Source organism: Laspinema palackyanum D2c, assembly GCF_025370875.1.
Classification (GTDB): domain Bacteria; phylum Cyanobacteriota; class Cyanobacteriia; order Cyanobacteriales; family Laspinemataceae; genus Laspinema; species Laspinema palackyanum.
This window is the reverse complement of the sequence record NZ_JAMXFD010000030.1, coordinates 1-82,994: the sequence shown is the minus strand read 5'-3', so window position 1 is coordinate 82,994 and position 82,994 is coordinate 1. Positions and strand designations below refer to the sequence as shown.

Genomic DNA, 82,994 nt, shown 5'->3' with positions numbered 1-82,994 from the left:
ACTCGGTTCGTTGCCTTTCCTCACCGCGCTTTACTACTTTAACTAACCCACTAGGGTTTGTCAAGCGTTTTTGAGGATTTTTTTTGATTTTTTTTTGAAAAAGTCTGGAAGCCATACAGGGAAGGAGTTTCAGTTGGAAAAAAATTTGATATTTCCTGAGACAGGAAAGTCCAAGGGGGCGATCGCAGTCAATTCTCAAGCTGCGTTGCCCCCTTGGATTGTGTTGGACCCTCTCTTCCAGGGATGGTTATTAGAGGATATTGGTCGAGGCGATCGCACCACCAGCGCTATCTATATAGAGGAAGCTCCCTCAGCCCGGGTGGAATGCATTATAAAGGAGCCAGGGTTAAGCCCAGGGTTGTCAGTCGCTAATCGAGTCTTCTATATAATGAAGGAACCAACAAGGAACAGCAGATCAGACAATGGGGGCCGAGATCCCTTACATCTGCTACTGACGGAACTAGAGATACTCCACTTCAATAAAAAGCTTGCAGTCTCAATCATTCAGCGCTTACCCAGATGGAATGTTGTCCCCGCTTTGAAAACCGATCGCTGATTTCAACAACCACTCCTTGCGTCCTCATGAATTTTAGCTACTGTGTCCTGGCAGTTATGACGGAAGTCTACAAACATATCTCCACTGGGAAAACAGCCGTTGTGTTTCCATCTCATGGTCGAGAAGGCCCCCCTGTCGTTATCGTTGCGACTCTCCTCTTGAAATCGATAGGGACCACAGCATCAAACTCTAGAAACGCCCAAGGCAACACAGGGGTTTGGGTATTCAAACCTCCGATTCTAAAAATCTAGACTAAGGGGTTGCCATATCAAGAAAAAAGAAATATATTTATTAAGTAAGCCTTTTATTTTGGTGAAAATCCCAATAACGCAATAGACAGTCGGAGGTTACAGATGCCGAAACACACAGAGTTCAGCCCACACCGCCCCTTGAGTGGGAACGAAAGTCGGCGAGTAGAACTGGAAACTGAGAATGATTACTTAAGAACCGTTGTCCGCAGGCAGGCTGAAATGATCAGGGAACTAGAATGCCGTGTAGATCCCTACTCTCCTGACGGGGAAGCACTATGCAACTCCTTTTGGAAAAAGGATTGGAAATAAATTATAATGCTTTTATTTATTGTGGTCTATCTCTACTAGACTCACCGTGAGAAGGTTAACCATGAGCAGGAAACGGAAAATTAAATCTGCCCCAGGACAACTATCACTGGAAGACTTACCGGGCTTCTTCCCAGAAGCCCCTAGTGTGCCAGCAGAAGCGACTCCATACCAGAGTAGGCGATCAACAGCAAAAGAAGCCGTCAATAAATACAAAGTTGATCGTATTGAGACTGACAAAGCCACCTCCGAAAGATCCCAAAACAGAGATATTAGAGTAGATAGAGGCAATTCCCCCGTTCTAAGTCTGCTTCCGCAGATTCCTGTCTATGTTCCTACTACATTTGACCCTTGCCAGGGGATCCGGGAGGCCAAGCAGGGATGGAAAAGCAATCAAGTCCCGTCAGAAATTGTTTTTGATTGTAGACATCTTGAACTGGCTCAGGAGTATGCTTGTCAGCCCAACTCCGGTGAGTTTTTTTCCCGTAAAGAACAATATCTCCTGGGTCGGGGGGGGCTAGTTAATTTAGCCGTATTCATTAATCTATTACGTTGCTACGGAACATTAGGCAAGTGGTCAGATAATATGTTCCATGAAACTGGAAGAAAGCCTATAAAAGAATTTCATTTTATCCGCCCCAATCAGAATACTCCTGTAGGTAAACTTTGGGATGTTTTGGGAATGGAAGGGTTAACAAAAAAGCCTTTCCGGAATGTATGGACATCAGATTTAACGGAATTTCAATCCCGAATTATTTCACCTTTGCTAATGGTCAACGACAAGAATCGCAATGATATAATAAAAAATATGGAACTATGGTTAGCTAATATCATAGATAGAACTGGAAATTCCACCTACCTTAAACTATTAATACTGATTAGTGAGGTGGTTAAAAACCTAGTAGATCACGGGAATAAGGGAATATTCGGACTATCTATTTGGCCCAGTGGACAAATAGAAATTATATGGTCAAACCCCATCGAACACCTTCCCTGGTGGCCCCCAGAAGATACAGCAGATAGTCTCGCAAACAGCCTCCTCAGTAGTAACGGAGGTGGAATGCGTTATATCTATGAAGACTTGCTGCCTCGATATAAGGGACTACTCATTATCAACTGGAAAACTCACCATTTAATATTTCACTCCTCAAGAAGTTTTGAAATTATTGGACCCAAACCCAGAAGTGATGCTTTCTTGCCTAGAAGCATCCTATTTAACCTGCAATTGTTTTGCAAAGAAACGAGAAATCGGAGTAGCAAGAATGTCTATTAAACAGTTAGATTTATTGAGAGAAGTTAAAAATCGTCATCCTGATGGCGTAATACATGGTCGGGGCCGAAATATTATCATGCTTATGGAATTAGGTGGTAAACATTTCCGAACCCCGGAAATGATCGGTTTACTCAAAGAATATTGGCAGCCTACCCAAGATGATATCCTTTATATCATTAATTTGGAAGGGATAGATGTACTTACCCCTTCAGCAGCTAAAATTTTGGTGGAGTCTGCACCCGATTTAGCAGCAGAGTACAAAATCCCAGTTCTTTTCAGCCATGTACGCGAAATGGCAAGAGACAGCCTTGAAAGCGAAGCTCGCCGCTTTACCCCCCCCAAAGTAATATGGACTATCGACGAGAAAGGAGAAGCCCACTTAATCGGTCAAGTTCCAAATAAGTTTCAGGAGTTATTGAGTTTTTTAGAAGAAAAAGGCCCTGCTAGTGCTAGTCAAATCGCAGCGATTCAAGAAGGGGCGACTTCTAAAAAAGCTGTAGGTAATTTGAGTGTTTACCTCCAAAAGTTATTTAGTTCTGGTCTGGTTGGTCGAGAAAAAGTCACGGCATTAGAGCGCGAGGATGCAGAACGAGGCTGGACATACATTTACCAAACGGCTCCCGCTATCACACGCAAAACTCCACTCGAAACTTATAAGAGGAAACCGTAATGGACATTTACGATCGCCATTTCAACGCAATCCGCGAAAATGTTGAGGCTGGCATGGCAAGGCCACTCCCTTCTGTCATGCCTGAATACTACACTCTAGAGCCTTCCATCGACCCAACTACTTCGTATATTGCTGCACTTGATGGCACAGATCAGCAGATATTTTATGTTCCTTATAGCCCCGAACAGGGAATTGCGGCTTGGGGGGTTCTCTATGTAGAATTGGATCCAAGGGATCCGGATGCGGGAATTTATCGTGATGGGCCTGCCAGTAATTTCTTGGTAAGAGAGGATTTATTTTATTACCATCTAACAATGGATTTACTCAATCCAGAAGAAAATCGTTGCTTCCGAAATGATTTTTATGCAATTAGGCAAACCCTATCATCTGCTAGACCGACTGAACCTCCCTTACTAAACCCAAAATTCAACAATAAGAAAGGGGTACGACCCATCGCAGCCGTGGAAAGGGCAACAGGGGAGTGGCTCTCATTAAGAGCAGCGGTTACTCACCAACTAGCTCCAGGTAGTTTGGTACTTAAGGATGGACGGTTTAACTGCCAAATGGAGCAAGCAGCTTCCTGGGTTGATGAGTTGGGACGAACTGCTGTCCGAAATGATGTCCGCTGCGTGGCAGTTGTCAAATCAGGTGCGGTCTATAGTATGTTATGCCCGCTGGTCCGAGAAATAGCCAAAAAGACGGATAGAGCCTTTTACTTCATTGTCCCACCAGAAACCATTAACGAGAGTTACGCTAATGATGTCTATACTAATCGTAAAACCCTCATGCTGGGAGGTAAAGATCACAGAGATTTAGCAGGGATTGGGGCTTTGTGGACTGCTTTTTGTCCCGATCCAACAAATTATATGACTTTTGTTGTACTCGAATTCAACGTTTACGATCTGCATCACTACAAAGCGCTTGTCAGGGAACCAAAAACTTTACTAGATTGGCAGAGGAATATATTGAATGGAGAAGTTCATTTGACGGAGAAAAAAAATATTCCTCATCTATATGTAACAGACTTACTGATTGACAATAACGACATTGAAAACCTAGTCGAGCCGACTCTCAGGGAACTTCTTTGGTTGTGCGAGCAAGAAGTAGCACGCTTTGGTTATCCCAACTTGCTGGGACTAGCGCACCACGAGGTAGTCCTCACGTCTGAAAAAGCCAGTCTGCTTCGGCAGAAATATTTAGAAGCATTTGCTACTTCTAATATAATTTTGAGCGAATTGGTCGAAAATCCCCTTGATGCCACGTCTCATAAACTGCACAATATCACCTAAAAATAATTAAATGACAGAAGCTAAAAACATTACGACCACCTCTGGAGCCTCGAATAATACATTGATGGAGTTTTTTCCACCCAGAGAAGTTCCACAACCCCAAGAAATTAATTTCGTTGTAGGCACTCAATCGGACGGCGATCAAAAGCGTTATCAAGTTGAACTAGACGTAAATTTTGATTGCAGGGTTGGTGATTTACTCGAAGCAAAAGACAATCGGACGCATCGCCATTATTTATTGATGGTAGTTGATATAGACTATGCTTTTCCTCATAAGACAGAACACGCTCAAATGTTAGATTTGCTGCGACGGCGACCGGATAAAGAAGTTGACGATCCAACTTTCCGCGCTCTTTGCAAAAATCTAGCGATTTGTACCCTGCTGGGGGAAATTCAAGAACGAGAAATTACAGAACGAGGATATCGTCCAAGTAAGTACACGACCACGGTAGTTGAAGCCAGTAGCCATACGGAAAAGTTGATGGCGAGTGAGTGGCAAATCGGTGTAGATATTGGTTCGCTTCGTGTGGGCCGAGAAAACCGACCCCATGTACCCGTGCGTTTTTCTACAGTGGAGTTAGTGGGTAAAAGGTTTTTAATAGTGGGTCAAACTGGGAAAGGCAAGTCTACCGCTATGCGTCAACTCCTCGACGGTCATCTACGCGCCATGTCTTCCAAACAGGAGAACCGTCAAGTGGGGTTTCTAGTCGATGATTTTAAGATGGAATATCCCTTCGATACTTATAATCAATCTGGGGAAACTGTACCGGGATTGATCTCTAAGTTGGGAGCGGTATCTAAAGACAAGCTTGTTATTCTGAGTTGCAATCCTGATGAGTATAGAGAGCATACCCATCGAATTAGGGATATTGTTAATTTGCAATTACCGCTAGAAACTCTATCTCTGTCAGTATTGTGTGACTTGGCTAACCTGACTGAAGCTCAAACGAATGTAGTGCGGTTGATAGAAGATACCGGAAGAAAATCATCAGAGTTTTTTAGCGATCTGTTAGCAGTGGATGAGTATGGTATGCCCAACACTGTAATCTGGGGCCGGAAATATGGCCCAATGTTTTATAGTGCTACTGGCAAAAAAAAGGTTAAAAAAGGAGAAGAGATTAATGAGGAAGAGGATATTGATAAAGGTTTGCGAGATCGCTTATCTTACATCCGTCGTGCAGTGCAGCGACTTTTGAAAATGCCATTTATGACTAGGAATGCCAGTTATGGTGACTGCACGGGTAAGCTCCTTCAATACCTGCGGGAAGGCTGCACGATTATAGTAGACAAAAACCAACTAGAAGATCACGAGCGTGAAATGCTCACAGTCGTTCTCTTGTACCATATTTTCCGACATAATCAAGCAATGGCGAGCGGGAGTAAAGAGCAACGCGATCGCATGATCCCAGTTGTGGCGGCGATAGAAGAAGCTCAGTACCTCCTTTCTCAGGACAAAGTAGCCGACCCCGACTCCATTTTTGCCAAAATTGCCTTTACTGGCCGCAGTTATCAGATTGGCCTACTTGCCATTACCCAACGTCCACAGGCAATTCAAAAAGAACTTCTAGGTCAATTTGATGGTTTCCTCGTCCTTCCCTTAGAACACGCTAACGATTTTCGACATCTTGCAGATGCTTGTCCAGCCTTATCAGGCTATCGCAATGATTTAGCCTCTGCTCCTATTGGAGGTGGTGTTATTGCTTACGGCTCACCTAAAAAGATCGTTTCCGTTCAAATTGAAAATTATCTATAGGCCACTTGGTCTATCAAAATTTTTTATTTCTCAACCATAAGGGAAGCCAGTACCCTAGATTCATCAGTAATGTAGGGTACTTTTTTCATAAAACCCCGATAGCTAGAGCAATCGTATGTTTTCCTTCTATAGAGCATCGCAGGGAAGAACGAGGCAAACAATAACGTTCTTTCCAAAAGGTTGCCAATTCATCAAAAGGGTCGTCATTGTAAATTGGTGCTTCTCCAGTTCCACTCAAGACCTCATCGAGATTTTCCACGTGAGGGATCATAAAAACTTCACGTTTAAGATTATGCCGAGTCAGTTTGCCTTCTGGTAAGCCAAGGTTTTTCAGGACTCGCTTAGTGACTTGGAGCCTTATTTTGGGACCTGTGCCAAAACCTCTCAGCGGTTTGTCAGGAAAAAGCTGCTTGTGAAAAGTTTTCATTTTAGCGTATAGAGCATCGCTAAAATGTAGAGTACCCCAGCCTTCACAGGCTCCAAGAGAAATAGTCGCCCATTGGTTTTGCTTACCATTACTTCCTTTGCTAACCCTATTGTACAAAGAGCTTCTTCCAAAGGCACTGAGGGTAGTTATCCCTATCAAAATTGCAGGGAGCACTCTCTCTCTCATCACCGTTTTTCGTCCTTCGTAACGACGTTCATAATCTTTTCTTACTTCTTGTGATGCTGCTGCTAAAACAACCAGTTTTCCTGCCAGTAAATCACTGTAGGGTGGCAAGGCACCTAATGTGTAGGCATCCATCGTCTGGTTCACAATTTCAATTTTCCGTTCTTTGTCACGAGGAATGTTAAACTTTCGATCCCTGGCTGACAAAGCAATGGGTGCTGATTGTAAACCGAGAAGCCCCATTAATTTTTCATTAGAATCATCCCACAATAAATATTCTAATCTTCTACCGTAGCCCCGACTGTATGGCAGGTTCCAGTATAAACGAGCTACCCGAAAAATATCCCGCTGTGATCGCTGTTCTATCAATTCTAAGCGGGGTTTAATCGCACTAGGATCGACTTCTTGTGGTTCGGCAAACACATGGCTGTATTTTGGCCAGTTATTTGCCAACCATTTTTGATGTTTTTCTAATGCTATTAGACGGGAATGATTGGTATAGCTTCGGTAATGAGATTTTTCATCCGGGTTGACAATTCTCATTAAATTTCGTAATTCTTGGTTAATCGCCTCCAGCATTTCTTGAGCTTCATTTTCTAGCTTCTTTGCATGAACTAGGGGAGAGAAATTAGGTACTTCTTCTAACCATTCAGACTGCTGAATTTCCGATTCAGCCAAAGAACTATGCATACATTTATCCGTTATAAAAATTTATGGTAATGTAATTCAGCCTACCCATATTAACCTACCGCAAATTCGGGGACTTTTAATCTGAATTATGATTAAATAATGTGGGTATTATTCACCTGGTTTTAAATTCATATATTCAAAGCAAGATAATATGAACTTTCTTTATCTTCTAAAGATTTTTACAAAAATTTAGTCCAAATATTAACTTCGGTAAAAACGAATAGTTAATAGAATTTACTAGCTGAATAAGAACATCTGCCCTCAATCTAATTTCAGAATATAGTCGGACATTTGTAGTAAATGTGCCTCGACTTACTGCTCTGATGATGACTGCGGAGGATTTTTGGGGTAGTTTTTGAGACGCCCCTGATGCCTAGCTTCCTCTATTGCCCTCTCTAGCAGGTAAGCAGAAAGATTGGAGACAGAGCGACCTTCAGAATGCGCCCATTCTTCTAGGTCTGCTGCTGCCCTATCTGACAGGATGACTTGGATCCGTTTGCTCATGTCTGGGTGGATACACTGACTTAATATCATACAGTCTCTGTTACCCTTATCTCGTTAATTACACAGATACGAACCTATTATGAGTCATAGGTACTCATATTTGAGTAATCCTTAAAGAAAGTTAACCAAATCATTCGGAGACCCAGTGTGTTACGGGTAAGCCCTATCGGGAAGAGTAGGAGGTTTATTCGAGTAATCTACCCACCGTCCAATCACCAGTACACCTAGTTGTGAAGATGATTTTAGAGTGTCAGCTTTCTACGGAAGTGTGTCAACTTCAGATGCTAGAGAACCAGTAGTACGGGTCATCGGAATCGTTAGAGAAACACAAAAAAGCTCCCACCAGATATAAACACTGGTGGGACAGCGGGTAGAAGAAGATCTAAGTTATCCGTAGGCATTCTCCCACTCAGCCTGAGAACAAGCGTAATGATAGATGTTTGTTGTGGATACAAGAGCGATCTTATCGTTCCTGATGTCAGAGGATATGCGATCGCCCCCTTGCCAAGGGTTATGGATACAGACCGCGATCGCCTAAAGCCTCAGCGACGCGCCCGACTCCCAACATATAGGCCGCTTGTCGGAAGGGAATCTGACGGTTTTGGGCCAGTTCGCTGACTCGCTGATAGGCTTGCACCATCAACCCTTCCATTTCGCGGTTGACCCGTTCCTCATCCCAAAAGACGTAGGATTGACCTTGGACCCATTCCAGATAACTGACCACCACGCCTCCGGCGTTGGCTAAGATATCCGGGAGGACGGTGACCCCTCGCGCTTCTAGGAGGCGATCGCCCATTAAGGTGACCGGGGCATTAGCCGCTTCCGCCACGATTTGAGCTTGGACCTGATCGGCATTTTCCTCGGTAATCTGGTCTTCTAGGGCTGCGGGAATCAGCACATCACAGGGGAGGGCCAATAATTCGGCGTTAGTAATGAGTTCTGCATCGGGAAATCCTCTCAAGCTGCCTTTGTGCTCCCGAGCATATCCTTCCAATGCGGGAATATCTAAACCGTTTTCGGCAAAGAAAGCACCGGAAACATCAGAAACAGCGATAATTTTGGCCCCGGCTTCATGGAGTAAGGCTGCTGCTGCGGCACCCACTTTACCAAACCCTTGAATCGCAATCCGGACTTGGGATAAGGTTTGTCCCCGTTCGATTAAAGCTTCCCGGACCGTAATCATCACACCCCGTCCTGTTGCCATCGCCCGACCTTTGGATCCGCCGATGGATAGCGGTTTTCCCGTGACGACTCCGGGGACGGCATGACCGACATTCATGGAATAGGTATCCATCATCCAGGCCATTTCTTGGGAAGAGGTGCCAATATCGGGGGCGGGAATATCGATCGCCGGTCCAATATCTTTAATCAGTTCGCTGGTGTAGCGTCGAGTAATTCGTTCTAATTCGCGAACGGAGTAACGATGGGGGTCGATCGCAATCCCACCTTTGGCCCCTCCGTAGGGAATTCCGACTAGGGCACATTTCCAGGTCATCAGCATGGCTAAGGCGGATAATTCCTGTAAGGTGACGGCGGGATGATAGCGAGTACCCCCTTTATAGGGTCCAAGAACATCACAATGTTGGACTCGATGTCCGGCGAGGACTTGGACTTCGCCATTATCTAAAAGGACGGGAATGGAGACGGTGACGACTTTGCGGGGTTGTTCGAGAATCCGCAAGATGTTCGGATCCATTTCTAAGGCAAGGGCGGCTTGTCCCAAGTAGGTGCAGGCACGGTCATGGGGACAAATGTAAGCCGGAGAGGGAGCAAGTTCTGTTAACGGCGTTGATAAAACCATAAATTTATAGTTTGGGGAATGAAGGGCGGATCAACTCGGTGATCCCGTGCCCGGTTTCCGCCAGATGATTTGCGGCTGGAGTGGCGCGGGATGTCAGTACGCTGTGATTAATTTCCTTGTTATTCGTAGCCTAACCGAAAAATCTCTGTAAATTGTAAATTTAGTATAAATTGTAACAGTTTTATTGTGAAAATTTGATATGCCTTTTGGCATGAGTATTAAGACTGAGTAAACTCTGGGAGCTAGGAGCGATCGCCGGATTAAATTCAGTATAATTACGGCCCGTGGGGATTGGGGATCGCGATTGGGGTAAACAGAGGGTGATAGGGATCGCGAGAATCAAGGTTTTCCCTGGATCTCGGTTGGTGAGGAATCTTGTTCTGTTTTGCCGAGGTTTCTGTGGCGGATCTACGGGTGCGATCGCCTCCTAGGATTGCTTAATCACTGGGGACAATCGAGACTGTAGTGCCTCTGGTTCTTGCTAAATTTAGGGGGATTTTTGATTCTCATACGGAATCCGGTACTGATAAGTCTATAAAAACAACCGGCATCAATCTGTATGTGTAGGGGCGCAATGCTTGCGCCCCTGGGGCGCAAGCATTGCGCCCCTACAATCCCTTTTTATAGACCTTTAAATACCGTATGGAGTATCAAAGCGCCCAAATTAAGATAAGAACAGAGAGAGGTTGTCGGTCCCCGATGCAAAAAAAGAGGGACACAGTATTACTGTGTCCCTCTTTCTGATTTATATGGAGCTAAGCGGACTCGAACCGCTGGCCCCCTCAATGCCATTGAGGTGCTCTACCAACTGAGCTATAGCCCCGTTCAGCGCTTTATTATATTGGCACGAACCCGATTAATTTGTCAACTAGGTTAACCCAAAATTTTTCAATTTTTTTGCAAGAATCTGCTAATCCTTGCCGGGAAGCAATTTCATCCCATATTAGCCCTCTTAAGCGTCCCTGAAAGGTTAGAACTATGGCAGCCCTGGGGCGCGATCGCTCGTTTCATAATACTCTATCGTCCCCGGTTCTATCCAAGGATTAACACTCACGGCGCTGGTGGAAGTGTAATAAGACTCTACCACTCCTCGATTCGCCATTTCTCGGACATACAGCATATAGTCGCCCATTAGGAAATAGACGGCCATCATTGCTGCCGCAGCCATTGCGACCAAGGTCCCTGCCAGCATCAGCGAAAATTCACTTTTATCGACGGCTTGCTGCATCAGGTGCAGGGACCAGGCCACCAAAGCTATGACGATTATGAGGATCAGAATCATAACTTTACATATATTCCCCCATTACTTTACATATTTTAACATCCTCTCAGATTAAGTGGGTAGAGCGACCGAAAAAATCACCCTCCTATTCATTTAAGAGGAGGGTGAACAAAAATCGATGCTGGATATGGATTAGATGTCAATTAACAGGGACAGACAGGGCCGGTTACATCGGAAACCTTAAGACAATATTCATACTTCCGAGAGAAGGCAAAGAATTAAGGAGGAATTAATGCCTAGGTGCTGCTCCTCTTCAGGATAAAGTCAGAAGGCCCGATCGCAGCTTCTGGAGGCTTTCAGGTAGGCGCTGCCCACTGGAGTTTAAAACAGTTCGGACTCCCCTTTACAATTGACGGATGGGGACTTGTCGTTCGGCGAGGTAGGTTTTAATCTCAGAAACACTGAGTTGGCCGTAATGTAATAAAGAGGCCAGCAGGGCCGCTTCTGATTGGCCGGTGGTGAGGGCCTCATAAATATGTTGGCAGTTTCCGGCACCCCCGGAAGCAATCACGGGAATTTGGACTTGTTGGGCGATGGTGCGAGTCAGTTCTAAGTCATAACCCGCTTGCGTGCCGTCGGCATCCATACTGGTGACGAGTAATTCTCCACATCCGCGTTGTTCAACTTCTTTTGCCCAGGCGATCGCATCGAGGCCGGTATTTTCGCGACCCCCGCGCACATAGACATCCCACCCGGGATTTTCTGGATCCGTGCGGCGACGGGCATCGATCGCCACGACAATACATTGATTTCCAAAGCGATCGCTGGCTTCATTAATAAAATCAGGGTTGCGCACGGCGGCGGAATTGATACTGACTTTATCGGCCCCTGCTCTTAACAATTTTTTAATTGTTTCTAAGGATTGGATCCCGCCCCCGACAGTCAGAGGGATAAAAACTTGTTCGGCAGTGCGGTAAACCACATCAAAAATAATATCCCGGTCTTCATGAGTGGCCGTAATATCCAGAAACACCAACTCATCGGCACCGGCTTCATTGTAAACCTGAGCCAGTTCTACAGGGTCTCCGGCATCTTTGAGGTTGACAAAGTTGATTCCCTTGACAACACGACCGGCTTTGACATCTAAACAGGGTAAGATTCGTTTGGCAAGCATGATGAGTTCGGTTAGGGGACTAGATGAAGACTGAAGGAGCAACGGAGTAAGGTAGAAAATTCCTCCCTCAACCTTTGTCCAAAGGCTTCATAATCAGCGGCAAGCACTGATAAACTGTGGAATGGTTCAATCAGAAGAAACCCACAGGATTTCAAATGAAAATCGGTCAAAAGGTCAAAGTTACCCGCCTCAGAGAAAGATTGTCCGCTGATGCGGTTGCCAAAATTAAAACCAATCCCGTCGGCACAATCAAGGATTTTAGAATGACGGATGGCAGCGGCGTTGGAGTGGTGGTGCAGTTAGACAGCGGAATCACCACCTGGTTCTTTGAGGATGAAGTCCAAGCCCTGTAAGGGGGGCGATCGCGGTGAGAACAGAGGGGAAACCAACCTGTCACTCCCGCGATTGACCATTAACATAAGAAAGGTTCGAGTGGCTCAAAACAGAAACAAATGGCCTTAATTTTGACCTTTTTAGGAAAAGGTGGGACTGGAAGAACGACCGTGGCGATCGCCGCTGCTAAAAGATTTGCATCTCAAGGTAAGCGCGTGTTGCTCGTCGGCCAGGATAGCAGTCCCGCTTTTAGTTTACTCGTCGGTGCGACCGTCACCTGCGATCCCATAGAAATCGGCGCTAACCTCAAAGCAGTACAGCTAGAATCAGCGGTACTGCTGCAACGGAGTTGGCAGCAAGTGAAAGATTTGGAAGCGGAATATCTTCGGACTCCGTTTTTTAAAGAAGTTTATGGCGAAGAATTGGGGGTATTGCCGGGGATGGATAGCGCCCTGGCACTGAATGCCCTGCGCGAGTATGATGCCAGCAATCAATATGATGTAATCGTTTACGACGGCAGAGGGGATAAAGATACTCTGCGGATGCTGGGAATCCCTGAGATTTTAAGCTGGTATATTCGCCGCTTCCGAGGAGTGTTGGCGGAATCGGAACTGGGGAAAGCCCTGTCGCCCTTTGTGCAACCTGTCACCAGTACGGTGTTTAATACCGGCTGGTCCCTGGATAATGTTGGGGGTAAACCGGCAGAACAAGCGACGGATTTATTGGAAAAGGGGAAACAATCCGTGGGTGACCCCAATCGGGTGATTGCTTACTTGGTGACGACAGGCGATCGCCTTGCGGTGGAAACCAGTCGCTATCTTTGGGGGAGTGCCCAACAAGCGGGGCTCACCATTGGCGGATTGATTTGTAATTTAACCCCAGTTACCGATGAAGTGGTGGAACAATTTGCACCCCTGCCGGTGACTTCCATTCCTCAGATGGAGGGGAACGACTGGGAACCTCTGATGGATGCTTTGCCAGATTTCAAAAAACCAGAAGGCGTCCCCCAACCGATTGAAGTGGACCGGGTGAATAGTCAAGTGAAGCTATTTTTGCCCGGGTTTGACAAAAAACAAGTCAAGTTGACGCAATATGGCCCAGAAGTGACCATTGAAGCGGGGGACCAACGGCGTAATATTTCCTTGCCTCCGGAGTTAAAGGGGAAAGCCGTTAAAGGGGCGAAGTTTCAGCAGCAATTTTTAGTTATTTCGTTTTAATTCAGTTTAATTGGTTTTAAACGGTGCGATCGCCCGTTGGATGGGTTCCGGTTGGACTGGAGACATCTGACGGGCGAGTTCGTTATGGGGTTGAGATTGTCGGGTTTGATGATTTGAAAAATGCAGAGAGGTTCAAGAGATCGCCTTGCTGCTGGGGAGTCGTTATCCCATAATCAATTAGACTGATTATTTAACGAACCGAAACTCTCCCAAGTCTGATATGTCTAACCCCCCTACATCTGAGTCCAATCTGTCCAACTCTCCCGATCGCGTGCCACCTCCAGAGGCTGCTACTTCAGCAACACCCATTCCAAGTGCTTCCCCTGAGTCATCCAACCGCAATGCTAGAACTCGGCAGATGTTGGGGATGAAAGGGGCGGATGTCAAAGAGACATCGATTTGGAAGATTCGCCTGCAATTGATGAAACCAATTACCTGGATTCCCTTGATCTGGGGGGTCGTCTGTGGGGCCGCTGCTTCCGGGAACTACGAATGGAAGTTAGAGCACATTTTAATTGCTGCTGCTTGTATGTTGATGTCTGGTCCTTTACTAGCAGGCTACACTCAAACCATTAATGATTTTTACGATCGCGATTTAGATGCGATTAATGAACCCTATCGTCCCATTCCCTCCGGGGCGATCGCCGTCCCGCAAGTCATTTCCCAAATTTGGGTGTTATTACTCGCCGGGATTGGGGTTGCTTATGCCTTAGATGTTTGGGCGGGTCACGATTTTCCCACCATTACCGTCTTGGCAGTCGCTGGTTCCTTTGTTTCTTACATTTATTCTGCACCGCCTCTGAAACTGAAGAAAAACGGCTGGTTAGGAAACTATGCCCTAGGTGCCAGTTATATTGCCCTACCTTGGTGGGCGGGACAAGCCCTATTCGGGGAAATTGGACCCAAAATCATGGTGATCACCCTGATTTACAGTATGGCGGGATTGGGAATTGCGATCGTCAATGACTTTAAAAGCGTTGAAGGGGATAAACAACTGGGTTTGCAATCCTTACCTGTGATGTTTGGCGTCGGGACTGCCGCTTGGATCTGTGTCCTGATGATTGATATCTTCCAATTGGGAATCGCGGGATATCTGATTTCGATTCACCAAAACCTGTATGCGGCGATCCTGATTTTGCTGGTGATTCCGCAAATTACCTTCCAGGATATGTATTTTCTGCGGAATCCTTTGGAAAATGATGTTAAATACCAGGCATCAGCCCAGCCATTTTTGGTGTTGGGAATGTTGGTGACGGCCCTGGCGATCGGTCATGCCAATATTATTTAGGTAGGGGCGATCGCTAGAAATCCCTGTCCTAGAAGCCTGCCGGAACTTCCGAGGTTCCGGCTAACAAATTAACCTTGGTGTATTTTAGTGCAAATATTGAACCCAAGCTCTAAAATAAAACCCAATACTGGCGGTAGATGGCGGTGAGAGGAGTTGACGTGGCTAAATTTATTTCCAAGCTCAAAAATATCTCCAAGAAATTCGGGAGTGCAACCGGGAACCAACCGCGAAAATCAAGGGATTTACCCCCGGAAACTGGCGGCGATCGCCCCGGGGTTGACCGTTCACACCCCACTGTTCTTCCAGGGACTCCCCTCAGTTTAGCCCCAGGAGAACAGGGTCAAGCAGTGGAACCCCAGGCGATCGCCGAGGATGGCAACCCCTCGGACCCCGGTAAGCCCTCCAAAGCCGGTAAACCTACTAGAAATCTTCTCTCCACTCTCAAACGCCTCTGGGTTAACCCGGGCGGAAAACCCCTCTATCGTCGTCGCATCTTTTGGGTGGGTTTGGGCGTTGTGGCTGTCAGTAGTACCGCTGGAACCCTCACCTGGGTTTGGTGGCGAATCGATCGCAGTTTGCCCGATGTCTCAGAAGTCTTTACCTTTGTCCGAGATGGGACGTTAACCATTACCACCCAAGATGGGACCATTTTGCAGCAAGTGGGGCCCGCAACCCGAGACAAGCTGAAAATACAGGACATCCCACAACCCCTTGTTGAAGCTTTCATCGCTTCTGAAGACAGCAGATTTCATCAACATAGCGGTTTGGACTATCAAGGAGTACTGCGGGCAACTGTGGCGAATATCCTCGCTAGAGAAGTGGTGGAAGGAGGCAGTACCATCACCCAACAACTCGCCCGGATGGTGTTTTTGACTCAGGAACAAACAGCGGGACGGAAAATTCGGGAAGCGTTTTTAGCCCGCAAAATTGAGAAAAATATGAGGAAACAGCAAATCCTCGAACGTTACCTCAATTATGTTTATCTTGGGTCGGGCGCTTATGGGATTGCAGATGCGGCTTGGGTTTATTTTAGTAAGTCTGTAGAGGAACTGACCCTCAGCGAAATGGCAATGATTGCGGGGTTACCACCGGCCCCTTCAGTTTACTCACCCTTAGTCAATCCAGAAAATGCCCGAACCCGGCGCAATATCGTTTTACAACGGATGACCGAACTGGGATACATTACTCCAGAAGCAGCGGCGACGGCGAGAGAACAACCGTTAGAAGTCCAAGCAAGTTCTCCAAAACGGCTGAAAGTGGAGGCCCCGTACTTTACCTCCTATATTCAAAAGGAATTGCCGAAACTGGTGTCAAAAGAAGCCCTAGAAATGGGTGGATTGACGGTAGAAACGACGATTGATTTGGAATGGCAGAAAATTGCCGAAAAGGTGGTCAAAGAGGCGGCAGAATTGGATGGACCCGCCCAGGGATTTGATCAGGCGGCATTGGTGGCGATCGCCCCGGATACTGGGGAAATTAAGGTCATGGTGGGAGGGCGATCGTTTCAGGAAAGTGAATTTAATCGAGTGACTCAGGCACAACGTCAACCGGGTTCGACTTTTAAAGGGTTTGTCTATGCCGCTGCGATCGCAGCCGGTTGGTCTCCCTACGATGGCTATGAAGATGCCAACTTTAAAGTTGATGGTTACAAACCCCGCAACTATGGCGGCAAATATCGCGGTTGGGTTTCGCTGGTTGATGCCTTGACCAATTCGGTTAATGTTGTTGCGGTCAAAGTCTTAATTGATATTGGCTTTGAACCTACCATCGAACTGGCGAAAAATATGGGAATTAAGTCAAAACTTGACCCCATTTATTCCTTAGCCCTGGGTGGATCTGAAGTCAATTTACTGGAACTAACCAGCGCCTATGGCACGATCGCCGCTGAAGGAAAACATCACGAACCCCACGGCATCACGCGCATTGTCGATCGCCGAGGTGACACCATCTACCAAGGGAAATCCCAACCCAAACAAGCGTTAGATCAAGAAACCTCTGCCATTGTTACTTGGATGTTAGAGCCCGTTGTCCAATATGGCACCGGATCAGCAGCGCAGTTAGGGAACCGCCCCGTTGCGGGAAAAACTGGCACCTCTGACGAAGCGCGAGACCTTTGGTTTATTGGCTATATTCCTCAATTAGTCACCGGAGTTTGGTTGGGGAATGATGATAGTTATCCCACCTGGGGAAGCAGCAGTACCGCCGCCTTCACCTGGCGTCAATTCATGGAAAAAGTAGTGGAAGGAATGCCGGTTGAAGAGTTTCCTGAAATCCCGGAACGCTTTGATGGACGCAAAGAGTTTATCAAAACTAAGCCGGTTATTCCCAATAGTATTTACTATGGAGATACGACTCCAGATAATGCTCAACCGGGTTCTGCCAATGCTGGGGATTATTCCGAGGGATATTACTAATTAGGCAGATGAGAATGGATAACCACCCCAAGGATGTGATAGAGTAATCCTTGGGGTGGGACATGAACATGAATTACATAGCTTGCTCTTTTCAACAAAAATTAATGACTAACTTTTTAAGTTAAAAGGAGATAGGTTAATATGGCTGATGATTATTTGATTCCAAACTTAATCCAGGATGTAGAAAGAGGGAAAATTAGAATCCCCTCATTTCAACGAGGTTTCGTTTGGGATCCTGATCGAGTTCTTTATTTTATAGATAGTATCTATAAAGGTTTTCCTTTTGGCTCTGTATTAATTTGGACAACTAGAAATCCTTTAAAAACTGAAAAGAATCTGGGGCCTTATAAACTGCCTGATAATAAGCCAGAATATCCCCTAGATTATGTTCTTGATGGGCAACAGAGAATAACCTCTATTTTTGGGGTATTTCAAAATTCTCTTTCTCCCGAACAAAACGGAAATACTGACTGGACCAATCTATTTTTTGAATTCAATAGTTCCGACTCTGTACCCTTTAAATATTTAGACGATTATAATAATTATGATCGTCAAAAATATTTTCCATTGAAATGTGTGTTTGACCCTACGAGATTGATCTATGCAATGGAGTTAGCTGATCGTTCACTATTCACACAGATAAGTGATTTAGCCTATAAATTTCAGAAAGCTAGAATTCCTGTAGCACGTTTTGAAAACGAAGAACCGAAATATGTAGCAACGGTTTTTGAAAGGATTAACCGCCAAGGCGTTGAATTAAATACTTTTCAGCTTTTATCTGTATGGAATTGGAGTGAAGATTTTGATTTACAAGATAAATTTAGAGAAGTTGATGAAGAACTAGAACAATTTGGATTTGAAGAATTAGGGTCAGATTTACTCCTAAAATGCTGCTCGGCAGTAGTAAAGCAAAGTGTCAATCCAGAAGATTTTATGAAACTTCCGGGAAATGAAGTCAGTATGAATTTTGATAAAATTAGAAATGCCATACTTACAGCGATTGATTTTTTAGAAAAAGAACTTAATATTTTTTCTTTAAAAATGTTGCCTATGGACAACATATTACCTGTTTTAGCGTTATTTTTCGCCTTCTCTGAAAACCAATTACCGTCCAAACCAAATGAGCAATATGAAGCTATTAAAAGATGGTTTTGGCGTGCCTGTTTTTCTCGAAGGTATGCAAAGGGAGGCGCTAAAAGCACGTCCATAGATTTGGCAGAAGTACAAAAAATGAAGGATGGAAAACCTCATAAACTTGGAGATTTTGATGTATCCTTAGATACTAGCTTTTTTCTTAAAAACTACTTCAGAATGTCTACAGTGATCACTAATACATTTGTATTGCTGTTAGCAGAACAAGAACCATTAAACTTTCTTCAAGGCACAAAAATTTCATTAAGAAAAGTTTTGTCCCAAGCTAATCGAAAGGAGTTTCATCATATTTTTCCAAGAAGTTTTTTAAGAAGTGTGGGCATCTCTGATAATGATATAAATTGCTTGGCGAACCTTTCAATACTTGCTAGGAATGATAACAATAGAATCAACAATTCACCCCCCAATGAATATCGTATATCTATGCCCTCTGATCCAATCAAATTCCAAAAAATAATGTCAACGCATTTTTGCCCAATCGAACCATTTTTAGAGAATGACTATAATCGTTTTTTAGAGCGCCGAGCTGAATTGCTACTTCAAAAAGCAAAAGAACTCTGCGATATTAAGTAAATTGGTAAAATGCTGGCACTTTAAAGATCGGCTGATACATTCATTTGTGTATTATGTAGTCGGGCTGCATCTTCCCAGTCAAGCAAATGTGGTGGAGTGATCGCCCGATCGCCCTCCATCCACTTAAAACCTCCCCTCGTCACCACCGCCGAACCATAAGTTTTTGTAATCGTTCAATCTCCCCCAATATTCCTCTTTAGAGGGAGACAGGAGGTTGCCTCTTGCCGTAAGCTGAGAGTGTAGTTCGTGAAAAACGCTTATGAATATATTGATGGAAGTCTCTGCGGCTGCAGGGGCAAGTGCTAACAATTTTCCTGTAAGTTTTACCTTAGTCTACGTCGTAGGCTTTATTGCGGCAGTGACCCTGGGTTCTGTTGCCTGGTATAACTCCAAGCGTCCCCCCGGCTGGGAAGATAAAGATCGTCCGGATGTGGTCCCCAAGGTTGATAAGTAAAACTTAAGTCAATATCCCCATAATAAAATCTAAGTCAGGGCGATCGCAGATCAATCGCCCTGGCATTACGCTGTCTGCTGTTTCCTCAATCTCACCATGAAAAATCCATCCATATCATGATGGTGGGGCCAAACCGTGATCCAGCCTTCGGGTTTGGCAAAGTGTGCCGCAGGGGAGTCAGTGGTGGGGGGGTCTATTTCCCAAGTGGGATGACTGGCGAGGAATCCTTGAATCACCTCTTCATTTTCTTTGGGATGAATCGTACAGGTAGCATAGACGAGGTGACCCCCAGGTTTCACCCAGTTTGCAGTTTCTGCAAGCAATTCCCCCTGGAGTTGGGACAGTTCCTGGATATTTTCTGGGGTTTGACGCCAACGGGCATCGGCACGACGATGAAGGGTTCCCAGTCCGGAACAAGGGGCGTCTAAAAGGACCCAATCAGCAGTTTGATGAAATTGGGTGAAGTTGCGACTATCTCCACTGAGGGTTTGAATGGAGTGAAGTTGGAGGCGATCGGCATTTTCTGTGACTTTTTTGAGTCGGGAAGGGGCTTTATCACAAGCCCAAATTGTGCCGGTATCTTCCATCATCTCTGCAAGATGGGTGGTTTTTCCTCCTGGGGCGGCACAGGCATCGATCGCCACTTGTCCCGGTTTCGGTTCCAGTAAGGACCCGACTAATTGGGCGCTACTGTCTTGGATTGTCCACCATCCTGCTTGATATCCGGGTAAGTTTTCAATGGCACCGGCACCACTACATAAGCGCAATGCTTGGGGTAAATGGGGCAATCTGGCAACTTGAACTCCAGCAGATTGAAAGGCGGTTTCAACTTCTTCTAGGGTGGTTTTTAAGGGATTGATGCGTAAATCTAGGGTCGGGGATTGGTTGAACCAGGTACAGAGTTTTTCGGTTTCTGCAATTCCCAGGCGATCGCACCAATTGGCAACAATCCAATCGGGGAAACTATGCAATATTGCTAATCGGGATATCTCATCATCGGGAAGCACTAAAGGGTCCGTATTTTCCGCTTCGGCTAATCGAATATATTGGCGCAATAATCCATTAACAAACCCGGCAAGTCCTTTAAATTTATTGTCTTTGGTTAATTCCACTGTGGTATTGACAGCGGCAGAGGCAGGAATGGTGGAAAGATACCGCAGTTGATATAATCCCAGATGGAGAATGATGCGAAGGTCATCGGGTTGATTGGCGGATTTCTTTTTAGCCAGTTGGTCGATGATAGCATCAAGGGTTCGCATTCTCCGCACACAACCATAGACTAATTCCGTGGCTAATCTGCGATCGCTGGGGATAAGAGCAGACTCTTCCTGCTGTTTGGCTTTTTGCAGCCATTTATCCAGGGCAATATCGGCAAAAACGCCCCGACGATGGACATCGCGGAGGGCTAAAAAGGCAATTTGGCGCGGATTAGACATTGACAAGGTAGGGTTGAGAGTGTAGAAAGCAGCCACATTCTATAGAAATCGCGATAAAACTTGGCGGTTCTAATTTGTTTTTTACTTAGAATGAGTCGGACTTAAGATTATAAACGGTTCTTAACCCAGTGACGGAGGAAATTTTGCAGGGATTGGTGATTTCCAGGGAAGGGTAATGCTGAAAACTCTTCTACAGTCGATGCAGGCGCGATCGCAACAGTTCTAATTCGGCATCAATTTCTGCAAAATCTAGGTCCGGCATGGCTTCTAAATCTTGTTCTAAGTTAGCGGAAGCGAGACTGGCTTTAAAAATATCTCGTTCAGATTCTAAGGCAGAAAGTTGCTGTTTGAGCAGAGTCACTGTGGGGATTAATTCATTCAGTCGTTGTTTGAGTTCGTCTGCCTGTTTGCTGTAGCTTTGTTTGCGGGTTAAGAGTTCCCGGGCGAGGGGTTCATTTTGCTGTTGTAAGGCGAGTTTAGCGGATGCGACTAATTCATCAGCTTGCTGTTGGGCATTGTAATAGTCCCGCAAGAGGACTTCTTGACTGGATACGGCATTTTGAACACTTGTTTTGAATTCAGTTAAGGTTTGTTCGAGTTCCCGTTGATAGTCTTTCCGTTGATGTTTCCAATCGGTGATATTGGAACGAATCAGTCGATTAATGCGATCGCCTAATGCCATAGTCTCATCTCCTGCTGTGGGTTGATAGGGAACAGTTTTCTTTATTGTAGCTTTTACAAAGTCATTTTGTTATCTCCAAAAAGCATAAATTAGCCCGCATAAGCGGGCTTTGTTCTCTGAACTTCTACCGGATGGGGTAGGAGAGGAGTCTAAACTGATGTTTTCTGACAAAAGTGTTCGTCAAAAAATCCTTGGACTTGTTCTAAAATAGTCGGCAACTGACTCGCCAGTTCAGCCGTACCTTCTAAGGTTTGTTGACGGGCTAAACTTTCTAATTGAGCGGCGATCGCAGACATAGAAGATACCCCAACATTACTAGCCGCACTTTTAATTCGATGAGCGTAATGTTCCATTTGGGCTAAATCTTGGGTGGATAATGCCTGGGTAATCCCACCAATATCCTCGGGTATTTTATCAAGAAATACCCGTAAAAGTCGCTGCTGTAGAGACAGATTCCCTCGGGTTACTTTTAGCAACCGTTCCATATTGACCGGGCATTCTGGAACAGAAAGAGGTAAGGGAGATGCGGTATTTAGAGTCAGGAGGCTAGAGGGAATGGCTGTGGGTTCAATGCGAGGAATTTTGATGGGGGATGGGACTTGGAGACAGTTATCCGGTCCCGGTTTTTTATGAATCCAACGGCGGATGGCGGCGGCTAAATCTTCTCGTTCGATAGGTTTACTCAGATAATCATCCATCCCGGCATCGAGACATTTTTGGCGATCGCCTCGCATGGCATTGGCGGTGAGTGCAATCACGATGGTATGTCGTTGTGCCTCCTCCCGACGGCGCAACTCTTTTGTAGCCGCATACCCATCCATCACCGGCATTTGACAATCCATCAAAACCAAATCGTAGGTTTTTTTAGTGATAGATTCCAACGCTTCTATGCCATTCGTGACACAATCCGGTTGATACCCTAACATTTCTAACTGACTTAAAATCACCGTTTGGTTAATTAGGTTATCTTCCGCCACTAAAATATTAATCGCATAAGCTGGGGGAATGGGTGAGTGCAGCGAACTCAGATGAGAGGCGATGGAGGATGGACCATTCACCACATTAATCAGGGTATCAAACAATCGGGAAGCCCGGACGGGTTTAAAGAAATAACTGGCTACCCCTTTAGATAACAGGGATTCAGCAATGTCTCGTTGGCTTTGATTGGTCATTAAAATGACCTGAGTTTCGGGAAACAGGTGAGATTCAAATTTATCGCGATTGTAATGCAGGCTTTCTAATAGCTGCAATCCCTCCTTTGAAGGCAGTTGTAAATCCAGTAACAGTACATCATAGGGTTGATTGAGCTTGAGGGTTTGTTGTAAAGCATTCCAAGCTTCTGTGGCATTGGCGGCATCATCAGTATGCATTCCCCAAGCTTGGGTTAACTCTCGGACAGACTGACGAATTCGCGGGTTATCATCAACTACTAATACCCGTAAACTTGGGAGTTTACAATGAGAAATACCCTCTATCGGCGTGAAATGGAGTTGTTTTTTGAACTCAGCAGTAAACCAAAAGGTGGAACCTTCACCGAGTTTACTGTCAACCCCAATTTGTCCGCCCATCATTTCTACAAGCTGCTTGCAAATAGCCAAGCCTAAGCCGGTCCCTCCATACTGACGCTTGGTCGAAGCATCCACTTGGGAAAAGGATTGAAAAAGTTTATTTTGCCCTTCAGGAGAAATGCCAATTCCCGTATCCTTGACACTCAGGCGTATAAAAGCGGTTTCTTCTGTTTCTGCAATTGCCGAGGCTTGAATAATAATTTCCCCGACTTCTGTAAATTTAATTGCATTGCCGACTAAATTCAGTAAAATTTGACCCAATCGCACGGGGTCGCCCTGCAAATTTTGGGATAACTTTGGGTCAAATAAGCAACTTAAGTCTAACCCTTTTGCTTCGGCTTGTGCACCTAATAAATCCAGCACTTGTTCGATACTTTCGTACAGATTAAAGTCGAATTGTTCTAAGTGCATTTCTCCGGCTTCTAACTTAGAGAAGTCGAGAATATCATTAATAATGCTGAGTAAATGTTGGGCGCTGGCGCGAATTGTTTTGGCATAATCGTATTGTTGGGTACTGAGGGGGGTTTCTAAGAGTAAGCCCGCCATGCCTAATACGCCATTCATGGGGGTGCGAATTTCATGGCTCATATTGGCGAGGAATTGAGATTTAAACCGGGCGGATTCTAAGGCGGCTTCCCGGGCTTTTACTAATTCATCAATACAGTCAATCGCAATGGCAATTCCCCCGATTTCACCTTCAGCTAGATACCAGGGAGAAACGGTCCCCCGAATGTAGGTATAAGACCCATCTAATTTTTGCCAAAGGTCTTCGGTGACGGAAACAATTTTCCCTTGTAAAGCCCGCTGATGAGCTTGTTGCCAGCGTTCGGGAATATCCGATGAGACTTGATAGTAATTCCGACCGATTAACGAGGGTTGAGTGCCGTTGTTGCTGTCCGGGGTTTGCGATCGCCCACAAAAGTCTAGTCCATGATGGGTTAACCATTGGCTGGAATGAGCGAGATAGCACATTTGGGTATCAAACATCGCGATCGCCACAGGTGCACAATTAACAATTTGTTGTAACTGCTGCCGTTCCCGTTCGATCGCCGTTTCCATCTGCTTGCGATCGCTAATGTCACGCCACACCACCGCAAATCCATCCCCCAGTTTCGTAGCGCGGATATCAAACGCTTCCCGCACAGGCGGACGATTTTTCATCCCGTTGAGGTCATGATTGCCCTCAATTTCATACAAAATTAATTCTTCCTTTAACGGTTCTCCCGTTTGGACAACTTGAGCATATTTACTAAACAAAATGCTTTGACTCAAATCCGGCATCACTTGGCAAAACGAACAGTCATGCTCTCTCTCATTTTGACTGCAATGACACTGTTGCCTTGCTGAAGCATTGACATATTCCCGACGAAAATCTACGATTTCACCCCATTCATTTCGGCAGGCGGAATAAATCCCAAAACAGTCCAGCATATTTTCCACCGAAGTTCTAAACCGTTCTTCACTGTGTAACAATTCTTGTTCAAGCTGTTTGAGATCCGTAATATCAATGGCAACGCCATCCCAAAGAATATCTCCATTCGGCTGGGGTTCGGGACGGGATTCCCCTTGCAGCCATTTTATTTTCCCCCCGGGGGTTATTACCCGAAATTTGCGCTTCCAGGGTTGTAGAGTTTGAGCCGATCGCGCAATGGATTCGTTGAAAATTTGCGAGTCCTCGGGATGAATCAAAGAACACATTAAATGGGCATTTTGTTCGATTTCTTCCGGTTCTAATTCTAAAATATCCCGGCAACCGGAACTGATATAGGGAAAAGAAATTGTGCCCTCAGTGGTAATGAGGTATTGATAAATTACCCCGGGTAAATTATCCGCGAGGCGTTGGAAGCGATTCTGTAGTTCGGTGACGCGGAGGGTTTCTTGGTGGAGTGCATCTTCCACCGACTTGCGATCGCTAATATCCCGTCCGACACAATAAATGGATTGTTCTTCGGGAACCGGAACTGCGGACCAAGAAATCCATTTATAAGACCCATCCCCGGTCCGATAGCGATTTTCAAAGGCGATCGCCTCTTTTGAAGCCAGCATTTGCTTGGTTTTTTCCTCAGAGAGTTCCCGATCATCGGGATGAACCCAATCTAGGGAAAACTGACGGGAAAACTCCTCTGGACTGTACCCCAAAATATCAGTAATGGCTGGATTAACCCGCTTAAAGTACCCATCAAAAGAGGCGATCGCCATCAAATCAGCGGACACTTTAAAAAATTGTTCCAATTCCGCTTGAGCTTTTTGGCGCGCCACAATTTCGCTTTGCAGTTGGCGGTTAGCGCGGGTGAGTTCGGCGGTGCGCTGGGCAACTAAATTCTCAAGCTGTTCTTGATATTTTCGTAAAGCCGCTTCAGACCGCTTGCGCTCGGTGATGTCCAGGACAATCGCTTGCATTCGCCCATCTGGCAGTATTTTAGCACTCAATTCCACCGGCAGTAAGGTATTATTTTTCCGCCGCAACCAATGTTCACTTCTGCGGCTTTTTCCTACCCAAAGTCCATCCAATGGACTGGAAAATATCTCAATTTCAGGTTGACAGGCGATCGCCTTGAAATTAAGTTGTAAAAGTTCTTCTCGGGAATAGCCTAACATCTCGCAGGCTCGGGGATTGACATTCAGGTAATTTCCCTGAGCATCGATAATGAATATGCCTTCCGAGGCTTGTTCCATTAACTGACGGTAATCAGTTTCTTGGTGATGAAGTTCCGCTTCTAACTGTCGTCTTGCGGTGATATCGGTATAAATCCCAATAAATCCGATGATTTGATGGCGTTCGTCTAGGATTGCATCGGCGCGGACGGCAATCTGTAAACAGTCACCCCTTTTCGACTTCATTTCGGCTTCCCCTTGCCAGGAACCGCCAGAGGAAACCGTCTCAAAGACTTGCCGACTCAAGGCAGGGTCTTGATAGAGCCTCCAGGGACCTCCGGCAGCATTCATTTCGTCCCGGGTATAGCCGAATAGCTCAGTGCAGGCGAAATTTTGATAAATCCGATTTCTCGTCAGATCGGAGATGGCGATCGCATCCCCGGCACTATCTACCGCTTTGCGAATCCTCAGCAGTTCTGACTCATATCCTTTTCGCGCAGTGATATCTCGACCTTCGGCAATCAATTGGGTGACCTGGCCCCCATCCCCCAACAGCGGTCGAATGGAAAAATCCAAGGTTCGCAAAGGACAACCGCACCCGCCGATTTCCGTTTCATACCGCAGGGATTTTCCCGAGTTCGCAGCGGCGATCGCCTCCATCAGTCGGTCTTGACTCGGCTGATTCCCACTCCACCAAAGGGTTTGCCAAAAGGAAACCCCGAGCACCTGTTCTAATTGCAACTCCCCCCACTCTAGGGCGGTTTGATTCACATCCAGAATCATCCCTTCGGGATTTAACACCGCCATAAACTGAAAGCTGGAGTTGAAAATTTCCCGAAACCGAGGGGTTTCATTTTTCGGGAATCTCGGGTCCGGAAGATGGCGATCGGTACAAATTAAATAGAGGAAAATTAAAAAAAGTGAGCAGTCAGCAAAAGCTAGGGCCGGTAGCATGGCGGTACTTCCCAAAGCCTCCGCCAGATGGAGTTTGATCCCGTTAACATTCCATAAGTAAGCATACCCGTAGAAAATGTCCGGTTCAAAGGCAAGAATTTGCTTTAAAAACTCCATAGACGTTTTTATCCCTATTCTTTTACTGATGCTTCAACGTTTCATCTAATAATCTAATAGTTTGGCTGGAAATGCTCTAAACTTAATAATTCTTTTATATTCTTGCCAATTCCTCTGGCTAAAAGTTGAAAAATACGGAGGATCTCCCTAGCCCCACCCTTAAGAGCTTCTTTACCCCAGGATTGTCAGGGTTGAACCCATTAATCCGAAAAAATACCGTAAGAAAGGCTACAAAAATCAACTCAAATTCCCAAGAGTTGCGGTTTGGCAACCTGAAATGGCCTTTTCGGTGCGATCGCATCCTCTGGGCTAAACCCACAATTCTTCCTTTCAAAAACCCCCTGTTGAATCCAGCGATTCCCCTTTCCCAAACCCCCGGATTAAAAGATTGCAAAAAACTCCTGGGAACATCATCAGTTCCAAAATCCCCTAGAACATCCCCCAACACCAACGGGGAAAATTAACCTAGTCGCCCCCCTTCCAGCTACCATTGCTCCAAGCTTTAGGGTATTGTGTTTAAAAGTCCTCTCTCTGATAGATAGAGCCTTCCATGACCGCAGTACAGCCCTCCCCCAAGCACCAGAAATCCAAAGCACTCAAACCCGGTAGCCGTCCTCCCGCGAAAGAATTGTGCAGCGAGTGTGGCCTTTGCGATACTTATTACATCCATTACGTCAAAGAAGCCTGCGCCTTTCTCAACCAACAAATCGCCACCCTGGAAGAAAGCGCCCACGGACTCAGCCGCAACTTAGAGAACCCCGATGAAGTGTATTTTGGCGTCCATCAACAAATGATGGCAGCGCGAAAGCAGGACCCGATCCCCGGTGCACAATGGACCGGAATCGTGAGCACGATCGCCTGTGAAATGCTCGATCGCGGCCTCGTTGAAGGAGTCGTCTGCGTTCAAAATACCCCCGAAGACCGATTCGGACCCATGCCAATCCTGGCGCGCACCAAAGAAGAAATCCTCGCCGCCAAAGTCAATAAACCCACCCTCTCCCCCAATCTGTCCGTCCTAGAACAAGTAGAAAAGTCTGGGATGAAACGCTTACTGGTGATTGGAGTCGGTTGTCAGATCCAGGCATTACGCGCGGTCCAAAAGGAAATGGGGTTAGAAAAACTCTATGTGTTAGGGACCCCCTGCGTTGATAACGTTTCCCGGGAAGGATTACAGAAATTTTTAGAAACCACCAGTAAATCCCCAGAAACGGTGGTGCATTACGAATTCATGCAGGATTTTCGGATTCATTTTAAACATGAGGACGGTTCTATCGAGAAAGTCCCATTTTTTGGCCTGAATACGAAAGAACTCAAAGATGTTTTTGCACCCTCTTGTTTGAGTTGCTTTGATTATGTCAACTCCCTGGCAGATTTAGTGGTGGGATATATGGGTGCGCCTTTTGGTTGGCAGTGGATTGTGGTTCGGAATCAAACGGGACAGGAAATGCTTGATTTGGTCACGGAACAGTTGGAAACTCAGCCGGTGATGTCCCGAGGCGATCGCCGTGCTGCGGTCCAACAGAGCATTCCCGCCTATGAAAAAGGGGTGACCCTGCCGATGTGGGCCGCCAAACTGATGGGAGTGGCGATCGAAAGAATTGGTCCGAAAGGATTAGAGTATGCTCGCTTTTCCATTGATTCCCACTTCACTCGCAACTATCTGTATGTCAAACGGAATCATCCCGAAAAATTAGAGGCTCATGTTCCCGAATTTGCCAAGCAGATTGTGAGTCAATATCAATTGCCAGAATCTTGAAATCGCAGTTGTGGAGGCGATCGGCTGCTTTTACCTAACTTAATCACCGATGCCTCCTCTGTCCTCTCCTCTTCCGTCTCAACCCGCCTGTTTCAAACAACTTCCCTAGAGCCAAACTTTTGACGTTTGTTTAGGGAAATCCAAAATTTCAAACATCCCGAATAGATTGCTCAGTTTCGGTGCAATCCTAACTGGTCTGCTCTGTTAGCACCCTTATTCTCAAAAGCCGATTGGCGTTTTTAAAGGGGTTTGGGGGGATCAATACGGATTTTTGCCAGAGACCTATTAAAGAGTGTAGGTATATTAAGCCCCAATTTAGACCCACAATTTCAACTCAATTGAATCAGATACAGGCAGAGGAACGAGGGGATCTAAATACCGGGAATTAGTCCTGAATTTGTAGATGCTGTCCCTCACTAGGCGGATCTGTCTCTGTCTGGCGTAAGAATTAGACAAATCTTTTAAGCGATTTATTTAAGGATAATTCACCGACTCCTCGGGGACTTACATCGACTTCTGAAATTGAGACCCAAAATGAAACCAGGGTTAATCTTCCCTCTGATTATTTCGTTTTGTAAAGGCGATCGGCCCCAAAATCTACTTATAAAAGAAGTGGGGATCGGTCTAAAGAGTGAGGGCAGTCGTTTAAAAAGTTGATTAGGATTTATCAAATTATGATAGGAAAGACTTGTTATGAATATCGAAAAATTTGAGACCCTTTACCGAGAAGGAAACCGAGATTTTTCCCATTGGGATTTATCTCAAGAGAAAGCAGCGTGGGTTAACATGAGCTACACCAATCTGACAGGTGCAGACTTGAGTCATAGCCAATTCTGCTCCGCGATTCTTCAGGGTTCGACACTCATTGAAGCCAACTTAGAGCAAACCAAACTCAGAGCCGCTGATCTGCGCCGAACCGACTTGAGTCATGCCAATTTAAGGGGAGCTGACTTAAGTCGGGCGGATTTGATTGAAACTAACTTACGCAGTGCCAATCTAGAACAAGCAAATCTCACGGAGGTGATATTTAGTCAAGTTATCCTCGCCGACGCCAACTTGAGCCAAGCCAATCTCCAGGGACTGAACTTGAGCGGGATTAACCTGAGTGGTGCGAACTTACAAGACGCACATATCACGGAGGTTACCTTCCATAATGCCAATCTGTCTAGAGCCAATTTAAGCGGATTAGATCTCAGCCATACGGACCTGAGTGGTGCTAATCTTAGCTATGCAGATTTAAGCCATACACAACTCACGGAAGCTATACTTTACGGAGCCAATTTGACCGGGGCGATTTTGACATCCGCTCAGTTAGATGGTGCAAAAATGAATGGATCCCTTTTAGATGGCGCTGATCTGAGCCAAGCGAACCTTCAGGATGCGGAAGTCAAATGGGTGGATCTAACCAACACTAATCTAAAAAATACCGATTGTGTTGGCGCTTGTTTAAAACTGGCGAACCTGAGCCAAGCCAATATAATCGATGGCAACCTCTATCACAGTGATCTAAAAGACGCGCTCATAGCTAAACATAACCATGTTGAATAGGAATAAAACTCGATGACACAAAAACCACAACTCCCGATTATTGGTTGGCGGGAGTGGGTTTCCCTGCCTGAGCTGGGAATCGAGAAAATTAAAGCCAAAATTGATACGGGTGCGCGGTCTTGTGCCATCCATGCCTTTGATATTGAAACCTTCAACCAGGAAGGAAAACATTTAGTTGGTTTCAAAGTGCATCCGTATCAACGGGATAGCATTCAAACCGTTGCTACAGTTTCTCCCTTGGTCGATGCCAGACAGGTCCGCAATTCTGGCGGTCATGCTGAGTTAAGATTGGTCATTCTCACCCCCATAGAAATTTTAGGTTACCAATGGCCCATTGAACTCACCCTCACCAATCGGGATGTTATGGGATTTCGGATGTTGCTGGGACGTCAGGCGTTGCGGCATCGCTTTTTAGTCGATCCCGGAAAGTCATTTTTACTCAGTCATAAGTAGGAGTAAAATTCTTTCCCCCGCTCCCGGGGGTATCTTTTAAAACCAACCCCCATTAGGCTGAGTTTCTTCAAATTAGGCTTTTAATTATTTAAAAATAGCGTTTAACATATCGTTGGTAAATGCTATTTTTAAATCCATAAATCGACCCTTTTGATAAGTAGCAAGAAAATTTGAAAGCCAGGTTTATTATTGCCCCTATAAAATTTTTATTAGATTTATTTAGAATGGGGGTTTTTATGAAGTATAACAAAACGTTTAATTGTGGATTATAGTGCTTAACCAAAATTTAGAGCCTGAGTCTAATCCAAGGAGGATTGACAAAGGTTTAAAATCAGGTAGAATCAATAAAAACTTGAGAAATGTCTTATCCTGAAAACTACTTTACTGAGTCAGCAATATCAGTTGATTAGTCCAATCAAGACTAAAGAGCCAAAGGGTCGAGGCAGGTCAAGCTCAGAGCATCAAAATAGAGAATTATGAAAATCGCGATTTTGTCGCAAAAGGCTTCGCTGTACTCCACTCGACGACTGAAAGAAGCGGGTGAGCAACGAGGCCATCAGATGAAGGTGATCGATTACCTGCGTTGTTATATGAATATCGCCTCTCATCGGCCAACGGTGGTCTATCAGCAGAAACAGTTAGAAGACTTTGATGCGATTATCCCTCGGATTGGGGCTTCTAAAACTTTCTACGGAACGGCGGTGGTGCGCCAGTTTGAGATGATGGGAGTGTTTACGGCGAATGAGTCTCAGGCGATTTCGCGATCGCGCGATAAACTGCGCTGCTTGCAACTGCTGGCGCGTGAAGGGATCGGACTGCCTGTCACAGGGTTTGCCAATTCCACGAAAGATATTGAAGGGTTAATCGAAATTGTTGGGGGTGCACCTCTGGTGATCAAACTACTGGAAGGCACCCAAGGGATTGGGGTTGTTTTAGCCGAAACCACCCAAGCCGCCAAATCGGTGATTGAAGCCTTTCGCGGGTTGGATGCCAATATTTTGGTGCAGGAATTTATTAAAGAAGCCGAAGGTGCTGATATCCGATGTTTTGTGGTGGGAGATAAGGTCGTCGCCTCGATGAAACGCCAGAGTGAACCGGGAGAATTTCGCTCTAATCTGCACCGGGGAGGTACAGCGGAAAAAATCAAGCTGACTCCAGAGGAACGCTCAACAGCGGTAAGAGCCGCTAAGACCATGGGGTTAAAGGTGGCGGGAGTGGATATTTTGCGATCGAATCATGGTCCGGTGGTGATTGAGGTGAATTCCTCACCGGGTTTGGAAGGGATTGAGGCGGCATCCAATGTGGATGTGGCAAGCAAGATTATCGAGTTTATTGAGAAAAATTCAGCCCCGAAAAAAACCCGCGATCGCATTCAATACTAACCAGAACTGACCAGACTCCATGCCATTTCTACCCACTCCCTGACTGATTTGGCTTTAACCGGGGGCCAAAGCATTGTAAATTAGAATACATTCACAGCTTCCCTTCAATTGTCAGCCAGCTGCAAAGCGAACGCTAAACTGTATGTCCGGAGTCATTCAAATCGGCAATGCCACCATCCCACCGGGAGAACAAAGGCGCTTAGAATTGCCGGTTGCCCGACTGCCGACGCAAACTCTGCTAGGATTGCCCGTTACGGTCATCAATGGCACCCGCCCAGGGCCTCGACTCTGGTTGAGTGCCGCCATTCACGGCGATGAAATTAATGGGGTGGAAATTATTCGGCAAGTGCTGCATCAAATTTCCCCGCGTCAACTCTGTGGCAGCATCATCGCTGTCCCGATTGTGAATGTGTTCGGGTTCATTGAACAGTCACGCTACTTGCCCGATCGCCGCGACTTAAACCGCTCTTTTCCCGGTTCAGCGCGGGGCTCCTTAGCCTCTCGATTGGCGCATCTGTTTATGAAAGAAGTGGTGATGCGCTGTACTCATGGCATTGATTTACATACAGCTTCCCATCATCGAATTAATCTGCCTCAAATTCGGGCCAATCTGAGCGATCGCGAAACCTATCGCTGCGCTCAAGCATTTGGCGCACCCCTGATGATTCATGCCACAACTCGGGATGGTTCCTTGCGACAAGCGGCGACTCAGTTGGGAATTCCCGTTCTGCTCTATGAAAGTGGAGAAGCGCTCAGATTTGATGAGAAGGGGATCTCAGTGGGGACAAGGGGAATTCTGCGAGTCATGGCGATGCTGGGGATGATCTCCACGTTTGCACCCTCCCCATTCCCTCCTTCTTTAGAGGTCAAAAAAACCCAATGGGTGCGATCGCCCTCTAGTGGAATTCTGCACCTAGAAGTAGGACTGGGCCAATCTATCTCCAAAAAACAACGCTTAGGGATTATCTGTGATGCCTTTGGAGACCAGACGATGAAAGTTTATGCTCCCTTTGATGGGGTGATCATTGGTCATACCCAAAACCCATTGGTTAATCAAGGCGATGCGATTTTGAACCTGGCCGCCATTGAACCCTAAGCCCTTCTGGTTTAACGGCGCGACTTATCAAAGATGATATAGAATCCCCCCCCGATCCAGTTCAACCCCTAGAAGCATTTGCTCCCCTGGGGGTTTCATACCTTGGCGGCTCATTGTAACGATTTATTTACAAAAGTTTATGTTTTTTATAACAATAATTGATAGTTCTTAAAAAATATCCGGTAAAATTAAGTAAAGTTTGTGAAAATCAACTTAAATTAACAACCGCATAGAATATTGAGTACGCCTTTTTGGATACTACCTATGAAAATCCAAACGGGAGATTGTTTAATTTCCAGGGATGGCCGCTACTATCGGGTCATTGATTGTTGTGGCGAGTTTATCTCTTTGATGCCACTTCAGGGCTACACCGTATTTACCTGCCGTCAGAGTTACTTAGAATCCTCGTTTGGCTTCGTGGAGACGCAACAACAAGTTGCTTAACCCCAGAGGGCCTCGGCCCTCTGGAGTTCCGGGATCAGGCTGTCATCCTCATTGCTATTGCCAGGAAAAGCATTCATGAGGAGGCCAGCCGGTTAAGCCGGACCCACTGCTGCGACTGCCGCTTCTAGGGCGATCGCCACATGAGTCCAATGGGTTCCGCCCTGGCAAAACACCACATAAGGTTCCCGCAAGGGACCATCGGCAGACAACTCCGAGGTACTGCCATCAATAAAACTTCCTCCCGCCATCACCAACTGACTCTCATACCCAGGCATCGGTGCAGGCACCGGATCCAAATAGGACCCGATGGGGGAATACTTCTGAATGGCACGGCAAAACGCAATCAGTTTTTCTGGTGAACCCAACTGAATCCCCTGAATCACATCCCGCCTGGGTGCAGTGGGGGCGGGGTTGACTGGATATCCTAGGCGATCGAACACATAAGCGGTTAAATGATTTCCCTTCATCGCCTCTCCCACCATTTGCGGGGCGAGAAACAACCCCTGAAACAACAACCGATTGCGATCGAACGTCGCCCCCCCACTACTGCCAATTCCTGGCGCAGTGAGCCGACAGGTGGCCGCTTCGACTAAATCTGCGCGCCCAGCCACATAGCCCCCACCCTCAACAATCGTGCCGCCCGGATTTTTAATCAAGGAACCGGCAATTAAATCCGCCCCCACTGCCGGGGGTTCACGATCTTCAATAAATTCGCCATAGCAGTTATCCACAAAACAAATCGTCTCGGGATTTTGTCCCTTGACGAGATGGATAATTTTTTCAATATCCGCAATGGAAAGACTCGGACGCCAGGAGTAGCCACAAGAACGCTGAATCGATACTAAACGGGTCTTTTTGGTGATAGCTGTTTGGAGTGCCACCCAATCGATTTCCCCGGTGGGAGTGAGTTCTAATTGGCGATAACTGACCCCAAACTCCATGAGGGAGCCTTGACCCGTGCCTCGTAACCCAATCACTTCCTCTAAGGTGTCGTAAGGAGCACCGGCAACGGCCAACATTTCATCTCCGGGACGCAGTACCCCAAAGAGGGCACAAGCGATCGCATGAGTTCCAGAAACAAACTGCACCCGCACCGTCGCCGCTTCAGCACCCATCACCTCAGCAAAAATTTGATCCAGGGTCTGACGCCCTAAATCATCATGACCATATCCCGTCACCCCCGCAAAATGGTGAACCCCTACGCGGTGACGGCGATAAGCTTCGAGGACCCGCTCTAGGTTTTTCTTGACCTGAGCATCAATTTGACAAAACAGAGGGAACAGTGCAGTTTCTGCTTCTTGCAGCCATTGGGAGCGATCCATCAAAACCTCGTGTGAAATGTTACAGTTAGTTAAGGGGAAAAATTGCCCTGATGTAAAATAATCTCAGCCAATCGAGGGTTTTGCCTGCCTTGGGCGTTCTGACGGACTCTTACCGGGAGTCGAGGCGATCGCGCTTTAGGGCAAAAAGACTAGACCTCACGCTTAATCGGCGATGGTGCCATTGCAACATCCCACAGCAGATTTTGGCAGAAAAATTTGTAATAAGGTCACAATAAGGTCACAGATGACGATTGTCAGTTCAACACAAGAAACACAAGAAACAATAGGGCAAGATCTATCCCGGATGCCACCTGATTGGCCGGTTATCATCTTCATGATTGCCATTCATGCTTTTGCCCTGTTCGCATTCCTGCCGAGCACCTTTAGTTGGGCGGCAGTGGGGTTAGCGGTCTTCTTCCACTGGGTAACCGGGGGTCTGGGAGTCACCCTGGGATTTCATCGATTAGTGACTCATCGCAGCTTTACCGCACCCAAGTGGTTAGAGTATTTTCTAATCTTTTGCGGCACCCTAAGCTGTCAAGGGAGTCCGATCGATTGGGTTGGACTGCATCGAGCACATCATCTCCACTCGGATAATACTGCCGATCCCCATGACTCCAATCAGGGCTTCTGGTGGAGCCACATGGGTTGGCTATTCTATCATTCTCCTGCTGAGGCTGAAATCCCTCGCTTAACAAAAGATATTGCAGACGATCCGTTTTATCAGTTTTGCGACAAGTTTTTACTTCCGATTCAAATTGCTTTAGGGATTAGTTTCTACTTTTTAGGAGAAGCCATTTCCCCAGGACTCGGCTGGTCCTTTGTGGTTTGGGGAATTTTTGTTCGCCTGGTGGTGGTGTTTCACTGCACCTGGTTTGTGAACAGCGCTACTCATAAGTTTGGCTATCGCACCTACGAAAGTGAAGATCGTTCTACAAACTGCTGGTGGGTTGCATTAGTCACCTATGGCGAAGGTTGGCACAATAATCACCATGCCTATCAATATTCTGCCCGACATGGAATGCAGTGGTGGGAAATTGATTTTACTTGGATGACGATTCAATTTTTACAAGCCCTGGGCCTTGCGAAAAATGTCAAGTTAGTAGCAAAATAACCACTGAGGTTTAAACCGGCAAAACTCGGATTGGGTTGAGAAAAAAAAGAGTGGGGAGGATGAATTTGAATTGTCCTCCCCACTTTTAATTCATAGCCAAAGGATCAACCCTCTGGGATTAGAGTTTAAACCTGTCCTTTGCCTTGAATGATATGTTTGACGGTAGTCAAGCTTTCTAGGCCAATTAAGCCTCGGCGATGGCCTTTTTGGTTGGACATTCCCAGAAAAATGGCATCTCCCTGTTTGGGATAGCGGTAAAAGCGAGGGGAAGCGTTGATATAGGTTGAGGCGCTGTTGACTCCTCCCCCGAATTGAGAACTTTCGAGATAGGATTCAGTGACGATAGAATCGGCATGACCGCTACTGTATTGATTGATCCAGGCGATCGCCGTTTCTAAATTCTCCACTACTTTAAAGGCGACAGTTTTGGTTAAATAGGCCGAGGCCCATTCTGATTCTTCTACTTTTTTTAACTCGGGAAATTCTTCGCTGAGAATCTCATCCACCCGAACTTCAAACCCTTTATCCTGCAAGCTGTTAAACAACATCGAGAGGGAAGAGGGTTTTTGATTGCGATGAATCAGGACCTTTTCAATGGCATTGACGGGATCGGGTTCACTTTCGTGAGAGTCTTGAATCACCCATCGGGCTAAATCCATACTGCCGCTGGGGGACCAATAGAGGTAACAATTGCCCATGCCGGACTTAAGTACGGGGACCGTCGCTTGCCGAATCACCTGCTGGACGAGACTAGGGCGACCATAAGGGATGACTAAATTGATATATTTATCTTGGCGGACTAAATCGCGGGTGGAGACTCCCATTTCTGCCGGAATCATTTCCAGACAGCCTTCGGGCATATCGGCTTTGAATAGCGATCGTTGCAAGGCATCGGCGATCGCAGCGTTGGAGTGAGCTGCATACATTCCGCCTTTGAGAATCAGACAGTTGCCGGTTTTGATGCACAACCCGGCGGCGATCGCCCCTAAATCCGGTAACGCTTCATAGACTAAACTGATCACCCCTAAAGGCATTAATTGGCAGTAGGATTGTGACCCCTCCACTTGGTAGGAGGCATTCATCACCCGGCGCATCGGATCGGACAACTCCGCCAACCGTTGCAGAATTTGAACCGTTGTCTGGATCCGTTCTGGCGTCAACTTCAGCCATTCCAGAATCAAATCAGGCACTGCCATTTCCCGGGAGGCTTCCAAATCGAGGGTATTGGCTTCTAAAATCTCATCCGAGGCTTCCTTGAGGGATTTTGCCATCCCCTCCAAAGCACGGGTTCGTTGTTGGCTGGAAGTCTGCGCCATTATCAAAGAAGCTTGATAGACGCTCTCCACGACTGCCATCGCATCAGGATCAGGGGGAAAAGTAGAATCTGTTGTCATCGAGCTCATCTATCGCCTGTAAGCCAACCAAACCATTAAGGCTGGCAAGGTTGCCAGCAACACCGCTAAAATGACCCAAGGGATCACGCTTGGGCCTAGGGGTAAACCCAGAGCGTAGGGTAACCAGAATACCACTAGGCCGATGACAATCACGAGGGACATGGGTAAGTAGCTTTCCCTCAGACGGGTATTGGCTATGCACCATTGATTGCCGTTCCAGTTCCAACACCGTTTATAGGGGGAATTGGTGGGGAGTTGCTCGATCCCCTGTCCATCTTCGGTGACCACAAAAATATTTTGACACCGATCGCACCCCAAGGCTTCGGTTAGGGTGATCGGTACTAAACGTCCCCTCCGCCTACAGGGACAGGGGTACTCTGCATTGAGGTCGATCTTTTGGGATTTTTGAGATGGCACAGGCGCTAATCCATAAAAATTCCACGACTTTTTTACAACATAGACTGGCCAATCTCTGCGATCGGTTATTCTCGGCGATCGCCTGGAAATTTTGACAGTTTATGAGCGGAGCATAATACTCCGTTTTCCCGTTTATATTACAGGACTGATTGTAGCATTCGGGAGTTTTAATCGCCTTGCGGTTGTCTGAAGGAGGATCTTCAGATGGTTTTTTTGGTTGACTTCCCCATGTCACAACCACTAAGGTCTTCCAACTGGATCATAACAACTGCAATCGAGATTCTCAACCCGAATCCAGATTGTAAAACCCGTTTCTGCCAGGGTAATTGATTTTTTATTTTTAAAGCGGGTAACGCGATTCGAACGCGCGACATTCACCTTGGCAAGGTGACGCTCTACCACTGAGCTATACCCGCAAATCTTTGACTTTATTAGTATGGCAGAGTCACCCAGGTTTGTCAAGGCGATCGCTCAAAAATTTTTTGAGCGTCGCTCAAAGCCCCGAAACGTCCAGCAGGCAAGGCTTATGCGCCTTCAATATGGGTGGAAACCTGGGCAGACCGAGAGGGATTTGATGAAGAAGCCGGTAAAGAGCGATCGCCACCGCTTAGGGCCGCCGCATCAGAGGCCGTCCCCTCCCCGGGACCTACCTGATTTAAGCGCCGCATTAAACTCGCCATTTCTAGGGCATTCATCCCATAATCCCAGCCCTTATTACTCTTCACCCCGGCCCGTTCTAAGGCTTGCTGCATCGTATCTGCCGTAATAATGCCAAAAATTACCGGCACCCCCGACTGATATCCAGCCGCTGCAATCCCTTTCGAGACCTCTGCTGCCACATAATCAAAATGAGGCGTTTGACCTCGGATGACTGCACCTAAGCAAATCACAGCATCATAACGTCCCGACAGCGCCAGTTGACGTGCCACAATGGGCACCTCAAAACTCCCGGGAATCCAAACATAATCCACTTGAGTCCCCTGGGGATCCACGTCCACACCGTGGCGCTTGAGAGCATCTTCACAGCCTTGTAACAGTTTGCCTACAATCAAATCATTGAAGCGACTGATCACGATCGCAAACCGCAAGCCTTCAGTCTGGGTAAACGTTCCCTCAAAAACGGCCATATTAGTTTTAGGTCTAATTGATTATCGATAAAGTTGTGGGGGTAAGCGTTCAGGCTCCCCCTGTGCAACGGGCGATCGGGAATCGAAAGGACAAAAGACCATCGGAATCAGACCGAGCGCCCCTTGCACCTTTCGATCACTGCCCCAAATAGCAGGGTGCTTATACCACCAAAAAGTTTAAAACTCCCACCAGAATCACCAGAGCAAACCAAACACCCGAACCAATGAACAGCAGGGGTTTAGATTGATCCCAGTTTTGGGGAGAGGCATAAGCGACAGGGACGCCCACGACCATCACAAAAGACAAGAAAACCAGAGCGGCAAGAGCCAGTTGAAAAATAATTGTCATGTTTTTTTCTTCCTTTGACAGCAGTGGTCTAGTAATCAGAGTTCAAACTAGAGCAAATATCGGTTAATTAATTGCTCTAATTCTTAACCTACCAAAAAATGACCCACACTCATAGAGGGAGTACAGGCTTTATTGTTAAGGAGATGGGGGAGATGGGGAGGACCGCCATCGAGAGGGGGAGGATGGGGAAGTTTGTAGTAACGACTTGCTGTCGTTGCTATCGTGTGATGGCGTAAGCCATCACAGGAGCAATCCAAGGGTCTAGCGGCGGCTTCGGAACTGGAGGACCCGCCTGATATGAGGGCGTTACTTGGCTCACGCCAAGTAACGAGGAAACGACTGAAGTCGTTACTACAAACATCTTCCCCATCCTCCCCATCTCCCCTATCTCTAACAAAGACATGACAAGAAAAATGGACATTATTTTGTGTCATACCACGGCAGATTTCGATACTTTGGGGGCTGCGGTGGGAGTGACTCGGTTATCCCCCGGAAGTCGAATTGTACTCGCGGGGGGTTGCCATCCGGGAGTCCGGCAATTTTTGGCCTTACATCGCGATGAGTATCCCTTGATTGAACGGCGATCGGTCAATCCCGATCGCATTCGTTCCGTGACGGTGGTGGATACCCAACAGCGCGATCGCCTGGGTAAAGTAGCGGAATGGTTAGATTTGCCAGTCCCCATTTCGGTGTGGGATCATCACCCTCATGCTCAGAGTGATATTCCCGCGACAGAGACTCATATTGAAGCCCTAGGAGCCACGACGACGGCGATCGTGGAACAGCTTCGTCTGGGATTGGAGCCCGATCCGAACCGGCTAGTCTTGAATGTGGCGGAAGCAACCGTCATGGCCCTGGGCATTCATGTGGATACGGGGTCCCTAACCTTTGACCATACGACCCCACGGGATGCGATCGCCTTAGCTTGGTTAATGGAGCAAGGCGCTTCTTTATCGGTAATTGCCGAATATATCGAACCGGGATTATCTCCCCGACTCCAGGACCTGCTCACTACAGCATTAGACACCCTGCACACAGAAACGATCCAGGGTCATCTCGTTTCTACGATACTGTTGGAAACTCCCGAATACATTGCTGGGTTATCCAGTGTTGCGGCGCAAATCATGGAGATTATCGACACGGAAGCGCTGCTGTTGGGAAATCGCTATTCCATTAAAGGATCCGACGAACAGCGGCTAGTGGTGATCGGGCGATCGCGCATTTCCGGGACCAATCTGCAAACCTTATTGAGTCCTTGGGGAGGTGGGGGACATCCCCGTGCCAGTTCGGTCAGTTTGCGCCTCACGAACCCAATGGTTACCTTCCAGGAAATCCTCGAAGAATTTAAAAAGCAGATTCCTCATCAACCTGTCGCCCGAGAATTGATGTCCTCCCCAGTGCGGACGATTCGACCTGAAACCACCATTCATGAAGCCCAGCGCATTCTGTTACGCTACGGACATTCTGGGTTATCCGTGGTGAATGAAACTGGAACTCTGGTAGGGGTGATTTGTCGCCGGGACCTAGATATTGCCCTGCATCATGGATTGGGTCATGCGCCGGTAAAAGGGTACATGAGTAGCAATGTTAGAACGATCGCCCCGGATACGCCGTTACCAGAGATTGAGGACCTGATGGTTACCTTTGATATCGGGCGATTGCCGGTGTTGTCGGAGGGGTCATTACAAGGCATTGTCACGCGCACCGATGTCTTGCGACAACTGCACCAGGATAGTGCGATCGGCTCTCAGAGCAATTTAAGCGGAAGCCCGCCCTACTGTCCCTTACCTCGGGAAGTGGCCTCCCTCCTGAGCGATCGCCTTGCGCCACAACTGGTCAACCTCCTCAACCGTGCGGCCCAACTTGCCCAAGAACGGGGTTGGCATCTTTATCTCGTCGGTGGAGCAGTCCGGGACATCCTCTGGGCAATTTATCACCAAGAAGGCAGTTCGGGGTTTAATTTAGTAGAAAAAGAAAAGAGCCAGAAAGAGATCGAAGGCGATCGCTCACCCTTGCTGCTCACGGATATTGATCTCGTCGTGGATGGGTTCGATTCCCGGACCGATGATGCTGCCGGGGTAGAACTGGCTGAACAGCTCCAAAAACTCTATCCCAACGCTCGTTTAGATATTCACGGCCAATTCCAAACCGCTGCCTTGTTGTGGCATAAAGACCCGGATTTAGACTCCCTGTGGGTTGATATTGCCACGGCTCGGACAGAATTTTATCCATATCCAGCGGCGAATCCAGAAGTGGAAGCTTCCTCCATTCGGCAAGACCTCTACCGCAGAGATTTCACCCTGAATGCTCTCGCGGTGAGGCTTACCGGACCGAATCGTCGGGGGGAAATTTTGGATTTCTTTGGGGGATGGTTGGATTTGCAGGCGGGACAGATTCGGGTGTTACACGCCAATAGTTTTATTGAGGACCCGACGCGGATTTATCGGGCGGTGCGGTTTGCGGTAAGGCTGGGATTTGAGATTGAACCTCAGACGCAAGGGTATATTCGGCTGGCGATGGAGAGTGGGGTCTATTTGCGATCGCCGGAGTTAACTCGGCGCGTGCCCGCATTGGAAACCAGGCTGAAAAATGAACTGAAATATATTTTACAAGCCCCCTACTGGCAACGGGCTTTGCAATTATTAGACTCGTTTGATGCATTACGCTGCATCCATCCCAGCTTAAAATTAGACCGGGATTTATGGCAGCAATTGCGATCGGTCGATCGCTGGATTCGTCAAATTCAGGGTACGGTGAATGGAGCAGAATCGCCGCTTAAGACCCTTCCCGAATCGTGGCAGATTCGCTTAGAACTGCTAATTGCTCATTTAGAGCCGCAATGGAGGGTCGAGGTGGCCCAAAATTTGCAAATGAGTACCGATAGCATTGAGCGCTTAGAACAGTTGGCAACGGCGGAGATCGCAATCATGCCGGTGAGGGAGACTTCCCGACCCAGCGAGGTAGTCCGATTGTTAAGCCCTTATGACCGGACGTTGTTGATGGCGATCGCTGTCATGAGTCCCAAAGCTCTCAGGCGGAGAATTTGGCAATATATCTATCACTGGATGAATGTCAAACCGTTACTCAACGGCAACGATCTCAAAGCCCTCGGTTACAAACCCGGACCCCAGTTTAAGACCATTTTAGACAGCCTGCTTGCGGCCACCCTAGACGGGGAAATCCAAAGCCGCTCTGATGCCGAGGCTTATCTGGCCCAATATTTTCCCCGGGACTCCATTCAACAGCCGTAGGGGATTATCAGGCAGTCAAAAGGGTTCGGTTTTGGGAAGATTTTTAGATACAGCTTTCCTTGCTAACTCTCTACCACTAAACCAATATGGATGCGAATGAACTGCTGAAGCGGTATGCAGCAGGAGAAAGGGATTTTCGGGGTGCCTACTTAGTCCGTGCTGACTTGATGTTTGCTGAACTCAGTCTGGCGGATTTATACGATGCCGACCTAAGTTGTGCTGACCTATTTGAGGCCAAACTCAGTGGGATCAAACTCAGTGGAGCCAATTTAGAAAATGCTCACCTGAGCCGTGCGGACTTGAGTAACGGCAAGCTTTTTGGCGCTAAATTAAGCTATGCCGACCTCAGTCGGGCGGATTTGTTTCGGGCGGATTTATTTCGAGCTGAACTCAGTGATGCGGACCTTCATCGCGCTAATCTCACTCGCGCCGACCTCAGTGGAGCCAATTTGACTCGGGCTAATTTGAATGAAGCCACCTTAAGTCAAGCCAACTTAAGCGATAGTAATCTTTCTTTTGCCAGCCTGAATAATGCCAAGTTGAATGGGGCTAAATTGAATGGGGCCAATTTAAGTGAAGCGCGACTCTTTGATAGTGACCTCACTGGGGCCAAATTAGAAAAAGCTGACCTGAGAAATGCCGAACTATTCGCCGCTAAATTAATCGAAGCCAATTTAGTAGAAGCCGACTTACGCAACGCCAAATTTAGTGAAGCCAATTTGAGCAAAGCCAAGCTAGATGGAACGAACCTGTCTGGGAGTAATCTGAGTCGCACCAACCTAAGTGAAGCCAGTTTGACTGAAGCAAACTTGACCGAAGCGAACCTCAGTGAAGCGACTTTAAGGAAAGCGAACCTCAGCGGGGTCAAATTGTGCGATGCTAATCTGAGTCGGGCTAACCTCAGCGAAGCGAAGTTAGTCGGAGCGGATCTGTCGAGTCCCAAGAAAGAGCCGATCGCCGAGCGGTCCTTATCCCTGAAAAACAAAAAGTCCGTCATGCTGGGTCGCGATCCCAGCGTCTCCTTACAGATTTATTCCCCCTTTGTCTCTCGTCGTCATGCTTCCATCGACATCGAAGACAACGGACAATATATCATCCGTGACCACAACAGCACGAATGGGGTTTTTGTCAATGACCAGCAGATCGAGGAATCAATGGTCCTACCGGATGGGGCCCGAATTCGCATCGGACCTTTTCTGTTAATTCTCAACGGGGATGAACTCGAATTGCAGGATGAGCAGAACCGGCAACCCACTTCCCTGAGTGAGGCTGATTTAAGTCAAGCGGACTTGCGGAATGCTAACCTGACTGGGGCTAATTTCTATCGGGCTAACCTTAAAGGTGCTAACCTGTATGGCGCGAACCTCACGGGTAGCAATCTGAGCCATACCAACCTTTCCGGCGCTACAATGCCAGATGGGTCAATTCATCCCTAGGCGATCGATACAGTGATCCCCACAACCGGCGAGGGTTTGAACCTCTACAGCCGACCTAGTAGCGCGTCCAGCTTAAAATTGTGGGTTCTATCCCTCCTAACCCGCCTTGCCAAGGCGGGAACTCAGAAATTTTTACCCACAATTTTAGCCTAGACGTGCTACTAGAGTGTTGGAACAGTCTGCAATCCCTAGGACAAGAAACCGGGTTTTTGTTCCAGATTTGTTGCTAATTGCGATAAATTTTGTGAAGAAACCCGGTTGCTCACCGCTCCAGTGTTGACCCCCTAGATAGCCTTCCCTGACCAATGTTTGCTAGAGTATTTCATTCGGAGTCAATCTCCGCTTGAATGCTCATACCGAAACTTCTACTTGTAACTTCTAAAATGCTAAGAGCCGGAATTGTCGGACTCCCGAATGTGGGAAAATCTACTTTATTTAATGCCTTAGTTGCCAATGCTAAAGCGCAAGCGGCTAACTTCCCCTTCTGCACCATCGAACCCAATGTGGGGGTGGTGGCGGTGCCAGATGAGCGGTTAACGATGCTGGCAAAACTCTCAAAATCTGAGCAAATCGTCCCCACCCGCATCGAGTTTGTGGACATTGCTGGATTAGTCAAAGGTGCCAGCAAAGGCGAGGGTCTGGGTAACCAGTTTTTATCTCATATCCGCCAAGTCGATGCGATCGTGCAGGTGGTGCGTTGTTTTGACGATGAAAATATCATTCACGTCGCCGGTTCTGTCGATCCGGTGCGGGATATTGAAATCATTAACTTAGAACTGGGATTAGCTGATTTAGCACAAATTGAGCGGCGCATGGATCGCACCCGCAAATTAGCGCGCAGCAGTAAAGAGGGTCAACTCGAAATGGCTGCTTTAGAAAAATTAGCGGCAGCCTTGAATGAAGGCAAACAAGCGAGGCAAGTGTCTTTAACGGCAGAGGAAAGTGAAGCCGTTCTCACCCTTGATTTACTCACGAGTAAGCCGATTATTTATGCAGCCAATGTCTCGGAAGAGGACTTAGCTACGGGTAATGAATGGGTAGAAAAAGTCCGAGAAGTGGCCTCGGCAGAAAATGCCAAGGTGGTAATTATTTCGGCTCAGGTTGAATCGGAACTGGTGGACCTGCCGGAAGAGGAACGAGGAGATTTTCTCGCCTCTTTGGGGGTGGAAGAAGGGGGATTAAAGTCTTTGATTGCTGCGACTTATCAATTGTTGGGGTTACGCACATTTCTGACCACTGGACCGAAAGAAACCCGGGCTTGGACGATTCGGGAAGGGATGTTAGCGCCTCAAGCAGCAGGGGTGATTCATACGGATTTTGAGCGGGGTTTCATTCGTGCTGAAACGGTTGCCTATCAGGATTTGGTGAGTACGGGTTCCATGAATGCGGCGAAGGAAAAGGGTTTGATTCGCAGTGAAGGAAAAGAGTATGTGGTGCAAGAAGGGGATGTGATGTTGTTCCGGTTTAATGTTTAATCTGGGGGTGCGGATATCCCTGGGATGAATGGCGTTAGGGGAAGCAAAATTACCCGGGCGATCGCCATCTTAGTTCACGCCTCAATCTGACCGTTTTCCCCAACTCCAGGGAAGGGGTACAGTGATGCTGTACCCCTGGGGATTTACTCCATTTTCAAATACGCTTTAGCTGCTTGCTGGGTATCATTTCCCAATCGAGTAATGAGATACTCGCTATAGGCGCTACTATTTAATGGAAAACTGGAATTTTCCAGAATAAAATCAGGAAATATCGCTGTCAAATCAGAGGTTCCTTCTTTTCCCTGGCGAGGAATTTTATGATTAATAATTTGATACCCCTGAGAATTTTTATTTAAAATCAGGGCTACGGGAAAACTCCCCCCTCGCTTCTCGAAGAGTTGATTGTTCTCTACATCATATTCATGACAAACCACCCACAAATATTGATGAATGTCTCGTTTTTTGGCTTCCATTCCATAGACCTGGTAAGCACAAAAGGTACGATTTACTAGGGCATCTACTCCGACAATATCTTTGATAAAGTGGGAGTTTTCCATGTACTCAGCAGTGGCTTGTTCAATGTTAAAGGAACTGTGGGAGTTGAGGCCAGGATCTCGGCTGTCGCATCCCCCCAGCATCAAGGCAGCCGGGAGGAGTGGCACACCGATAAACCATTGGAAGAATAAGGACAGTGTACGCATTGCTATAAGGTAAAGTTTATAGATGGAGTTTTGCCTGCATTGTCTTAGGGGGATGACTGTAGCAAGCGTGTCCTTTAAGATTCGGTCAGACTGAGACTGATTCTAAACAAATCTTTCCCCTATTGATGTAATACTTTATACTTAACAGGTGCTAGTTTTCAAGCCAGAATATTAAAAAATATTAAAATTTTCCTTTTCTAGGGATAATTCCGATAAATTCCTCATAAAACTATCAGAAAATGAGGAAAATGGCCCGAAGAGCAGGGAAAATGCGGGAACGGACGATCGCCCCTGAAACAATGGCTCTCAGGCAGTTCCTCGTCTGATGCGGTAATCTCGGCCCCAAAGCTGAAACCCTTGGGGGAATTCGACGGCTTTAGGGATTGACAAGAATCTCTAGGGATTTTAAAAACAGGATTAACCGCAGGAGAACCTGATTTAGGTAAATTTTCAGGTGATTTTTAGTGAAGTGAAAGGGGGGATGATTCCCGGGTTAAAACGACCCGAATTAAACCATAAGGGGCCGGGATCACGGTCATCAGGATAGGTTTTGAGAGGGGATCTGGGGGCGAGGTAGGGGGAGATCTGAGTGGCCCAAGAAGAGAGAGTCCTGTTCTTAGCGGTAAAATTCCGCAGCGATCGCCCCAATCTGAAAGCAATTAACGGGGATAAATTGGGAATAATAATCTAGCCTAAATGGCCGGAAAAATTTTTATAGGCGTAAAGGCTTATCCCGTCAGCAATGTTCACGAAAATTTTACAAAATCGGAGCACAACCTTGACAATTCCCCCTAGCATATATAATAATCTCCAGGGACAATAAAATGAATGGGATTCAATGCTAAACTCCATTGAACCGTTTAGAGGGTGCTAGAGCTAACGCTCATCGGTCAAAGATAAGAAATATTGCGGTTTTTACGGAGCAGAATTCCAGGGAATCTACTGCAACGAGGAAACAAGCAAACATTCTTTAAAATGCAGGGTGCGCCGGAGGAGAACGGGCAGCAGGGAAAACTTGAGGCCCCAACTCAAAGGGGGAAAGTCGGTCTATCCGAGACTACCCAGGGATTTATCGTTCAGTACAAATAATTTGCAGGAAGTAACCGGATGAACTGACCCACTAGCTGAAAAGCAAGAGACGTAAATTGGATGGCAATCGTGAATTGAAACCCGCTCACCCCTTCGTTTTTGCTCAAGGGTTGAGCTGTGGAAAATCTCACGCGATCGCGCCTAGCTTTCAGGTTAACTGGGGCAGTTCACTTGCGGGTGACCCCCTCTCAGGTGAAGGAAAATGAAACCAGGAATTTTGTCTACCACAGCACTCGTGATTGCACTTGGCTTTACAGGTTCAGTCATGGCTCAACCCGGTGTCAACTACGACACGCGCACCCAAGCGACCTCAAAACGCAACCCGGATTCGGTTAGAAAAACACCCTCAACCCAGACCCCTTCTACGCTCCAGCACAATGCCAGGGTTGCGGCTGGCATCGAGATCAACAAACAGGCGATCGCTGCCATCAGCCAATTTTTGAATAACCCCGATTCCCCGAGTAGACCCAGCAGCGAGATCCCACCGCTTCAGACCCTCGATGCCCCGACTATCTCCCCGGAATTACCTCCCCTAGCGGCTGCCAGCATTTACTTACCCGAATTAGCCCCGACAATGACCGGCTATCTTTGGCCCGCCCAAGGGGTCCTCTCTTCCGGCTATGGCTGGCGTTGGGGACGGATGCACCACGGCATTGATATCGCTGGACCCACCGGCACCCCCATCCTAGCCGCCGCCAGTGGGGTGGTGATTACGGCTGAATGGCATACCGGCGGCTATGGCAACCTCGTGGAAATCGAACATTCTGACGGCAGTATTACCCTCTACGCCCACAACGATCGCATTTTGGTCAACAAAGGGGATCAGGTGGAAGGGGGCCAATTAATCGCTCAAATGGGCAGTACCGGCTTTAGTACCGGACCCCACTTGCACTTTGAGGTCCATCTTCCCGAACAAGGGTCCGTCAATCCCTTGGCTTATCTTCCCGAATCGGGATTATCGGCTCGATTGCCTAGAGCAATAGCATCAGGGCCTAGAGCATCAGCGCCTTAGTGCCAGAGAGTTTGAGTAGGGTGGCGATCGCGCTTAATCCATCCACCCCTGAACCGCGCCGTTTCCACCCAACCCACTCATACTTCCTGTGGCACACTCAAATTCGGGTAACTTCATATCAGAAGTTATCCGCTTTTTTTAGTTAGATTCAAGATTGCTACAGTTTAGGCTGACAAATCACACCGGCTTCGTTAAAATCAATGGCGATTCGAGCGATCGCACCCCCTCCTATGAACCACTCGTTCCCCCACCGATTTCGTCTTCCCCTATACGCTCTGATTCTCCTGTTATTGGCCAGTTGCACCTCCACCAAAACCAGTCAGTGCCGCCGCCTAATTCAAGCCCTAGACCAAGGCACAACCACCCTCAACCGCTTAGAACTAACGCCCATGACCGGGAGTCAAGCGGCGGATCAGGTGGAACTCTCCCTGGAAGGCATCAAAACCGTCCAATTAACGGACGAAACCATCATCAGCTTTCAAACCCGGGCCGTCGCCTTCTACGAACAAATCGGGACAGCCTTGCGAGAGACGAGCGCCATTGCCACAATGGTGAGCAATCTCCAACCCACGCCGAAAGGTTTGCAAACCCGCAAGCAAGCCCAAACCCAAGTCGCAAAGGCGATCGCCTCCATCAAACAATCCACCCAAGATGCCACAGTCCTACTCGCCGAAATCGAGGAATACTGTCTCCCCCAACCCCAACCCTAACCTCTCCCCCATCTCCCCCATCTCCCCCATCTCCCCCATCATGAGTTACTGCCTCAATCCTAGCTGCCCCAATCCCAGCAATCCCGTGAATGAAAATACCCGCTATTGCTCCCAGTGTGGCGCTGATTTATTAGTAGCAGAACGCTGTCGAGCGCTTCACCTGCTGGGTAGCAACAGCTATGAAAAAACCTTTGAAGTGACTGAAGCCGGAACCGCCAAAATTTTGAAGGTTCTCCAGATTGATGACCCAGTAGCTGTGACCCTGTTTCAACAACAAGCCTTACTCTTAGGGAAAATTCAACATCCAGGAATTCCCCAACTGCAACAAGGCGGATACTTCAGCTTTGCAGGGACGAACAGTGCGACTGCGGTGCATGGAATGTTGATGGAAAAAGTGGCGGGGCTCAATTTAGAGCAGTGGATGAAAAATCGGGGCTATCAACCCATTTCTCAAGACTTAGCGCTCAAGTGGCTCCAACAGATTGCGGAAATTTTACAGCCCATTCATCAAACCCCTTATTTACACCTGAATATTAAGCCCAGTAATATTATCCTGACGGATTCTGGACAATTGGTCTTGATTGATTTTGGCACGGCCAGACAGGTGAGTGCGAGTTATTTACGCACGGTGGAACTCTCTCCTCGTCTTTCGAGTATTGACTCGGGAGGATATACGCCACCGGAACAACTCAAACATGAAGCAGTGGCGCAATCGGACTTTTTTGCTTTGGGACGAACGATGGTGTATTTGCTCACGGCGATGGAGCCGTTGAGGTTTTACAGTGCAGAAACTTCGGCGTTTTCTTGGCGCGATCGCGCCCCGCAAATTTCGGAACAGGTGGCGGATTTGATTGATCGCCTCATGGATCCGTCCTTGAGTCAGCGCATCCAAACCGTGGAAGAAATTTTACAGCAATTAAGGGAATTGCAACCCCAGGTGATGCAGATGGAATGGGGATCGGAGTCAGTGGAGGCGATCGCCCCCTCCCCGGGTCAAGAAGCTGTTCCTTCAGGGACTCTCCTGTTGCCTGGGTTGCAACTGCCTAGCTTTCCGCAACTCCTCCCCGGGAAAAGTGAGGAAACCGTTGATGCGGCATCCCGGTTTAAAGGCGATCGCAAAGGGTGGAGATTGGCTGGGGTGTTAGGAATCTGGGCCGTGATTGGATTAGTGGGGGGAATGGGCTCGTGGTTTTTAGTCACGCGCACGAGTAGCGCTTATCAGTGCCAACGATTGTTGGCAATGATCGACGAAGGGGGACAACAAGTGACTCAAATTGAGGGAACCGATGCCACTGCCGCTAACAAAATGGCCCAACATCTCGATCGCCTTGCGGAAGAATTGTTAGGGATGAAGATATCTGATACTCAAGTGCAACCCTATCCTTTGCAGTTGGGGAAAAGTTACCAACAATTGAGTCTGTCATTTCGGCAAATTGGAGAAGCGATCGCCATTGTCGATGCGGCACCCTTATCCAAAGCCGGTTTAGACCAGGTAAAAGCCGCCCGCAAAAAAGCCGAAGAAGCCGGTCGAGTCGCTGCTCTAGCCGCAAAAACAGCCGATGGAGTAGCTGGCCAAATTCATAATTCCTGTAAAAAATAATAGGTTCAGTCGAATAGGTCCTCAGAAAAAAATCAAGCCAATTGTTCCGGAATTTTGCTCAACAATTTCCCGATTTTTGGCTTGATTCATTAATATTTAAAGAAATATTTAAAGATGAATTTCTAGGTTTAAAATATAGTGACCTAACTGAACATTTTGGGACCAAAGCTCGTATTCTAGGCGCAAATGCTCGGGAATTGGGCGACCGGAGAGGGTTAATCGGCGAGTATAATTTCTCATGCGTAACTGACCATTCGTGCCGTCAGTTTCATTTTGCAGCCAATAGCGGCTCGTGCCATACATTCCGCGTTCCCACTGGTGACGATAGCTAAATTGACCATTCCCCTGCATGGTCATAATTACGCGGTAGGGAGAAATTTCTAACCACAAGAGTCGGGAAGTAATCGCAGTGGGTCCCGTACCGACTTCCGGAGTCGAATCTGACTCCTGAAAATCGCTGAGTGCAGGTTCAGTCAGAAGTAGATGAAAGCGCTCTTGGTCCTTTTGATAAAGGGTAGCGGCGGTTTCCACCACAGACCAAAGGGGGAGGTCAGTGGAGATCAAGCAAAGGCTTACAGGTTTGCGGCGATGGGTCAGCATGAGGGTTGTAACGAACAGCGTGTGAAGAGTTTTCCAGCAATCGACAAGACTAGGAGGTGAGTTGCTCTCAATTTTAGTATGTCAGCAGAGTCAAGAACGGTGTAGGATCGCCCTAAGCCATCCCATCACAGTTTAGCCCAATGCCCAGTTCGATAGTAAATGTAAGAATTACGGAATCTCAGCAACAATTAACCATTGATAGACCGGCTCAGGGTTTATCCGTCCAAGGACGGATCCGAGTGCCGGGGGATAAGTCAATTTCCCACCGGGCTTTGATGTTAGGGGCGATCGCCAAGGGTGAAACCACGATTGAGGGACTGCTATTGGGAGAAGACCCTCGGAGTACCGCCCGATGCTTTCAGGCATTGGGGGCTGAAATTTCCCCCCTGAATGAACAACGGGTGCGGGTGCGTGGTGTCGGGGTCGGAGAATTAGTGGAACCGACGGATATATTAGATGCGGGAAATTCTGGGACGACGATGCGATTAATGCTGGGCATCCTTGCCAGTCATCCCGACCGATTTTTTACCGTAACTGGAGATAAATCTCTGCGATCGCGCCCTATGTCTCGGGTGGTTCAGCCTTTACAACAAATGGGCGCTCAAATCTGGGGTCGCAATGGCGGTTCGCTGGCCCCTCTAGCCGTTCAAGGTCAATCCTTACGGCCCATTCATTATCACTCACCGATCGCCTCGGCTCAGGTTAAGTCTTGTATCTTACTTGCAGCTTTGATGGCAGAGGGAACGACTACCATCACGGAACCAGCGGTGTCTCGGGACCATAGTGAACGGATGCTCAAGGCCTTTGGGGCAGAAATTACCACGGATCCCGACACGAAAAGTGTGATGATCACGGGACCTGCTCAACTTCAGGGTCAATCGGTGATTGTGCCTGGAGATATCAGTTCTGCGGCATTCTGGATTGTGGCAGCGGCGATCGTGCCGGATTCAGACTTGACCATTGAAAATGTCGGGATCAATCCGACAAGGACGGGGATTTTAGAGGCCCTGGAAATGATGGATGCAGATATTCAATTAGAAAATGAGCGGATAGTTGCGGGGGAACCCGTGGCGGATATCCGGGTGCGTCATTCTCAACTGAAGGGTTGCAGCATTGGCGGGGATATCATTCCCAGACTGATTGATGAGATTCCGATTTTGGCAGTGGCAGCAATTTTTGCTCAGGGTCAGACGGTGATTTCCGATGCAGCAGAATTGCGAGTGAAAGAGAGCGATCGCCTTGCGGTGACGGCCACGGTACTCAATCAGATGGGGGCAAAAATCACCGAGTTGCCTGATGGGTTGGAAATTACTGGCGGAACGCCCTTAAGAGGCACTGATGTAGAGAGTTATGACGATCATCGGATTGCCATGAGCTTGGCGATCGCTGCCTTGAATGCCAGCGGAACAACCACGATTCACCATGCTGAAGCTGCCGCTATTTCTTACCCAGATTTTACAGCGACTTTGCGACAAGTTTGCGAAGAATGCTAATTTAAACGCGATCGTTTAGGTCAGTTTCATGGGCAAAGCTGACCGGCGATCGGAATTTAAAAATTTTTCTAAAATCAATTCGAGCAAATCAGGAGAAATCATAATGTCTGAACCGAGTTCTAAACCGAAAAGCCCTCTAGGGTTTGATGAAATCATTGCAATTTTTGTGGCATTTTCGACCCTAGGTACAATTTTTATATTATCCTTCCCCAGCACAGAGAGAAGCTTAAATATTTTTGAAACTGGAACCCGTTCTCCCAGTTCTGAAGGGGTTGTACCCAGGGAGCAAACCCCTCAAACCCCAGTGAATCCCTTCGTCAATCCCGGACAAGTTCCCGCCGTTGGCCCTCAGTCCAGCAATTCCACAACCTCCCCCCAAGGGAATCCAACACCTTTGCGCGGCGCTTCAACCGCTTGGGGTGGGTTGGCAGTCCCGCTTTTCTCCCCCAACCCCGACTTGAACCCTACAAAAGCACCCACTGGGGAAGGGTCAAGAGAAGCAACTTCTCCCGCACCGGAGACGCCGATTCTCTCCAGTCCGACAACGGAGGAAAGTATCCCAACAGAGTCTGGAGAGTCCCCAAACCGCACTTCATCTCCCTTGGCAACGCCTACAACTGAAGCGACTACGGACTCAACCCCCAATCCCTAATCCCTAGATGGTGGGTACTGCCAGAAGACAACCGGGTTTCTTGACAAAATCTCTACCCATCCGCAAAAAATTAGGGGCAGAAACAGGGTTTTTGCTCTTTTTAATCTCAAGACCTCGCCCCAAAATGGATTATACGGAATCCGGTTGGTAAAAGTAGGCCCTTCGACAAGCTCAGGAGGCAATGCCCACCTGCACAGAAAGGTGGGCATTGCCTCCTGATCTCTGAGCTGGGCGAAGCCTGTCCTGAGCCAGTCGAAGCCTGTCCCGCAGCTCCGTCGAAGCCTGTCCCGCAGCTCCGTCGAAGGGGGGGAGTCGAAGGGCCTACTCGTTTTTAAAGACCTATCACAACCGAATTCCGTATTAGAGCCCACCCTAACCTTTACCCTAACCCTTTGTAGAGGTGCTTGGAGGGGACCGGAGCTTATAAGGGTGGGGTTTTGCTGACAAAAAACCTGGAATTCTATAGGGGGGTTGGTGAGGGAATGGTCTAATCACCTGTCCCGGAGTCTGGATGGGGTTGGTTCAGGAGAACTTAATTAAAAAAAAAAATAGAAATTGAACTCAGGCATGAGAAACCCTTGGAAAAGATGGGAATACTGGGGAAAAGGTAAGGTAATGGAGCGCACGGAATTATGCTGCGCCAGATCAAACATATTTTCTGGACGGTGCGGACTTATTCTGATCTCAGTCCAGATTTGTACATCAGGAAGCAGGTAAATCAGACATTAAGTGACCGGGCTAACTTGTCGCTAGATGAGTGGTTTAACTGTTTTTGGCGATCGCGGGAAATTTCTTTTTCAGTGGTGAGTTTTGTTTATATTCAGTTGGAAAAATATTCAGGTTTACAAATGGGGAGAGTGTTACCTGGGGATCGCTTAGAGCAAGATTTACAGTTAACGCTTGTTTCCTGGTTTGACTGGAATCTTTATCTGTGTGATGATTTTTTGGAGGAGTTTGGTATAGAGATTGGCGATCGCTTTGACCTACAGACGATGGGAACGGTAGAAGATTTGGTCCTCTGCCTCCATCATCTGAACTGTCCGCCTTCATGAGCATTCCAGGCGTTCAAAAATAACCCCATTAAACCGATAGTCGGAGGGATTCAGGCCATAGGGCGGACAAATTGACCGCCCCAATTCATCGAAGTTAACGCGCTTTGGCGGTAAGCGGAGCTATCGCGTAGGGAATCGCCAACCCCAGAATTTCCCAGACTTGCATCCAATCGCAAGATCGGGAAAACAACTATGAAGAATGGTGACCGACCACTTGGTCTTTGAGGGTAGAAATATCCTGGACTAACTCCCGACGATTAGAGGCGCGGAGTAAATAGCGATAGACAAACCAAGCCGAGTATCCGATTCCGACAAATTCAAAAAACGGCGCAAGTAGGGGAATATCATTCACGGCATCCACCATCGCGAGGATCACTCTGACGGTCACCAGTGCAGACAAAAACAGTCCGACGGTGACAATGGGTCGTTGGTACTCGCTGACAAAACTGGTGACATAGAGCGGGAGATCCCCTAAGATTGCCGTGACGCTATCGACGATTTCCTCGAATCGACTCGGTTCTTGAGTAACCGGAGAGAAAGGAGCCAAAGCACCAGCTTCTGTGGCGTTGATCTCGATTCTAAGTTGCTCGGCTTCATCAGCTAACTGGGCAGATTTTTCCCGGGAGATTGCTTTGGTTTCAGTTTGAGGATTCATAAAATAGTTTTCCTTGACGAACAATACCTGGATCGTAGCTTGTGACCGGAGCAGTTTGCCAACCTTCAGAGGTATTGCGATCGGCGAAATTCCGGGTTCAGAGCCATCTCAATGAGACTTCAATCATTCCCACAGGCTTATGGGGTGGGAATTTTGCGGTTTAGGACCAAGAGATCTCTTTTGTGGCAATATTGCCGTGATTTTATAAAGGAATCGAGAGAAGTGGAGCAGATGAGAGTCCATCTTCTTGATTTGTAGGGGTTTATCCCTGGACTAATAAACCAGACTTATCCATCAATTGAGCAATTGGGGATCGACCCTCGGGATTAAACGGTTGAAAGGCTAAGGATCAGGCAAAATAAGATGGGAACCGATTAGACGCTATTGACCATGAATGCAGATCATCAACAGTTGCAACAACAACTCAACCATCTGAAACAACGCTTACCGGGCTTGAGCAGTCGCCTTTCACAAGCGGCTGTGGAACTGAAAGAAGCAGGAGTCCCCGTAGACGAACGACTCAGCGAGCAACTGATAGCTTATCGGCAAGAGTTTGCGGGACTCAAATCCAGGGCGATCGAGCTGGCAAAAACATACTCGGTGCCCGGGGTTGTAGCCCCAACGCAGATTTCTTCCTTGCATGATATCCAGGGAGTTTTACAAGCGATCGCCCGGTCGGGAGGAGAAGTCAACGAGTCCCAAAAAGCCCTCTACTACATCGATCGCTTTTTATCCCTGACCCATCGCGAGCAACCGCATTTTGCGCCGTTAGAGGAGGCGAAAGTCAAAGCGCGGGAATTGCGCCACATTATGCTTAACTCCTCCCCGAGTAATTTTCCCCCCGATGTCCCGGCGTTACTTTCCGGTCAACATCCCTGTTGTGCGTTCCTGAGTCTGATTGAACCGGATGGCAATATCGCCGATGAAGAGTGGGAAAGAATGCTCGATTTTTGCGGGCGAGCCTTTGGCAAACCCTTAACTCTGGCAGCCAGTCGAGGAAAACTGCAATTTTCTGGGACGGTCGCGGCCCCAGCCCCTACGGTAACAGCCCCAACCCCTCCACCACCGCCTCGGCGATCGCCGGAAATGGTCGTAATTGCCGGGTCGGATGAGTCGGTGGAACCCACGGACACCGAAGCAGAAGTGGAACGCTTACTCTCGCAACAGCCTTCCTCACCTCCGTCTAACTTGCCCGATGTGATTATCCTTCCCAGTTCCGATGAATCCCCCTCCCGGAGTCAGATTGCTCCCCCCGCCCCAAATTTTGCCCCAACTCCTGCCAAGATGTCAGGGCTTTCCGGTGTGGGAATCGAAGTGGGATTAAACGTCTTGGTTCATATCGAACGAGTCGGCGATCACCAGTTTCATGAACATGAATTTGCCGGAACAAGGGGGAAAGCCCTGCGCCTCGAAGCCTTTGCGCTGGAAATCAAACCCCCGATTCCTGGATTGGGGATTCGCTATCTGGCCCATATCCAAGGTAGCGGAGATACGCCTTGGGTAACCGAGGGTGAGTGGGTTGGTGCTCGCGGTTCGGGTTTGCGAATTGAGGGTTTGGCGATCGAATTAACGGGTCCCGAAGCACCGAATTATTCAGTTTATTACAAGGCGCATATTGAGCGCGTGGGAGATACCCAGGAGTTTTCTAATGGTGAATTCTGCGGACGGCGTGGATCGGGTATGCGGGTGGAAGGCATTGAAATCCATATCGATCGCCACTAGGGCGTCAGGACAGGATTAGATGAATCTGAGATCTTGCACCCGTTGCAACAAACGGCGGGGGTTAAAATCCCTATAGGTGTTGAGAATAGTGCAAGATCTCAGCTATATCAGACTTGCAGTCGTCTTGAGACGACTTGATTCTATGAGGCTGCCAAGGGATTAATCCCCCGCCGGTTGTTGCCACTGTACTCCCGGACTCGGGAATGGTCCAGGTCGATCGCCCGTTTATAATCCCGCTAACAGACAGAGTAAGAGGGCTTCCGTCCATTCCACCACGGCACCGTAAGTATCGCCGGTATGGCCCCCGAGTTTGTGATTAAACCAGGCCCCGGTGAGGATGGCGACTGCGCTGCCGCCGGTGACCATTCCTGCGGCTAAAATCCAGGAATTGCCATCAAGCAACAGTTGCACCCCACTCAAGGCGACCAAAAACAAAAAACCAGGGAGTAAATCCCAGGGAGACCCCATAGAATCCTGGTGAATGGCTCCTTTGCCTGAAACTTTTAAATAGGGATAACGGGCGATCGCCACTAATTGTCCCCACCGTCCCCAACCGGCAGCAGCCATTAAAACCACGGCCCGATTTGCCCCTAAATCACTCAAGGCAGCCACTTTCAGGGCAATCAGGGCAACCGCTGCCATCACGCCATAAGCGCCGGTAACACTATCGGCCATTACTTCTAAGCGGCGATGGGGTTCTTGCACCGCCAACCCATCCCCGGTATCGATCGCCCCATCCAGATGCAATCCGCCGGTAATCCCAATCCAGGCCACAATCACCAGGGTGCTGCGCGTCAGTCCTGGCATGGCTAATGCCTGTAACAGGACATCCAACAGGCCCAGCATCGCCCCGATCGCCACGCCGACAAAAGGCGCATACCGAGCAATCCCGCGAAACTCTAAGGTCCAACTTAGCGGAACCGGCAAACAGGTATAGAAGGCGATCGCTGCTGCCAATCCCGAACCGAGAGTTCTCATTCGGGCTACTTTTGTCTGCACAAACTCAACGACCCGTCTCACCCGGCGATTATCCCTCATAGTCAAAATCTATATTTATTTCCGCCATTCTACTGATACGTCCACTTTATAACCTGTGCCAGAATTGAATTGATAAAAGTGATTTTTTGCCGAACTCCCTTCGGCATGACGCGCAAAGCTTTCTTGATATTCCCTCTATAGGGCACCCAACAGAGGGTCTCAATTCCAACAGAGGGTTTCGATTGTAAATTAAGGGCGGTTTCTCTATGATGCCAGATCAATCTCCTACTAGCCTGCCTGCTCCCTGCATTGTCGATACGGGTACTGTGGTCAATAAGCAAGATATGTATAGACTCCTGGCTGATTTAGGCCGAGTCCGTTATGCACACTTCCAAGAGGGTCATCTCCAAACCCAAGGGGAAGGTTATGTGATGGAAGTTTTTGCCGATCCTCAACGCTCAACCCTGATCGCCAATCATCGTCTCTATATCAATGTGCAGAGTTTTGATTGTTTAGAACTCAGACAATCCTCTGACTCTGAATCTTACTTCGATCTCGTTCAAGATGGTCGTCAATTACGCTTACTTCCCGTCTCTAACCCCCTCAAGGAGCAATCTGCTAGAACCCTCGATAGTGCTGCGGCATTAGAGGCGGTTTTGCGAGAGGTCCTCATCGCTAAATTAGATGCGGAAATTGATGATGAGGGAATGCTGCCCTTTTGAGTGGCGATCGCCCCTCGGTATTTAAACTTAATTGTCCTGCCGTTCTGCTGGTTCTTAAATGCAGTTTCTACTTACCATGCCTAAAAAATAACATATTGCCAATATGCTGATATAATGAGTCGAAAATTTACAGAGTAATCATTAATTTTGGGTCGCGATTTTACGTTTCACTGTCAGGGTAAATGCAGCCACACTCACGCCCGGGCGGGGGTCTGGATGACGCCTCACGGCCCGGTAGAAACGCCCATCTTTATGCCCGTGGGAACCTTAGCTACCGTGAAGACCGTTACCCCGGCCCAGTTAGAGGCAACGGGCGCTCAGATGATTTTGGCGAATACCTATCACCTGCACCTCCAACCGGGAGAGGATATTGTCGCTGCAGCGGGAGGGTTACACCGCTTTATGGTGTGGGATGGCCCAATTCTGACCGATTCGGGCGGGTTCCAAGTTTTTAGTTTAAGTGAACTGCGGACCATTACTGAAAAAGGGGTGACCTTTCGATCGCCTCGGGATGGACGCAAGATAGAAATCACGCCAGAACGTTCGATTCAAATTCAGAACAAACTGGGCGCTGATGTGATTATGGCCTTTGATGAATGTCCCCCCTATCCCGCATCCCGAGAAGCGGTAGAGTTGGCAACCGCCCGGACTTACCGCTGGTTGGAACGCTGTATCGAGGCTCATACTCGGTCGGATCAAGCCTTATTTGGGATTGTGCAAGGGGGAGTTTACATCGATTTACGGTTGCAAGCGGTCGAGGCCCTGACTCAGTTAGATTTACCGGGATATGCCATTGGCGGGGTCAGTGTGGGAGAACCGGGGGAAACTATCTCAGAAATTGTTAGGGCCACTGCGCCGAAACTGCCGGTGGAGAAACCGCGCTATTTGATGGGAGTGGGGACTTATCGAGAAATGGCCCAGGCGATCGCCTCCGGGGTCGATTTATTTGACTGCGTAATCCCCACAAGATGGGCGCGACATGGAGCTGTCATGGTCCAAGGGGAACGGTGGAATATTAAAAATGCTCAATTTCGGGAAGATTTTACCCCCCTAGATGAGACTTGTTCTTGTTACACCTGTCAAAATTTTTCGCGGGCGTACTTGAATCATTTGTGGAAAGCTGGGGAAATCCTGGCCTATACCTTACTCTCGATTCATAATCTCACGGAACTGATTCGGTTTACCAAGCGGATTCGGGAGTCCATTCTGAGCGATCGCTTTACCACAGACTTTGCTCACTGGTTGGAACCGACACCCTAGGGCCGGTGGGATTGAGATCCTGGGGACCCGAAACCGGGTTTCTGACCCTAAGAGGTTGCTTCGTTGCCGTCTCAAGTCAAGAAAGCCGGTTTCTAACTTTTGCGGTATCGATTTGGGTAGATGAGAGTTGCTGGCAGAAAAATGAAATCCCCATCCTCCCTTATGTTAAAATCTGTGTCGATTATGAAATTTCTGTTTGAGAGGGAGATATCAACATGGAAGCAGCACTACTACTGGCAAAACTACCAGAAGCCTACTCGATTTTCGATCCCCTGGTAGATGTTTTGCCGATTATCCCCGTGTTTTTCTTGTTGCTGGCTTTCGTGTGGCAAGCAGCGGTCGGTTTCAGATAAATTACCGACTTCTATCCAACTCCAAGACCATCAACAAGGAAAGGGGCGCTCAGTTGAGCGCCCCTTTCCCGATCTCAATACCAGCTTTCTTTCTACCTGTTCCTACCTTTGAATGCCCTTTGGCTTCCTCCTTTTTTAACGGGGACGGGAGGGGGATCTCACGGGGGTAAAGGGGGATCAATCCGGTATGAAAGCAAGAGGTCTACTGAGCGCGGGGAGCGATAGTTTTCTGAAACGCTGGTCGATCGCCGATGCGGTTGATGTACTCAAGCACTGCTGGATATTCGCCCAGATCTAGCTTGAGCATCATTTGGCTGTAGGCTAACATCGAACCGACGGCCACATCGGCGACGGTAAACTCTTGACCCAACAAAAAGGGATGGGTGGTGAAAATTTGATTGAGGGGTTTCATTAATCGAGCCAATTCGCGATCGCGGTTGGATTCGATAAAAATTCCGGGACTAAATGTGGCATTGGCAAACAGCACCCACTGGATCAGGGTCGCTTGTTCTTCTGGGGACTTCCCGGCATTGCCATACTTTTGGGCCAAGTACACCAAAATGGCCCCAGATTCCCAGAGTTGAAAGTCTCCATCAACGATCGCCGGGACTTTTCCCACGGGGTTAATCTTCAGGTACTCCGGCTGTAAGTGTTCCCCGGACTGCATATCTAACAACACAAATTCATAGGGAACCCCCAGTTCTTCCAGATACCACTGGACAATGGATGCCCGAGAACGCGCACCGCCATACAGTTTTAACACCACTTCACGACTCCATCTCTTGCAATAGGTTATTGTCCAGATTTTAAGGCTTCATGAGAGCGTCACTTCAACAGATGGCATCCCCCAGGCGATCGCCTTAGAAGCCATCGGTGGTTAGGAACCATCACAAAACCCCAGCCCCATTGATTTAGAGTGGTAGATAACTGCGATCGGTTGCCAAGCTTCGGGATTTATGCAAGACAATAGCCAAAATTTCTTTCGCGTCCCACCAGAATTACCCAATCGAGATCCCGTGAGTTCGGAAAGCCAAAGCCCAAACTTTCTGACCCCGGATTTAAGGAACAAAGACCTGATTGGGGCATCTTTGCGGGGTTCCTACCTGCGAGATGCCCAACTCAGTGGCGCTAACTTAAGCGAAGCGATTCTTTGTTATGCCGACTTGATTGGAGCCGATTTAAAAGGGGCAAACCTCAGTGGAGCAGACTTGAGTGATGCCAATTTAAACTTAGCAAATCTCAGCGAGAGCAATTTAACGGGGGCTAACTTCAAAGGGTCACTGTTAGTGGGCACTGATCTGAGTGAGGCGGATTTGCGCGGTGCCAATCTCAAGGGCGCTAATTTAATTGGGGCCAAACTGGCAGAAGCGAATCTCAGTGGTGCCAACCTCAGCGGAACAGATTTGAGTGAAGCGGATCTGCGCGGGACGATTCTGCAAAAGGCGGTTTATGACTTAAGAACCCGGTTCTGTGAGGGTCTCGACCCCCAGACAACCGGCGCTTACTTAATTGGAGCAGATGTTGTCCTCCCGGGAGCTAATCTGAGTGGGGTAGATTTGACGGGATTTAACCTCAGACGCGCGGATCTCAGGGGGGCAAATTTGCGCTATGCCAAGTTAATCGGGGCGAATTTAGAGGGGGCGAATCTATTTCGGGCAAATTTGAGTGGTGCTAATCTCGCCGGGGTCAATTTTAAAGGGACGAACCTGCAAAAGGCGGTTTACGATTTAAAAACCATCGTCAGCGAAGGGATTGACTTGAGTTTGGCAGGAGCCTACTGGATTGCGCCGAATGTCTCCTTGTCGGAAGTGAATCTGGTAGGGGTGGACCTGAGTGGGGCGGATTTAAGAGGGGCAACGTTAAGTAGTGCCAATTTAAGCGAAGCGGATATGACGGGCACGGATTTGTCCCGGGCGAACCTCAGAAAAGCCTATTTAGCCGACGCGAATATGAAAGGGTCGGATCTGCGCGGTGCCGATCTGATTGGGGCGAGTTTAAATAAGGTGAATTTGACTCAGGCGGATTTGCGCGAGGCGGATTTAACTCGGGCGGATTTGCGTGGGGCTAATTTAAAATGGGCGGATTTGCGAGAAGCGGATTTAACCGGGGCAAGTTTAAATCAGGTCAATTTGGCTGAGGCAGATTTGCGGGGGGTGGATTTAACCCGAGCAGATTTGCGCGGGGCCAATTTAAGTGGGGCGGATTTAAGAGAGGCGGATTTGACGAAGGCTAATTTACATTGGGCGAATCTGGATGGTGCCAATCTCACCGATGTGGATGTCAGTACGATTGTTCAATAATTCAAGCCTTCCTGATTTGCGCGGTTCAAGGAAATGGGTGAGGTCATACAGGTGGCTTGCTCAGGTACAAACCGGGGAATTATTAGTGGATAAGTGTTGGAATTAAATCTGTCCTTTACCTGGTCATTACAAGTGTAATGATATTGACATAAAAAGAAGGAAAGGCTCATCTGGAAGAATAACCCTAATATTTTTCACTCTCTCCTTCTTGTGTGACTTTACGGTAACTTAACAATTTGGCTTTGTTTCAGGCAACGAGGGAGCAGGCTTTCCACGGGGTTTGACTTCAAGAGGGCTATAGCCCATCTCAATCAAGGTGACAATGGATAGAACCCGCTCCAACGTGAGCGGGTTCTTCAAGTAGGGATAGCTGGTCATGTGGGGCGATCGCATTTTCCGTCAGCCTGTGCTTGGTTTCCGTCAGTGTTTCTACTTGCATCACATCTCGATCGCTATCTCTATCTTTAATCGCCAACGGCACGCTAGACTGCCTATATAAATTTTTTGTAAACTCTAAGCTTTTTCCTGGACTTCCACAGAAATCTAGGTTAGAACTAAAAAGTCAGTATTTTTACATAGAGTTGTGTAAAAGTCTAAGTTTTGTTAGAGGGAAAAACCATGCATACTAAATTCAGTCTATCGATTTGTCTCGGGATCATCGCAGGTAGTATGGGGATGGCCGCATCCGCCCAAGCCTTTTCCTTCACCACCAATTTCACGGAGGATTTAAACGGCCACGATGCGGCTAGAGGGAACATCTGGCTGAATTCCGTGGAGTTCGGCGGGACCACCGTCAGCAATTTTGGCTTAGTGAATCGGGCGGATATTCTCTACAATGACCTCTGGACTGGAGGCAATAGCGGGGCTGGTAGTGCAGACAGGGGTGACTTAGCCGATGGGCTAATTCAGGAACTGCTCACTGACGAAGGAGCAGTGACGGCTTTGGGAAACCGCAACCTCAATAATATTATCGACGGAGAAGACCGTGGGACCTTTTCGATGAATGTTTGGTTTGATAAGGCTGTCGATAATTTATTTTTCTGGGAACGGGGTCGCAACAGTGCGATGGAGATTCAGGCGATTGATGAACTGGGCAACAGTATTGGTAACCTCCTGACAATCAACTCGCTCACCTGGGATTATGCGGGATTTGACCTCAATACGGTGGAAATCGGTGGTACTCAAAAAGTGGGGTCCCTGGGGGTATCTCTGGCTGATTTAGGACTCTCTTCGGCAATTGCTGGGGTTCGCGTCAGTGCTCAGGGAAAGGCATTGTTTAATGGACCTGACTGGAAAGTGGTCGGTTCAGCAGCATCGGTCCCGGAACCGGGTACGGTGATGGGTTTAGGGGCGATCGCCTCGGGAATGTTGGTTTCGAGCCGTCGCAAGAAGGCGCAACAAGGCTAAGGGGTTGAGCGTAAAATCTGGCTGAGAACCCAGTTGATTCTATCGCCGTCCGCTCAAAACAGCTCATCTTTTGCGGCATCAGTGGTGCAACTCCTTTTCAGAGGGACTACCTCTACCCCAGAGAGAGACTGAAATCTAGGATCTAATATATCAGATGATATTAATCCGCAGGAGGACTTTATAACTGGGATATTCCGTTTGGAACAAAAGGTGCAAGATTTAATTATCCATTCGAGGTGAGGGATTAATCCCTCACCTCGAATGGTTTTGGGGGTCAGTGGTATCTATCAGGGGTGGGTAGGGGACAAAAGTCACGGAGGTGGCGATCGCAATCGTAGAATCAGCCGATAAAATGGAGGGATGTCTTTTTCTGGTAACTCCCTCGTGTCTGCAACTTCTCCTACGTTTATCCTGGTTGATGGTCATTCTTTGGCTTTTCGCTCTTATTATGCGTTAGCAAAAAGTCGCGATGGGGGTTTGAGTACCTCAACCGGCATTCCCACGAGTGTCTCGTTTGGGTTTCTTAAGTCGCTGATTGAGGTGATGGCAGTCCAGGACCCGCAATATTTGGCAGTCGCCTTTGATTTGGGTTTGCCGACGTTTCGTCATGAAGCGGATGATACCTATAAGAGCGATCGGGCAGAAACTCCAGAAGATTTTATTACAGACCTTAAATATTTACAAGAATTACTCACGGCGCTGAATCTGCAAATTGTGACAGCGCCGGGGTATGAAGCGGATGATGTGTTAGGAACTCTGGCGACTCGGGCAAGTGAGGCGGGGTTTCAGGTGAAGATTTTAACGGGCGATCGCGATTTATTTCAGCTTGTAGATGCTGAAAAACAAATCAGTGTGCTCTATTTAGGTCGCGATGCGTTCCGTCTTTCGGGTGGGGCTAAATCCCAGGAATTTGGACCGGAACAGGTGCAAGAAAAGATGGGAATTCCGCCGGAATTGGTGGTGGATTATAAAGCCCTTTGTGGGGATACTTCGGATAATATTCCCGGGGTGAAAGGGATTGGCGATAAGACGGCGATTAAGTTACTGACGACTTATGGCAGTTTGGACAAAATTTACGAGGCGATCGCCGATATTAAAGGAGCGAATCGCAAAAAATTAGAGGAAGGAAAAGACGAAGCCTATCACTCCCAACATTTAGCCAGAATTGTGGTCGATGTTCCCTTAGAACTGGAATTAGAGCAATGCCAATTACGCGGATTTGATGAAACTGCCGTAATCCCCCAGCTAGAACAACTGGAATTTAAGTCATTTCTCCCTAAAATCAAGCAATTACAGCAACGGTTTGGGGGAGTATCCTTAGCCGAAACTCAGGAAGTCTATAAAACTGAAACCCAGTCCGTCCAAACAACTCATTCATCTCATGATGATGAGACCTCTTTTTGGACCGCAGAAGAAACGGAAGCGGCTACAAAATTAGCTCCCTCGCCGATTAATCCAGCCATTATTGATACTCCTGATAAGCTGGAAGAATTAGTTAATCGGCTGAAAACTTACACCGATTCAGCTCATCCTGTGGCATGGGATACGGAGACTACAGATTTAGAACCCCGAGACTCAAAATTAGTGGGAATTGGCTGTTGTTGGGGAAGTGGCGAGGGGGATTTAGCCTATATTCCGATTGGACATAAAATTGGGCAAAATTTGCCTTTAAATCAGGTATTAGAGGCATTGCGTCCTATTTTAGAAAGTATTGACTATCCCAAAGCTTTGCATAATGCCAAGTTTGACCGTCTGGTGTTGCGCTGTCAGGGAATTCAACTGGCGGGGGTGGTATTTGATACGCTGCTGGCGAGTTATTTAATTAATCCGGAAACAACGCATAATCTCACCGATGTGTCAAGTCGATATTTAGAGGTTACCGCAGAAAGTTATAAAAATTTAGACTTGACAAAAGGCCAAACCATCGCGGATTTAGCCATTCCCAAAGCGGCCCAATATTGCGGATTAGATGTGTTTACCACCTATCAGCTAGTCGGAAAACTGCAAGGGGAACTGGCGGATAAATCTAAATTGCATCAACTACTGCTAGAGGTGGAACAACCCCTGGAACCTGTATTAGCAGAGATGGAATATACGGGAATTAGAATTAATAGCGACTATTTAGGGACTTTCTCCCAGCAGTTAGAGGAACAGTTGCAGGAAATAGAAACCAAAGCGTATGAAGCAGCGGGGGAAGAATTTAATTTAGGGTCTCCGAAACAACTGAGTTATATTTTGTTTGAAAAATTGGATTTGCCGATTAGTAAATCTCGCAAAACCAAGACGGGTTACTCGACGGATGCGGCAGTGTTGGAACGACTGCAAGGGGAACATCCCCTGGTGGATTTAATTATCGAAAATCGCACCTTAGCGAAATTAAAATCAACCTATGTTGATGCACTCCCCAAGATGGTGCGGCAAGATACCCAGCGGGTGCATACGGATTTTAATCAAACGGCAACGGCAACGGGACGATTGTCTTCTTCTAATCCAAATTTGCAAAATATTCCGATTAAAACGGAGTTTTCCCGCCAAATTCGTTCGGCGTTTTTGCCGGAACGTGGATGGTTATTAGTATCCGCAGATTATTCTCAGATTGAGTTACGGATTTTGGCGCATTTGAGTCAAGAACCTGTGTTGATTGAGGCGTATCAGAATAACCGAGATGTGCATACGGTGACGGCGCAACTGCTGTTTGAAAAGGAGACGGTAACGGCAGAAGAAAGGCGGATGGGGAAAACGATTAATTTTGGGGTGATTTATGGGATGGGTTCGGTCCGGTTTGCGCGGGCGATCGGCAAAACTTCTCAGGAAGGGAAGCTATTTATCCAGCGGTTTTATGAACGCTATGGCAAGGTTTTTGAATGTTTGAATGGGTTGCAGAAGCAGGCGATCGCCCAAGGGTATGTGGAAACAATTTTAGGGCGGCGTCGATATTTTGACTTCCAAGGAGAGAGTCTCAATCAACTCAAAGGAACTGCTTGGGAAGCGATTGATTTAGACAAGCTGAATAAGAAGATGGGGATGCAAGATTCGCAGAATTTACGGGCGGCTGCTAATGCCCCAATTCAAGGGTCAAGTGCAGATATTATCAAGGTGGCAATGGTGAAAATGCACGAGGTTTTAAAGGACTATCAAGCGAGGTTATTGCTGCAAGTGCATGATGAATTAGTGTTTGAAATTCCTGGGGATGAATGGGAGGAGTTGCAGCCGAAAATTAAGTCCACAATGGAATTGGCAGTTCCGCTTTCGGTTCCGTTAATGGTGGATATTCATGCGGGGGAGAATTGGATGGAAGCGAAGTAAGGATGGCAACAACCGCCAGGAATTTAAACTTCTGGGGTTGTGGTTATTTACTACAGTTTTGGGTCAGGCAATGCCAACATTCGCGGGCGATCGCCCAATCTTCCTGCGCTTGGATGACGAAGACTCTCACTTTTGAGTCGGTTGTAGCAATATCGGCGTCTGTGGGGGAATTTTGGTTTTTGTGGGGGTCGAGGTGTAATTTTAAAAACTCGAATCCCTCACAAGTTGCCGATCGCACGCTGGGATGATGTTCTCCGACACCTCCGGTAAAGACTAAGGCATCTAAACCCCCGAGGGTGGGTAACATTGCGCCTATCTGCGATCGCCAGGAAGGAACCAAGTATCCCGGTTGCCGAGGGGAAGGGTAGGGGAGAGGGAGAAAAGGGTTCTCCCTTTGGGAAAATTGTATAAATCTCGGATTTTCTAACTGGTGACTGGGGTAAGCCGATCGCCGATTTTCACGGAACCCGAGGTGATAATTTTAGCTAGTACCCCCGTTTGTAAATGACCATATCGGTGTTTCAGAACCGATAATAACTCTAAATTGCGATCGCCACTGTCGGGATCAACTTCGATATTTGCACAGCGTCCAATTCTAGCCGTAATGATAATCTTGGCTTCTCCTACGCAAAATTCCTCTCCCACACCATTAAACTCTTCCCAGGGTGCAATTCCTTCGAGTAAGATATTCGGTCGAAATCGTCGCACATCGACAGGGGCTTCACAAGCTTCACTTAATTCATTTAAAGTAGCTTGACTCATCAGAGAAATATGCACAGGTGCACGATCCGGATAGCGGGTTTCACCCGTTCGACTGCCGACTAACTGGAGGGGGGAATAGTGAGGATGTCTCGCTTCCGGAGTGGGTTTAGCATCGGCTAGAAATCCGGTAAAAAAGGCACTGATGCGATCGCGTCCGGCTGGAGTTTCCGTTGCCGCTTCTAGGAGAGTTACTCCCTGGTGACGAACGGTTAGGCAGTCAGTTTGTGCATTATAAAAACATTCTAATTTGGCTAATTTCGGCCAATCATTCTGGACGGCAAAATGTCCTTTACTCATCCAAGGCACGAGGGTAGGAGGTGGCGGATCACTGCCATCTAAAAACATCAAGGCAAAGGCGCGATCGCCTCGGATACCATAATCCTGTTCTAGGGTAACACCCTGGATTGGATGGGGTGATAATCCCTTAATTGGATAGGAGAATAACTGCTTGACTTGAGCTTCTTTCAATGACTTAACCCTCTCTTACTTTCAGAACCCTGGATTCCGGTTCCGTTTCCGGTAATACTTTGAAAATATAAGCCTCCGGCGGTGATTAAAAAGACCAGATAGGCGATAGCTTGAACGAGATACAGTTGCGATCGGTATCCAAATAAGGCTTTTAAAATGACCCCGGGGAAGCGGTTATCCGGGAGAATCTGACTTGCATCCCATACTTGGGGTCCTAAAATACAGGAATCGGTCCCGGCATGACACCAACTGGCAAATTGAGGGGCGATCGCACTGAATTCTATCAGGGCTAAATTGGCACTTTTCAAGGCAGAAATCACCAATCCGGACACGATTAATAGTAACAACACTCCCATGATTTGGAAGAATAGGCGCAAGTTAATTTTCAATCCCCATTTAAACAGCAACGTGCCAATTACAAAGGCCCCGATTAACCCCGCAAACGCACCGAATGCCGGAGTCCAACCCCGCTCAAATTGGGCTAAAATAAACACCACGGTTTCAAATCCTTCGCGGAGAACCGCGATAAAAATTAGGGTAAATACCCCCCAACCTGCCTGAGATGGGCGCAAATTTACGGACGATTCATGGGGTTGGGTAGAGGGTTCTGAGCCCGTCTTTCCTTCAAATAATGCCGCATTTACCGCCCCTTCGACTTTGCCTTTGAGGGATTTGGCTTGTTTTGTCATCCAAATTAGCATCCAACTGAGCATGGCGATCGCCATCAAACAAAATCCCGCTTTTAAAGTCGGTGCGATCGCCGGTGCATACCGCCAATCCGACTCTCCCACCGCTTGCAGAATTCCGCCGAAGATAATCCCCACTAATCCACTGGCAACAATTCCCGTTCCGACCCCGGCATACACCCAAGGATTAAGCTGGCTTTGTTGCGCTTTTTTCAAACAAGCTAACACAATCCCCACCACTAAAGCAGCTTCTAATCCTTCCCGCAATGTAATTAAAAAAGTGGGTAAAGCAGCACTCAATTCCATAGTTATAAGCTAGATAAAATTAGTTTTGAACCCCAAATAATGAACCGTTAATCCCGTTAAAATCCGTGGCCCCCCTTACTTTTACTTGTAAATCAGCCCCTGGAGCTGAGGCTCAGTCCGGTTTCTTCCCCACCCTCTTCTCTGGGAACAGTACGCCCGGTCCGGGGTGAATGAATGGAATCATTTAAGTCATATCTCGCAGCATTTTCTTCAATTCAATAATATTAATTTCCGAGGAAGCTACCATTTTGCGAGTAAACTTTTCCAAATAAATACTGCTATTTTTGACGATATCCAATAAATTTCTATACCGTTCTAAACCCTTTTTTTCATGATTAATACTTTCTTCGATAGTCGTCCTAACCGAATGGGTGTAGCTTTCCTCCATGTTAGAAATCCGCAGGCTGGGATGTCCTTCTAACCCAGTAATAATTTCTCCCACTTGTTGAGCCGAATTCAACGAGTCAGTTGCTTGGAGTTGAAAAAAATTAACGATGGGAATCCGATTGGGTCCGGTTACCATGAGGGAATAGTGGGTATAGCGCACTACCCCGGCTAGTTCAAATTCCATGATACTATTGAGTAATTCAAGGGTTGTTTTAAGGTTAAGTTGTTTCATGTTTTTAGAGGTTAGGGTTCGAGGACCAATGAACTGAATATTAAAGCCTAGAATTGTTGAGTTTCATCCCCGGGGAAAGCGGATAATTTGGATCCATTGCACCACCGGATGGAGGGGGGAAGACTCCTCAAGGTGGTGCGGATTTAATGCCTAGATTGAGAGAGGCGATCGCCCGTTAAACCGGACTTAGATAAAATCCCGCAACATTTTTTTAATTTCTATGTTGTGCATTTCCTCTTGGCCAATTTGAGTCCGAGCAAATTCTTCCAAATACACGCTGGCATTTTCTACGGTATGGAGCAATTCTTTGTACATATCCAGGGCTTTTTTCTCGTGGTTGAGACTTTCCTCTAAAATGTCACGGACGGAATGGCGATCGCTTTCCTCAATCGGTGCAATTCTCAGGCTAGGATGTCCTTCTAACCCGGTGATAATTTCTCCCACCTGTTGAGCATGGGTGAGGGATTCCGCAGCTTGCGCTTGAAAAAAACTGACAATGGGAATCCGATTGGGTCCGGTTACCATCAGGGAATAATGGGTATAGCGGACCACACCCGCCAGCTCAAATTCCATGATGGTATTGAGCAAATCAATGGTTTTTGGGAGATCAAGGTCTTTCATATCGTTTTCTAGGGTTTCAGATGGGATGAATTATTTGAGCATTTTTTGGAGGGGATTATCAAGTAGGGATTTCCCGGTTGGGATGGGTGATTTGTCTTTAACAGTTCCAGTTATTACCAACCTGCAATCCATAAGGGTGATGAGGGGAAGTGGCGGGCGATCGCCACCACACCCTGGTTAGATTTGTTGAGCATCGAAATAGATATCACAATATCTAAACAACTTAATCCCTCTGGAGACGGATAGTTTAAGCCTATTCGCTATTGTAACTACAAACTGATAGCACAATTCTGATCGGGTTGACCCAAATTTTCAGAAAAATTAAGGTTTCATCACTTATGGGGAACCTGATGAACAAAATTCCCACTTTATAAACCGCTTCAAGGGAGAGTAAGTCTGGGAGTAAACCCCTGACAGAATCAGCCTTAGACCGCTTTATCCCTAGTCTTTCAGGCCGAATCTCATCCCCTAGGAGGGCATTGTCAAGTTTTCAAAAACGCGCTTTCCTATGAATATTACCGCGATCGCAACCTGTGCTCAATCCGGAGAAACCTCGCCAATATTCCGAATCAGGCTGTGGCGATCGCTTCAACCAATCCTCCTTTAAACCCTAAAAAAATGAAGAAAAATTTAATTATTCTCACCCTCTTAGCCGGTGTCATCCCCACCCTACTCATGGGGTGTGAACGAGATGGCACCGCGATCACCTCAACTCCCGAACCCGTCGCCCTAGAATCCAACCCACCGGCGACTCTGGGAACCGAAACCGCCTCGGGAGAAACCGGAATGCTCCAAATTGTCGCCAACGGCGAGGACTTCGTGCGAGACGGCTTTACCTCGAAAGATGGTTGGGAAATCAACTTTAATCACGTTTACGTCAACCTCGCCGAAGTCACCGCCTACCAAACCGACCCCCCTTACAATCCCGAAAGCGGCAGTCCGCTTAACCCCAAGCAACAAGTCCAACTGGATGGGGTGAAAACCGTAGACTTAACTGCTACTCCAGAAAACCCCTCCCCAGTCCTCGCGGAAGTCCCTGCACCTCCGGGTCAGTACAATGCTCTCTCCTGGAAAATGGTCAAAGGCACCGAAGGCCCTGGGGCAGGCTCTAGCTTAATCATGGATGGAACAGCGGAAAAAGACGGACAAACCATCGCTTTTGTCCTCAAAGTCGAGCGCGAAATGGCCTTCACCTGCGGCGAGTTCATCGGGGACCAACGCAAAGGCATGGTTTCCCCGGGTAGTCAGGGCCAGTTAGAAGCCACCTTCCATTTTGATCACCTGTTTGGGGATGCCGATGCACCGGCAGATGATGAAATCAACGTCAAGGCCCTGGGATTTGAGCCGATCGCGGCGATCGCCTCCGGGGATCAGGTGAATATGACCAGTACAGAACTCCAACAAGCCCTCACCCCCGCAGATTATCAAACCCTGCAAAACCTCCTCCCCTCCTTGGGGCACGTTGGAGAAGGTCATTGTCAGGAATCTGCGTCATCATGATAGACAGCCCGCCCCTGCCATCGTTGCAGGAGAACTATCTACTCAGGGATCGAACATTAACTATGATTAATCGACCAAACACTCCAACTGCTGCGGAGGCAGTCCTCTGGGCGTTTGCCAGTGGGCTGTTTGCCTGGACCCTCGGGAATCCTCTGCCTGCGATCGCCCACGGGGTTCAACTGACTCATCAGACCCTCGAAGCGGTAGAGGTCCAGGCCCTCTTCGATAATGGCGACCCCATCTCCAATGCCCAAATCACCGTTTATGCCCCCACGGACCCAGAAACGCCTTGGCAGGAAGGGACTGCGGACAAAAACGGGCGGTTTTTGTTTGCCCCAGACCCCTCCCTGGCGGGAAATTGGGCCGTTCGGGTCCGGCAAGCGGGTCACGGGGCAATCCTGAATGTGGCGATCGCCCCCGGACCTTCCCCCGAGGCAGCCGTCGCCCCTCCCGATGCCACCGGCGTTCCCGAGGTAGCCCCCAGTTCCCAGACCCTGAGTGTTCGGAGTCCCTCGGTCAACCCTCTTCCCACCGGCTTGGCGATCGCCTCCGGAGTCTGGGGATTTGTGGGAACAGCCTTGTTTTTTTCCCGGTTTAATGGCAACGGACGAGGCGGTCCCCGCAAAAAAGAAGATTCCGTTGCCTAATCAAATCTCTCCCTTAATATAAATTCAGCCCCCGGGCATTCTCTCTTTTCGATGTGATTCAATGCATATTCCCGATGGTATTCTTCCCGCTAGTCTTTGTATCGCCGGTTATGGCGCAACCGGGGCCGCCACTTGGTATTCCCTGCGCCAAATTAATCGCGATCGCAATCCCCAAGCCCAAATTCCCAAAGCTTCCTTACTCACCGCAGCGTTTTTCGTTGCCTCTTGGATTCATATCCCCGTCCCTCCCGTCAGTGTTCACTTAGTTCTCAATGGACTCTTAGGCACTGTCCTCGGTTATTATGCCTTTCCCGCCATTCTCATTGGGTTATTTTTCCAAGCCATTATGTTTGGTCATGGGGGACTAACGACCCTGGGAGTCAATGCCATCCTGATGGGAATTCCCGCCTTAATTGCATACCAAATCTTTCAGATGCGCCATTGGTTTAAAACCCAATGGGGAAACATTACCCTGAGTTTATTTGCCTTTCTTGCCGGTGGCATTGGCTTAGGACTCGCTGCCGCCATCTTTTTCGTTCTCATCATCACCACCATTCCCGGGGAATTAGATGTTACTACGGAAAAAAATGCTATTTATGGACTGATGTTGGCTCACATTCCCTTAATGCTAATTGAAGGATTGTTTACCGCGATGTTAGTCATCTTTCTCAATCGGGTCAAACCGGAACTCATTGGAGATTAGGAAACCCGCACATAAGTAGGGTTGGGCATTTGCGGACAAAGCCTGTCCTGAGCTAAGCCTGCCCTGAGCCTGCCGAAGGGTCGAAGCCTGTCCTGAGCTTGACGAAGGGGGCCTGCCTCCCCAGCGTCATAGATAAAACTGGTTTTTGACAACCAGATTTAGGATTAGAACGAATTGTAAAGGAACCCGGATGAAATTTGGATTAGACGATTATGCTCATTTAGAATCCCCCTTACATCAATGGGAACCCCGCTGTAAATTAATGGGGTTGATGGGATTAATTTTTGCTTTTGCAATGGTGCGGGATCATCGCTTGATTCTGCCCATGTTAGGGGTGAGTGCGGGAATTTATGCCCTGTCTCAACTGCCGGTTGCTTACTGGCGGAAGCGGTTGCGCTATCCGGGATTTTTTTTGCTGGGAGTCGTGGGATTTCTGCCCTTTATTTCGGGACAGACGGTGCTATTTCAACTCGGTCCGATTGCCCTATATCAAGAAGGACTGCTGGCAATGGTAACCATCGCCAGTCGGTTTTTAGCGATTATTACCCTGTCTCTGGTTTTGTTTGGGACGGCTTCTTTTTTAACCACGATTAGAACCCTGCGTTCCCTTGGGCTATCTCCGATTTTAACCGATATGATGGTGTTGTTTTATCGGTATTTATTTGAACTCGGCGATCGCCTGCATACGATGCAGTCCGCCATGCGCTTGCGAGGGTTCAAACGGACCCGCCTCACCCCCCGCGCTTTACAAACGTTTGCCTCGGTTGCGGGAACACTTTTAGTCCAAAGTTATGAACAATCCGAACGGATTTATCAGGCGATGCGATTGCGGGGTTATGGTCAAAAAAACGTTTTATCTCAGATTCAGTCTTGGCAATTCAAAGATCTGATGGGTTTAGGGGTGGTCCTGGCCCTTGCCGGTACTTTTATAGCGGCTGAATTTTGGCTATCTTCTGGGATTTTATAACTTAAACTTCCGCGAGGCTTCCTCATACAAAGACAAGGCTAAATCGCGGATCAGTTCTTCATTCTCAAAACTATCTCCAAATTTAGTTTTCGCCATTTCAATACAGGTTTTCATCACATCTGATGAGCGATCGAGATGATGGGCGATCGCCAACCGTTCCGCATCTTCCCAATGGGGTATCTTTGGAGTCGTCAACTGTTCTACCTTTTTTCGTTGCAGTTCCTCCGAAAATCCAGCAGCAACAATCCCCGCAGGCAAGGCAAACAATCCAATCCCAATAAAGGCTAGGGTTGCCCCAAATAATTTACCCAAAACCGTCACCGGATACACATCCCCATACCCCACCGTCGTTAATGTCACCACTCCCCACCACATCGCCGCCGGAATACTCGGAAACGCATCCGGTTGTTCCTGACTTTCAGCAAAAAACATCAAACTTGAGGCAAAAATTAGTAAAATAAACACCGTAAACAAAGTCATGATTAACTCATTTTTTTTAGAATCAATCACCCGAAGAATGGTTTGCAGCGCTTCCGAGTATCGAATTAATTTAAGCAGTCGCAACAAGCGAAAAACATTAGCAAATTTTATCGAACGAATCAATGGAAATAATAACATCAAATAAAAAGGCAAGATTGCCATTAAATCAATCACCACTAACGGCGTCATCGCATAGCGCAATCGTCCCCAAAGCGGATGAGCATATCGCGGATCGACGGTACAGCACCAAAGTTGGATAATATAGAGTAAAGTAAAGCAGGCTACCGCCACCAGTTCGATTTCATTTACAAATAACTTAAAATTAGAGGAAATAAATGCTGAAGTTTCCAAAATAAAAGCCGTCACGTCTAAAATAACTAACAGACTGACCGCCCAGTCATCAACTCGGCTTAATAAATCCGTCGGGTCCGAAGATTCGAGAATTTGATAAACTCTAGCTTTTAGGGATTGGCTCATGATGTGTGATTTAACTCATGACGCTTTAAAAAATTAACCGCACTATTGCTCATCCTATCATATCCGATGAAAGAACAGATAGAACCTTTAACCTCTAACAACCTCGCAGATAATCTCCCCGGGAATCTTTTAGAAGTCTCATCGAATTCTGTGGTGCGAAACCGGGAGAATGTGGCAGTCGCCATTGATGAACTCTGCTTTTCCTACCCGGATAAAGCCGACGTTTTACAGAACATCAGTCTGCGAATCCACCCCGGCGATCGTGTGGGACTGATTGGGTCCAATGGTGCAGGCAAAACCAGTTTATTTTTATCCATTTGTGGCATTCTCAAGCCCATTTCAGGCCAAATCACCCTCTTTAATCACCCCGTTATCCCGGGTGAATTCCGTCCGGAAATTGGCTTAGTTTTTCAAAACCCCAACGATCAACTCTTCTCTGCCTCCGTCTGGGATGATGTGGCGTTTGGACCGCAAAATATGGGACTGTCTGGGTCAGAATTGAGCGATCGCGTTAGAACCGCCCTCGACTTAACGGGAGTCCGGGACCTAGAAACTCGTCCCCCCCACCATCTTTCTGGCGGACAAAAGCGGATGGTGGCGATCGCCACAGTTCTAGCCATGCAACCCCAAATTATCCTCTATGATGAACCCAGCGCCAACCTAGATTTGCGAGCCCGTCGGCGTTTAATCCACTTTTTGCAAGCATCCCAGGAAACCGTACTCATTTCCTCTCACGATTTAGAACTGATTCTCGAAGTGTGCGATCGGGTCATTCTCATGGACGAAGGACGGATCATCACCACCGGCAGTCCCGATGTCGTCATGGCAGATGCACCCCTAATGGAAGCACATGGTTTAGAAAAACCCCACTCCCTCCTCCGCCATCGCCCACTTCATCACCCCTAATCCCGGACCCTGCGCGCAGAGGGACACTCGCCATTAGAAACCGGATTTCTTGTCAAAATTTCTGCTAATTTGCCAGAAATTCGTGCCAGAAACCCGGTTTCTTGTCCTCATCGATTTCATGCGGTACCGACACCCAAGAAAACCGGGCGATCGCCTCAGTTATATAAATTTTCTGTATCAATCCCAAGCAACCTCCACCAGACAGCCTACCGTCTGTATAACCTGTCCAGGGAGTGCGGATTTCTCCTGCCGAGACAGAATATCCAATTGTCCCAGCAGAAATCCTGCTTTCCCTGTATCATAATCCTTTAGGCGATCAATAGGAGACATTCTCATGGATATCGTTAGCTTGCTCATTACCTGGCTCATCACCTCAATCAGCTTGTTTATTATTTCTAAACTGCCCACCGGCGTAGAAATAGATGGATTTCAAAAAGCCTTAATTTCCGCTGCCGTATTTGGCGTATTAAATGCGCTGATTAAGCCAATTTTACAGGTTTTAGCTTTCCCAATAACCTTCCTAACCCTAGGATTGTTCAGCCTTATTATCAATGCGATTATCTTTGGATTAGCCGCTTGGTTAGTGACGGGATTTCGCCTCCGTTGGGGATTTTGGAGTGCCCTCATCGGGACCTTAGCCCTCAGCTTTATCAACTCCATCCTGTTTAACCTGTTGGCAAGACTTTAATCCTAAACAGGGGAATATTGCCCCGCCTAACTTCCCCCGAAATGGGATAAATACAAAAGCGATCGCCTCCGACCGAACTTAAAACAAAGACAATTGTCGATACTCAGGCATCTCGTTGGAATCACGACTGGGCGATCGCTTTTCTGTACCGTTCTCCCCAAACCCAATCCCCGCATCCAAACAGTCCAACGCCTGTCTAACATTCGGGGGCAATTTATAACATCAAAACTGCTATAATGGATAAACTAAATTTTTTATAATTAAGTAATCGCCATGACTGAGTTACTTGAACGAGCAATTGCCCTGATGCAGGCTTTACCGGAAACGGAACAAGATGCGATCGCGTCGGTGATTTTGGCAGAAATTGAGGAGGAGCAACGCTGGGATGAATCCTTCTCGCGATCGCCCGATCTCCTTGCCCAACTCGCCTCTTCAGCAATGACGGAGTATCACGCCGGTAAAACCCAAGAACTCGATCCCGAGACCCTATGAAGTCTCGGACTACGGCACAATTCCGTAAATTATTTGCTAAATCATGAATCATTACATATTTAGGATTACCGCTAAGGTTGCGCTGTGCTTATCTGAATCGGGCCTTTTCTTTAAGTATTTCTACTGAATGAAAAACTGGGATGCTCCCAGCCCTGCGCTTGACTTACAATAAATGTCTTGGTATAATGGATAAAATAAAATTGTGTTGGTACTCCCATGCCACAGGTAGTTCTAGCTCCCCAAGTAAAGACTGAGATAGATCGTCTTGCTCAAGTCAGGCAGGTTGACTCCAAACTTTTGGAGGAGTTTGCCTATTTCGTTCTTGAGATATCAAAAGAAAAGTCAAGTAAGAAAGCTCAGTCGCTGAAGACTAATGACCTAAAACAAGCTATCTATGAGCGTTTTAGCGTAAAGGATACATCAGAGTTGAAAAAATCTGGTGCATTCAGGATGGCTACGGATGGCATGGGCAAATTAAACTTTCGCTTAAAACCAACTTGGGAAACACTATATCGAAAATTTGTGGGTATTCTTCCAAATGAGCAAAGCCAGGAAGGATATGGTTGTATTAATGGAATTGATATCTTTAAATACTTTAAGCCCTGGCAAGTATTTGGTCTAAATCCCCAAACTGCCACGAAGAATGATGTTAAAACTGCTTACTATCAACTATCCAAAATTTATCATCCTGATAATTTGGTAACGGGTGATCGAGCAATTTTTGAGGAAGTGGAAAATATGTATAAGAGTATAATTGCTGGATTTTGATCATGAATTTTGATAGAGAAGTTTTCTATATTGAAGAAACTAAGCTTGCTCAAGCTTTAGAACTACCGCAACAAGCTTTTGACGAAATAGTTGATTGTTTACAGGCATCGACTGATGAAAGTATTCAAATCAAAGAATGCTTGCATTTTGTAGTTCAAAATTATGTAAACAAGCAACAGCCGATTAGGATATTTTCTCGTGAAGGGGCGTTGGCTATTGCAAGCTATCTAGATTTGAGCGGTGGAGCCACTGAATTTTCCCTCAAAAGAGTAATTGCATTACTAGATAACTATCGTCTTAATCAAATAGATAGAAGGGTTCGGACGGCGCTATATCAAAATAGTTCTTCTTTAGTTTTCAGAAATCAACGCCACTGGCTTAGTCGAGAAGATGTAATACGGATATTTATTACAACTTCCCTTAGGTTACAGAAGGCATTTAAAGATATTCAAAAATCTGAAGACCCAATGAGAATGAATATAGACTTTGAATATTATGAAGGCATAACCTTCTTCTCTTTGTCTGGATTAGAAAAACTTAGTATAGAATTGTCATTAAAATTGCGCTCAGAGCAGAGGCGGGATTATTGTAAAAGGGTTCCTACAGTTGCTCCTCCTGTATTAAAATTTCTGGCGATCAAGCCTTCTCCAACTCAAGAACAAATTCGCAAAGCTGTAAACTTTGCCAAAAGTAGAGATAAGAAAACTTGTCAGGTGACTGGAGCTTATAGAGATAAGTATAACGAACTAATTGAATTAGTTGGTCATCATCTTTATGATAAAAATACTTACCATTATCTTAGCGACGAGCCAGATAACATATTAACAATTGATAAAAGAGTGCATGAAAATTTTCATCAATGGAATGGAGGAACCAACACAACTTGTACAATAGACGACTTCATTGATTATGTGGAGAGGCTCTATCCAGAAAAGCATGAATTAATCTTAACCTTGCACAATAAGCGAGGAGTTCTAATGATTAAATTGGCTCAATTACAAGGAACATTACCTGAAAGTAAAGATTAAGTTCTCGTTAGTGTCCTTAGTTTATTGCCATCCGGATCTAGAGGTTTCAGTTTTAGCCCGCGCAGACCTGTGCTGAGTCACGCCTGTCCTGAGCCAAGCCTGTCCTGAGCCCCGTCGAAGCCTGTCCTGAGCCCCGTCGTAGGGGGTCGAAGCGCGGGCTTTCTTCATGTAGATCTACCTTCAAAGCAAGGAATTTCTAATCCTGCTGATTGGCAAACTGGCGGGCTCCGAGAATGGATAATCCCACGGCAATAATTGCCAGAACTACAATACTATACCAGGGAAACTGACTCATATCATAAGCTGCCGCCCTTAATCCAATACTCGTATAGGTCAAAGGCAACAGATAGACCACCACTTTTAGGGCTGCCGGTAATTGGGTTGGGTCAAAAAAAGTAGCGCCTAAAAACGACATGGGGACAATGATAAAATTGTTATAAATTCCCACACTTTCTAAGGATTTTACCGTTAATCCCACCAAAACACCCAATCCCGAAAAGACGGCACAATTCAGCAACAACAACAGTAAAAATAAGGGGTTGAGGAAACTCCAAATTTTGCCAGTAAACAGAATGGCAACCAAGAGGACGGAACCCGATGTCATCAACCCGCGCAAAATTCCGGCCATCATTTTGCCGAGATATAAGGAAAGAGGATGAATCGGCACCAGCAGCATTTCTTCAAAGTTTTTGGTAAATAAACGTTTCCCACAAATGGAAAAAACCGTCCCGGCAAAACAGATCGTCATGGAAGACAGGGCGACCATTCCTGGTAACATGAATTCTAGGTAACTATTTCCCCCACCCATGCCCGATCGCATGGTATTTCCTAACCCTAAACCAAATGCTAGGATATAAATCAAAGGAGAAACCAGGCCCGAGGCGGCCACTTGGACCACCCGCACCCGTAAATCGAGCCAGTCTCCCCATAAAATCGTGATACTATCGTCCCAGAGGGTGGATAGAGGCGATCGCGATCGCCCAGAAGTCACTTCCGGTTTTAATCTAAGTTCAGATGCCACAATACCCGCTTGTTGTCTTGTTTTCCTTCTTCAGTTTTACAACACTTCCACGAGTTTATTTCGAGAAGAAACACCCGATTTAATCACAATCGCTGATTTGGGAACTTCAAATTTATCCGCCAACAGTTTAATTAACTCTGCATTCGCCTTGCCATCAACGGGAGGGGATTTCAGACGAATCGTCAAACTGCCATCAGCTTCTTCCGTAATCTGCTGCTGTTTAGAATTGGGTTTAACTTTAATTCGGTAGAGTGGCACAATTTAAGCAACAACAGGACTAATCATCTGATCCAACGCCGATCGCGCCGCGACTAAATCATAAGGAATCCGGGGTTTCATCGGGCGATAATCTCGGGGATTGGGGTCTCCATTTCGTAAGACTGCATTCACCACCAGACAGGGTTCATCGCTGAAATTAATCGCACTATGGGGAACCCCCGGAGGAATCGTCACCACTGCCGGATAGCGATCGCTCAAAGGAATATAGCGATATTGACGATTCTGTAACACTATTAACACAAAACTGCCCCGGACCACCAGCAATTGATCCGTCTGAAAATGATGGACGAATAAATCATCGCAGGTCCGCGCTTTCACCTGGACTAACATGGTTTCATGACTTGACTGAGGAGTATAAAACTCAGTCATTCCAGACTGCATGGTTTCTAAAGGCCGGATTTTAACAGATTTAGCTAAACTCATAGATTTTCCTCCAGATGGTTTCTTATGATTCTGATTATGACGCGGTTTTTAATAAATTTTTGTAAATATCGTCACCAACTTGCCAAAAGTATGATATAGAAGGCGGGAAAGGACCCAAATCAAGAGGAATCCATCATGACCCAGCAACATCCCCATCCCAAGCGTCGCCCGGATCTCTTCGGATGGATTGTCCGATTTGTCTGTGGGGCGATCGCCGGAATATTTATCGCGATTTTCTTCCTTTGGGATGGGATGACTGCCGGAGGTGCAGTCGCCTGGAGTTTAGTATTAGGGACCCTTTTCGGACTCTGTGCGGCCCAATGGGGCGATCGCTTTTGGCAATTTCTAGGGCGATGGTGGGGGTGGTTCTAACCCGGATTTAGGATTAAACTGCCGCCAGGTCGCGATGCTCGATTTTAGTGCCTAAAACCTTGAGAAATTCCGCCAACCAAGCGGAATGAGCGGGCCAAGCGGGGGCCGTGACCAAATTGCCATCCACGATCGCCTCATCTACGGCGATCGCCACATAAGTCCCCCCAGCGCGAGTCACATCGGGACCACAGGCGGGATAAGCGGTGCAGCGTTTCCCTTGCAGCACATCCGCTGCCGCTAACAGTTGTAATCCATGACAGATCGAGGCGATCGGCTTATTTTCCTGAGCAAAATGACGGGTAATTTCCAAAACCCGCTGATTCAGGCGAATGTATTCCGGCGCACGTCCCCCGGGAATCACCAAAGCATCATAAGTCGCCGGATCCACTTCCGCAAACGTTGCATTCAGGGCGAAATTGTGACCCGGTTTTTCGCTGTAGGTTTGGTCCCCTTCAAAATCGTGAATTGCAGTCCGAACCGTTTCCCCGGCAGTCTTATCCGGACAGACGGCATGAACAATATGGCCCACCATTTGCAGCGCTTGAAAGGGGACCATTACTTCATAATCTTCCACATAATCGCCCACCAACATTAAAATCCGCTTTCCAGTCATGTTTAGACTCCTTGGCAAAATTTAATAGGCAAAAACCGACGGGGGTTAAAACCCCCGTCTAACAACTTAAGTCGGTTGAAACCGACTGAACGTCTTATTTTTAGTCGGTTTTAACCGACTTTAGCTATGAGGCGGGGGATTAATCCCCCGCCGGATGTTGCTAGAAACCGTTGCGGCCCCAAATTACCATCGAGATGGAGAAAGTAAAAACACCTAAAAAAGCAGCCCAACCTACAGTCAGAATATCCATAGTCTTAATTTCGCCAGTCATGATAACAAAAGGATTTCAAATGTTAATCATACGTCAAAGCGGGACGGAATGGACGGCAAGGGCGAGTGCGGGATTCTCCGGTATGAGTTGGGTAGTCCCTCGCGCAACGCGGTCCCTCAACCCGAGAACCTTCGCTTTCCGGTATGAGTTGAGGGGCGATCGCCACCCCCAACCCAGAACTTTCATATCCAGCGATACTGAATTAAACAATGCAAGATTTGACTCCTATCCCAACTACTGCCATCGGTGGCGTCCAGATCGAGAATGCTGATGTGGCAACCCGTTATGAATGTTGGCAAGCGCCTACGGTGATTGTGTCTGACGGGGCTTATGGGCTGGGGCTTTTCCCCGGTGATCCACCGACCCCAACCCACTTGGCAGACTGGTACGATCGCCACATTGAGGCATGGTCTCACTCTTGTTTGCCCGAAACCACTTTATGGTTTTGGTGCAGTGAAATCGGTTGGGCAACCGTACACCCTTTATTAGCAAAAAATGGCTGGCAATATCGCTCAGTTAATATTTGGGATAAAGGGGTAGCTCATATTGCCGGAAATGTGAATAGCAAGACGATTCGACGGTTTCCAATTGTGACTGAAGTTTGTGTCCATTACGTTCGGAATGTGGAATTACCGACAGAGGATGGCGATCGCTTACCGATGCAGCAGTGGTTACGGTATGAGTGGCTCAGATCAGGGCTTCCTCTGAATAAAACAAACGAAGCTTGCGGCGTGAAAAATGCTGCTACTCGTAAATATTTTACCTGGTTGACTGACAAAACTTAGTCAGGCGGATACTTGTAAGTATGTATTTTGAACTCAATACGGTAGGTACGGTCG

General features: G+C 47.4%; 77 protein-coding genes and 2 tRNA genes. 44 read left to right on the top strand and 35 right to left on the bottom strand.

Annotation, left to right across the window (positions count from 1 at the left end; genetic code table 11):
- The first annotated feature begins 1,177 nt into the window (after positions 1–1,177).
- Genes NG795_RS24445 through NG795_RS24430 form a run of 4 tightly spaced genes read left to right on the top strand, consistent with a single transcriptional unit; the run spans position 1,178 to position 6,098 of the window.
- A complete protein-coding gene (locus tag NG795_RS24445) occupies positions 1,178–2,386 on the top strand; it encodes a hypothetical protein (RefSeq protein WP_367291225.1) in 1,209 nt (402 codons plus the stop codon).
- On the top strand, positions 2,376–3,056 hold the full coding sequence (locus NG795_RS24440; protein ID WP_367291224.1) for a hypothetical protein: 681 nt from the start codon (positions 2,376–2,378) through the stop codon (positions 3,054–3,056). Before NG795_RS24445 ends, NG795_RS24440 begins: the two co-directional genes overlap by 11 nt.
- A complete protein-coding gene (locus NG795_RS24435; protein ID WP_367291223.1) occupies positions 3,056–4,345 on the top strand; it encodes a hypothetical protein in 1,290 nt (429 codons plus the stop codon). The genes NG795_RS24440 and NG795_RS24435 overlap by 1 nt, the downstream gene beginning before the upstream one ends.
- Positions 4,346–4,355: 10 nt before the next feature.
- Positions 4,356–6,098, top strand: a complete 1,743-nt coding sequence (locus tag NG795_RS24430; RefSeq protein WP_367291222.1) for an ATP-binding protein — start codon at positions 4,356–4,358, stop codon at positions 6,096–6,098.
- Between the two features lie 85 nt (positions 6,099–6,183).
- On the opposite strand, the gene NG795_RS24425 is transcribed toward NG795_RS24430, so the two are convergent.
- The 6 genes from NG795_RS24425 to hisF form a co-directional block, all read right to left on the bottom strand.
- Complete coding sequence (locus tag NG795_RS24425) at positions 6,184–7,386, bottom strand: Druantia anti-phage system protein DruA (RefSeq protein ID WP_367291221.1); 1,203 nt, start codon at positions 7,384–7,386, stop codon at positions 6,184–6,186.
- A 324-nt stretch (positions 7,387–7,710) separates the two neighbouring features.
- The gene (locus tag NG795_RS24420) at positions 7,711–7,902 is read right to left on the bottom strand and encodes a ribbon-helix-helix domain-containing protein (protein ID WP_367291226.1); all 192 of its coding nucleotides are present in this window, start codon (positions 7,900–7,902) and stop codon (positions 7,711–7,713) included.
- A 511-nt stretch (positions 7,903–8,413) separates the two neighbouring features.
- Positions 8,414–9,703 (bottom strand): Glu/Leu/Phe/Val family dehydrogenase, encoded by a 1,290-nt coding sequence (locus tag NG795_RS24415; protein WP_367291220.1) that lies wholly within the window; start codon positions 9,701–9,703, stop codon positions 8,414–8,416.
- 750 nt (positions 9,704–10,453) lie between these two features.
- A tRNA-Ala gene (locus tag NG795_RS24410) sits at positions 10,454–10,526 on the bottom strand.
- 153 nt (positions 10,527–10,679) lie between these two features.
- Positions 10,680–10,985: a hypothetical protein gene (locus NG795_RS24405; protein WP_367291219.1), complete on the bottom strand. Its 306-nt coding sequence runs from the start codon at positions 10,983–10,985 to the stop codon at positions 10,680–10,682.
- 343 nt (positions 10,986–11,328) lie between these two features.
- On the bottom strand, positions 11,329–12,099 hold the full coding sequence (gene hisF, locus NG795_RS24400; protein WP_367291218.1) for an imidazole glycerol phosphate synthase subunit HisF: 771 nt from the start codon (positions 12,097–12,099) through the stop codon (positions 11,329–11,331).
- 155 nt (positions 12,100–12,254) lie between these two features.
- On the opposite strand from hisF, the gene petP reads away from it, so the two are divergent.
- The 6 genes from petP to psb35 all read left to right on the top strand — a co-directional run bounded on the left by petP (position 12,255) and on the right by psb35 (position 19,530).
- Positions 12,255–12,452: a cytochrome b6f subunit PetP gene (gene petP, locus NG795_RS24395; protein ID WP_367291217.1), complete on the top strand. Its 198-nt coding sequence runs from the start codon at positions 12,255–12,257 to the stop codon at positions 12,450–12,452.
- 99 nt (positions 12,453–12,551) lie between these two features.
- Entirely contained in the window at positions 12,552–13,649 is a 1,098-nt protein-coding gene (locus NG795_RS24390; RefSeq protein ID WP_367291216.1) for a Get3/ArsA fold putative tail anchor-mediating ATPase NosAFP, read from the top strand.
- A 220-nt stretch (positions 13,650–13,869) separates the two neighbouring features.
- Positions 13,870–14,937, top strand: coding sequence for a chlorophyll synthase ChlG (gene chlG / locus NG795_RS24385; protein WP_367291215.1), 1,068 nt, complete (start codon positions 13,870–13,872; stop codon positions 14,935–14,937).
- A 158-nt stretch (positions 14,938–15,095) separates the two neighbouring features.
- Entirely contained in the window at positions 15,096–17,351 is a 2,256-nt protein-coding gene (locus NG795_RS24380) for a transglycosylase domain-containing protein (RefSeq protein WP_436836084.1), read from the top strand.
- Positions 17,352–17,492: 141 nt separating this feature from the next.
- On the top strand, positions 17,493–19,076 hold the full coding sequence (locus tag NG795_RS24375) for a GmrSD restriction endonuclease domain-containing protein (protein WP_367291213.1): 1,584 nt from the start codon (positions 17,493–17,495) through the stop codon (positions 19,074–19,076).
- 259 nt (positions 19,077–19,335) lie between these two features.
- Positions 19,336–19,530, top strand: a complete 195-nt coding sequence (psb35, locus tag NG795_RS24370) for a photosystem II assembly protein Psb35 (RefSeq protein WP_254564747.1) — start codon at positions 19,336–19,338, stop codon at positions 19,528–19,530.
- 65 nt (positions 19,531–19,595) lie between these two features.
- Here the strand turns inward: psb35 and NG795_RS24365 are convergent, their stop codons facing one another.
- The 3 genes from NG795_RS24365 to NG795_RS24355 all read right to left on the bottom strand — a co-directional run bounded on the left by NG795_RS24365 (position 19,596) and on the right by NG795_RS24355 (position 26,882).
- Positions 19,596–20,966 (bottom strand): 16S rRNA (cytosine(967)-C(5))-methyltransferase, encoded by a 1,371-nt coding sequence (locus NG795_RS24365; RefSeq protein ID WP_367291212.1) that lies wholly within the window; start codon positions 20,964–20,966, stop codon positions 19,596–19,598.
- Between the two features lie 190 nt (positions 20,967–21,156).
- Positions 21,157–21,648 carry a PspA/IM30 family protein gene (locus NG795_RS24360; protein ID WP_367291211.1) on the bottom strand — a complete coding sequence of 164 codons (492 nt, stop codon included), beginning with the start codon at positions 21,646–21,648 and terminating at the stop codon, positions 21,157–21,159.
- 149 nt (positions 21,649–21,797) lie between these two features.
- Positions 21,798–26,882 (bottom strand): PAS domain S-box protein, encoded by a 5,085-nt coding sequence (locus NG795_RS24355; RefSeq protein WP_367291210.1) that lies wholly within the window; start codon positions 26,880–26,882, stop codon positions 21,798–21,800.
- Between the two features lie 550 nt (positions 26,883–27,432).
- Here NG795_RS24355 and NG795_RS24350 point away from each other — a divergent pair.
- The 6 genes from NG795_RS24350 to NG795_RS24325 all read left to right on the top strand — a co-directional run bounded on the left by NG795_RS24350 (position 27,433) and on the right by NG795_RS24325 (position 33,561).
- On the top strand, positions 27,433–28,638 hold the full coding sequence (locus tag NG795_RS24350) for a Coenzyme F420 hydrogenase/dehydrogenase, beta subunit C-terminal domain (RefSeq protein WP_367291209.1): 1,206 nt from the start codon (positions 27,433–27,435) through the stop codon (positions 28,636–28,638).
- 693 nt (positions 28,639–29,331) lie between these two features.
- Positions 29,332–30,186, top strand: a complete 855-nt coding sequence (locus NG795_RS24345; protein WP_367291208.1) for a pentapeptide repeat-containing protein — start codon at positions 29,332–29,334, stop codon at positions 30,184–30,186.
- Positions 30,187–30,198: 12 nt separating this feature from the next.
- Complete coding sequence (locus tag NG795_RS24340) at positions 30,199–30,639, top strand: ATP-dependent zinc protease family protein (RefSeq protein ID WP_367291207.1); 441 nt, start codon at positions 30,199–30,201, stop codon at positions 30,637–30,639.
- 476 nt (positions 30,640–31,115) lie between these two features.
- Positions 31,116–32,021 (top strand): 30S ribosomal protein S6--L-glutamate ligase, encoded by a 906-nt coding sequence (gene rimK, locus NG795_RS24335; protein ID WP_367291206.1) that lies wholly within the window; start codon positions 31,116–31,118, stop codon positions 32,019–32,021.
- Between the two features lie 142 nt (positions 32,022–32,163).
- Positions 32,164–33,117: a succinylglutamate desuccinylase/aspartoacylase family protein gene (locus NG795_RS24330; RefSeq protein WP_367291205.1), complete on the top strand. Its 954-nt coding sequence runs from the start codon at positions 32,164–32,166 to the stop codon at positions 33,115–33,117.
- A 264-nt stretch (positions 33,118–33,381) separates the two neighbouring features.
- Positions 33,382–33,561 carry a hypothetical protein gene (locus NG795_RS24325; protein WP_367291204.1) on the top strand — a complete coding sequence of 60 codons (180 nt, stop codon included), beginning with the start codon at positions 33,382–33,384 and terminating at the stop codon, positions 33,559–33,561.
- A 92-nt stretch (positions 33,562–33,653) separates the two neighbouring features.
- Here NG795_RS24325 and NG795_RS24320 read toward each other — a convergent pair whose 3' ends face one another.
- The gene (locus tag NG795_RS24320; protein ID WP_367291203.1) at positions 33,654–34,883 is read right to left on the bottom strand and encodes a methionine gamma-lyase family protein; all 1,230 of its coding nucleotides are present in this window, start codon (positions 34,881–34,883) and stop codon (positions 33,654–33,656) included.
- 304 nt (positions 34,884–35,187) lie between these two features.
- On the opposite strand from NG795_RS24320, the gene NG795_RS24315 reads away from it, so the two are divergent.
- The gene (locus tag NG795_RS24315; protein ID WP_367291202.1) at positions 35,188–35,997 is read left to right on the top strand and encodes an acyl-CoA desaturase; all 810 of its coding nucleotides are present in this window, start codon (positions 35,188–35,190) and stop codon (positions 35,995–35,997) included.
- A 125-nt stretch (positions 35,998–36,122) separates the two neighbouring features.
- Here the strand turns inward: NG795_RS24315 and NG795_RS24310 are convergent, their stop codons facing one another.
- The 6 genes from NG795_RS24310 to NG795_RS24285 form a co-directional block, all read right to left on the bottom strand.
- Complete coding sequence (locus NG795_RS24310; protein WP_367291201.1) at positions 36,123–37,391, bottom strand: glutamate-5-semialdehyde dehydrogenase; 1,269 nt, start codon at positions 37,389–37,391, stop codon at positions 36,123–36,125.
- Positions 37,392–37,400: 9 nt separating this feature from the next.
- A complete protein-coding gene (locus tag NG795_RS24305) occupies positions 37,401–37,808 on the bottom strand; it encodes a hypothetical protein (protein ID WP_367291200.1) in 408 nt (135 codons plus the stop codon).
- Between the two features lie 344 nt (positions 37,809–38,152).
- Positions 38,153–38,224: transfer RNA gene (locus tag NG795_RS24300), tRNA-Gly, on the bottom strand.
- A gap of 108 nt (positions 38,225–38,332) precedes the next feature.
- Positions 38,333–38,935, bottom strand: coding sequence for a 6,7-dimethyl-8-ribityllumazine synthase (gene ribH, locus NG795_RS24295; protein ID WP_367291199.1), 603 nt, complete (start codon positions 38,933–38,935; stop codon positions 38,333–38,335).
- 160 nt (positions 38,936–39,095) lie between these two features.
- Entirely contained in the window at positions 39,096–39,284 is a 189-nt protein-coding gene (gene psbZ, locus NG795_RS24290) for a photosystem II reaction center protein PsbZ (RefSeq protein ID WP_015151721.1), read from the bottom strand.
- Between the two features lie 83 nt (positions 39,285–39,367).
- Positions 39,368–39,718: a hypothetical protein gene (locus NG795_RS24285; RefSeq protein WP_367291198.1), complete on the bottom strand. Its 351-nt coding sequence runs from the start codon at positions 39,716–39,718 to the stop codon at positions 39,368–39,370.
- On the opposite strand from NG795_RS24285, the gene NG795_RS24280 reads away from it, so the two are divergent.
- The 3 genes from NG795_RS24280 (at position 39,698) to ychF (ending at position 45,446) form a co-directional block, all read left to right on the top strand.
- Entirely contained in the window at positions 39,698–42,535 is a 2,838-nt protein-coding gene (locus NG795_RS24280) for a CBS domain-containing protein (protein WP_367291197.1), read from the top strand. The two genes, NG795_RS24285 and NG795_RS24280, sit on opposite strands and share 21 nt — an antisense overlap.
- A gap of 86 nt (positions 42,536–42,621) precedes the next feature.
- Positions 42,622–43,971 carry a pentapeptide repeat-containing protein gene (locus tag NG795_RS24275; protein ID WP_367291196.1) on the top strand — a complete coding sequence of 450 codons (1,350 nt, stop codon included), beginning with the start codon at positions 42,622–42,624 and terminating at the stop codon, positions 43,969–43,971.
- A 383-nt stretch (positions 43,972–44,354) separates the two neighbouring features.
- Positions 44,355–45,446, top strand: coding sequence for a redox-regulated ATPase YchF (gene ychF, locus NG795_RS24270; RefSeq protein WP_367291195.1), 1,092 nt, complete (start codon positions 44,355–44,357; stop codon positions 45,444–45,446).
- A gap of 143 nt (positions 45,447–45,589) precedes the next feature.
- Here ychF and NG795_RS24265 read toward each other — a convergent pair whose 3' ends face one another.
- Positions 45,590–46,147, bottom strand: a complete 558-nt coding sequence (locus NG795_RS24265; RefSeq protein ID WP_367291194.1) for a hypothetical protein — start codon at positions 46,145–46,147, stop codon at positions 45,590–45,592.
- A gap of 1,291 nt (positions 46,148–47,438) precedes the next feature.
- Between NG795_RS24265 and NG795_RS24260 the strand changes: the two genes are divergently transcribed.
- The 3 genes from NG795_RS24260 (at position 47,439) to NG795_RS24250 (ending at position 50,558) form a co-directional block, all read left to right on the top strand.
- Positions 47,439–48,248 carry a M23 family metallopeptidase gene (locus NG795_RS24260; protein ID WP_367291193.1) on the top strand — a complete coding sequence of 270 codons (810 nt, stop codon included), beginning with the start codon at positions 47,439–47,441 and terminating at the stop codon, positions 48,246–48,248.
- Positions 48,249–48,478: 230 nt separating this feature from the next.
- The gene (locus NG795_RS24255; RefSeq protein ID WP_367291192.1) at positions 48,479–48,958 is read left to right on the top strand and encodes a hypothetical protein; all 480 of its coding nucleotides are present in this window, start codon (positions 48,479–48,481) and stop codon (positions 48,956–48,958) included.
- Positions 48,959–48,998: 40 nt separating this feature from the next.
- Positions 48,999–50,558 (top strand): serine/threonine protein kinase, encoded by a 1,560-nt coding sequence (locus NG795_RS24250; RefSeq protein WP_367291191.1) that lies wholly within the window; start codon positions 48,999–49,001, stop codon positions 50,556–50,558.
- A gap of 108 nt (positions 50,559–50,666) precedes the next feature.
- On the opposite strand, the gene NG795_RS24245 is transcribed toward NG795_RS24250, so the two are convergent.
- Positions 50,667–51,158, bottom strand: a complete 492-nt coding sequence (locus tag NG795_RS24245) for a hypothetical protein (protein ID WP_367291190.1) — start codon at positions 51,156–51,158, stop codon at positions 50,667–50,669.
- A gap of 140 nt (positions 51,159–51,298) precedes the next feature.
- Between NG795_RS24245 and aroA the strand changes: the two genes are divergently transcribed.
- The 3 genes from aroA (at position 51,299) to NG795_RS24230 (ending at position 54,355) form a co-directional block, all read left to right on the top strand.
- The gene (gene aroA / locus NG795_RS24240) at positions 51,299–52,651 is read left to right on the top strand and encodes a 3-phosphoshikimate 1-carboxyvinyltransferase (RefSeq protein WP_367291189.1); all 1,353 of its coding nucleotides are present in this window, start codon (positions 51,299–51,301) and stop codon (positions 52,649–52,651) included.
- Positions 52,652–52,754: 103 nt separating this feature from the next.
- Positions 52,755–53,303, top strand: a complete 549-nt coding sequence (locus NG795_RS24235; RefSeq protein WP_367291188.1) for a hypothetical protein — start codon at positions 52,755–52,757, stop codon at positions 53,301–53,303.
- Positions 53,304–53,935: 632 nt separating this feature from the next.
- On the top strand, positions 53,936–54,355 hold the full coding sequence (locus NG795_RS24230; RefSeq protein WP_367291187.1) for a hypothetical protein: 420 nt from the start codon (positions 53,936–53,938) through the stop codon (positions 54,353–54,355).
- Positions 54,356–54,545: 190 nt separating this feature from the next.
- Here the strand turns inward: NG795_RS24230 and NG795_RS24225 are convergent, their stop codons facing one another.
- On the bottom strand, positions 54,546–55,010 hold the full coding sequence (locus tag NG795_RS24225) for a CAAD domain-containing protein (protein WP_367291186.1): 465 nt from the start codon (positions 55,008–55,010) through the stop codon (positions 54,546–54,548).
- A gap of 390 nt (positions 55,011–55,400) precedes the next feature.
- Here NG795_RS24225 and NG795_RS24220 point away from each other — a divergent pair, with 390 nt between their 5' ends.
- Positions 55,401–56,732: a hypothetical protein gene (locus NG795_RS24220; protein ID WP_367291185.1), complete on the top strand. Its 1,332-nt coding sequence runs from the start codon at positions 55,401–55,403 to the stop codon at positions 56,730–56,732.
- A gap of 225 nt (positions 56,733–56,957) precedes the next feature.
- Here NG795_RS24220 and cobS read toward each other — a convergent pair whose 3' ends face one another.
- Positions 56,958–57,770, bottom strand: coding sequence for an adenosylcobinamide-GDP ribazoletransferase (gene cobS / locus NG795_RS24215; RefSeq protein WP_367291184.1), 813 nt, complete (start codon positions 57,768–57,770; stop codon positions 56,958–56,960).
- Between the two features lie 206 nt (positions 57,771–57,976).
- Between cobS and NG795_RS24210 the strand changes: the two genes are divergently transcribed.
- From NG795_RS24210 to NG795_RS24200, 3 genes are all read left to right on the top strand, one after another.
- Complete coding sequence (locus NG795_RS24210; protein ID WP_367291183.1) at positions 57,977–58,432, top strand: hypothetical protein; 456 nt, start codon at positions 57,977–57,979, stop codon at positions 58,430–58,432.
- Between the two features lie 147 nt (positions 58,433–58,579).
- Positions 58,580–59,692 (top strand): tRNA guanosine(34) transglycosylase Tgt, encoded by a 1,113-nt coding sequence (gene tgt / locus NG795_RS24205; protein WP_367291182.1) that lies wholly within the window; start codon positions 58,580–58,582, stop codon positions 59,690–59,692.
- Positions 59,693–59,907: 215 nt separating this feature from the next.
- Positions 59,908–60,045, top strand: a complete 138-nt coding sequence (locus NG795_RS24200; protein WP_009768893.1) for a photosystem II reaction center protein K — start codon at positions 59,908–59,910, stop codon at positions 60,043–60,045.
- 202 nt (positions 60,046–60,247) lie between these two features.
- Here the strand turns inward: NG795_RS24200 and NG795_RS24195 are convergent, their stop codons facing one another.
- Positions 60,248–60,808 (bottom strand): glutathione S-transferase family protein, encoded by a 561-nt coding sequence (locus NG795_RS24195; RefSeq protein ID WP_367291181.1) that lies wholly within the window; start codon positions 60,806–60,808, stop codon positions 60,248–60,250.
- 193 nt (positions 60,809–61,001) lie between these two features.
- Between NG795_RS24195 and NG795_RS24190 the strand changes: the two genes are divergently transcribed.
- Entirely contained in the window at positions 61,002–62,345 is a 1,344-nt protein-coding gene (locus NG795_RS24190) for a pentapeptide repeat-containing protein (RefSeq protein WP_367291180.1), read from the top strand.
- A 307-nt stretch (positions 62,346–62,652) separates the two neighbouring features.
- Here NG795_RS24190 and NG795_RS24185 read toward each other — a convergent pair whose 3' ends face one another.
- Complete coding sequence (locus NG795_RS24185) at positions 62,653–62,826, bottom strand: hypothetical protein (RefSeq protein ID WP_367291179.1); 174 nt, start codon at positions 62,824–62,826, stop codon at positions 62,653–62,655.
- 137 nt (positions 62,827–62,963) lie between these two features.
- Between NG795_RS24185 and NG795_RS24180 the strand changes: the two genes are divergently transcribed.
- Together NG795_RS24180 and polA are read left to right on the top strand one after the other, a co-directional pair.
- Entirely contained in the window at positions 62,964–63,752 is a 789-nt protein-coding gene (locus tag NG795_RS24180; RefSeq protein WP_367291178.1) for an exosortase-dependent surface protein XDP2, read from the top strand.
- A gap of 360 nt (positions 63,753–64,112) precedes the next feature.
- Positions 64,113–67,058: a DNA polymerase I gene (polA, locus tag NG795_RS24175; protein WP_367291177.1), complete on the top strand. Its 2,946-nt coding sequence runs from the start codon at positions 64,113–64,115 to the stop codon at positions 67,056–67,058.
- A 43-nt stretch (positions 67,059–67,101) separates the two neighbouring features.
- Here the strand turns inward: polA and NG795_RS24170 are convergent, their stop codons facing one another.
- The 5 genes from NG795_RS24170 to NG795_RS24150 all read right to left on the bottom strand — a co-directional run bounded on the left by NG795_RS24170 (position 67,102) and on the right by NG795_RS24150 (position 70,520).
- Positions 67,102–67,398: a hypothetical protein gene (locus NG795_RS24170; protein WP_367291176.1), complete on the bottom strand. Its 297-nt coding sequence runs from the start codon at positions 67,396–67,398 to the stop codon at positions 67,102–67,104.
- 83 nt (positions 67,399–67,481) lie between these two features.
- Positions 67,482–68,288, bottom strand: a complete 807-nt coding sequence (locus tag NG795_RS24165) for an MOSC domain-containing protein (RefSeq protein ID WP_367291175.1) — start codon at positions 68,286–68,288, stop codon at positions 67,482–67,484.
- Positions 68,285–69,280 carry an FTR1 family iron permease gene (locus NG795_RS24160; protein WP_367291174.1) on the bottom strand — a complete coding sequence of 332 codons (996 nt, stop codon included), beginning with the start codon at positions 69,278–69,280 and terminating at the stop codon, positions 68,285–68,287. Before NG795_RS24160 ends, NG795_RS24165 begins: the two co-directional genes overlap by 4 nt.
- A gap of 184 nt (positions 69,281–69,464) precedes the next feature.
- The gene (locus tag NG795_RS24155) at positions 69,465–69,899 is read right to left on the bottom strand and encodes a ferritin-like domain-containing protein (protein ID WP_367291173.1); all 435 of its coding nucleotides are present in this window, start codon (positions 69,897–69,899) and stop codon (positions 69,465–69,467) included.
- Positions 69,900–70,085: 186 nt separating this feature from the next.
- On the bottom strand, positions 70,086–70,520 hold the full coding sequence (locus tag NG795_RS24150; RefSeq protein ID WP_367291172.1) for a ferritin-like domain-containing protein: 435 nt from the start codon (positions 70,518–70,520) through the stop codon (positions 70,086–70,088).
- A 618-nt stretch (positions 70,521–71,138) separates the two neighbouring features.
- Here NG795_RS24150 and NG795_RS24145 point away from each other — a divergent pair.
- The 4 genes from NG795_RS24145 (at position 71,139) to cbiQ (ending at position 74,337) form a co-directional block, all read left to right on the top strand.
- Positions 71,139–72,020, top strand: a complete 882-nt coding sequence (locus NG795_RS24145) for a DUF4382 domain-containing protein (protein ID WP_367291171.1) — start codon at positions 71,139–71,141, stop codon at positions 72,018–72,020.
- A gap of 62 nt (positions 72,021–72,082) precedes the next feature.
- The gene (locus NG795_RS24140; RefSeq protein WP_367291170.1) at positions 72,083–72,667 is read left to right on the top strand and encodes a carboxypeptidase regulatory-like domain-containing protein; all 585 of its coding nucleotides are present in this window, start codon (positions 72,083–72,085) and stop codon (positions 72,665–72,667) included.
- A gap of 61 nt (positions 72,668–72,728) precedes the next feature.
- On the top strand, positions 72,729–73,370 hold the full coding sequence (gene cbiM, locus NG795_RS24135) for a cobalt transporter CbiM (RefSeq protein WP_367291169.1): 642 nt from the start codon (positions 72,729–72,731) through the stop codon (positions 73,368–73,370).
- A gap of 190 nt (positions 73,371–73,560) precedes the next feature.
- Positions 73,561–74,337, top strand: a complete 777-nt coding sequence (gene cbiQ, locus NG795_RS24130; protein ID WP_367291168.1) for a cobalt ECF transporter T component CbiQ — start codon at positions 73,561–73,563, stop codon at positions 74,335–74,337.
- Here cbiQ and NG795_RS24125 read toward each other — a convergent pair.
- Complete coding sequence (locus tag NG795_RS24125; RefSeq protein WP_367291167.1) at positions 74,332–75,294, bottom strand: ion transporter; 963 nt, start codon at positions 75,292–75,294, stop codon at positions 74,332–74,334. The genes cbiQ and NG795_RS24125 overlap by 6 nt on opposite strands.
- Positions 75,295–75,360: 66 nt before the next feature.
- Here NG795_RS24125 and NG795_RS24120 point away from each other — a divergent pair, with 66 nt between their 5' ends.
- Positions 75,361–76,200 (top strand): energy-coupling factor ABC transporter ATP-binding protein, encoded by an 840-nt coding sequence (locus NG795_RS24120; RefSeq protein ID WP_367291166.1) that lies wholly within the window; start codon positions 75,361–75,363, stop codon positions 76,198–76,200.
- 177 nt (positions 76,201–76,377) lie between these two features.
- Here NG795_RS24120 and NG795_RS24115 read toward each other — a convergent pair whose 3' ends face one another.
- The gene (locus NG795_RS24115) at positions 76,378–76,536 is read right to left on the bottom strand and encodes a hypothetical protein (protein WP_367291165.1); all 159 of its coding nucleotides are present in this window, start codon (positions 76,534–76,536) and stop codon (positions 76,378–76,380) included.
- On the opposite strand from NG795_RS24115, the gene NG795_RS24110 reads away from it, so the two are divergent.
- The gene (locus NG795_RS24110) at positions 76,535–76,888 is read left to right on the top strand and encodes a phage holin family protein (RefSeq protein WP_367291164.1); all 354 of its coding nucleotides are present in this window, start codon (positions 76,535–76,537) and stop codon (positions 76,886–76,888) included. The genes NG795_RS24115 and NG795_RS24110 overlap by 2 nt on opposite strands.
- Positions 76,889–76,966: 78 nt before the next feature.
- Here the strand turns inward: NG795_RS24110 and NG795_RS24105 are convergent, their stop codons facing one another.
- Positions 76,967–77,101, bottom strand: coding sequence for a hypothetical protein (locus NG795_RS24105; RefSeq protein ID WP_367291163.1), 135 nt, complete (start codon positions 77,099–77,101; stop codon positions 76,967–76,969).
- A gap of 60 nt (positions 77,102–77,161) precedes the next feature.
- Here NG795_RS24105 and NG795_RS24100 point away from each other — a divergent pair, with 60 nt between their 5' ends.
- From NG795_RS24100 to NG795_RS24090, 3 genes are all read left to right on the top strand, one after another.
- A complete protein-coding gene (locus NG795_RS24100) occupies positions 77,162–77,380 on the top strand; it encodes a hypothetical protein (protein WP_367291162.1) in 219 nt (72 codons plus the stop codon).
- 216 nt (positions 77,381–77,596) lie between these two features.
- On the top strand, positions 77,597–78,148 hold the full coding sequence (locus NG795_RS24095; protein WP_367291161.1) for a J domain-containing protein: 552 nt from the start codon (positions 77,597–77,599) through the stop codon (positions 78,146–78,148).
- Positions 78,149–78,150: 2 nt separating this feature from the next.
- A complete protein-coding gene (locus NG795_RS24090) occupies positions 78,151–79,176 on the top strand; it encodes a hypothetical protein (RefSeq protein ID WP_367291160.1) in 1,026 nt (341 codons plus the stop codon).
- Between the two features lie 196 nt (positions 79,177–79,372).
- Here NG795_RS24090 and NG795_RS24085 read toward each other — a convergent pair whose 3' ends face one another.
- From NG795_RS24085 to NG795_RS24075, 3 genes are read right to left on the bottom strand one after another with little or no spacing between them, the layout of a single operon-like run.
- The gene (locus NG795_RS24085; protein WP_367291159.1) at positions 79,373–80,197 is read right to left on the bottom strand and encodes an ABC transporter permease; all 825 of its coding nucleotides are present in this window, start codon (positions 80,195–80,197) and stop codon (positions 79,373–79,375) included.
- 36 nt (positions 80,198–80,233) lie between these two features.
- A complete protein-coding gene (locus tag NG795_RS24080; RefSeq protein ID WP_367291158.1) occupies positions 80,234–80,455 on the bottom strand; it encodes a DUF167 domain-containing protein in 222 nt (73 codons plus the stop codon).
- A gap of 3 nt (positions 80,456–80,458) precedes the next feature.
- A complete protein-coding gene (locus tag NG795_RS24075; RefSeq protein ID WP_367291157.1) occupies positions 80,459–80,899 on the bottom strand; it encodes a cupin domain-containing protein in 441 nt (146 codons plus the stop codon).
- 135 nt (positions 80,900–81,034) lie between these two features.
- On the opposite strand from NG795_RS24075, the gene NG795_RS24070 reads away from it, so the two are divergent.
- The gene (locus NG795_RS24070) at positions 81,035–81,271 is read left to right on the top strand and encodes a hypothetical protein (RefSeq protein WP_367291156.1); all 237 of its coding nucleotides are present in this window, start codon (positions 81,035–81,037) and stop codon (positions 81,269–81,271) included.
- A 13-nt stretch (positions 81,272–81,284) separates the two neighbouring features.
- Here the strand turns inward: NG795_RS24070 and NG795_RS24065 are convergent, their stop codons facing one another.
- Complete coding sequence (locus NG795_RS24065) at positions 81,285–81,884, bottom strand: DJ-1/PfpI family protein (RefSeq protein ID WP_015151761.1); 600 nt, start codon at positions 81,882–81,884, stop codon at positions 81,285–81,287.
- Between the two features lie 160 nt (positions 81,885–82,044).
- On the bottom strand, positions 82,045–82,134 hold the full coding sequence (gene petN, locus NG795_RS24060; RefSeq protein ID WP_015151762.1) for a cytochrome b6-f complex subunit PetN: 90 nt from the start codon (positions 82,132–82,134) through the stop codon (positions 82,045–82,047).
- Positions 82,135–82,364: 230 nt separating this feature from the next.
- Between petN and NG795_RS24055 the strand changes: the two genes are divergently transcribed.
- On the top strand, positions 82,365–82,940 hold the full coding sequence (locus NG795_RS24055) for a hypothetical protein (protein WP_367291155.1): 576 nt from the start codon (positions 82,365–82,367) through the stop codon (positions 82,938–82,940).
- Positions 82,941–82,994: the final 54 nt, after the last annotated feature.

Excerpts from the sequence above, each read along its gene's own strand:
- NG795_RS24445 (WP_367291225.1), top strand. The coding sequence starts at position 1,178 with ATGAGCAGGAAACGGAAAATTAAATCTGCCCCAGGACAACTATCACTG.
- NG795_RS24440 (WP_367291224.1), top strand. The coding sequence starts at position 2,376 with ATGTCTATTAAACAGTTAGATTTATTGAGAGAAGTTAAAAATCGTCAT.
- NG795_RS24435 (WP_367291223.1), top strand. The coding sequence starts at position 3,056 with ATGGACATTTACGATCGCCATTTCAACGCAATCCGCGAAAATGTTGAG.
- NG795_RS24430 (WP_367291222.1), top strand. The coding sequence starts at position 4,356 with ATGACAGAAGCTAAAAACATTACGACCACCTCTGGAGCCTCGAATAAT.
- NG795_RS24420 (WP_367291226.1), bottom strand. The coding sequence starts at position 7,902 with ATGAGCAAACGGATCCAAGTCATCCTGTCAGATAGGGCAGCAGCAGAC.
- NG795_RS24415 (WP_367291220.1), bottom strand. The coding sequence starts at position 9,703 with ATGGTTTTATCAACGCCGTTAACAGAACTTGCTCCCTCTCCGGCTTAC.
- NG795_RS24405 (WP_367291219.1), bottom strand. The coding sequence starts at position 10,985 with ATGATTCTGATCCTCATAATCGTCATAGCTTTGGTGGCCTGGTCCCTG.
- hisF (WP_367291218.1), bottom strand. The coding sequence starts at position 12,099 with ATGCTTGCCAAACGAATCTTACCCTGTTTAGATGTCAAAGCCGGTCGT.
- petP (WP_367291217.1), top strand. The coding sequence starts at position 12,255 with ATGAAAATCGGTCAAAAGGTCAAAGTTACCCGCCTCAGAGAAAGATTG.
- NG795_RS24390 (WP_367291216.1), top strand. The coding sequence starts at position 12,552 with ATGGCCTTAATTTTGACCTTTTTAGGAAAAGGTGGGACTGGAAGAACG.
- chlG (WP_367291215.1), top strand. The coding sequence starts at position 13,870 with ATGTCTAACCCCCCTACATCTGAGTCCAATCTGTCCAACTCTCCCGAT.
- NG795_RS24375 (WP_367291213.1), top strand. The coding sequence starts at position 17,493 with ATGGCTGATGATTATTTGATTCCAAACTTAATCCAGGATGTAGAAAGA.
- psb35 (WP_254564747.1), top strand. The coding sequence starts at position 19,336 with ATGAATATATTGATGGAAGTCTCTGCGGCTGCAGGGGCAAGTGCTAAC.
- NG795_RS24365 (WP_367291212.1), bottom strand. The coding sequence starts at position 20,966 with ATGTCTAATCCGCGCCAAATTGCCTTTTTAGCCCTCCGCGATGTCCAT.
- NG795_RS24360 (WP_367291211.1), bottom strand. The coding sequence starts at position 21,648 with ATGGCATTAGGCGATCGCATTAATCGACTGATTCGTTCCAATATCACC.
- NG795_RS24355 (WP_367291210.1), bottom strand. The coding sequence starts at position 26,882 with ATGGAGTTTTTAAAGCAAATTCTTGCCTTTGAACCGGACATTTTCTAC.
- NG795_RS24350 (WP_367291209.1), top strand. The coding sequence starts at position 27,433 with ATGACCGCAGTACAGCCCTCCCCCAAGCACCAGAAATCCAAAGCACTC.
- NG795_RS24345 (WP_367291208.1), top strand. The coding sequence starts at position 29,332 with ATGAATATCGAAAAATTTGAGACCCTTTACCGAGAAGGAAACCGAGAT.
- NG795_RS24340 (WP_367291207.1), top strand. The coding sequence starts at position 30,199 with ATGACACAAAAACCACAACTCCCGATTATTGGTTGGCGGGAGTGGGTT.
- rimK (WP_367291206.1), top strand. The coding sequence starts at position 31,116 with ATGAAAATCGCGATTTTGTCGCAAAAGGCTTCGCTGTACTCCACTCGA.
- NG795_RS24330 (WP_367291205.1), top strand. The coding sequence starts at position 32,164 with ATGTCCGGAGTCATTCAAATCGGCAATGCCACCATCCCACCGGGAGAA.
- NG795_RS24325 (WP_367291204.1), top strand. The coding sequence starts at position 33,382 with ATGAAAATCCAAACGGGAGATTGTTTAATTTCCAGGGATGGCCGCTAC.
- NG795_RS24320 (WP_367291203.1), bottom strand. The coding sequence starts at position 34,883 with ATGGATCGCTCCCAATGGCTGCAAGAAGCAGAAACTGCACTGTTCCCT.
- NG795_RS24315 (WP_367291202.1), top strand. The coding sequence starts at position 35,188 with ATGCCACCTGATTGGCCGGTTATCATCTTCATGATTGCCATTCATGCT.
- NG795_RS24310 (WP_367291201.1), bottom strand. The coding sequence starts at position 37,391 with ATGACAACAGATTCTACTTTTCCCCCTGATCCTGATGCGATGGCAGTC.
- ribH (WP_367291199.1), bottom strand. The coding sequence starts at position 38,935 with ATGGCCGTTTTTGAGGGAACGTTTACCCAGACTGAAGGCTTGCGGTTT.
- psbZ (WP_015151721.1), bottom strand. The coding sequence starts at position 39,284 with ATGACAATTATTTTTCAACTGGCTCTTGCCGCTCTGGTTTTCTTGTCT.
- NG795_RS24280 (WP_367291197.1), top strand. The coding sequence starts at position 39,698 with ATGGACATTATTTTGTGTCATACCACGGCAGATTTCGATACTTTGGGG.
- NG795_RS24285 (WP_367291198.1), bottom strand. The coding sequence starts at position 39,718 with ATGACACAAAATAATGTCCATTTTTCTTGTCATGTCTTTGTTAGAGAT.
- NG795_RS24275 (WP_367291196.1), top strand. The coding sequence starts at position 42,622 with ATGGATGCGAATGAACTGCTGAAGCGGTATGCAGCAGGAGAAAGGGAT.
- ychF (WP_367291195.1), top strand. The coding sequence starts at position 44,355 with ATGCTAAGAGCCGGAATTGTCGGACTCCCGAATGTGGGAAAATCTACT.
- NG795_RS24265 (WP_367291194.1), bottom strand. The coding sequence starts at position 46,147 with ATGCGTACACTGTCCTTATTCTTCCAATGGTTTATCGGTGTGCCACTC.
- NG795_RS24260 (WP_367291193.1), top strand. The coding sequence starts at position 47,439 with ATGAAACCAGGAATTTTGTCTACCACAGCACTCGTGATTGCACTTGGC.
- NG795_RS24255 (WP_367291192.1), top strand. The coding sequence starts at position 48,479 with ATGAACCACTCGTTCCCCCACCGATTTCGTCTTCCCCTATACGCTCTG.
- NG795_RS24250 (WP_367291191.1), top strand. The coding sequence starts at position 48,999 with ATGAGTTACTGCCTCAATCCTAGCTGCCCCAATCCCAGCAATCCCGTG.
- NG795_RS24245 (WP_367291190.1), bottom strand. The coding sequence starts at position 51,158 with ATGCTGACCCATCGCCGCAAACCTGTAAGCCTTTGCTTGATCTCCACT.
- aroA (WP_367291189.1), top strand. The coding sequence starts at position 51,299 with ATGCCCAGTTCGATAGTAAATGTAAGAATTACGGAATCTCAGCAACAA.
- NG795_RS24235 (WP_367291188.1), top strand. The coding sequence starts at position 52,755 with ATGTCTGAACCGAGTTCTAAACCGAAAAGCCCTCTAGGGTTTGATGAA.
- NG795_RS24230 (WP_367291187.1), top strand. The coding sequence starts at position 53,936 with ATGCTGCGCCAGATCAAACATATTTTCTGGACGGTGCGGACTTATTCT.
- NG795_RS24225 (WP_367291186.1), bottom strand. The coding sequence starts at position 55,010 with ATGAATCCTCAAACTGAAACCAAAGCAATCTCCCGGGAAAAATCTGCC.
- NG795_RS24220 (WP_367291185.1), top strand. The coding sequence starts at position 55,401 with ATGAATGCAGATCATCAACAGTTGCAACAACAACTCAACCATCTGAAA.
- cobS (WP_367291184.1), bottom strand. The coding sequence starts at position 57,770 with ATGAGGGATAATCGCCGGGTGAGACGGGTCGTTGAGTTTGTGCAGACA.
- NG795_RS24210 (WP_367291183.1), top strand. The coding sequence starts at position 57,977 with ATGATGCCAGATCAATCTCCTACTAGCCTGCCTGCTCCCTGCATTGTC.
- NG795_RS24200 (WP_009768893.1), top strand. The coding sequence starts at position 59,908 with ATGGAAGCAGCACTACTACTGGCAAAACTACCAGAAGCCTACTCGATT.
- NG795_RS24190 (WP_367291180.1), top strand. The coding sequence starts at position 61,002 with ATGCAAGACAATAGCCAAAATTTCTTTCGCGTCCCACCAGAATTACCC.
- NG795_RS24180 (WP_367291178.1), top strand. The coding sequence starts at position 62,964 with ATGCATACTAAATTCAGTCTATCGATTTGTCTCGGGATCATCGCAGGT.
- polA (WP_367291177.1), top strand. The coding sequence starts at position 64,113 with ATGTCTTTTTCTGGTAACTCCCTCGTGTCTGCAACTTCTCCTACGTTT.
- NG795_RS24160 (WP_367291174.1), bottom strand. The coding sequence starts at position 69,280 with ATGGAATTGAGTGCTGCTTTACCCACTTTTTTAATTACATTGCGGGAA.
- NG795_RS24155 (WP_367291173.1), bottom strand. The coding sequence starts at position 69,899 with ATGAAACAACTTAACCTTAAAACAACCCTTGAATTACTCAATAGTATC.
- NG795_RS24150 (WP_367291172.1), bottom strand. The coding sequence starts at position 70,520 with ATGAAAGACCTTGATCTCCCAAAAACCATTGATTTGCTCAATACCATC.
- NG795_RS24145 (WP_367291171.1), top strand. The coding sequence starts at position 71,139 with ATGAAGAAAAATTTAATTATTCTCACCCTCTTAGCCGGTGTCATCCCC.
- NG795_RS24140 (WP_367291170.1), top strand. The coding sequence starts at position 72,083 with ATGATTAATCGACCAAACACTCCAACTGCTGCGGAGGCAGTCCTCTGG.
- cbiM (WP_367291169.1), top strand. The coding sequence starts at position 72,729 with ATGCATATTCCCGATGGTATTCTTCCCGCTAGTCTTTGTATCGCCGGT.
- cbiQ (WP_367291168.1), top strand. The coding sequence starts at position 73,561 with ATGAAATTTGGATTAGACGATTATGCTCATTTAGAATCCCCCTTACAT.
- NG795_RS24125 (WP_367291167.1), bottom strand. The coding sequence starts at position 75,294 with ATGAGCCAATCCCTAAAAGCTAGAGTTTATCAAATTCTCGAATCTTCG.
- NG795_RS24120 (WP_367291166.1), top strand. The coding sequence starts at position 75,361 with ATGAAAGAACAGATAGAACCTTTAACCTCTAACAACCTCGCAGATAAT.
- NG795_RS24110 (WP_367291164.1), top strand. The coding sequence starts at position 76,535 with ATGGATATCGTTAGCTTGCTCATTACCTGGCTCATCACCTCAATCAGC.
- NG795_RS24115 (WP_367291165.1), bottom strand. The coding sequence starts at position 76,536 with ATGAGAATGTCTCCTATTGATCGCCTAAAGGATTATGATACAGGGAAA.
- NG795_RS24100 (WP_367291162.1), top strand. The coding sequence starts at position 77,162 with ATGACTGAGTTACTTGAACGAGCAATTGCCCTGATGCAGGCTTTACCG.
- NG795_RS24095 (WP_367291161.1), top strand. The coding sequence starts at position 77,597 with ATGCCACAGGTAGTTCTAGCTCCCCAAGTAAAGACTGAGATAGATCGT.
- NG795_RS24090 (WP_367291160.1), top strand. The coding sequence starts at position 78,151 with ATGAATTTTGATAGAGAAGTTTTCTATATTGAAGAAACTAAGCTTGCT.
- NG795_RS24075 (WP_367291157.1), bottom strand. The coding sequence starts at position 80,899 with ATGAGTTTAGCTAAATCTGTTAAAATCCGGCCTTTAGAAACCATGCAG.
- NG795_RS24070 (WP_367291156.1), top strand. The coding sequence starts at position 81,035 with ATGACCCAGCAACATCCCCATCCCAAGCGTCGCCCGGATCTCTTCGGA.
- NG795_RS24065 (WP_015151761.1), bottom strand. The coding sequence starts at position 81,884 with ATGACTGGAAAGCGGATTTTAATGTTGGTGGGCGATTATGTGGAAGAT.
- petN (WP_015151762.1), bottom strand. The coding sequence starts at position 82,134 with ATGGATATTCTGACTGTAGGTTGGGCTGCTTTTTTAGGTGTTTTTACT.
- NG795_RS24055 (WP_367291155.1), top strand. The coding sequence starts at position 82,365 with ATGCAAGATTTGACTCCTATCCCAACTACTGCCATCGGTGGCGTCCAG.